Below are 115,343 nucleotides of genomic sequence, written 5' to 3' on the forward strand. Positions count from 1 at the left end.
TCGTTTTACATGACCATCCACTTTACGGTCCGCAAAATCATTAATCACGCACCCCGCAGAGCGCATAAAAACCACACCTAATACAAATACAATAAGTACGTGCCAATCAGGCAATCCATCGGCTGCTAAAAATAAAGCCCACAATGTTGGCCATAAAAGCAATAGAGAACCAATTGGACGATTCATTCGGGTCAATTGCCAAAACGCCTCTGCTTTTGACATGTTCATGATTCCACTTCCTTTGAATAAATGGGTGCTTCTGGTAAAAATAACTCTGCAACTAGCATAGGTTTATTATTCATCCATAATCGAGAACGACGAGCAAACAACTCTCCTCTTTCTGTCATTATTGTTCCTACTTGTAATTTATCTCTATGTGCACTTTGAGCACTAAATACAGTAATTCCTAAAGGAGTATGACCTTGACGAGTTAAATCATGCGGCTGATCTTGCAATGATGATAACGGAATTAATGTTCTACCATAAACCCACGATTGCTGATCACCTTTTAAGATGACTTTTCGACGCAAACACACTTCTCCGCTAAGAAGAGCTTCCTCTTCTACGGTTAATTTATCTGGATTCACATGGGTATTATCCAATACCGATACCGATAACACATTGCAATGCTGCTCTAAACGACGTGATAGTGAATCTAATCCTAGCAACCAATAACGCTGCAGGTCATTACTACACTCAAATGTATCGGCCTCTTGCCACTGCACTCTTTTTAGTACAGAAGCACACCAAGAATTGATATCTGACATATTCTCTATAACATCTTTCACATATATTGCTTTATATTGAAAGATTGTAGTTAATTTTTTCTCACAACTGCCGACTATTGTATCAAGTAATAAAATAAATTGACTGATGAATGGATTAGAAAATGACAAAGAAATCATTATTTGCAGGGTTACTGCTGATTATTAGCCAAATATTCTCCCCTGCAATCCACGCAGAAGAAGAAGTCGCACCTCAAATGGGCTACTTTACACTGGCTCCAGATTTAACAACGAATTTTGTGACAACAGGAAAAAAACTAGGTTACATCCAAATTCGAGTAGATATTCTTGTTGCAGATAATCGAGATTTACCGCAATTAGAGCGTCATAATCCACAGATCCGAAACGCATTAGTTGAAGTGTTAGGACAACAACCAGAACAAAGAATTAAATCCCTGGCGGGTCGTGAAGAAATAAGAAAAGAATGTTTAACTGCAATTAATGAGTTGTTGCTTGCAGAAACAGGAAAAACGTTAGCCGTTGATTTACTGTTTACCAAATACATTTATCAATAACTATTTTTACGTTAGATATTTTTATTTATCTACGTCAATATAAAATGAGCGAGGTAATCATTACCTCGCTCATTTTTTTTAACTCAATGAAGATTTTCTAAAGCGACTATCAATCCAGCAATTACACATCCGGTGATTAAGCCTGCTAAATGCGCTGTATTTGCAATTGCCATAAAAGGTTGTACATAACCTAAAATTAGCCAAACAAGCATAAAACCAACTATTGGTTTAGATACGGAAATACCTTTCTCTGGCGCTAACCAGCCAATAAACCAAGAGTAACCGAGTAATGCATACACCACACCAGATAGCCCACCAAAGTTAGCACCTTCAACCCAGAACTGACCTAAACCAGAAAACAGCGCAGAAAATAAAAACAGCTGTACTAACTTAGTTCGACCTAATCGTAATTCAATATCCCCGCCTAGCTGCCACCACCACAATAAATTAAAAATTATATGTGTCGCAGAAAAGTGCAGCAATGCATGTGAGAACCAGCGCCATACTTCAACACTCTGTCCTTGATAGGCAGGAAAGTGTAACGCTTGGAAAATCGAGTTATTCCACCCTAATTGTTGCAAAGCAAAAATCACAATACACACAAGCATTATCGACAACGTAAAGATCCCAGCTTTAGCTTTGATCATTTTCATGAGATTAGGCGAACCATATGCAAACTTTGCTGTTCGTGTATCCGCCATATCCCATGATGCTGATTGGTATTTAACATCATTAGGGTTACGTAAAAATGCCTGTAATTCTGATTCGACTTCCAGTAAATAAGCATCATCAGAAACAACCCATAAAGCAAACTGTCCATCCCTTCTGGCATCATTCTGATATCGATATGTCTTGATGCCATATAATCAATGAATGCTTGTCCTGCTCTAGGGTTTGATAATGCGATTAATCTTTGCATACGCTTTTATTTCTCCACAGGTAACCCTGCTTTATGCCAACCTTCAAATCCACCATCAACACTATAAACTTCTTCATAGCCTTGATTCACTAAATACTGAGCTGCACCTTGGCTACTATGTCCGTGATAGCACATAACCAAAACCGGTTGTTCAAAATCAATCTCATTCATTAACTCAACGATCGTGTCATTAGTTAAATGAAATGCATTTTCTACATGCCCTCTAATGAAGGATTGTGGATCCCTAATATCTACCAATACAACATTAAGATCTTGCTGTTGTAATTTTTCTTGAGCGTCTACTACTGATATATGTTGAAACTGATCCATTATGAGCCTTTCTCTCTGTTTTTTATTTATTGTACCCTCGATTAACCACAAGAAAAACACAGAGTACGTAAGGGTTAAACAAAGTTATCCACATAGTTATTATCCACACATTTTTTTAGACTATTTTTGACTGTTTAATTTTTACCCACCTGTGGAGAAAGCTGTGAATTACGTTGATAAAGTAGTTTATGAAAAAGCGATCCACTATATGTAGTAAAGATCCTTTTTAAAGTGTGGATATAAATTCTGTTGCTAAGCTATCGTGTTATCTAGGTTTTACTGGATTTAATTAAGATCTAAACAGATAACTCCCCACTTATACACAAGATATTTTTATTATAATCCATCGAATTAATCAAACTCTTGATCATATCAATACATTAATGATATCAATCCGATTAATCAGTCGTTCGATTACTTCAGGTATAAAAAAAGCTGAACTCTTTCAAGTTCAGCCTTTTTTAAAATTCTTATCTTAATTAAAGAACATCACCAACGGCGTCCTTCAATTTTTTCATCGCATTCTTCTCAAGTTGACGAATTCGCTCCGCCGATACTTGATAAGTATCTGCTAACTCTTGCAGTGTCGCTTTCTCATCCGCTAACCAACGAGATTGAACAATATGTTGGCTACGTTCATCTAGCGTCGCAATCGCATTTGCTAAACGATTATTTGTATAATCTTCCCAGTTGTCTTCTTCTAGAGAGTAAGCAACATCAGATTGCTTATCTTCTAAATAGTAAACTGGTGCCGTAAACGCCATATCACGATCATCATCTTCAGCTGGAGCTTCAAACGTTGAGTCTTGAGCTGCAAGTCTTGCTTCCATCTCTCGAACTTCAGAAGGTGCAACACCAAGATCTTTTGCAACGGCTTCAACTTCACCGTTGTTAAACCAACCTAAACGTTTTTTATTCTTTCTTAAATTAAAAAACAATTTACGTTGCGCTTTGGTTGTTGCTACTTTCACGATACGCCAGTTTCTTAATACGTATTCATGAATTTCAGCTTTGATCCAGTGCACAGCAAAAGAGACCAAACGTACACCCACTTCAGGGTTAAAACGTTTTACTGCTTTCATTAAGCCTACGTTACCTTCTTGAATAAGATCCGCTAAAGGTAGGCCGTAACCAGAATAACCACGGGCAACATGCACGACGAAACGAAGATGAGATAGGATCAGCTCTTTCGCTGCCTCTATTTCTTCTTTGTAGTGTAAACGCTCCGCTAGCTCACGTTCCTCTGCCACAGTTAACATTGGGTAACTATTAACAGATCGTAGATAGCTATCGATACTATCTTGTGAAACGACAGCCATTGAATACATTTCTTTCGACATTCAAATCCCCATTTATATCTTGGTATTACTTAACTTAACCTTGCAATAATGTACTTAAAGTAAACAGACTGCAAGTGAAAGGCGGAAAATTATCCACACTTTATTGACTAATTTCTGTTAAGTAAGTTCAGTTTTTAACAAAACAAAAACAAAAAAGCCGCTAATTCAATCAATTAGCGGCTTAAGATCTTATTTAAAACAAGGAGCGTTTTGTTTTATACCGGTTCAATTTCTTTTAAATGACGCAATACTGAAATTCGAGCCGCTAGCAAACCTAAGAAAGACGATAACATAAGCAATAGCAAACTCTCATCCCACGTTAAACCGACTAAACGGAAAATGCTATCGTAAAGTACCGCCACATTATCTACTGCGCCATTTAAGGTAACCGTAATAATTGCAGTTAATAACCAAGCAACAAAGCCACCTAATAGACCAAACCACATACCTGTATACAAGTAAGGACGTAAAATAAAAGTATTGGTTGCACCAACTAATTTCATTACCTGAATTTCATCTTTTTGCTCTAATACATTAAAACGTAATGTATTACCAACAATCAAAAAGACAGCAACAAACATTAAAATAGCCAATGTCGTTGCGACCACAACCGCTACGTGTTTAATTGCATCCAATCGAGCTAACCAATCATCATCCAAACGAACTTCGTTTACATAAGATTGCTGCTTTAAACGATTAACTAGCTGGTTTACTTGTTCTGTACCTTGCCACTCTGTTTTCGGTGAAACAATTAACACTGCGGGTAACGGATTGCTATCTAATAGTGTTAGTGCTTGCTCAAAACCTGAATGCTCACTCAGCTCTTTTAACCCCTCTTGTGGAGAGATGTACTGAACAGCCTCGATTTCCTTCCAGCGTTCTAGCTCACTTTTCAACGTTTGAACTTTTGTTTCTGCAACGTCTTGTTGCAAATACAAACTGACTTGCGAAGGCGCTTGCCATTTTGAAGCGACAATCGTTAAGTTTTTACCAATTAAGTACATACTTGAAGGTAAGGTTAATGACATAGCAATCACCGCTAATGTCAGCATATTACCTAAAGGACGACGTAACAGCTCTTGAAAAGAAAGCTTGGCTTGTTTCTTATGAGTCGCCCAGAATCCATCATTTGATGCGCCTTGAGTATTTTTAGGTTTACGCTTAGCCATGATCAGCTACCTCGCGTAAACACCCTTGGTGTAAATCAAAACGACGGTATTTATTACCACCAATTAATGATAAATCATGTGAAGCCATTAATACGCTTACTCCCACACGATTAAACTCAGCAAAAAGATTAAACACCTGACGAGATAACTGAGGATCTAAGTTACCTGTCGGTTCATCAGCCAATAGCAACATAGGTTTATTTACAACCGCACGAGCAATACCCACACGTTGTTGTTCACCACCTGACAATTGCATAGGGTAACTTTTTGCTTTATCTAATAACCCAGTTTTATCTAATGCCGCCGAGACTCGGCGCTTAATATCATTTTCTCGTACTGATTCAACACGCATTGGTAATGCAACATTATCGAAAACAGTACGATTCATCAGTAATTTATGATCTTGAAAAACGATACCGATATTACGACGTAAGAATGGAATATCTTGATTCGAAATTTTTGTAATATCATGACCATTAAATAAGATCTTGCCATCACTTGGACGTTCAATTGCACAGATCAGTTTCAACAACGTACTTTTACCAGCCCCTGAATGACCACTCAAAAAAGCCATTTCACCTCTATTTAAATGAAAATTTACTTTTTGTAATGCTGGACGACCACCTCGATAGGCTTTCGACACTTGCTGAAATCGAATCACGCGCTATTCCTCACGACTAAATAATGCTTCAATAAAATCTTGCGCCACAAATGGACGTAAATCATCAATGCCTTCACCGACACCGATAAAACGGATTGGAATTTGGAATTGATCCGCAATAGAGAAAATAACACCACCTTTTGCTGTACCGTCCAATTTCGTTAATGTAATTCCAGTTACTGGAGCAACATCACTGAACAATTTAGCTTGGCTAATAGCATTTTGACCCGTACCTGCATCTAAAGTTAACATGATCTCATGCGGCGCTGATGGGTCAATTTTCTTCATTACACGAACAATTTTACGCAATTCCTCCATTAAGTTACTCTTATTTTGGAGACGACCTGCAGTATCGGCAATAACAACGTCAACTTTACGTGCTCGTGCAGCTTCAATTGCATCGTAAATAACGGATGCACTGTCTGCACCAGTATGTTGAGCAATAACAGGAACATCATTACGCTGACCCCAAACCTGAAGTTGCTCAACAGCCGCTGCACGGAACGTATCGCCCGCCGCCAACATGACTGACTTACCTTCATTTTGGAATTGTTTTGCTAACTTACCGATCGTTGTTGTTTTACCAACACCATTTACGCCAACCATTAAAATCACGTGTGGCATATTTTTTTCGTTAATTTCTAATGGTTGTTCAACTTTAGCTAAGATTTCAGCCATTTCTTCTTTTAGTAAACCATATAATGCTTCACCATCTTTAAGATCTTGCTTACTTGCTTTTTCAGTTAGACTATCGATAATTCTAACTGTCGTGTCCATTCCCACATCGGCAATTAATAACTGTTCTTCAAGCTCTTCAAACAGCTCATCATCAATTTTTTTACCGCTAAATAAACCAAAGAATCCTGCACCAATATTCTCTTTTGTGCGTTGTAAACTACGCTTTAAACGAGCAAAGAAACTTTCTGTTGGTTTTTCTTGAACTTCTTCCACTTTAATTACAGGCTCAGCCTCTAATTCCGCTTCAGGTTCTTTCTCAGTAACAACGTCTTCCGCTTCTGTCGCTTCTTCAGCTTGTACCGTTACTTTCTCACTTTCTTTAGGCTGTTCAAGCTCTGCATCTTCCACTACACTCTCTACGGCACTATCATCTTTAGATGGAGCCTGAGAAAGCGTTTCTGCATTTTCTTCTACTGATTGTTGTTCTACTGCTGGTTGTTCGGCTTTTTCTTCATCACCAAAACCTAACCAAGACAATAATCCGCGTTTCTTTTTGCCTGTCATTGGGAAATCCTAGAATTAAATTGGTACAATTTTCTCGTATACTATCACTTTCTGAGCGGTCAAAAAATCTATGGTTAAACGTAAACAACACTCACCTCGCACTTCTGGCACAAATGGTCGCTCAGGAAGCATTCGTATTATCAGTGGACGCTGGCGCGGACGCAAACTTCCAGTACATGATGCAGAAGGATTACGACCAACCACGGACCGTGTAAAAGAGACTGTTTTTAACTGGTTAGCACCTGATATTCCTCGAGCTCGTTGTTTGGATCTTTTTTCTGGCAGCGGCGGTTTAGGTTTTGAAGCCGCTTCTCGTGGTGCTGAACACGTCGTAATGCTTGAATTAAATAAACAAGCTCATGCACAACTTAAACAAAATGCAGAGAGTTTAAAAGCAGATAATATCGAAATTCATCATACCGATGCATTAACGTTTTTAAATCAAGCTGCAACTCCATTTGATGTTGTTTTTATTGACCCTCCATTCAGAAAAGATTTATTAGAAGAAACCTTAACAAAATTAGAAAATAATGGATGGTTAGCAGCAAACGCTATGATATACATTGAAGCAGAAAAAGAATTAAACTCATTACCGGTTCCTGCACATTGGCATCTAAGCAAAGATAAAACAGCAGGACAAGTTACCTTCAAATTATATGAAAGAGAGGAATAGATGAAAGGATTGATCATTCTTGCTAAAGCTGCCATTGCCTTTGTGTGGTTTATTTTAATTTTAAATTTCTTTATGCCATTCCCAGGTAAAGCCGCCATTGCTCTTTACATCATGACTGCATTTTTATTTATGATGCATGGTTTGCAGATGCTTATCTTTATTGGTGCTTTTGGCGATAAAATATCAATGAGTCGTTGGGAAAAATGGTCAATACTCATCTTTGGTGTATTTGCTTTATTAGACATCAGAAAAAAACACATGATGTAAAATACCCACTATAAATAGATTATTTTAAAAGGAGCGCTCAGCTCCTTTTTTTATACTACGTCCCCACCTCTTCAACTCATTTTTAATGGGTATCTATGCTACCATTGCCGATATTCTTCTGAACTTTAATCTTGGTACACATTTATGGATACGCTTTCTGCCGCTGTCATGCTTTTTCTAATAATGGACCCTATGGGCAATTTACCTGTATTTACGGCCATTCTTAAACACGTAGAAAAAAAGCGTAGACGTATAATTTTAATCAGAGAGCTACTTATTGCGCTGGCAATCATGATGGCATTTCTGTTTATGGGGGAGCAAATCCTTAATTTCTTAAGCCTTAAAAAAGAAGCCGTATCGATTTCAGGTGCCATTATCTTATTCTTAATTGGCTTAAAAATGATTTTCCCACCAGAGGGGGATTAGGTGCAAGTTTAGGGGCAGGTGATGAACCGTTAATTGTACCACTTGCTATCCCTATGATTGCTGGTCCTTCTATTCTCGCTACATTATTACTTTTAGCTCACCAAGAGCCAGATCGCATGCTTGATTGGAGCCTTGCTTTATTAGGTGCGTGGTCAGCAACAACCGTTATTTTAATGTTTTCTGAAATATTCCAACGCGTGGTTGGTGAAAAAGGGTTAGCAGCAATAGAACGCTTAATGGGTATGCTACTACTGATGATATCAGTGCAGATGTTCTTAGATGGCATCATGAGCTACTTCAGCCATATTTAATCTAAACCATCACTTTCAAATAAAAAGGTCGCTATATGCGACCTTTTTATTTATACCAATATAATTAATGGTGACACATGCGCTCAGGGTTTGCTGTAAGCCCTTCTTCCGTTGCGACAATCTTCTTTTTAGATAGCAAAAAATCAAGCAACTCAGCTAGCGTTAAATCTTGTTGGCTACAAGTATGAAAACAAACCTCAGAACCAAATTCACTCTCTATTTTCTCTTCCAATTGAGCGCGTGGTAGCGGCTCTTTAGAATCAATAAGAATATTTAAAACAACATGACCATGAATATCTTGTTTCATTTCACTTTCTCATCATTTATTAAAGACCGTCTTAGCATACCAGATAAAAACAGTAAGCTTTACGCTTTCTATTTTTATCGACAAATAGCTCATAGAAAGCAATAGCAAACCAAAACAACTAAAAGCATAGTCCACATTAAAAAAGACTACTTTATCGACAAGATAAAAAACATAAAAACAAAGTAAAAAACAGATAAAATACAACAAGTTAAATAACTTATATATTAAATTTTCATATATATCAAAGTGAGTTATAACCAGTGTAATATGATTTTTTATTAGAAAAATACGTCCGTTATTATCTAATGATATAAAAATCACTTAAAAGCCGATCATATTGAAGCAATAAAAAAGGCAAAATTGAAAGTAGAGTAAGATATCGCATCTAAACTCTAAAATCACAACTAAAATAGGTGATTAATAAACAAACCATAAAAAACCCAATTAAATCAATTAAAATCAACAACTTAAAGCAAGTTAACATAAGTTAAACACAAAAAACCACAATAACAACAGACAAAAATACACCTTAACAGAGCCTCTAACGGGCATTATTGTCATGGAAAAGTTATTTTTTTAAGCTTTAGAGCAATCAGTGCTTGATCAATAACCAAAAACGGTGTTATTCTATTTGTCAAGCAATGATAGATGACATTAGAGGAGCATAGTAATGATTACTTCATCGCAAAAACAAGGACTTATGATGATCGCAGTAGTTGTTGGACTAATGACTCTGCCAATGATGTACTAATCTACATTCAAATAAGTTCATATAAAAAAACGGACGCAAATGCGTCCGTTTTTTTATGCTTAAAATATAGTTTTCAAAATAAATGCTTAATATTTTCCCAATGAATCATATAGATAGCTAAAGATATCAAGGTAGCAATCAATACGATCCCCCCCACCAATTTCCATAAAAATCGACTGGCTCTTGGGGTCAAAATATCATTCATTTCTTTACACGTAGCTTTGAAAGCGGATTTATCTTCTAACTTATACCCTTCTTCGTGCACGACTTTGTTTCGCATAGTTGCAATAAAGCGTAATTTCTTAATCACTTCATGAGGAAGACGCTCCTCACAACTACTAATAAGCTGATGAAGTCCTTTTCCTTCTGCGTGATAATGTGTCTTTAATAAAGATTCAATTTTACGACTTTGCTTCACAACAAGATCAATATCAGACATATCACTCTCCTAATCTTTGACTCTGAAATCTCTTTCTACTTTATACCATGCAAATGCGAGTTTCTCTTTCTGATCCTTCAGATTATTATCTTTAGTACACAGTAAAATAATAGGGGATAATTTTAAGATAATGTTCGAGCTAGATCTCAGTTCGTCTCTTGATTTCTACTTCTAAAGAAAAGATACATAAAATAACTAGAAAACCCGCACAAACTCGATAAATACTCCTTATCTATCTTTCTATAAAGAGTAGAATAATGATGAACTTATGTATTTACTTGCACGTTTAAGGAAAATCATGCCTGTTACTTATATTATTTTGTTACTTATCTTTATTTTTGCTGCAGCATTTTTATTTAAACGCTTCCAAAGCAAATATATCTTAGGAGAAAATGCCCCTGAGATGACGGCCGAAGTAACTATTTTAGATAAGCAAATAGTTGAAATCCCAGACACTCAACCCGGAGAAGAAGATCAGGAATTTTGGATTTATGTACAAAAAGGGCGATTTGGACCAAAACGAGAATTTGAAGTTGGCGTCCATTATTTTCATGCTCTAAATCCAGGAGATAAAGGTATAATGACTTATCAAGGGCGTAAATTTCATCACTTTGCCTTAAAGCGAGATTAAAGAAATACTAGGGAACCACTTATGACCAATACCATGCTTTCTGCCATTCCATTAACCTCTCTTGCTGGTGTGGGAGCAAAAGTCGCAGAAAAGCTCGAAAAAATAGGATTGGTCTCCATTCAAGATTTACTTTTCCACCTTCCATTACGCTATGAAGATCGAACACGTGTATATCCAATGGCACGTGTTCACTCTGGTTTGTTTGCCGCAGTGCAAGGCAAAGTCATGTCTTGCGATATGCAATTTGGCAAAAGAAAAATGTTACTGGTAAAAATCAGTGATGGAAACGGCACTATTACCCTACGCTTTTTTAATTTTAATGCGGGCATGAAAAACAGCTTTAGCGAAGGCAAACTCGTTCATGCTTATGGCGAAATTAAACGTGGAGGCAGTGGTTTAGAAATTGTTCATCCTGAATATCAATTTCATGTGCCATCCCAGCTACTTGAAATTGAAGCAAGCTTAACGCCTGTCTACCCAACAACGGACGGATTACGTCAAAATACATTACGAAGTTTAACTGACCAAGCCTTAGAGCTATTAGATAAAGCAGCAGTTACTGAGCTTTTACCACAAGGTTTATACAATAACCAAATCACCCTTAATCAAGCGCTTCATATTATTCATCGTCCAGATCCATCGATAAATCTTGATGCATTTGATGAAGGCAAACACCCTGCTCAACAACGCTTAATTATGGAAGAGCTATTGGCTCAAAATTTATCTATGTTGTCTGTTCGTAGTAAAGGACAACAAGAAGATGCATTACCCTTAGCAACACTGACTAATTTAAAGCAAAAACTATTAGCACAACTTCCTTTTACTCCAACGAACGCTCAACAACGTGTTGTCGCTGAAATCGAACAAGATTTAGCAAAACCTCACCCAATGATGCGCTTAGTACAAGGTGATGTAGGTTCAGGTAAAACCTTAGTTGCAGCATTAGCAGCGGTACAGGCTATCGAACACGGTTATCAAGTCGCTTTAATGGCTCCGACGGAATTACTAGCAGAACAACACGCCGCTAACTTTGCACATTGGTTTGAATCGATGGGAATTACTGTTGGTTGGCTTGCAGGAAAACTAATAGGTAAAGCGAAAGAAAAAGAATTAGAGCGCATAGCCAGTGGCGAAGCGAAAATGATAGTGGGTACTCACGCACTGTTTCAACAAAATGTAGAGTTCCATCATCTTGCTCTGGTTATTATTGATGAACAACATCGTTTTGGTGTTGATCAACGCTTAGAGCTGCGTGAAAAAGGCCAAAAAAATGGAGCCTATCCACATCAATTAATCATGACTGCTACACCTATACCAAGAACGTTAGCCATGACGGCTTATGCTGACTTAGAAACCTCTGTTATTGATGAGCTTCCTCCGGGTAGAACACCGATTCAAACGATAGCCGTTCCAGATACTCGTCGTGATGAGATAGTAAACAAAGTTCGTAGTGCGTGTATGAACGACGGTAGACAAGCCTACTGGGTTTGTACTCTTATTGATGATTCAGAAGTATTAGAAGCCCAAGCCGCTTCCGACACCGCAGAAGCGTTACGCCTACAACTACCCGAACTAAACATTGGTTTAGTGCACGGCAGAATGAAGCCAAAAGAAAAACAGCAAATCATGCAGGAGTTTAAAGAAGGAAATCTGCATTTGTTAGTGGCTACTACGGTTATCGAAGTGGGGGTAGATGTGCCTAACTCAAGTTTAATGATCATTGAGAACCCTGAGCGCTTAGGGTTAGCACAACTGCACCAATTACGTGGGCGTGTGGGTCGAGGTTCTGTTGCAAGTCACTGTGTACTCTTATATCACTCACCATTATCAAAGACCGCACAAAAACGCTTAAGTGTTTTACGAGAGAGTAATGATGGCTTTGTGATTGCCCAACGTGATTTAGAAATTCGAGGGCCAGGTGAATTACTTGGAACCAAGCAAACAGGTTTAGCTGACTTTAAAATTGCTGATTTAGTTCGAGACCAACACCTAATACCAGAAGTACAACGCATTGCTCGTCACCTACATGATAACTATCCAAAAAATGCGAAAGCCATTATTTTACGTTGGTTAGGGGAACGAGACATTTACTCGAATGCGTAAATAATTTCCTCCTCATAAATAGCAGACACAAAAAAGGTGAGTAGCTACTCACCTTTTCTTTATTGCGATTAAACTAGCAATTAGTAGTAAGAGTGCTCACCACGATCATGCTCAGTTAAATCTTTAACTGCTGTTAATTCGCCTTCGAATTGAACCAATAGTTCTTTTTCGATGCCTTCTTTTAGTGTCACATCAACCATTGAACAACCATTACAACCACCACCGAACTGAACGATAGCAACACCTTCATCGTTAATTTCCATCAGGCTAACATGGCCACCATGACCAGCTAATTGTGGGTTAACTTGAGTTTGAATTGCGTATTCAACACGTTCAAATAATGGTGCATCATCGGCTACTTTACGCATTTTCGCATTAGGTGCTTTTAGAGTAAGCTGAGAACCCATCTTGTCAGTAACATAATCAATGTCAGCATCTTCAAGGAATGGCAGGCTTAACTCATCAACGTATGCTGATAATTTTTCAAACTTCAGCTCAGTATCATTCGCTTCTACTGCTTCTGGTGGACAGTAAGATACGCCACACTCTGCGTTTTGAGTACCTGGATTAACCACGAATACACGGATGTTTGTCCCTTCTGGCTGCTGTGCTAGAAGTTTTGCAAAATGCTCTTGGGCACTTTCAGTAATATTGATTGAAGACACAAGTAATACCTGACTAATTTAGTATGATTAAGGATTGTACTCTGAAAAAAAATAATTTTCGAGTAGCGTAGTCAAATTATAGCAATCTTAATAATCAATTTATCAAGATTTGGTCTAATTATTTACATGTAAGAATGTTATTCCACGGTAAATTTTCGTCACCGAGAACAATAAAATTCGGGTTTTCTAATGACTCTCGTTCATTATAAGAAAGCGGTTCAAGCTCTGTAGATAAGATGCGACCTCCCGCTTCTTGAACAATACACTGCGTTGCAGCAGTATCCCATTCGCCAGTTGGTCCTAATCGTAAATAACAATCCACAGCACCTTCTGCGACCAAACAGGCTTTAAGTGCAGCTGACCCTAATGGAACCAAATCGTAATTCCAATCAGAACTCATACAACGTGTTATGTTATTGATATCTTGACGTCGACTGATCGCTATCGCAATTGGCTGTTTTTCATCTTCATGCTTTAACGTGCTAATACGAACACTTTCATCCATATCAGGAATTTTCCACGCACCTTTCCCTTCATAGGCGTAGTACGTCACACCAGAAACTGGGCCATATACAACCCCCATTACTGGACGGTTATTTTCAACTAAAGCAATAATCGTAGCAAAATCACCACTGCGAGCGATGAACTCTTGCGTACCATCAAGAGGGTCAACTAACCAATAACGCTCCCATTGAGCACGCTGCTCTAAAGATATTCCTGCATCTTCTTCAGAAAGAATAGGAATCTCTGGTGTTAGTTGAGAAAGTTTTTCGATAATTAATTTATGAGCGGCGAGATCAGCACTGGTCACCGGAGTTTCATCTGACTTAATGAACTCTTCGAAATCTCCTTTCTCGTATATATCGAGAATAAGTTGACCCGATGCACGTGCAATATTGATCACCTCAGGGATAAGGTGAGAAAGTGTAGAATCCATCAATATTACTCCTTAGCTAAAAATTGTTGAGCAAGTAATAGTGCGGTAATGCATCTTGCCTCTGAAAAATCGAGATGATGTAATAACTCTGATGCCTGAGCTAAAGGCCAACGAACCACATCTAAAGGTTCAGGCTCATCACCTTCTAATCGCTCTGGATATAAATCTTGAGCCAGAATTAATGTCATTTTGCTTGAGAAATAGGAAGGCGCTAATACGATTTCTTTTAATGGCGTCAGTGTTTTTGCACCAAAACCAATTTCTTCTTTTAGTTCTCGATTTGCCGCTTCTAACGGGGTCTCTCCTGGATCAATCAATCCTTTTGGAAAACCAAGCTCGTAACTTTCGGTTCCAACAGCATATTCACGAACCAAAAGTAAATCGCCCTGCTCTGTTACAGGAACCATCATGACAGCATGACGACCGCTTGGCTTCATTCGTTCGTAGGTACGTTCTACACCATTAGAAAAGCGCAAATCAACCGATTCAATGCAGAATAGGTTGGATTTGGCTTCAACGCGTGTATCCAAAATCGTTGGCAACTGTTTTTTAGCCATCGTTTTTCCTTTATAGACGTCCTGAGTATGTCACTCTATATTGCCCTTTTGAATCAGGCTTGCCTACCCATTTCAACTGACTTCTTAAACTTGAAGGGAAATTAGCTTCAGGTTTAAACCAACCACTTACTTGATAAGAGCGATTTGGATTAAGGGTAACATCAAATTGGCTCGCAACATCTTTTGATGATTGCTTACTAACAAGACTGATTTTATTGTCACTACAAGTCACATCAGCAATGACGGTTTCAGGGTCAATATTACCTAATGGTGAAACGACTTTACCACCAGACCAAACGACTTCACCAGTTGCTTGTTTACACCAAGGTTGACCCTGTTGATAAGATTTCACGCTGATCTCTGCTTGGCCTTGTAATGAGATAGGAACCGCCATAGGCAAATGTTTCATTGCATTTGCAATCGGAAAAGAAAGCACCAAGTTCTCAGCATAAGCCCCCATTGAAACACTATAACCAACCGTGCCTTTTCCACGTAAATCTAATTCACTACCACGGCCAAAACGCACCGCAAAAACAGCATGACCTTTAAAGATAGCTAATGGGTCTATTTCCCATTGAACTTGGCCATAGTTCATTCGTTGAAAGGATAATGAATCAACTTGTCCTTTCCATGGTGTCCCTGAAAGCCCAGTTAACTCTAATCCTCTTACTTTAGGCGCTTGATCCACAACCCACTGAATTGGGATGTGCAATAATGCACTAAAAGTAAAAAAAGTAGAAAATACAGTCGCGATTAATAACTTAAACTTCATGATGCCTCTCGAGTTAATTGAAGACGGTTCACTTCAACCACGCCTTCCACATCAGTTTTATTTAAATCTAAAAATTGTACATTTATTCCTTGAGAATCGCGTAAAAATGCCAACCAATTAACCAAAGAATTAAAAGGTAATGGTTTTACCCACACTTGCATTTGTTCGCCACGAGGCTGCATACGAATCAACTCAATTTTAAATTGACGAGTACTGCTTGGTATCACCTGATTCATTGGACGAATTGCAGATTGTGAGCTAGAAGATGCCCCACCTCTTAATGTAATGATCGTATCGGCTTTTTTCTGAACCCACGCTAATAAGTTACGTTCATTATTAATTCGATTTTGAGCAAGTTCTGCACGGTCATTTAATGGTTTTATTCCGCCCCAGTAAATAACCGCGATCAACAGTGCCACACCACCGCCAGCAACCAATATACGTTCACGTGGAGAGATACTTTGCCACCATGCCATAAATGCTTTCATTATTGTCTCCTAATGATAATGGCACCAAAGACTTGGCCGTCATTCTTATTCAATTGACCTTGCTCTACTTCAAATTTAGTTCCTAGCTCTGAAGTCAACTTCTCAAAATATGGGAAATCAGAAGCACTGGCTTGAAGTCGAATTTCATTACGCTTGCCATCAAATTTTAGGCTTTGTAATTTAACTTGAGGAACCTTTGATAAATAAGGTGATATCTCTGCCATCCAAGCTAACAAATCATGTCCGCCTGCACCACCTTGTAAACGAGCTTCTTCATTTTTCATTTGAGACTTTAAATAGCTCGCCGTTGGTATTTTTCGCTTATTAGGGAAAATATCTCGAAAGATACGCTCGCTTTCCGCATGCAAAGCCAAACTGTGTTGCTCTAATTTTTGTACTTCAGAAACATGCTGTGCAACAAAAGCAACCATAACGAGACCAAGAGACAGAATCACTTTTTGCCATACTCGCCAATGCTTTCTCCATGAAGATTGCGGACGATATTGGCCGCTTAATACATTCACTTTAGAAGACAACAAACCTTCAGCTAATAATTGCATCACAAGTTCAGGTGATTCAAGGTTAACCTTAGTCCCTGCGACTTCCATCTCACATTCAGAATAGCTATGAAGAATAAAAGGCATTGGTGATGATTCAGCGTCTTCATCACTTTCTGAATCTTCATATTTGGTCTCAGCACGCTCAACGATACCCGTCAATAACATGGATACCCACTCAGATTCAGCGACGGCACCTTGGTATTCATGATGACGAATAAGCCATTGTTGACCAAACTGAACCATACTCGCACCATCATCATGAAATGGTAAAGCCAATACGTCAGGCATGAATCGTTTGGTTTGGATCCCTGCATCGCTCAGTTGCTCTAACCACATGGCCATTTTATTATGTTCAACAATCGCTACTTGAGCGGACTTGCTGTCTTTTTTCAAAATGACCATATGAAGATCATCAACATCTTGTGCTAAATCATCTTCAATAATAAACGGTAGCATAGATGAAAACTGACGAGCAGCACCTTCAGGTATCACCACTTCGCGCAATAACACATCACTGCTTGGCAGCAACACTGATACCATGCGTTGTTCACTGTATGACGACAACGAAGGTAATGCTTCAGATGAATCTAATTCACCCGAAGCGATCACTTCTTTATTTTCTGGAGACCAGACTATCCATTGAATGGGATCTGATGGCTGACTATTCAACCGTATTATCAGATGTTCGCTCACTCATTCCTCCATATTGGCGACGGATAACGTTCACCACTTTCTTATCACTGCTATGTAATAAAGAACGCACACGTACGCGCGAATCTTCTACTAATACTTGAGCATCTAACTCAAAAAACTGACTATCTACGGATAAATAATCTTTTGCTTGTTTACGAACTTTTTCTTCAACTCGAATAATTGGTCCTTCAGCAAGAAAATCATCCACGGAATCCCATCCATCAAAAGGTCGGTCTTCTAATACACTTCTTGCGTCACCTTCACTTAAATTTGGAGAAAAAAGCGCAACTAATATCTTGGCATTTTCCGGCGCTAAGGTGTTTACATTTAAGTACCAATTGCCACTAGGTATCGCACAAATCAGGGGAGATACTTTTTCAACAACTTCTGCTGTAACACCATTAACAGCACGTAATTCACTGACATCACCCATCCAACCATTTGGCGCTAAATACGCGGGTTTAAAGGATTGATAAGTGTTGTCTTCAACACCTGTCATTGAGCGTACTACATCATCAGGGTCAAGATATTCCCACGTTGAGTCAGCAATTGTTTCAGCAAGATAATTATCCACCTCCACTGACTCTAATAAATTCTTCCATACTCCCACTAAAAAAGGGCGTTTAGATGGATCATTACTGGCTTCAATACTGCTTAGTGCATTTAAGTTAAAGCAAGCTTGTTTGTCTTTTACACCACCATAAGCTTCACCATAATCAAGTGGATAAGTGGTTTCCTCAGTCGCCCATGCTTGGCTTAAATTAATGTTTTTTCCATCTTTGTAAGCTTCTTCTATTCCGGTTTTTGCTAAGGCTTCAACACCAATAGAATACCAATACGCTTGCTGGTGATTTAACTGATTCTGAGCACGATGAAACTGAAGAAATAATCGTTCTGACATCTGGGCAGCAATGGTGGTCATAATGGCTAAAAGCAGCAGTACCACAATCAATGCAACGCCTTTATTCTTTTTAAAATGGGAAATCACGCCTACCTTTCTCATTAGCCACGATCCTCTTTTGAATCATCACTATTTTGATTAGCATTATTATCCAGTTTAAATCCCGGAGTCAGGTAAACACGCTCAACGTCACCATAATCTTTAAACGTGAGTATCATTTTAATGGCATTGGGTAATTGATTTTTCATTTCCCATTTTTTTAGCCATTTCTTACCATCATAAAATTCAAATTTTAGCTCTTCAATGCCATCAATAAGCGGAGTAATGACCGCTTCCTGACCAACCGGCGTATCTGGATATCGCCACCATAATCGCTCTAATTTATTTTCAATAACTCGATAGCCAACTTTAGTAATTTCACCACGAGGAAAGGCTTGTTGTGGGTTTTTCCAACCAAGACGTACAAACAAAATGGCTTGGAATTCAGAATCAAGGAAATACTCTCTCGATTTCAACAAGGCTTCCGAGGCTTTTTCACCACCCGTTCGAAATTGGCGAGCAACAATTTGTCGAAAATCATTATCGAGAAAAACCAAACTACGTTGCAGCTGTTTAATTCGCTCACTTTTTTCTAATGATTGTTCATTACTGCGTTGTACTTGGTTTACTACTTGATACGCAGCAAAGCTCAAAGTCGCAAATACAGCAATAGCAACCATCACCTCAATGAGTGTAAAACCTCTTGCTTTTGAAAAAGGTTGAGAAAAACTACGGCGCAACATACGTTCTTACCGTAATTAAAGGGGATTCTTGATCTTTAGTGGTCGACACAGATACATCCACAGATTTTAAAATATCAGACGTTGTTTTTACTGGAGCAATCGTCCAATACCATGTTTGTCCTGCCAGTTCTGTCTCTCCCTTCTTCTTCGTTGTCGGTGGTTTATCTAACATCATTAATGCCATTTGATTATCCACCACTATGCTTGCAAACGTCTTTTCTTCTAAATAACTTAATGTATTTATATGTTGAGTCACCGAGCGCAACACACTTAGGGCTGCCGTTGCGAAAATAGCAAGCGCCACTAAGACTTCAAGTAATGTCATGCCTTTAGAAGAGGTTCGCTGATATTTCTTACTCCTCATCACGTTCCTCCCCCGGAGCAAATAGCTTAATCACCCCTGACTCTTCAACGCGAATAAGCCATGACTTATCATCAAGGTTTCCACGAGCACCTTGCGGAGATAAGCGAAACGAAAAAGGAGTTACCTCACCACTTGAAAGCACCATGACTTGAGGAGGTGTTGGCTTTTTATCTTTTTCGACATCCGCAAACATCTCTTCATCAAATAAAGAGCCCGGCTCAAAGAGTCGCTCATCATCTGCCCAAGCTGAACCACCAAGCGTCATATCAAACTCTAGCGACTCTTCCAGTTTCACTTCTGTAAAAAAGCGGCTTTTCTCAATTGGCTGCCAACCATCTACCATTAATTGCATAAAGCGATATTCTTGTCGCTCTTGATTAAAGTAAATGCCGTAATCCATCCCATTGAGCAAAGCATCCTCATTAAGGAGTTGAACAAGTTGATAAAAACGTGAGGCTTCTTCTTCCAGCTGGTCATCCTGATTATCAGGAAGACTCATGATAACGGCCATCGCACTAAGCGATAGCAGCACCAACACCAACATTATTTCGATCAGGGTAAACCCAACCTCACGTTTTATTTTCATCACTGTTCTTATTTATGAAGACTTATTGAAAGTCTTGCATGTTCCAGTTACCAATATCCGCATTCGCACCTTCACCGCCTTCTTGACCATCAGCACCTAATGTGAAGATATCGATAGTACCGTTATCACCAGGGCTTAGGTATTGGTACTCATTACCCCATGGGTCATTTGGTAAACGACGAATGTAGCCGTCTGCACGGTAATTACGAGGCTCTGGAGTTGCTGTTGGTTTTGAAACTAGTGCTTCTAAACCTTGGTCTGTTGTTGGGTATACACTGTTATCTAGCTTGTACATATCCAATGAGTTTTCTAGAGCAACGATATCGGTGATCGCTTTTTGCTGATCGGCTTTCTCTTTATTACCAAGTAGGTTCGGAACCACTAAGCTCGCTAACACACCAAGAATTACAATCACGACCATTACTTCTAAAAGCGTAAAGCCGCCTTGTTTACGTTGAGCTGAATTGACTTGCATGGAATAACTCCTAACGTTAAAAATTCATATAAGATAAAAGAAAGGTAGATAGCAGCGAATGCTATCCAACCAAATTATTTAATTCGATTATTGGCATCAATGTCGCAACAACAATGAAGAGAACAATACCTGCCATAAAGACAATCAATAACGGTTCAAAAATCCCTAATGCCATATTGACTAAAGATTCAAAATCTCGGTCCTGATTATCCGCAGAACGCGTTAGCATTTGCTCTAATTCACCACTTTGTTCACCACTGGCAATCATGTGCAACATCATTGGAGGGAACAATTTCGTTTGCTCAAGAGAAACGCGTAAACTTGCACCCTCTCGTACGTTATCTGCTGCTTCTAATACTTGTTGCTTAAAGTAGGTATTACTCATTACATCTGCAGCGACTTTCATACCATCAAGCAAAGGAATCGCACTTGATGTACAAATAGATAATGTACGAGCAAAACGAGAGGTATTTAACCCTCGAACCACCTTACCAATAACAGGAAGCTGTAAGATTTTTTTATCCCATGCTAAGCGTAAATGCGGTTTTGTAAGTAACCACTTCACACCGGCAATAAAAACAATTACAACCACAACAACCAATAATCCCCAGTGAACAACAAAGTTACTGGCTGCCAATAAGACCTCAGTAACCGTAGGAAGTCCTTGTCCCATTTGCACAAACTGATCAACTATCTTTGGAACTACCGTTGCTAATAAAAATGAAATTACAGCAATAGCAATCAGAGTTAGCATGATCGGGTAAATCATCGCTTGTTGTAATTTACTGCGCATCTTCTGGCGATTTTCAGCGTAATCCGCTAAGCGATTTAATACCGTATCTAGATGACCAGATTTTTCACCCGCAGCTACCATTGAACAAAACAGATCATCAAATACATGAGGATAATCAGCAAAACTTTCAGCAAGAGGATAACCTTCAATAACTCGTGAACGTACTCCCATCATCATGCTACGGATATGCGCTTTTTCACCCTGCTCTGCCACCGCTTTTAAACTCTCTTCAAGTGGCATTCCAGCTTGAACCAAGGTGGCTAATTGACGCGTGATCAACGATAAATCATTAACACTGATCCCACGTTTAAAACTCAATCCTTGCGAGGCACTTTTTTGCTGCTTAGATTTAGTCTCAATGACTTCAACAGGAATGAGGCCTTGCTCTTTTAATCGCTGGCGAACTTGGCGGGCATTATCTCCCTCCATGACACCTTTTTTCTGTTTTCCTTTTTCTAACGCTTTATATTCAAACGCCGCCATCTAACCTTCCCGAGTGACTCGCATCACCTCTTCTAATGTGGTTATTCCTTTTTGTACTTTTAATAAGCCGTCTTGTTGAATACTGCGAGTCGACTTTCTTACTTCTTTTTCTATCGCTTGTTCACCCACTTCTTTGTGAATCAACTCTTGTACTTTTTCATTTACTACTAAAAGCTCATGAATACCAGTACGACCACGATAACCTTTACCATTACAGTGTTCACAACCCACTGGTTTATAAAGTGTGAGCTCATCACTTGCAGAAAGAGAGAACAATTTCTTCTGCTCTTCATCCGCTTGATACGCCTCTTTACATTCACCACATAGAGTTCGAACTAGACGCTGTGCAAGTACACCAAGTAATGAAGATGAAATTAAGAAAGGTTCAATACCCATATCACGAAGACGTGTAATCGCACCCACCGCGGTATTGGTGTGCAATGTTGACATAACTAAGTGACCGGTTAATGATGCTTGAACGGCAATTTCTGCGGTTTCTAAGTCACGGATCTCACCTATCATCACCACATCAGGGTCTTGACGAAGAATGGCACGTAAACACGAGCAAACGTCATGTCTACTTTTGGATTTACTTGTGTTTGACCAATGCCATCAATATCAAATTCGATAGGGTCTTCAACGGTTAAAATATTGGATTGGGAACTATCTAATTCACCTAAGCCCGCATACAAGGTCGTTGATTTACCAGAACCGGTTGGGCCAGTAACCAAGATAATACCGTGTGGGCGCTTGATAATATGCTGAAAGTTTTTATGGTTTTCAGGCGACATGCCTAAGCTGTTTAAATCCAGTCGCGTCGCATTCTTATCCAATAAACGCATTACCACGCGCTCACCATGTGATGACGGCATGGTTGATACACGCACATCAACAGCACGACCACCAATACGCAATGAAATACGACCATCTTGTGGAACTCGTTTTTCAGCGATGTCCAATTTCGACATCACTTTCACACGAGAGACCAATAATGGCGCTAACTTACGGCTTGGGCTTAATACATCACGCAACACGCCATCGACACGGAAACGAATCGACAATACTTTTTCAAATGTTTCAATATGAATGTCCGACGCACCTTCTTTAATCGCTTCACCTAACATGGCGTTGATTAATTTAATGATCGGCGCATCATCTTCTGATTCTAATAAATCATCATTATTTGGTAACTCTTCTGCCAATGAGAAGAAATCGTCACTATCAGCACCGATATCTTCCATTAACTGTTGAGCTTCTGATGAGTTACGTTGATATACCTGAGTTAACTTGGTATCAAACTCATCTTTAGTTAATTGAATTAATGAAAAACCAGATTGGCATACGCGGCGAATCTCACACAGCACCATAGAAGAAGGGGCTGATACATAGTACAGCACCCATCCATTAGTACTTGATTCAATAACTACCGAATGCCTTTTTGCAAATGAAAAAGGCAAACGAAGTACAGCATTAGATTCAGGAAATAATGTATCCGCCATTATTTTTCCTTTTTCTCGTCATCAAATTGCTCAGAAAACGCTTGGATCTCTGCTGGATGATTTAATTCTTTACCAAATTTAGGTAATACTGGAATGTTCGCATCATCCATCAGTTTTAAGCCTTTCTCTGCGTTATATAACTGCTCTGCTCGAATGTAGTTATATTTACGCTGAGTAATGCCATCCGCAGTCATACCGTTACGAATAATGGTTGGCTTAATGAATACCATTAGGTTTTTCTTTTCAACCTGAGTACTGGTTGATTTGAACAGGTAACCTAATACAGGGATATCACCTAAGAATGGAACTTTTGATTCACTCTCAAGCGCTCGTTCATCGATCAAACCACCTAATACCAGCATTTGGCCATCTTGTACCATTACCGATGTATTAAGTTGACGTTTTGCAAAACGCACATCCACAGCACCGTTTGCTCCTAATACATTAGAAACTTCTTGTTCGATATCTAAACGAACAGAATCACCTTCGTTAATTTGTGGTACCACTTTTAGTTTAATACCCACTTCTTTACGATCAACGGTTTGGAATGGGTTTTCATTATTTGAACCCGATGTTGAACCTGTTAATACAGGAACCTCTTCACCCACAATAAATGACGCTTCACCATTATCCATCACCGTAATGCTTGGAGATGAAAGAATGTTGGAATTAGAATCGGTAGAGACTGCTGTAACTAACGCAGCCCAATCCCCCATCATGATACTTACTGCTGCACCTTGAACGCCGCCAAGAGCACCTGCTAGTGCATCATAGCTACCTTCTTCAGTTGTGGTTTCATTTCGAACAAATTTACCATTTTCATCGTAAACAGCAGTTGTCGTCGTTTTGTCTTTCGCTTCTTCCAAACCAACCATGGTGGCACCAATTGACGCCCCTGTATTGCTGTATTGGATCATGGCACCTGTTTCTAAATTACCCCACTGCACACCTAAATTAACGCCATCGCCTTCGGCTAATTCTACAATTAAGGCTTCAATCAATACTTGAGCACGACGGATATCCAACTGAGCAATCACATCTTTCATTGCACGCATCACATCAGGCGGCGCAGTGATCACTAATGAGTTCGTATCAACGTGTGCAGAAATCATCACATCATTACGATTTTGTGAACTGCTCTTTTGCTTAGTACCTTTACTTGCCGCTAGGTTATCTGACACACCTTTTAGCACATCAACCAAATCTTCGGCTTTTGCATAGCGTAAATAGATGACCTGATTATTCCCTTTAGTCGCCATCTCGACATCAAGCTGCTTAATGAGTTTTTTCAGACGATTACGTACTTTTGGGTCACCCGAAATTAAAATCGAGTTAGTACGTTCATCTGCAACCAATTTAGGCTGTAAGAATGCAGGGGTATTCTTCGCATCTGTGGTTTTATTTAGAGCATCAACAATACGCACCATTTCAGCCGCTGATGCGTTATTTAACTCCACCACTTCCACTTCTTTATCGCCAGCACGGTCAACACGCTCGATAATCTCAGCTAAACGGTTAACCACTGCTGCACGACCTGTGATCATAATAATATTTGCAGGGTCGTAGTGAACGACATTGCCTGCACCGGCATTATCATTAAGTTGGCGAAGCAAAGGAGAAAGCTCACGAACAGACACGTTACGAACAGCGATAACACGAGTAATCACTGCATCGCCTTTTACTTGATCTTTTGCACCAAGAACAGGAACCGCCGATGTTTTCGCGTCTTTGTCTTTAATGACTTTTAAAATACCAGAGTCCATCTCAACCACAGCGTATCCATATACTTCAAGTACGCTAAGGAAGAATTGGTAATATTGCTCTTCATTTAATAAATCATAACTACGAACGTCGACTTTCCCACGCACAGACGGATCAACGATGATGGTCTTTTCTAAGTTACGACCAACAATATTGATAAACTCTTGAATGTCTGTCCCTTTAAAACTGGCACTAAAGTCATTTGCAATTGCTGATGTCCACATCATGCTGCTTGCAAGTAATAAGGCTCCCTTGCCCATCCACTTTTTCACAATACACCCTTATTCATTCTCATCTTCTCAAGCTACAAGCCAACAAAGATGTCATATAATTGCCCATTACGCAGGACAGTTAAGTTTAATTCCGTCATTTCTGACATATTTTTCCACAATGAGCTCATTGCAGCAGGATCGGTTAAATCAACCCCATTTAAACTGGTTGCGATATCACCCGGTTTTAAACCAACCGAATCAAATAGCTTACGGTCTTTACCTGGATTAACTCGATATCCTTTAATTTTTCCATTTTCGTTCACCTGAGAAAGGCGAATGTATTTCAAAACAGATTGTGGATTTTGCGCCATTTCTTTACGGATTTTATCCAACTCATCTTGATTCGAATTTTGACGATTATTTCCTAATACGGTTCCAGAACTGCCCGTTATATTTCTTTCAGTAGAAATCTTAGTATATTCAACACCCTCAAGCATTAGCGTTTCATCTCGACCATTGTTAGAGATAATGATGCGATCTGCGCTTATCGCTTTAACACTTGCACGAGTACCATCAATGGTTTCATTGATCCCATACGTATTTTGCTTACCACGATTAGCTATCACAGCAAGACTTAGTGATGGTTCAGAACTAGCAACCACACCTGATAACGTTAAATTTAAACGCGTTTTAGGTGCATCTTTCACTTCAACCGCTTTTGGTTGATCTATTTTTTGTTCAGCATTAAAGCGACCAAATACTTGACTATTTAACAGTTCAGAAAGTGAATCTTTCCCCTGTTTACCTTGAGATACCGCAACGGCTACCGTTTTAGGCGTCCATTTAGATACCGACGTTTGTGGAGCTAACATAGACCAAAAAAGAGAGCCACAAATCCACGCAAACCAAGCAACGAGAATTACCGTCAAACTCTTTGCTATTGTTGATTGATATATCGACCAATATTGAGAAATCTTCTCTATTTTCATATTAGTTATCATTTGGATCCTACGTTTCCTTTCCCATCGTCATAAAATGATTAAATGACTGATTTTATATTTATTATAAGAGAACAGCACAGCTTTGCTGCTATTGACGGTATTTTCTTAAATTACTCGCAGACATATCACGAAATTACATAAATAAAGCACCGTATTAGAGCATTATTTCTCATTAATGACTCTAATTAGATACGATTTTTGATTAATTCCCCTCAAAAGATTGAAAAAAATATTCCAGGCACCATTTAAGAAGCAGAGATATGACATTAGGTAGACATCATGAGTTCAAAATCAAACACTGCAGAGGGTGTAAGACTCGATAAATGGCTCTGGGCAGCTCGTTTTTATAAAACACGCTCAATTGCTCGCAACATGGTTGATGGCGGTAAAGTTCAATATAATGGACAACGCTCAAAACCAAGTAAGATTGTGGAAGTAGGCGCCGAAATAAAGCTGCGCCAAGGAAACAATGAAGAGATCACTGTGATCATCGAGATCGTTTCCGATCAACGCCGCGGAGCCCCTATTGCACAAACTCTTTACAAAGAAACACAAGACAGTATTAAGCACCGTGAAGAAAATGCGCAATTACGCAAACTCAATTCACTTGGTAGCCCACGACCAGATAAGCGTCCAGATAAAAAACAACGACGCGATATCATGAAGTTTAAGCACCAATAAATACGCTTTTCTGTCTCATACCTTATTTATACTGGTTGTCTCCGCTATACTATGAGTAACGACAACCCTTAATACAATTGCTGGAGTATTTCATGGCAAATAACACATTGCATCGTTACCTATTTGAAGATTTATCTGTTCGTGGTGAATTAGTTCAACTAGATGATGCTTACCAACAAATCATTTCTAGCAAGGAATACCCAAAACCAGTTCAAAATCTATTGGGTGAGCTATTAGTTGCAACAACACTATTAACTGCAACATTGAAATTTGAAGGTTCTATTACCCTTCAACTTCAAGGTGACGGCCCAGTTTCTCTTGCAGTAATTAACGGCGATAACAACCAAAAAGTACGTGGTGTTGCTCGTTTTGAAGGTGATATTGTTGAAGATGCAACGTTGCACCAACTAATGGGTCGCGGCTACCTAGTTATCACTATCACACCAAAAGATGGTGAGCGTTACCAAGGTGTTGTTGCTCTTGAAGGTGAAAATCTAGCACAATGTTTTGAAGGTTACTTCGAGCGTTCTGAGCAACTAAAAACTCGTCTATGGTTACGTCTAGGTGAATATGAAGGTAAACCTCACGCTGCAGGTATGTTACTGCAAGTAATGCCTGATGGTACTGGTTCTGAAAATGACTTTGAACATTTAGAACAACTAACAGACACCATTAAAAATGAAGAACTGTTTGGTTTACCAGCTGAAGACGTACTTTACCGTCTATATAACCAAGATAAAGTGCAACTGTTTGAACCTCAAGACGTTGAGTTCTTCTGTGGTTGTTCACGTGAACGCAGCGGTGGTGCAATCGTAACGATTGATCGTGCTGAAGTTGATGACATCATTAAAACAGAAGGGAAAATTTCTCTTCACTGTGACTACTGTGGCACAAGCTACGATTTCGACAGTATTGATGTTGCAAACCTATTTGAACAAGCTACAAGCGGCAACGATACAGTACATTAATTTACTGCATAGAATAAGTTGCAAAACTGTTACAAAAGCCAGCCATTAGGTTGGCTTTTTTTATAACTAAATTTGATATAAACCACACTTTTAATTCCACTTATCCACACTTAATTTTGATTAAATAATAATCAATTACATCTAGCGCAATCGATTTTATTAAGAGTAGAATAGAGCTATTGCTATTTTGTGATGGCGATAAAATAACCACTACCACTTTATGATTATTTTATGATTCATCTCCCTGTTTTCAATTTACCGCGTTGTTAGCATGATTAGCAGAATACAAATAATTAGAAATATTAAAATCCCTACAAAATCCTCTAAGGAGCACCTATGACTGTTATGGAACACAAGAAGGCTGCACTACTCGATCTAACTCAATATGGTCTTACTGGGGTTACAGACGTACTACGTAATCCAAGTTATGAGCAACTATTTGAAGAAGAGACACGTCCAGATCTTGAAGGTTATGAACGTGGTGTAATGACAGAGCTTGGCTCAGTTGCGGTAGATACTGGTATATTTACTGGTCGTTCACCAAAAGATAAATACATCGTAAAAGATGACACTACCAAAGATACGCTATGGTGGTCAGATCAAGGAAAGAACGACAACAAAGCCATCACGCCAGCAGTTTGGGATGATCTAAAGTCGCTAGTTACAACACAACTGTCGGGTAAACGCTTATTTGTTATTGATGGTTTCTGTGGTGCTAACCCAGATACTCGTTTAAACGTTCGCATCATTACAGAAGTAGCATGGCAAGCACACTTTGTGAAAAACATGTTCATTCGTCCAACAGAAGCAGAACTTGAAAACTTCGAGCCTGATTTCGTGGTAATGAATGGAGCAAAAGCAACTAACCCTAATTACGAAAAGCACGGATTAAACTCTGAAAACTTCGTGGCTTTCAACTTAACAGAACGCGTTCAAATCATCGGTGGTACTTGGTACGGCGGTGAAATGAAAAAAGGTATGTTCGCAATGATGAACTACCTACTTCCACTTAAAGGTATTGCTTCAATGCACTGTTCGGCTAACGTCGGCGAAAAAGGTGATGTTGCGGTATTCTTTGGTTTATCAGGAACAGGAAAAACCACACTTTCAACCGATCCTAAACGCCAACTAATTGGTGATGATGAACACGGTTGGGATGACGATGGCATCTTCAACTTTGAAGGTGGTTGCTACGCTAAAACCATCCGCCTTTCAAAAGAAGCTGAGCCTGATATCTATAATGCAATCCGCCGTGATGCATTATTAGAAAACGTCACAGTACGTAGCGACAGCTCTATTGATTTTAATGATGGCTCTAAAACAGAAAACACTCGTGTTTCTTACCCTATCTATCATATCGATAACATCGTTAAACCAGTTTCAAAAGCTGGCCACGCTAAAAAAGTCATCTTCTTAACAGCGGATGCGTTTGGTGTTCTACCGCCGGTAGCGAAACTCACACCAGAACAAACTAAGTATCACTTCCTATCAGGTTTTACCGCAAAACTTGCAGGTACTGAACGTGGTATTACAGAACCAACACCAACCTTCTCTGCTGCATTCGGGGCTGCATTCTTAACGCTTCACCCAACACAATATGCAGAAGTACTGGTTAAACGTATGGAAGCGGCAGGCGCTGAAGCTTACATCGTAAACACGGGTTGGAATGGCACAGGAAAACGTATCTCAATTCAAGATACACGTGGCATTATTGATGCGATTTTAGATGGTTCAATTGACCAAGCTAAAACCAAAAATATCCCTGTATTTAACTTAGAAGTACCGACATCACTACCTGGTGTTGATGCCTCTATTCTTGACCCTCGTGACACGTATACTGACCCACTACAATGGGACAGCAAAGCGGAAGATTTAGCGCAACGCTTCATCAAAAACTTCGCTCAATACACAGATAACGAGGAAGGAAAAGCGTTAGTTAAAGCGGGTCCTCAGCTATAACCTACGCAATTACTAATTAAAACCAAGCCCTTCTCTCCTTATGAGAAGGGCTTTTTTATACCCTTAGCTCAAGAACGCAATAAAGACAGGAGATCATAAGGATTATTGAACACGATCACTTGATTGAAAGGCGTTTTTACTCCACTCTTTCTATTCATCTTTCTTTTATTGGAGTTAACAATGTACACCACACTGAAAAGCCTAGGCTGGCTTATCACTTTCTGTTTGCTGCTTGTGGTCGCATTCTTAGCCTTATTACATACTCCTTATGCACAACCCGTGCTTAATCCTTTGGTTCAAAAACTCTCTCATCAGAAAATTTCTTTTGGAGAACTGAATTATTCAATTCAATCACCGCTGCATTTAACTCTGTCTGATGTGAGTATTGAATCAGAAAAAAATATTAATATTCAGCAAGTTGATTTTTGGTTATCTCAGCACCCGATTCAAAATAATAAATTGGCATTTGATAGTGTAAAAATCGACGGTATTAGCTTACAAACAGGATTACCTAACACTCAACAATTGGATTGGCTTTCAATTGCACAACTGAGTATTTCCAATTTAGATTTTGCTGACGATGGATTGGTTATCCGTGAAGCACAAGTTCAACTCAGTAACTGGTCAATTGATAAAACCAAAACGCTACCTTTTGAAGGTGAATTCCAGTTTTCAACACAACAGTTATATTGGCAGTCCGAAGCTCTAGATGATGTACTCATTGATGGTTACTACTCACAAGATTACACCGCACTAGATGGCATATCACTCACTTGGCGTGGGAGTACCATTACTGCACAAGCTGAACTAAAAGAAAATAAATTATGGGTTATCCCACAATTTACGCTACGTCGATTTAATTTAGAGTCAGATAATGCTGACATCATTGGGAAGCCGTTACAGTGGCTATCAGAACAACACTTTACGTATCAATTCAAGCGTATCGATTTATTAAATATCAATTTAGAATTGCCTCAGATAATAACAAACGATCTCAGTCTATCGGCTGAAAATATTTTACTTCCTTACGATCTCTGGGAACAAACTAACGCCAATATTTCCCTTAATGCTGACAGCATAGTGTGGAATGAAACCATGATTGAAAAACCGATCATGGATGTCACTTTAAATAAAAAAGAAGCCAATATTGAAAACCTGTCTTTTGATATTTTTAATGGCAACATTCAGCTTTCAGGTGACTTATCACCTCATAAAATCAACCTAAAATCGTTAACGATTAGTCAGATAAGATGGCTAATTGATAACAAAGATACAGACTCAATCGTTCAATATATCAAGCAACTTGAGCAAGTTAAGATCGATAACGTCGACATCAACAATGTGCAAGTAATACAGCCTGAGGGGAAATACCCATACCAAGTTTCAGGATTAAACGCCGAAGGTCATGATCTTGATTTATTAAAATATTATCAATGGGATTATGGGATGGAAAACTATCTTTAAGCGCTTCAAACGCCAGTTTTAATTATTTATTAACGCAACAGATGTTGATTGAGATGAATACTGAAAATGGACTTTGGACTGTTGAACGAGCGCTTTTCCCATTAGCTGAAGGGCTATTTGGCTTTAGCGGCAGCCTAAATTTAACCCAAGATAGTCAGCCTTGGCAGGTAGAAGCGTACGGTGACGGTTTACCAATTAGCTATCTAACCAGTTTATTCCCTCATACTGTTCCACTGGATGGTATGGCTGAATTTACTTTTAATGGCAGTGGCCTTGCTGCTAATCGTGACAGCTTTAACTACAGTTTTAATGGTGATTTAAATATCATTCCAAGAGAGATGGTAACCACTCAAACAGCGAAAGAATTATGGCAATATAAATTAGGTTTGGTTCCTGATACAGAGCAACCCGATAATGCAGTAAAAGAACCTAAAACAAAGCAGGCATCTTATCCGATTCATGTTGAGCCAATTCATATTTCAGCCAACCGTGGACGTATTACAATCAAACCGATCACCATTACCGGTGATGGCTTTAGTTATAACATTGAAGGGGATTACGACTTGGTTAATCCAGAGAAAGCAGAAACGATTACATCAATAACACAAGAGTGTCACCAACTGGTTCAGAAGCTCTTTTCAAATACTGTGCAAATGATTAATTACTGTCAGTAAATCAAAAAAACGCCCCATAAATCATTTATGGGGCATTTTTATTTAAACATAAGAATGAAAGACTATTTAGACAAAATACTCTGATACCACTTAACGGCTTCTTGGTAGGTAGATTCAACGGTTTTTGCAGAGAACCCAAGTTGTCGACTCAACTTATCAATATTTTCCCAATTGCCAGTATCGATGTTTTCATACAACTCCAGCATTGAACCTAATAATCCCTCACGGATCAAAATGGCTTTCTCAATGTCTTGACTCAAAGATAGCTGAACTAATACATCATCTAATTTCTTATCCAATAACGCATCAAGTAAAGAGAACAATCCAACAATAAACGCTTGTTGGCCTGGCGTTCCATTTTGACAACGATAAATCATCAATTCACAGAACCTGCCTTTCACCAATGATTGCTTATACAGCTCTTTGGGTTTATTGATCGCCGCATGCGCTGTAGCGATTAAGGTCACGAACATTTTTATCTGCTCTTCCCCTAAATACACTAACGCTTGCTTAAACGATGAAATTGGATTTTCTAATCGAACAGCTGCCGTATTTACAAACTTCAACAACTGGTACGAAAGAGACACATCTTGAGAAATCAATTGTTCAATTCGAGTGAAGTCGACCTCTTCACGACACACTTCTTGAAAAAGTTGTACCGTTAACAGCTCTTCAGGTTTTACGACTCGATTTTTTATTATTTCAGGCTTACTAAAGAAATACCCTTGGAAGAAATGAAAACCGACATCTAAAGCTTGCTGAAACTCTTCGTTCGTTTCTACTCGTTCAGCTAGATAATGACGCTTACAACCTTGACGTTTACGCTGCTTAACATAAGCACACGCTCTCTCAAGACCCAGCTGCATAATATCTAATTTAACGATATGAGAATAAGGAAGGAATCGATCCCACTCAGGGTCTAAACTAAAATCGTCAAGCGCAATCACATACCCCATTCTGTGCAAATGTTTAATCGCACTAAATAGCTCATCGTTTGGGGTACAAGTTTCAAGAACCTCAATGACAATCTTCTTTTTAGGAAATGCCGTTGGAACAAGAGAAATTAATGACTCTTGTGGAAAATTAATAAAACTACGAGGAGACTCTAAAGCAGGGTTATTTCCCGTCGCCATAAAGTTTTCAACCAACAATCGACACGTTGCTTGATTAGCTTCCATATCAGGAAACGCATTGCTTGCACCGTCGCGAAAAAGCAGTTCATATCCTATTGTCTGTTTTTTTCGATTAAGTATCGGTTGTCTGGCAACGTATGCATACATAACTTTAAAGCGGTATCCTGTAAAAATATATCGGGATGATAAATGATTATATCGGCAATTTCTTTATGAACTTGAGATGTATCAACACATTCCTTAATGATTTGAAGGACATCTTAGTCGAAACACACAATAAAAAAAATGCTCTTGCTTAAGAAGTATGCAAGAACTTACCAAAATATGATACGAAGTTAACTTATGTCATTATAATAACAGCATCGATTTCACTTATTCGTTATTCAGAGAGTCCAATGAAAGCAGCGACCTTTACTCAAGAAACGCATTACCTTGAAACCATGAAAAACCAAGTAGCCCCTTTTTGGGAGAAACGCCAACACGGTTTTTATCAAGGAGAGAAGGAAACACAACTTCATTGGGTAAGTTTTACCAGCCCAGCTCACACCAAAGCGATCATGGTTGTTAACGGACGAATTGAAAGTGTCTATAAATACCAAGAGCTGTTTTATGATTTATTCTGCCAAGGCTATGATATTTATTCTTTCGATCACCGTGGTCAAGGTCTGTCCGATCGCCTAACGGATAATAATGATATTGGTCATATTGAAGACTTTAATGATTACGTTCTCGATTTAAATAGCCTAACTCAATCATTAATCACACCAGAGCATTACCAAGACTGCTATCTACTCGGTCATTCAATGGGAGGGGCAATTGCAACTCAATACGTTGAAACTCACTCTCACCCCTACACCGCTTTAGCATTAAGTGCTCCAATGCATGGTATTCATATGCAACCTTGGTTAAAGCCCATTGCCAACCCAATTAGTCGCTACTTAAGTTTATGGTCAAAACAACCTTCTTACGCCTTAGGCCAAACGCCATATCATGCAAAACCATTTTTAGATAATGCGCTCACTACTTGTGAAATTCGCTATCAGTGGTTTAGAGAACTCTATGACACCAAACCAGAATTGCAGATCGGTGGTCCAAGCAATCATTGGGTTAATCAAGGACTAAAAGGGGCAAAGCTGTGTGTTGACCAAGCAGCACAATGCACGCTTCCAACCTTATTACTTCAAGGTGAAAAAGACCAAATCGTTGATAATAACGCGCATGTGAAGTTTCAGAAAAAAGCACCAGATTGCCAATTAATAACCATTTCTGATGCGAAACATGAATTGCTGTTTGAGACGGATGAATGCCGCAACCAAGCATTAGTTGCTATCATTGATTTTTTCCAGCAACACTCTCACGTGTGATGCTCTGCTAAAAAGTAAAAAGAGGAAAGATAAGAAGTGTAATCTTTACCCTCTTTTTTACTTATAAAGTGACGTAAACTTAGCCTCATTAAACTGAATTCTAATTTTATACTGATGCCGTTTATTGAATGTTCTATTTACTGGCATTGGTATTCTCATGAGGCTTTATGATTACCATTGTTGCATCGGATCTTGACGGTACCCTTCTTACTCCAGAGCACAAAGTTGCTGACTTCACGAAAAAACACTGAACAAATTACACCAGCAAAATTTAACCTTTATTTTTGCAACGGGTCGCCATCATATTGATGTTGGTAATATTCGCAGTGATGTGGGTATTCCGGCTTATATGATCACATCTAATGGTGCTCGAGTTCATGATGCTGATGATAATTTAATTTACAGCAAAAATGTTCCAGAAACGTTAGTGCCTCAGGTTATCGACCTACTAAAAAATGATGGCCAACTGACCATTCATATGTACTCAGATACGCAATGGTTCATTAATGCTGAAGATGAGAGCTTAAAAGAATTTCATGACAACGGCTTCACCTACACGGTATTCGATGTAAATAATCCACCAGTAGACGATATTGCTAAAATCTTTGTGACCATGCCTGAACACGAGTATTTAGTGCAATATGAAGAGCAATTAAAAGCACAGTTTGGCGATCAACTGATGGTGGCTTTCTCTACGCCTTGGTGTTTAGAAATCATGGCAGCTGAAGTATCAAAAGGAGCAGCACTAGAGGCGGTGGCTAAATTACTTGGTAAGACATTAGAAAACTGCATTGCATTTGGTGACGGCATGAATGACTACGAAATGTTAAGCATGGCTGGCAAAGGTATTGTGATGGGTACATCGCACGAGAAAGTAAAAAAAGCACTACCAAATAATGAAGTAATTGGTTCTTCAGCTGACGAAGCCGTTGCTCATTACCTAGAAAACTTATTGCTTAAATAAGCTTTTTCACTATTTAGCCTACCATAGGCCAAATAGTTGAAAGTATTGTAATTACATTTAAAATCAATAAATTAAAAAAGCCAGAGAATTCTCTGGCCTTTTTATTTGATCCGAATCGAACCTATTTTTTCTTCGCTCTAGGATGCGCTTGGTCATACGCTTGAGCCAGGTGTTGAAAATCTAAATGGGTATAGATTTGAGTAGTAGAAATATTTTCATGCCCAAGTAGTTCTTGTACTGCACGTAAATTACCACTGGACTCCAGCATATGTGTCGCAAAAGAGTGACGCAATTTATGCGGGCTAATATGACTATTTACCCCTTGCTTTAATCCCCATTCAGCCATGCGTTTTTGTACATTTCGATGAGAAATACGCACGCCTAGCTTAGAAACAAACAATCCTTTTTCTTCTGGTTTTGCTAATTGATTTCGCACTCGTAACCAGTGACCTAACCACTCCTTCGCTTGGCCTGAAAATGGCACTTTACGCTCTTTATCGCCTTTACCAATGACACGTAATTCGCCTTGACGTAATTGAATATCACGAACATCAATGCTGACCAATTCCGCCAAACGTAAACCGGCACCATACATTAATTCCATGATAGCGCGATCACGAATAGACAATGGGTCATCTTCATTTACTTCAAGTAATTGCCCCATCTCATCTACATCAATATTTTTAGGCAAAGGACGAGATTTACGAGGTGCAGACACCCCTTTAGCAGGGTTAGCCGTCAACACATTACGTAAGACTAAAAAATCAAAGAAACTACGTAAAGAAGATAAACGCGTAGATAAACTGCTCGCTTTTAATCCTTCACGCATTCCTTTACTGGTCACTTGTCTCACCCACCCAGCATCAACGTCTTGCCAAGATTCAACGCCTAGCTCAACAAGTTGTTCCGCTATGGTCGTCAATTGACGTTTATAATTACGTTGGGTATAGATACTGAGTCCTTTCTCATTGCGCAAGAACTCATAAAAGGCATCAAGATGCTTTGAAAATTGAACCGGTAAAACATCACTCATTATCTAACTTCGACCATTGAGTTAATAAATAATGAAACACACTCACTAATTGCTCTAAAAACAGTGTGCCCATATTCGGTTGGAAATGTCCGCCATCACGACTAGCAAATGCAATGATACCCATAGGCTTTGATGATGCCCCTAAAGGTAAAATAGCAAAAGAGCCTAAATCAGAACTTGATAAATCCAACCCTCCATACGCAAAAAGACTATCACGGTCTGTTTTACGTAATCGCCCTAAATAAGCGGAATGCCCATTCAAGAATTTCTTCACAAAATTATCTAGTGCACTTTGCTCGACATGATATTTAGGGTGAGAATGTTCAACAATTTTAACGTGTGCGGTTAAGTTAAGTTCAATGGCTTTTTTTTCAATAATAGCCACAGCTTGAAAGAAGTTTTCGCTCAATAACAATTGTTTTTGAATACTTGAAAACTCATGAAACAAACGATCATTTTGTGCCGCTAACGACATCAATTGCGTAATTTCTTCTTCTAACTCACCAATACGACCACGCAATTTATTAACCTGAACCTCAACTAACGAAACCACCCCACGCTCAGGTGTATCTACCTTAATTCGATTCAATAACTCAGGATGTTTTTGAAAGAAATCAGGGTGATCCGTTAAAAACTGAGCCACAATATCTTCTGTTAACTCAGTTGGCTCTATGTATTCTTGTTGCTTCTCAATCATATTGATAATTGACCATCGTATACGTGTGTTGCAGGGCCTGTCATAAATAATGGTTTTCCTGGTCCTTGCCATACGATGTGCAAATCACCACCAGGTAAAGACACTTTCACTTCTTCACCCAATAATTCTTGCATAATACCAACAGCAACCGCACCACAAGCACCACTGCCACAAGCTTGAGTTTCACCAGCACCACGTTCATAAACGCGTAATTTCACTTCATTTGGTGAGATGATTTGCATAAATCCAGCATTTACACGCTCAGGAAAGCGTTCATGGCTTTCCACTAACGGTCCATACTTATCAACATCATAAGCATCAACATCATCGACAACGGTCACACAGTGAGGATTTCCCATACTTACTGCGCCACTGAATAAGGTTTTATCATCAACACGCAATAAATACGTTTTTTCAGCTTGCGTTGCTTTAAATGGAATCTTATTTGGCTCAAATACAGGCTCACCCATGTTCACCGTAATTTGATCATCATCTTCCACTTTTAAAATCATTTTGCCTTTCTTAGTACTGACCGAAATGCTGGTTTTATTGGTTAACCCTTTCATTCGAACAAATCGAGCGAAACAACGTGCACCATTACCACACTGCTCTACTTCCGAGCCGTCAGCATTAAAAATTCGGTAATGAAAATCCGTTTCAGGATCATAAGGGGCTTCAACCACCAATAACTGATCAAATCCAATACCACGATGGCGATCAGCCAAACGACGGATCAGGTCTGGAGAAAAGAAAATATTCTGTGTCAGACAGTCAACAACCATAAAGTCGTTGCCTAGCCCGTGCATTTTAGAAAAATGAAAGTGCATAGTTGTTCTTCTTATGTATGTTTTCTTTCTTGGCTGAAAAAAGAGCAAGCATGCTTAGCATCTTGCTCTTAATAATATTTTTAGTTGGGTAAAATCGCTTCCAGTTCCCACAATGAGCTTAGCTCTTCACGCTTACGAACAAGGTGAACGTCCCCGCCATCCACCATAATCTCTGCCGCTCGGCAACGTGTATTATAGTTGGATGACATTACAAACCCATAAGCACCTGATGAGCGAACTGCCAGTAAATCATTCGCTTCTAATACCAATGCTCGATCTTTCCCTAGGAAATCACCGGTTTCGCAAATAGGACCAACAAGATCGTAATTTTGAGCGTCACCCTCACGAGGTACAACAGGAACAATATCTTGCCACGCTTGATAAAGAGCAGGACGCATTAGATCGTTCATTGCCGCATCAATAATCGCAAAGTTTTTATGCTCAGTGTGTTTTAAAAACTCAACTTTAGTAACTAGGATACCTGCATTTGCAGCAATAGCACGTCCCGGCTCAAAAATAAGTTCTAAATCTTGATGTTCCGCTAGTCTACCTAATAATGCGGTCGCATATTCAGAAGGTTGTGGCGGTAATTCATCTCGATAAACCACACCAAGGCCACCACCAACATCAAGGTGACGAATATTGACGCCTTGTGCTTTTAAATCATCAATCAACGCAAGCAGACGATCCGTTGCATCAATAAAGGGGTCAATATCGGTTAATTGAGAGCCGATATGACAGTCGATACCTTGAACATCTAAATTTGGCAGGCTTTGAGCAAATTTATACACTTCAGGTGCACGATCAAACGCAATACCAAATTTGTTATCACGCAACCCTGTAGATATATACGGATGTGTTTTTGCATCAACATCTGGATTAATACGTAAAGAAATAGGCGCAATAACCCCCATTTCAGCCGCAACAGCATTTAGGCGTTCAAGTTCTGGCTCTGATTCAACATTAAAGCATTTAATTTTTAGCTCTAATGCACGACGCATTTCATCAGCCGTTTTACCTACACCAGAAAAAACAACCTTAGTTGGATCGCCACCTGCGGCAACAACACGCTCTAATTCACCTTGAGAAACAATATCAAACCCTGAACCTAGACGAGCAAGTGCGTTTAACACGCCGATATTTGAGTTCGCTTTTACGGCATAACACACAAGATGAGGGTGATTACCTACAGAGTTATCAAATGCTTTCCAGTGGCGCTCTAGTGTCGCACGAGAATACACGTATAAAGGTGTGTCGAATTGCTCAGCTAACTGTGTAATAGGCAGTTCTTCAGCCCAAAGTTGTCCATCATCTTTATAATTGAAATAATCCAATGTCGTCTTCCTTGTCTAGTTTTCGTTGTTCTGTTTATCGATTTATCCGCGAGAGTTATTGACTACTCTGCCGCTTCTGTTTGTGGTGCTTCATCTGCAGGCATGTACAACGGACCAGTTTGGCCACAACCAGCTAAAGTAAGAAGGCTTAATAGCATTAATGCCATCACTCTTTTGTGCATAAGATTTTACCATTAGTGTTAATATCTACTGATGCTCTCTATAATCGCACCACAGCCAAGAAAAGCAATAGGATAAACAAGATGAATAACACTGAATTTCACGAACTAGTCGATGAAAAACTGCAATTAATCGAAGATATGATTGATGATTCGGGTGCTGATATTGAACCTGTTATCACAGGAAACGTATTAACGCTGGAATTTGAAAATCGCAGCCAAATCGTAATTAACAAACAAGAACCAATGCACGAAATTTGGTTAGCTTCAAAATCTGGTGGCTTCCACTTCTCTTATGTTGATGAAAAATGGACATGTTCTAAAACGGGAATGGAGTTTATCGAGATGGTAAAAGAAGAGTGTCAGAAGCACGCCGATGAAGAGATTGAGTGGGCTTAAAAGCAGAGTTCAGATCGGTCGCAAGCTCCCTTGAAGATTTCAGAGGAGCTTGAAATTCAGGATTCAGGATTCAGGATTCAGGATTCAGGATTCAGGATTCAGGAGGATTTTATTGCTCTTCCTGAACCCTGCAAGCGAAGCGACCTGAAACCTTAAGCTCCAATACCCGCGTGACGCAGCATTGCATCAACTTGCGGCTCACGACCACGGAAACGCTTGAACAACTCCATCGGTTCTTCACTGCCACCCATTTCCAAAATATTATTTAAGAAACTTTGGCCAGTCTCGGTATTAAAAATGCCTTCCTCTTCAAAACGAGAGAACGCATCAGCTGATAATACTTCTGCCCATAGGTAGCTGTAATAACCAGCACTGTACCCGCCTGCAAAAATATGACCAAAGCTGTGAGAGAAACGGTTCCACTCAACACTTGGTAATACCGCTACTTTCGCTTTCACTTCCGCTAGCGTTTCCAGCACTCGACCGCCTAGTTCAGGGTCAAAATTAGTGTGTAGTGTAAAATCAAACAAACCAAACTCTAACTGGCGCAAAATAAACATCGCTGATTGGAAGTTTTTCGCTGCTAGCATTTTATCTAGCATCTCTTTAGGAAGCGGTTCACCCGTTTCATAATGACCAGAGATAAACGCTAACGCCTCTTCTTCATAACACCAGTTTTCTAAGAACTGACTTGGCAGCTCAACTGCATCCCAAGGCACACCATTAATGCCCGATACCGAAGCCACATCAATTTGAGTCAGCATGTGATGAATACCGTGACCAAATTCGTGGAATAACGTCACCACTTCATCGTGAGTAAACAGTGCAGGTTTACCACCGACAGGTTTATTAAAGTTACAAGTTAGATAAGCAACAGGCGTCTGTAGTTCACCTTCTTGAGTCAAACGACGTACACGACACTCATCCATCCACGCGCCACCGCGCTTATGCTCACGAGCATACAAATCAAGGTAGAAGCTGCCACGTAGTGTGTTCGTTGAATCAAAGATATCAAAGAAACGCACTGATTCGTGCCATACATCCACACCTTCACGCTCAACTACTGTCATACCAAACAGACGGTTTAATACTTCAAATAGGCCAGATACGGCTTTTGATTCAGGGAAGTAAGGGCGAAGCTCTTCATCCGAGATTTGATACAGCTTTTGCTTTAATTTTTCAGAGTAGTAAGTGATGTCCCACAGATCTAACTCATCAATACCAAACTCTTCTTTTACAAACGCTTTTAGCTCTTCAACTTCACGCTCACCTTGAGGTTTTGCTTTTGTTGCTAGGTCATTTAAAAAGCCAAGTACTTGAGTTGGGCTTTCTGCCATTTTGGTTGCCAATGATTTATCACTGTATGAACCAAAACCAAGTAGACGAGCGATTTCATGACGAAGTTGTAATTCTTCTTCCATGATTGCGCTGTTATCCCACTTACCTGCATTTGGACCGCGATCCGATGCACGAGTAACGAACGCTTCATAAATTTCTTTACGTAATGGTTTGTTATCACAGTACGTCATTACAGGTAAGTAAGATGGCATTTCTAACGTAAGTAACCAGCCATCCAATTCTTTTGCTTCAGCCGCAGCTTTTGCTGCCGCCATTGCAGATTCAGGTAAACCTGATAACTCTTTTTCGTCCGTAATGTGTTTTGACCAACCCATAGTTGCATCAAGCACATTGTTGCTGAAGTTTGAGCTTAGCTCAGAGCTGCGTTTACTGATCTCGCCGTAACGCTTTTGTTGATCAGCCGGTAAACCAATACCTGATAAGTCAAAATCACGCAGTTCATCAATGATGGTTTTTTGTTGAGCTTGAGATAAAGACGCAAACGCCTCGCTCTCTTTAATGGATTTATACGCTTCGTACAATCCTTTGTGTTGGCCAACCCAAGTGCCATATTCAGATAACTCAGGTAGACACGCTTCATAAGCTTCGCGCCATGCTTCGCTGTTTTTTACTGAATTTAAATGGCTTACTGGTGACCAAATACGGCTAAGGCGATCATCCGTTTCCGCTAAAGGAACAATAATGCTTTCCCAGCTAGGAGTTACGTCAGAAGCTAATACTTCTTCAATTTTTGCACGGCAATCAGCAATCGCTTGTTCTACAGCTGGCTGAATATGCTCAGGCTTAATTTGAGAAAATGGAGGTAAATCGGTGAAGGTCAGTAGCGGGTTAGACATATTCATTCCTTTTTATTTCTTATTCGATTTGATGTCACTATGTAGATAAGATGGTGCTTAATTGACTAAATTTCAATGGCTGATGCAAGAGTACACACATTGAGCCACAAACTTGGGTATAATATTCCCATTCCAATAGTGAGAGTTCATCCATGTTAAGTTACCGTCACAGTTTTCATGCAGGCAACCATGCAGATGTGGTTAAACACATAGTACAAAGCCTTATCCTTAATTCATTAACTCAAAAAGATAAACCATTTGTTTATCATGACACCCACTCAGGTGTTGGCCGTTACGACTTAACGCATGAATGGTCTGAAAAAACAGGTGAATACAAACAAGGTATCGCACGTATCTGGGATCAAACGAATCTTCCAGAAGAAATCACCAGCTACCTTGATGCTATCAAAGCCTTAAATGACGGCGAAGAGCTGCGTTACTACCCGGGTTCTCCTCGTGTTGGCCGTGCACATTTGCGTCGCCAAGACCGTATGGTACTGACGGAACTTCACCCTTCAGATTACCCACTGCTTGAACAAGAGTTTCATCGTGATCGCCAAGTGTCTATCTATAAAGAAGACGGCTTTGCGCGACTAAAAGCAAGTCTTCCGCCAAAAGAGCGCAGAGGATTAGTCTTAATCGACCCACCTTATGAGCTTGCAAAAGAATATCGCGATGTTGTTACTGCTATTGGCCAAAGTCACAAGCGTTGGGCTACGGGTATTTATGCGATTTGGTATCCGGTAGTAAATCGTCACGATATCGACGATATGATCAACGGATTAAAAAAATTAGACATTCGTAACATTCTGCAAATTGAATTAGGTGTATCACCAGATACCAACGAGCGTGGCATGACAGCATCAGGCATGATCGTAATTAACCCACCTTGGAAGCTAGAAAGCCAAATGAATGATATTTTGCCTTTCTTAAAAGAAGCGATTGCACCAGCAACAGGTCACTTCAAAGTTGAGTGGATTGTTCCAGAGTAAGATTTCAGAATTCAGATCGGTCGCAAGCTCCCTTAAAGAGTTCAGAATAGGTTGCGGGAGGCGCTCACTCTCAACAAATACCTCTGAACTCTGCAAACGAAGCGTTCTGAATTCTCATAACTCTTGAAACCTCGCAGACCTTGAAAAAGAAAAATTTGGTCGCATTTCATACATAGTATGTAAAAAGAATTAAAAAAAATATTGGAGAGAAAGTAATGACTACGCATTTTGATTATATCTGTATCGGCGGTGGTTCAGGCGGTATCGCATCAGCAAACCGTGCATCAATGTACGGTGCAAAAGTAGCACTGATCGAAGCTCAAGATCTTGGCGGTACGTGTGTAAACGTAGGGTGTGTACCTAAAAAAGTCATGTGGCACGGTGCTCAAGTTGCTGAAGCCATTAATCTATACGCTGAAGATTACGGCTTTGATGTAGAACTAAAAGAATTCAAATGGAACAAGATGATTGAAAGTCGCCAAGCTTACATTGGCCGCATTCATGAATCTTACGATCGCGTACTTGGTAATAACAAAGTAAATGTGATCAAAGGCTTTGCAAAGTTTGTTGATGCAAAAACCGTTGAAGTAAACGGTGAGCACTACACAGCGGATCATATTCTTATTGCTGTTGGCGGTCGTCCAACAATTCCAAATATCCCTGGTGCAGAATACGGTATTGATTCAAACGGTTTCTTTGAACTGACTGAGCAACCAAAACGCGTTGCGGTTATTGGTGCAGGTTACATTGCTGTAGAAATCGCAGGCGTTCTTCACTCTCTAGGTACAGAAACTCACCTATTCTGCCGTAAAGAATCACCACTACGTAGCTTTGACCCAATGATCATCGATACGCTAGTTGAAGTAATGAATACCGAAGGCCCAACACTTCATACTCACTCGGTACCAAAGAAGTGGTTAAAGAAGCAGACGGCAGCCTAACGCTTCACCTAGAAAACGGTAATACACAAAACGTTGATACGCTAATTTGGGCTATCGGTCGTCACCCAGCAACGGATGCTATCAATCTTGATAAAACTGGTGTTGCGACGAACGATCGCGGTTACATCAAAGTGGATGAATACCAAGAAACAAACGTGAAAGGCATCTACTGTGTTGGTGATATCATGGAAGGCGGTATTGAGCTGACTCCTGTTGCGGTTAAAGCAGGTCGTCAACTTTCAGAGCGTCTATTCAATGGCAAAACCAATGCAAAAATGGACTACGATTTAGTTCCTACGGTTGTATTTAGCCACCCACCAATTGGTACGATTGGCTTAACAGAGCAAGAAGCTGACGAACAATACGGCAAAGAGAACGTGAAAGTGTACACATCAGGCTTTACTGCAATGTACACAGCAGTAACTAAGCACCGTCAACCTTGTAAGATGAAGCTAGTCTGTGCGGGCGAAGACGAGAAAGTTGTTGGCCTACACGGTATCGGTTTCACGGTTGATGAAATGATCCAAGGTTTTGCAGTTGCAATGAAGATGGGCGCAACTAAAGCAGATTTCGATGCAGTTGTAGCTATCCACCCAACAGGTTCTGAAGAATTTGTAACGATGCGATAGTCTAATTGTAGACTCGTTATCTATAAAAAACGCCGCCAATTAACCTTGGCGGCGTTTTTGTTTTATTGAATCATGTTTAACTCAATTAAGCAGTTAGTGACATTACTTACTCGATTTTTCTGCGATTTTAGCTTCAACCATAGGTGCTAATTTTTCATAAGGTAAATAGCCCGGAAGAAGTTGACCATCGATCAACATAGCTGGTGTTCCTCGCACGCCTAAATCCGTAAATAATTGATAGTTCTTCGCTACCATATCTTGAACTTCGTCATTCGTTGATACGTACTTTTCCGCATCATTCGCTTTTGCGACCTTCATGATAGAGCGCATATTGTGAATTCCCGGCTTACTTAATAAGGTTTCACTGATCTTATTAAATTTGTCTGGGCTTTCCTTCCACACTCTTAATGCAAAGGTTGCCGAGTTAGCCGGATTGGAACCTTCTTTAAGTGGTACATAAATGTTTATCACTTTAAGATCATCCGGATGCTCTTCGACCAGCTTCATTAATACTGGGTCTAATTTTTTACACCAAGGGCAACTTAAATCCGTTAATACAACAATGGTTAATTTAGGATTTTTCGCACCAAACCACGGTAGATTTGGGTTGTTGTACATATAATCATGATAATCTGCCAACGTTTTTTCATACTTACCCTGTTGAGCAATATACATAGCCAAACTCTCATGAAGGCTATCAATAATAGTAGGGTTGTCTTTAAGCATTTTATTAATATCTTCCACTTTCTCCAATTGAGTCATTGCAGAAGCAAGAGGAGAAAATAAGCATGCCATAACCAGTGTTGTGATTAATTTCGTTTTAAATTTCATTTTTTATTGTCCGTATATATTCGTTTAGATAAGCCATAAGCGAGCAAGTAATCCCATCGGAGTTGTTATCCCCGTGGTGATGTTTTTTATCTCGCCTTTATCAATAATGACGATGGTTGGGGTCACTTGAATGCCCATTCTCTTGAAATATCGCCACGCGTATCATTCATATTTTTAAAAGTGTAATCGTGAGATCTCATATAACTAGAGACTCTTCTGTCCTCTCCAGAACTCGTACTCACACCAACAACTTGATAAGAATCACTGAACCAATTAATGGTTGGCGTTACAAATCGACACGCTGCACACCACGTCGCCCAGAAATACACCACCACCGGCTTTTCTTGGCTCATAGCGATAACATCAATCTCTTCACCTGTTGTACTTATTCCAGCAAGAGCAGGGGCAGTATTCGCTGGCATATCTTTAGTTCTCCACGCATCAACAGTAAAACTAAAAATAATAATCACCAGAAGGTAAATCAGTGTCTCTTTACCCCAGCGCTTCATTTTTTGTCTTTTCCCCATTACGGTTTATTTCCTGCTTTTTTAATCGCATCCATAACGACTTTTTCATTCAAAATAACCGGAAGTTCGATGCCGTTTGGCGCACTTGGACCATAAACCACATTAAATGGCACTCCAAATCGTCCATGTTCTTGTAAGTAAGAGGTGATTTTTTCACTCGGAACCGTCCAGTCTCCCTGCATAGGTACAACATTGGCGCTGTTTAACTCGCTATAAACCGGCTCTTGAAGCAACACACCAATTTTGTTTGCCTTACAGGTCACACACCAATCAGCGGTAACATCAACAAAGACCACTTTTCCTTCATCTACATATTGCTGAATAGATTCACTCGATAACGGAACCCATTTAGGCTCTTCAGGCAGTAGGTCCGTTGACGTTATGCTGTCTATCACGGTGCCAAAACCAAATGCGATAGCAAACAAAATACTTAACCACCCTGCCGCTTTCTTACTATGAACTTGAACGGTTCGCAGCAAGATTACGCCACCCGCAATTGCTGCAATGATATAAATCCAAAACTCTGATAGATGGTTAGAGAGTAAGTTCAGCAACCAAATGCTAGTAATAAGCATCATTGCACCAAAGAGATACTTAACCTTACTCATCCATGGGCCGGGTTTAGGTAATGAAAGAGCAATGGATGGGAAGAGGGCAACCAATATCCATGGCAGAGCCATACCAAGTGCTAACGCAGTAAAAATGCCGTACATGGTTGGGATGTTTGTAGCTAAAGCAAAGGCGACCGCAGTACCTAAGAAAGGTGCGGAGCAAGGAGTAGAAAGTAAGGTGGCAAACATACCTTGAATAAAATGACCAAAGTACGAGTTGTTCCCTTTTGATGCGATCCAAGTGTTGGTGTTTGAGGATAATCGAATTTCAAACAAGCTCAGCATATTGGCACCAAACAATGCCGTAATAAGCGTCATGATTCCAATAAACCACGCACTCTGAAATTGAATGCCCCACCCAATTGCACTGCCTGATAACTTAAGTACTACTAAGAACGAAGCCAAAAGCCAAAACGAAAAAACAATCCCACTTGCAGAGGCTAAAAACTGCAATTTAATCTGTTTTTTCTCAAGACCTTGAGCTGAAATAACACTGCTTAACTTCATTCCCAACACAGGGAAAACACAAGGCATTACGTTTAAAATCAAACCACCAAATAAAGCAAATAAGATCATTTTCAAAATAGACTGCAATCCATTGCTGCTTGTGATTACCCCATCACTAATGCTTGCTGGTTGCTCTGCTATAAACTCACTGTCTTTTAAAGTAACACTGATATTTTCACCAGTTAAATCCGGCGTTCCCATCCAACTGCTTACATCAAATGTTGCGGTAATATTGTTACCATCTACATCGATCTTTGGGCGAGAAAAATTAGCGTCTTGCATTTCATCTGACGGACCATCCACCAAAACATCAGGCGTTATCCACCCCATTTTTTTGCTTGCTGTCACCTGAAGCTGCATTTTTGTGGCATCCCACACTGCTTTTACATCACTGATCAGTGCAGACTCTTTTGGAACCTGACTTAACCCTTGGGCGTAAACGTGCATCGCTTCTTTAGAAAGCGTTAAATCAGCAGGAGTGAATGTAAGTTCAAATGGGTAGTCAGTCAGTACACAAATAGTGGTGCAGGATGACAAAGTGAGATCAGCCTTAAAGGTAACCGGCTTATTAAGATCATCAATATGAAGTGTCATAGGGAAAATCACACTTCCCTTATACCCTAAGGTTTCAATACCAAGTAGATCGAAGCGTTTCGGATACGGCCAATACCAATCGATACTGCGAATATTTTGAGAGTCCTCCCAAGTCATGCTCGGGGCAATACCACCTTCTCCAGGGCTTCTCCAATACGTTTTCCAATCACCCGCTAAGCGAACCTCTAGAAACCCGGCAACGGTTTGATCGACTTTATTGATTTGCCCAGTAAGAACAAAACGAGTTTCAATCGGAGTGTGGTTTGAATTTTTAAGCCACCCAGTATGTGGGGTTTCGGCTTGAGCAACGGATATAAATACGCTGCACAACATCGCGAATAGCCCAAATAGGACCATACGTGTTGTCATTACTGATTTTTGCATCTGTGTTTCCTTTAAAAAATAAATATACGTCGAACGTCGTTAAAACATTCGATTATTTATTCTCTAAAAACACACAACTTGAGGTGAACCCGCCTTCCTTTATGAAGAATAGGCTCGGTAAATGAAGAGGTATAGCTGAATGATAAACACAACCCAATAACGAGAAGAACCGTGAATATCTGAACAATAAGCGCATGATCGCCAACTTGATGTTGTTCGAAATGGATTAAATGTTCCGATAATTCACACTTATCACCTAATCCATTTTTGTCTTGCTGTGTTTCCGATGCTTGTTGCACAGTATCAGATACTGAGCTATCCAACGGCAAAGAACACGAACTCAATAAACCAATATTATTTGCCGCACAGACAAAGATAACCCAACACACAAGAATGAGGGGCCATCTAAAAAAATCATGTCTGTAAAACGCAGATTTCATCAACTGGTTAACTACAAGAATAAGGAACGAGTGCAGTTAGGACACACGCTCCTTTAAATAGTTTCCTAGTTTACATATTTAAATTTAATGAGCGTGGTTATGATGATGGTGATGACCGCAGCCACATGTTGGTGCTGCAACCACGCTTTGTAATGGATGGAATTCCATTTTTTCTTGCAGCGCTTCAGGTGTTAATGAATTTAATAGGTGCATATTCTCGACATTTACCACATTAACATCACCTAATTCACGTTGTGTTTTTGCTACTTCAATAAACTGACGACTTAACGCTTCAGGTAACGTAAATTCACGAATTGCACACAATAAATTGGTTGCTGTATCTACCGCAATCATAGAAACAGATAAGGTGTTATCTTCAGAAAGTGAGAAATATTCATCTGGAATTGCTGATGAATTAAATTGCATTTCAAAAGCTAAATCACCAAAACTAACAACAAGTAGGCAACCACCTTTTTCTGATGATACTAAACCTAATTGAGCACCGCTTTGACCTAATAGTGTTTGTTCATCAGCGGTAATATTGCTAAGTCCAACATACAGTAAATTAGGTAAATCATTACGAAATAGTTCAAGCATCGCACCGTCACCCTCTTGAAACGGGTGGTTTTCAAACGTTTGTCCAACTTGAAATTGTGGAGTGTTGTGTTCAGCCATAATCATTACCTTCTTAATCTGTATCTCAATTTATACCGCTAAGTGTAATCCTTATTTGAAAAATGACTATCCTAGTAAAAAGCAAATCACTATTACTTATTTGTAATAATAACCGTGACAAATAATTTATTATTAAGAATATCAATAATCATCATCTACAGAGATCAAGAATTTTATTCAAATCTTCTTAAAAACGAGAAAATTCATTCACATTTTGAATATTAACTTATACAGTACGCACAAATTATTTTTATAAATTAACATCGTGCTGCTAGGTACTTCTTCAACACAAATCTTTTATCACTTGTTAGATCTGGATGATGAACAACAGCAAAAAGTGCTCGACACACTTAAAGAAAATCAACCAGAAATCCATCAAGAGATCACAGCGTTACTAGGTTCTTCCCCATCAGAGCATTTCTCCGATCTGCTCGGCTTTCACGCGCAACAAACTTGCCATTTTGATTGGGATTTAAGCAATCAAACGATTGATAAATACCAATTACGTGATGAGTTGGGTCGTGGAGGAATGGGGGTTGTTTATTCCGCACATCGAGCAAATGGTACTTTTGAACAAGAGTTGGCTATTAAGTTTATTCAGCCAAGTTTTAACAACCTACTCGATAAAAGAGCGCTATTTGAAGAAGCTCAACTTTTAGCTCGTTTAAATCACCCCTACATTGCAAAAGTATTCGATGGTGGTGAGCACCAAAATCTTGTTTATGTCGTAATGGAAAAAGTGATTGGTTCAACGCTTAACGATTTTTTAGTAACGCATGAACTATCCAAGACACAAAAATTACACCTATTTAGTCAAGTTTGTAAGGCTCTTGAACACGCACATCAGCACAATGTACTTCATGCCGATCTTAAGCCTGAAAACATATTGATTGATAAGCAACACTCTCCCAAATTAATCGACTTTAACCTTACTCAAAAGGTAAAAGAGAGCACGATTGAGCCTCAACAAGGTGTACTTGCCTTTAGTGAGCAGTTTGCAAGCCCTGAACAGAAATCAGGAGGATTTCTTACGCAACAGAGTGATATTTTTTCACTCGGAAAGATCTTACATTTGCTATTTCCAGTAACAAATGAAAATGATGATATTCACTGCATCCAAACGAAAGCGATGCAAGAATCATTAGATAAGCGCTATCGCTCGGTTTTAGAACTGCGATTAGATATCGAAGCGGTTATCGCTTCTCGTCCAATTAGCTTAAAGCAGCATCGTCCATGCTATACATTAACGTGCCTATTAAAACGTAAACCTATTCCTTCATTTTTATGTGCATTATTAATGATTACAGGCATCGCATTTTCAAGTTTATTAGCACTTAAAAACCATCAGTTAGAACAAGAAAAAATCGTTGCTGAAAACATGATGTATGAAGTGACGCAATTACTGTTTCACTCAAAAGGGTCAAGCGTCTCTCAAGCATCGATTAACTCGATGTTAGAGCTTACTCGTCGCCGAATTTTATCTAATCCAGATTTACCAGCACATATAAAACAGCGAATGTTATTGGCCATGATGACGCCGATCCCAACAAAACAGAAATTAACCACTCATCATTTCACTAATAATAATTAAATTCTCGTTTAGAAAAGGACATTCATAATATGAAAAACAAACCGTTTTCAGATCTTTTATTGATGCTATTTCTAGGCACTCCTTCTGTTGCTCATGCAGAAATAAAAACGGGATATTTCATCGACTCACCAGTTACTGGTCTTTATTACCAAACAAGCTCACAACTGTCTGGAACGACAAATAAAGGGGCTTTTGAGTATCGAACTGGTGATGTGGTGCGTTTTTTCTTAGGTACTGATGAAAATGGTTATCTTATTAGTACACTATCAGGCCAAGAAGTGGTTACCCCAACGTTAGCCACCACAACACCAAGTAAAAGTATTAATTTAACTCGGTTATTGCTCTCTCTTGATAGTTCACCAAGCAACCGAGATGAAATCACTCTAGCAAGTAAGATGCTTTCTAACGTGGATTTTCAACAACGACTTAAGCAAATCGATCTCAATGTATTAGACAGTTCTTCTAAAGAACTAAATATTGATCTCGTTTCAGTAAAAGAAGCCGTTGAACACTTAAATCTAAGCCAGCAATACATCGAAGATAATTTCACTTCCGATGACATTATTTATGAGCCAGTCAATAAACATCTAAAACACATCATCATTAAGAAAAAAGACTGGCAAGGTCGAATGTGTGCTTACGACATTAAATATCAGCATCACCCAAGATATCGCCCTTCTTTTGGCAATATGGAATATACGGTGACAAATACTCACCTTATCCAATACCCAAGCGCTGGTGATTACTTTAATGGCTGTGAATTAGATACCAGCCTCCCTGTGATCGCAAACAAAAGTCCTATCTCTGAATTTGAAGGCTTTGGCGGAATGATCGGATGTGCCCCAACAGGATGCACACGTAATGACCTTAATGGGTTTACGTTAGACGACTATAACGACGAAGGTGACTGGAAATACCGAACCATTGCAATGAATTTTGATCCTGAAACTGAATTAATGATGGAGAAAATTCAAGGGTTAGGGCCTAACGAACACGTGCGCCATCAAAATAGAGGTGAACAAATTGCTTTTATTTATCCGATAGATAAAGAAGAAAAAATCCCTTTTGAAGGCATATGGCAACAAACCCAATATCACGGTCAAAAAATCGAAAAACACTGTTTATTAGTCAAAAATCATCAAGTTCTTAAGCACCCAAAAACAGGTAAAACGTGCTCAAAAAATGAAGAACAGTACACCTTGAATGTGACTAAAGACTACGCCGATATGTGGTGGGTAAACAATAAAGATAATAACGCTCGACTAGAACAAATGAATCTATTGATTCGTTGGTATCTCAACGGAAATCAGGTTCAACACACAACATGGGAGTATTTACCCGCCGGTAGAGATTGGAAGCAAGGGGTTCTCTATCGCTATCGACAAACACTTCAACGCCAACCAAATGGTATTGAAACTATGGATACATTTTCTGTCTCTGAATTTAGCAAAATATAACGGAATTAGTCATGAAAACAACAACAGAACTGACACGCATTATTCAAGATTGGCAAGCAGGAAATAAACAAGCTGAAAACCAGTTATATCAATTCGCTTATTTACAGCTCAGACATATCGCTCAAGAAGAACGAAAACGTAACGCTGAAAAATTCGGCCAACATAATGATGTTCTGACTGACAGCGTAAATAGCACAACCGCTTTGATTCACGACGCTTACCTTAAGCTTTCAAACTCAGAACTAAGTGATGTAAAAACCAAACGCGATTTCTTTTTAATGGCCACCAAAGTGATGCGCCAAATCTTGATCGACAATGCCCGTTCACAACAGGCTCAAAAGCGTCAGGCGCTAACCTCAATTCAAGATGATAATGATAAATTTGAACAATTGATCATTATGGATAAAGCACTTGATAGCTTTAGTGTGCGCTATCCCCGCCAATCAAACGCTCTAAAGTTAAAATATCTTATGGGTATGAAAAACAATGAAATTTGCCAACTTTTAGAATGCAGCTCAAGCCTAATAGAGAAAGATTTAAAATTCTCTCGCAGCTGGCTTCAAACTCGTATGATGTAATTACTAATGAAAAAAAAAGCACTCATTCTATTATCAATAAGTACTATTGCTTTAAGTGGTTTTTGGTTGCGCTCTGCTATTTCGTCACCATCCGAACATACCGTGATAGCAGAACCAATTCCATTACCAACAATACAAAACACACCATCTCGTGAAGCATTTTTATCTAGCTTTCATAAAGAAAAAACACAGCTAAATACAGCGCCAAAAAAGGAACGAGATAATGATGAAACTACAGAGTATCCAGAGAAAATAAATACTCGAAAAACATCACCTCAAGAAGATAGAGAAGCTGATTTAGAATATAACGCAGATAAAGTACAAAGCCTCCCACAATTGAGCTCGACTCAAAAAACAGGAAGCGCTGGCAACCAAAAACCCAAAGTGGATAACGACATACAACAGCAATTACAGACCATGATGTATTCGTGGAATTTAACGCAATCCACACCGGTAAATTATTCATTTAATATCAACGGTCTTTTTTATGATGAAGAGCATGACTTTATTACCACGAGAGTTCGCTTCTCTTATCCAGGACTTTCTTTAATCAATAGAGGCGAACTAACCTTAGTTGGTTCTCCTATTGAAAGTGATAAACCAACTCAATTCATTATCTCAGCAAAAGATGACTATCATGGAAATAAAGAAAGTGCATGGACTCATGTAAGCTTTGATTTACCCTCAACAGAAGAATCAAACTCAAGTGTTGAACACCCATTAGTTGGACATACCCTTTATCGGTTAGAAACAACAAATCATTTTGCTGGCCATAACTATGATTATGAAGTTGTTTATTGTGAGGCATTTAAGTTCATTAATAACCTCGCTTATTATGCGGCTTCAACTAATAAAAGAACCTGCCCTACAGAAGAATCGTTATCCGAAGTCGGTACCTATGCCATTGACGACAAACACCTTGTTGTAACAAGCAACTATTCGGTTTTTTATGCAGAGCAACGTTGGAAAATACTGCATTCCTATGAATCTAGTTTTAATAAAGGTGAAAGCCTACTTACCACGATTCATAATGGAAAAGAGTTTGAAACCTACACAATATTAAAAAATAAACGAGCAATGGAATCTCGTTTAAATGTCGTTACTGGGCAAACCCCTTATCAAATGGAACAATTTGAATATTTCTTCCCTATAGATAAGCAAGGGAATTACATTAAAGGTACGGCGGGGATGTATATAATGGACTCTAGATTGGTTTACCCAAACTGGTTCCAATTCGATTCCGATCTTAATATTCATTCAGATACGCATAATATGACGTGTGATTTTGTTGTCGCTTTTTATCAAAGCTCAACCATGGGCGGACAAGGAGCAAGTGGTATAAGTATAACGTCAAGCTCTATAGCTCCTAACTATATTGACCCACTAGAATGCGAAGAAAGAATTAACCCAGATAACGGCAAACGCTATGCGTACCTTGATTTAGATTACTCACCTTATGATGAATTTGTTGATGGGGGGATCTATAGCTACATTTTAAAACCCAAACCAGAATACGCTCATTTAGTGGAAGAATTTAAAGTTAACCTAATCTATCTCGCCCCAAATTTAAGCTAAAAAATCATAGAGATAAACCAAAAAAAGAGCGAAATGTGTCGCTCTTTTTTGTTTGGCCTACGATAGGCTAAAAACTCCAAAGTGCCTGTAAACCAGTACTAAATGTATGAGTATCCGCCTCTGGCAGCGTTGCATAGCCATTTTTGGTTTCGCGCTCTGTACAAACACCATCAACCATGGTGACGCACGTTTCAACTAGCACCGCTTGCTTGTCTGTCTCAAAGCGTTTTTCATAACCTAGCATCGCATACCAACCAAGGTGTAACCCTTTCATGACTTCGTAGCTAATGGTTCCTTCAATTGAAGCTCTCATCCCAAAATCATTAAACGTATTATCTTCAAACTTAGTATTTTGAGTCACACTATAAATTGGAAGACCTAATACTGCACGTCCGCTCACTTTCCATTTCTTATCACTAAACAGTAAGCCATTATCGTAAGCCACACCCAAATCAACAAAAATATCGGTCGAGGTTTCTTCCCATGTGCCATAAAACGCTTTATTGGTGAACCCATTATGGTTTCTCATACCGTAGCGAGTATACGTTTGGTAAGTAAGTGCCGGACCACCGATAACTCGCCACTCATCAGTAAGTTTGTAGTGCAGTTGAATGTTGGTCGCCGTTTTTAAATATTCAAACTTATTGGTTTGCATTAATTGACCATAATACTTCCAATCTTCTTGTGCACTTTGAGGAGAAAATGAAGCCAAGGCATCAATAGAAAAATCAAACTTATCGTTAATGTAATACAAGCCACCACTGTTCAAAACAGGGTTTATGATCGTCACCTTAGATTGTGTTCCACCATAATATTCTTGATACGTTACGTTCTCTAAACCAAACGTAAAGTAAGAATACCCATAGTTTTTATCTCCCTCATGCGCCATTGCAAAACACGGCAATAAACCTAACCAATATATTTTTTTCATTTTTCGTCCCTAGATGTATTTTGGGTGCGAAATATGAGTGATTCATTCCAAAAAACCAATAGTGCTATTGATAAAAAAATAAAATAAATTTTACGGTTTTTTTCCTATTTTCCGTGTCTTGTTTTGTTTTTTGAACCGGCGTAAAAGTGTCGCACTTTTGAGTTTTACAAATAAATAAACATGTATTGAGGGAAAGGCTACCCTCATCAAAAAGGATTGAGACAGAATGAAAAAGGTAAGTTTATTAGCAGCGTCAGTGGCACTAGCGTTAGTAGGTTGTGGCGGTTCTGATGGTGGTTCAGACACCAATACAGGAACACCTTCAGCTGGTGGTATCATTATTACGGCAATTGATGGTTACCTACACAACGCAGAAATTTGGGTTGATAAAGATGGTAACCTTGCAAACGGCTGTGAGCTCAATACAGAGATCGTGACTAACAAAGACGGTAAAGCGACAATCAGCAAAACCGATTTTTCTGGTATGAACGTATGTATCAAAGCGATTGCAGGTAAAACCATCGATACCGATCGTGGTCTGGTAGCAAAAGGGTTTGACCTAGCTTCTCCAGCAAGCGAAAGCAACAACGTAATTGTTAACCCAATGACCAATATGGTTGTTGAGCAAATGGCGAACAATAATGAACTTACACCTGAAACAGCAAAAGATGAAGTAGTTAAAGCAATCACTGGCACTGGCCTAAAAGCTGATGCAGACATGATTTTCGGCGACTACCTAGCAAATCCATCAGATGAAGCGAAAGCACTGAAAGTCATCGGTGAAACACTGGTTGATAACAACGACAAGAGTGTGGAAACACAACTTACGATTTCAACTGAAGTTGCAAATGATACAAACGAGATCATCAACAACTCAGGTGAGTTAGACAATTACGCTCCTGTTGTTGAGGTTACTCCAGACGGTGGCGTAACGGTGAAACCGAACAGCCGCCCTGTTGTTGATCTAACACCTGAAGCTGTGACTATGCTACTTGGTGATGTTTGGGTAGCGATTGACGCTTCTGAATTATTTAGCGATGCGGATGGCGACACTCTAACTTACAGCATGCAAACTCTAGGAAGCGATAACAACGGCCTAGTTATTGATGAAACTACAGGTCTAATCACGGGTACACCAAAAGCTGCAGGTGAGTTTATCTACCAAGTCTTTGCTGAAGACACTAAAGGTTCTCTTTCTTACCCAGCAAACCTAAAAGTGACGATTGAGACACCGAATACAGCGCCAACTCATAGTCCTGAAGCTTTAGAGACTATCCAAGCTAAACTTAACGCGTTGACACTAACTCAAGGTGATAAAGTTAACGAAACGATCGCTGCTACAGGTCTATTTACTGACGTTGATGGTGATGCGTTAAAATACACTGTTGAAAACGTTCCTGCGGGTATGTCAGTTACTCTTGATAGCGATGAGCTAAGTTTGACTGGTACTCCATCAAACCACGGTGAATTTACTGTTGGTCTATTCGCGAATGATGGTGTAAACCAAGCGTCTGCAGAAGCAGAGGTAACATTAACGATTGAGGAAGCTGCAGTTACTCCAAGTCACCCACTTGAAGGTAAATTCCTGCATTTCGTAGAGATTGGTAACAATGGTACTGAGTTTGCTAAAGCATGGTGTGATTCTATTTACCTAGATGCAGACTCTAAAACTATGTATTGGAACTCTCGAGATAACGGTAACTTGTCAACGTGTGATACAAACATGTCAGAATTTACAGAAGGAGTTCCATACGCAATCGTTGGTGACAAAATTGTCTCACAAGAAGATGGTATGAAAATGACATTAGATGTCATCAAACAACACTCTTTTGATGACGACAAACATTTCCTAGTATCATTCACTGATGAGGAAGGTAATGATAAATCAACAGAGCTGTACTCTTACCACACAAATGCTCAATATGTAGAAGAAGCGCTTAATAACGACGTTAGCGAATCTCAAGCGAATCCGAACTGGGTAGACCGTGAAACATTCATTGCAATGCCATCTGCAGAAGGCACTAATGATACTGTTGTTACTGAACTAAAAGTTTCTGGCATCGTTCAGCAATTTGATTATCAAGGAAGCCCATACTCTTCCGCTTCAATCTATGGTCGTAATGCGGAAACTTGTGCAATTTTAAAAGATATCTACCTCGACTACGGTAGCATTCGAGTTCACGGTGACAACTACGGCGCTAACAACTACTTTAACAGCCAGCCACAATATAGAGATGTTGAAGGCTCTTGTTACATCGACTTAATGCCTTTCGATCCTTCAGTTGCGATTCCATCTGGTCTTTACACTATCGAAGCTAAACCAGAACGTACTGATGAAGCTGAACGTATCGTATTTAGTTTTAAAAAGTAGCTAATAGATTACTTTGATACAAAAAAACCCCGGTACTCGCCGGGGTTTATTTTATCTCTCCCCACCGCCACATCCATTTAAAACCTTACTCACATCACAAAAAACTCACCTCAAATTTCCATTTCCACTTTTATTTCCACATTAGGTAAATCTGTAACTTCATAATAAGTAAGGAAATAGCAAAGAAAGTATGATCTATATCTCCTCAAGTATTCCAATTTCCACTTCAAAGTGGAAAAACTCTCTCTGTTCACTTTTTCTTTCCACTTATATTCTTTCATCATCAAGTTACGTATTAAAAATATTATTTAGAGGAAATAAAAAACGTGAATAGTAATACTCTAGAAATAAATGAAGAGTTATTCACTGATGAAGTAGATTCAACGTTCAATAAAGTTATCGATATTTTACGAGCTGAGAATATATTTCCAGACAGTGTTCAAAAACAAATGCTTTATTCTCATTTAAAAGCAATGGTAATTCGTTCTCATACTAATGAACCATTACCAGAAGTTGAAATTGAAATGTTTGATGAAATATCTAAGTCATCACACAAATTAGCTGAAGATGTCGTGAAATGGTTTCCGGCATTAGCATACGAAGAAACATATTTATTATCTGTTCACTTTGAAGTGGCAAAAGAAAACGAATTAACTGAAGAATTAGGAGCTTAATATGGCTGATGTAAAAGTAGTTATCGGTGACCGTCTAGGTAAAGGACAAAAAGTAGGTATGGGTGTTGAAGCTGCAGGTGGTTCTGTAACAGTAATCCCAGGCATGGCAGCAGATATGAAGCTTGGTGACATCATGAAACAAGAAGAAGCTGACTTCGGTATCTCTTTTTGTGGCAGTGGCGGTGCTGGTGCTATCACGGCTCAAAATAAATACGGTTACAAAGCAAAATATGGTATGCGCTCTGTAGAAGAAGGCGTTACTGCAATTAATGAAGGTTACAACGTTCTTGGATTTGGTTTTATGGACCAAGAAGAACTAGGTAAAAAATTAGTTGAAGCCTTTGTTAAAAAATACAGAAGTTAATTATTTATGAAAGAATCTATTACAACAACCGTAACGGTCAGTGGTAATGGAAATACAAAACAATCAGCTTTCAGCTCTGCATTAAGTAATATTCAAAAAACCATTTTAAAAGATAACGAACAAGTTATTTTACGAATTGAACCTGTTGATGTGAAATTAATTAATGCAGAGAAAAAAGAAAGAATTGAAAAGTTTATGTTTTTCTTTTTACCAAGAAATAAAACAACCTACTCAGTCACGATTGATGTCACTGTTAATGTCACAGTAATTAATATTGACCAATTAGATTTTAAATCAATATAAACACCTATTTATTTAATTAGCACTTAATTAAATATACTAACGGAAGGTATATATAGATGTTCTTAATAATATTAATAAAGTCCCTCATTATTGGGGCTTTAGTTGGCGTCGGCGTTGGTGTCGGTGCTGCTCGAATGTTCCATGCTCCAACAGTTCAAGGTATGGGTGCATTCCGTACTCTTGGAGAGCTTAATTCTTGTGAAGGTGACCCTGCTTCTCACTTCTCTTTTGGTCTTGGTTTCTTCTTTAACGCATGGGCATCATCTGTTGCTGCTGGTGCCTTCACTCAAGACGTTGATCACCGCATCATTCCTAACTGGGGTGCCGCTGCTCTAATGGTTAAAAACCGTGATGTAGCAACAACCATGCACGACCCGAAAAAATGGGTATTGCTTGTGGCATCATCGGCATGATCGTTGTTGCTTTCTTAAATACAACAGCATCAGCCGTACCAGAAAGCCTACAAATCACAGCCGTTAAAGTACTTGTTCCTGCAGCTAACCTTCTTGTAAACATCGCGATGCCGGTTATTTTCTGGCTTGCAGCTATTGATGCGGGCCGTCGTTCAGGTTTTTGGGCAACTATCTTTGGTGGTCTTGCTCATATGATCATGGGTAACGCCGTTCCAGGTCTTGTTCTAGGTATCTTAATTGGTAAAGGTGTTGAAGATGGTGGCTGGAACCGTGTAACAAAAACGATGTTAACTGCGGTAATTGCACTGTTTGTTCTAAGTGCCTTCTTCCGTGGATTTGACCTTGAGCTTCTAGAATCTTTCCGACTCACTATCCCTACATGGTTAGAGAGTGTTCATACAAGCATTAGCGGCAAATAGTAAGTCTGGAGTTTTAAAATGGATGACAAATTAAAGAATAACTTTTGGTACGCAGATTGGTCTTTTCCATTCTTCGTAGGTCTGCTTTCTTCAGGCGTATTTGCTGGTACTCACATGTATTACCTATACGGCATCGGCGCATTTAACGAAGTTGCTTTCGTTTCAATGTTACGAGCTGGTATGGATACAGGTGTTTATGGTGCGGTTGCTGCCTTTGGTGCAAGTTTCTTATTCGCTCGAATCATTGAAGGTTCACTAGTTGGTATCTTGGACATCGGTGGTGCAATTCAAACCGGTATTGGACTGGGTGTTCCGGCTCTACTTCTTGGTGCTGGTATTGTTTACCCACTAGAAAACTTTGTTGCCTCATTAATTGTTGGTTTCTTCTTAGGCGTGGCAATTGGTTACATCATCATTATTGCTCGTAAATATACCGTTGGCCAAAGTAACTCTACCTACGGTGCTGACGTCATGATGGGTGCTGGTAATTCATCAGGTCGCTTCTTAGGTCCTTTGATTGTTCTATCTGCAATTGGTGCTTCAATTCCAATTGGTATCGGTTCATTAATTGGTGCTCTAGCATTTTATCAATGGCAAAAACCAATCACTGGTGGCGCAATTTTAGGAGCAATGATTTTCGGTTCACTATTCCCAGTAGCCATCGGCTAACCCATCTTGGTAATGCTCTTCAACCAAGAAGAGCATTACATAACACAGGTAAGAATTATGTATGACTTACTCATAAAAAATGGAAAATTAGCTAACGGTCACTTTGTCGACATTGCTATTCAAGCGGGAAAAATTGCCAAAATTAGTACCAATATTATCGAAAGCGCTGAAAAAGAAATCGATTTAAAAGGGCTTCATTACATTAGTGCTGGTTGGATAGATTCTCATACTCACTGTTACTCCGCTTCTCCTATATACAACGATGAGCCTGATTTAATTGGTGTTACTCATGGTGTAACCACCGTTGTAGATGCAGGTAGTGTCGGTGCTGATGATATTGATGATTTTTATCAACTAACTCAAAAAAGCTCAACTAACGTATACAGCATTCTTAATATTTCTCGAATTGGTTTATTACGACAAGATGAGCTTGCTGATATGAGTGATATTGATTTAGATATCGCCAAAGAAACCATCAGCAAACATTCCGATTTTGTGGTTGGCATTAAAGCGCGAATGAGCGGCAGTGTTGTAAAAGAAAACGGATTAAAACCTTTGGTTAAAGCCAAAGAGATGCAAGCTCAAAATAACCACCTACCTTTAATGGTACACGTTGGAAATAATCCACCTAATTTAGATGATATTGCTGAATTACTAACAAAAGGCGACATCATTACACACTGTTATAACGGCAAACCAAATCGCATTTTAACTCCAGAAGGTGAGCTAAAAGAATCGATGAAAAAAGCCATTAAACGCGGCGTTATTTTAGATGTTGGTCATGGCGGTGCAAGTTTCAGTTTTGATGTTGCTGAACAAGCGATTAAAAAGGGAATTTACCCTGACACGATAAGCTCTGATATCTACTGTAAAAACCGAATTGCAGGACCTGTACGTAGCCTAGCTCATATCATGTCCAAGTTTTTAACCATTGGTTTATCTCTTGAGCAAGTAATCAACTGTGTAACGATAAATGCTGCAAATGCACTACAAATGGACGCAAAAGGTCAATTAGAAGTGGGTAAAGACGCCGATCTAACCATTTTCAATATCCATCATGAACCATGTACTTTTGTCGATTCTGAACAAGGAAATCGTCAAGGTAACGAATCATTTTTACCTTTGGCAAGCATTGTTGCTGGCCAAGTTATCACGACACAACACGGAGAAAAAACTGATGTCTTCAATTCATGAGAAGTATGGTCTAACTGAAGTAATTAATGCATCTGGCCGCATGACTGCATTAGGGGTTTCAACGCCAAATGAAGACGTTGTAAATGCAGTAAAAGAAGGGCTTGGGCAATATTTTGATATGAAAGATCTCGTTATCAAAACGGGTGAATATATTGCTAACCTTCTTAATGTCGATGCTGCGGTTGTTGTGTCTTGTGCTTCTGCTGGTATCGCTCAGTCTGTGGCTGCGGTTATTGTTAGAGACAGTCAATACCGCTTAGAAAACCTGCACGCTCACTCTCACGATGTTCCATCAGAAATTGTACTGCCAAAAGGTCATAACGTTAATTTCGGTGCTCCTGTTGGCACCATGGTAACTCTCGGTGGCGGAACAATTAAAGAAGCTGGATACGCGAATGAATGTTCACCGGAACAACTTGAAGCTGCTATCACTAAAAATACTGCAGCGATTTTGTACATCAAATCTCACCACTGTGTTCAAAAAAGTATTTTAAACGTAGAGCAAGCGGCAACTGTAGCTCAAAAACATGGCCTACCATTAATTGTTGATGCCGCAGCAGAAGAAGATTTAAAAAGCTACTTTGCTATGGGCGCGGATCTCGTTATCTACAGTGGAGCGAAAGCCATTGAAGGGCCGACAAGTGGGTTAGTTGTCGGTAAAACTCAATATGTAGATTGGGTTCGCAAACAATCTCAAGGCATTGGCCGAGCAATGAAAGTCGGCAAAGAAGGTATCTTAGGTTTAACTCACGCAATCACTGATTACTTAACTGTTGAAAAAGAATCAGGCCAAGAAATGGTTGCGAAGATGGAAAAATTCATCGCTGATATGAACACCATTCATGGCGTAACGTCACGAGTAGTGTGGGACAGTGCAGGACGCGATATTGCAAGAGCTGAGATTGCTTTTGACCATGAAACTCTAGGTACAACAACTAATAATATCGTTAAGCAATTAAATAACGGTAATCCAGCAATTTACTGCCGTGGCTACAAAGCTAATGAAGGCATTATTGAGATTGATGTTCGCAGTGTTAACACCACTCAATTAAACACTATTTTCGAAAAAATTAACGCATTATTTTAAGAGAGATATTCCATGAGTTTAAAAGCTAACTTCTATAAAAACCGTGTATGCCTAAACGTATTAGCAGGCTCTGTTGATAATGCGGCTGATATTTATGACGCAGCAGAAGGCCATGTCCTTGTTGGCGTTTTATCTAAAAATTACCCAGATGTTGATACTGCAGTGGAAGATATGAAGAAATACAGCGAAGTAACAAACAATGCTGTATCTGTTGGTTTAGGTGCTGGAGATCCAAATCAATCAATGATGGTTTCGCTTATTTCACAACACGTACAACCACAGCACATTAACCAAGTATTTACTGGTGTAGCGACAAGCCGAGCTTTAGCTGGACAGGATAAAAGTATCGTAAATGGCCTTATTTCACCAACTGGCACTGTTGGAATGGTGAAAATATCAACAGGTCCGTTAAGCTCTCGCTCTGAAGACGCTATTGTTCCAGTAGAAACAGCAATTGCCATGCTAAAAGACATGGGAGGTAGCTCTGTAAAATACTTCCCGATGGGCGGTTTAGAAACACGTGAAGAATTCGCTTGTGTTGCAAAAGCGTGTGCTAATCAAGATTTCTGGTTAGAGCCGACAGGCGGGATTGACCTTGAAAACTATGAAGAAATTATGCAAATCGCATTAGATGCTGGTGTAAGCAAAATCATTCCTCATATCTACAGCTCTATCATAGATAAAGCGACAGGAAATACTCGCCCTGAAGATGTAAAAACACTGTTGGACATGACAAAAAAACTGCTTAACTAAGTTTGCTCCCAAAGGCCAATTATTCGCCCCCCGGATATTGGCCTTTTTTATTAAAAACAAGAGAGAAAATGTATATTTTTCAATAAAGTAAATTACATCTACATATACATCACATATTGAATAAATACCATTACCCTAACGTTTTCGTTGGTTGATATTATTATCAATATAAACACTTATTAACTGTTCTGGTTTTTCTATGATCCAACTGCCTTATCCTCGTCTTAATGTCATTTTTGAAGCGCTTAGATATGAAGCCCTTCCTCAGCAAGAGCTTGCTCAACGTTGTGATATTTCAACACGAACAATTCGAACAGACATCTCTGCCTTGAATGATATTTTGGCTTCTTACGGTGCCCAAATTCAGCACCAGAGAGGAAAGGGCTATCACTTTGATATCTATGATGAGACCCGTTTCTTGGATATTGAAAAACAAACGAAAAAAATGAAATCATCTCCTCGCAACGCCAAAGATCGTATGGTGTATTTGATGATGCGTCTATTATCTCAAGAGGAAGAATGTAAGTTGGATGATCTTGCCAATCAATGGTTTGTCAGTCGCACTTCATTACAAGCAGATATGGGTGAAATTAGAGAGCAGCTTGAGCAATATAATTTAGAGTTAATAAGTAAAGCGCATTGTGGATTACGCCTGTTTGGTGAAGAGCAAGCAATTCGAGCTTGTATCGCCCATATTTTATTCCAATTTAAACCAAGTGATCATACGTTTATTGATGTTTGTGAATATTTTGTTCCAGAGATTAATCAACCATCCTTAAAAACGGATTTACTTGAATTAATTAATAAAAATCACATCAAGCTTACTGATGAAGGTTTGCATCATTTAGTTGTGTATTGTGGTGTTGCCCTGCATCGACTAAAACAAAACGCATGCATTCATCACGTAGATCAACCAAATCTCAGTGAAGAAGCACAAAAAACAGCAGCAGAGTTAAGCCAAACCATAGAAAGTTTACTTGGTGCACCTTTACCTCAAGCAGAAATAGATTATCTAAGCATTCAAATTGCGGCACGTCGTGTAACAGGCGTTCCTGAAATCGACACTCAAAAACCAACAGAGCAATTAGAGCTAACTCAATATTTATTGGATTACGTTAATACACATTACAACTACGATCTGCGTAATGATGAGCAATTAAAACGAGACTTACTCTGCCATATCACCACCATGATCTTACGAGTTAAGTATCAAATTACCATTCCAAATCCACTATTTGATCATATTAAACGCTATTACCCATTGGCTTATGATATGACTGTTGCAGCTATTTCTCATTGGGGTAAACATTTAATTCCAGACGGAGAGATAGGTTACTTAGTCATGCATATTGGTGTTGGACTAGAGCGTAATTTCTCACTGGAAGAACAATTACCACCAAAAGCTTTACTTGTGTGTGACTCGGGAACATCAATTGTACGCTTACTTGAATCACAACTTATTCGCTCATTACCTCAACTTACAATAGAGAAAGTAGAGAGTCTTAGAGATTATGAAGAGTTATCAAAAGTAGATGCTGATTTCGTTATCTCAACAGAAAAAGTATCACAAAAAAACAAACCGACAATCACGGTATCCCCGATACCAACGAGCTTCCAATTAGAACAAGTAAATAAACTCATTCTAATGAATCGCTCACACCCATATATGTTGGATAAGTTTTTTGATCACCGTTATTTTTCTGTTCTGGATGAACCAATGACTCAAGGTGAAGTGCTCAAAAAATTCAGTACTCATTTTACAGAAGATAACATCACCCCTATTGAGTTTTACGACTCAGTTATTGAGCGAGAAAGCATTACATCGACGATTTTAGGGGAAGGCATTGCGATTCCACACTCTTTGGGATTACTCGCTAACGAAACAAAAGTATATACCATCATTTCTCCACACGGCGTAGATTGGGGAAACGGGAAAATAGCTCATGTGATTTTTCTTTTTGCTATCAATAAAGACGATTATGAAGAAGCGATGAGCCTTTACGATTTATTTGTGACCTTCATGAATGGTAAAGCCGTCGATACCATCTTGGGCTGCCACTCTTATGATGAGTTTCAATATGTTGCTAAAGAATGTTGGTTTAATCGAAAAAAAGATTGGTAAATAAAAAACCCCGGAACATACCGGGGTTTTACATATCAATAAAATTGAATGATAAAAATTATCCGCGAGGCTTAAACTCAAGCACTGGCGCTTTCTCTCCATCATTCACATCTTTTGGATTGTTAATAACTAAAAAATCCAAGGCGCGTCCTGTAGGACTAAGTAACGCAAGCTCTTCTCTATGTTCATCTTCCAAACAAATATTTAATGAGATATTTGAAAGCGCCTTAACACCAAATTCATCTTCTAATGTCTCTAGTGCTTCTTGTAGGTTTTCAGCAAGAGACTTACTGTCCCAGCGACCTTTAAATTGGATTTCCAACGACTTCATCCTCTACTTTCTTAGTACACATCACATTTAGCATGGAGGTGTTTTTTAATTTTCTGGCCGCACCGTCTTTAAAGAGTCCCAAATTATCAGCACCCCAATAAGGCAATAATACAGGCCATTTGTCTTTGGTCATTATCGTTGAATCAAGCAAGATTTGCCATTGCTCTTTAGTAACCAAATCCATATCTATTTGCTGACAAATTTCTTGAGCATGTAGAGATGTAGCTCGAAGCCATGGCAAACTATTTTCCATATAAAAGCCTTCACTACTGTCATCAGTAAATGGAACTACAAAATGAATATTATTTATCTTTGTTTGCTTACGAATAGTAATAGGATCAGGTTCTGGCTCGCTTACCGCCTCTGGAGCGCTTTCAATCGGTTCTTCAACTTGAGGCAACAAAGCTAAGTTCACTTCCCTTAATGCAGCATGCTTAAATAACCGATCACTTTGTAAACTTCTTAATTGCTTTTGCGCTGTAGTGAAGTCTTGATAAGGTCCAATCAAGCAACGCTTAGCTTCTCCCTCTAATTTAAAGTTAATCGAGGCATCCACTTTCTTTTGAATATGATTTACTTTTTCTTTCGTCAGATCCTGATTAAACACACCACATTGAATCCAAAACTCGCTCTTTCCTTTTTCTAATTTTGGTTGTTGATTTCCCCATAAACCATCACCAATTGGGCAAGCATCTAACAACACATTTTTCGCATCAGAATGCGCAGCTTTAGAAAAACAAATCGAGGTAAGTGCACTTTCCTTTTTAACCACATCATCATTTGAAGCATCATTGGCATAAGCATGCGCCATAACAAGGACACTACTTAGTACTCCCAATGAAATTTTTGTTATTTTTATTAATTGAGTCATCAAACTTCTCCAAGCAAGCACTTACAATATTATCAGCATAGCAAAAGTTATGTTTCAAATCCGAGAACCTCATTCTAATGCGCTTATATTACTCATTTTCATAGAATAAAATGGCTATCCATAAGCCGATAAACTAAAATTATTTTTCCCCTTCTCTATTTATGTCGAGTAACACATGGAAGTTGAACTGTTAGAAATACAGCATTTTTTATCTCAATACCCTCCGTTTAATTTACTTCCAGAGGAAGCGATAAAAGAAGCGGCTCAAAGTGTTGAAATATCTTATTACCGAGCAGAAACCATGGTGATTGGCTTTGGTGATGAGATCAAAGATCTCTACATGGTTCGCAGTGGTATTATCGAAGTGTACCGTCGAAATGGAGAGCTTTATAACCGTCTTGATGAAGGCAGTATCTTTGGTCAAATGGGGTTATTAATGAACAATAAAGTTCGTTTCCCAGCCAAAGCCCTAAAAGATTCTCTACTTTACTGTATTCCTGAAGCCGTTTTTGATGATTTCTGTGAACGCTATGATGAGTTCTCTGACTTTGTTGAAGTAGAAGACGCCACTCGTTTAAAACAAGCAGTTGAAAACACAGAAGACGATGCAAACGACTTAACAACATCTAAAGTGAAAACGCTGATCACCCGTGAAGCCGTAATGATTGAAAAAAATCAAACCATTCAATCTGCTGCAAAAACCATGGCTGAAGAAAACGTATCAGCGGTATTAATCACAGATCCCGACATCGATATCGAAGAAGAAGATAATAACTTTGTTGGTATTATCACCGACCGAGATTTATGCACCAAAGTATTGGCGTGTGGCTTAGATTTTGAAACACCTGTATCTGAAGTAATGTCGACAGAATTAATATCTCTTGATCACAATGCTTATGTTTTTGAAGCCATGCTGATGATGCTACGCTACAACGTCCACCACCTTCCTGTACTAAGAAATAAACAACCCATTGGCGTTATTGAAGTTTCTGATATTGTTCGCTACGAATCACAAAACAGTCTGTTGTTTGTAAGCAGTATTTTCCAACAGCAAACCATTGAAGATTTAGTGATACTTTCCACTCAGTTGAAAGATTGTTTCTTACGTATGGTCAACGAAGACGCCAACTCTCACATGGTTGGTAGCGCAATGTCTGAAATTGGACGTAGTTTTAAACAACGCTTATTAGAACTAGCAGAAGAAGAACTAGGCGAAGCACCTATACCTTATTGTTTCTTAGCTCTTGGTTCTATGGCTCGTGACGAACAATTAATTGTTACAGACCAGGATAATGCGATAATTTTAGACAACGAATATAACGAAAAAGAGCATGGTGAATACTTCAAAGCGCTATCTGAATTTGTCTGTGATGGCTTAGCGGCTTGTGGCTATAAATATTGCACAGGCGATATCATGGCAACCAACCCTAAATGGCGTAAAACACAATCAGAGTGGGAAGAATGTTTTGCTGATTGGATTGATAACCCAGATCCTCAAGCGCTATTAAATAGCTCTATTTTCTTTGATTTAAATGGCGTTTATGGTCGAACTAAATGGGCAGAACAACTTAATGGCTTCATTGTTCGACGAGCGAAAAAAAATAACCGCTTCTTAGCTTGTTTAGCACGAAACGGCTTACGTCGAACGCCACCTCTAGGTTTCTTTAAAGACTTTGTAATGGAAAAAGATGGGCGTCATAATAATTCCATCAACCTAAAACGCCGTGGTACAGCTCCACTAGCCGATTTAATTCGTGTTCACGCATTGGCCATTGGCTCTCATGCACAAAACTCATTTGAACGTTTAGATGACATTATCGAAGCCGGTATTTTACCTAAATCCAAAGGGCAAGATTTGCATCATGCAATGGAATTAATCTCACTGGTTCGATTGCGCCACCAAGCATTAGATGTCGAAGCTGGTATTGAACCCGATAACAATATCGAACCTGAAAACATGTCAGACTTTGAACGCCGTAATTTAAAGGATGCATTCCAAGTATTAAGTAACGCTCAAAATTTCTTAAAATATCGCTATAACGCGAATAAATTCTAGGAGCTAATGATGATCCCACATGCTCCTCAAGAAATTTTAAACTGGCCCTCCTTTTTCAAACATAAGCAGGAGAGCAGTAAAGATAAACGGCTAAAAAACTTCTACAAGACAGGAACGTACGAAGAAGAAACACCACTGAGTGACATTGAGTTTGTGGCGCTTGATTTTGAAACTACGGGATTAGATGCGAACCAAAATAGTATTATCAGTATTGGTTTAGTGCCTTTTACGTTAGAACGTATTTTTTGCCGTCAATCACAACACTGGTTTGTGAAGGCACAAGACAGCTTAGAAGAAAATTCAGTGGTCATTCATGGTATTACTCACTCAGACCTACAAGGTGCTCCAGATTTACGCCGGATTTTAGAACAGGTATTAGATGCACTCGCAGGAAAAGTCGTAGTTGTGCACTATCGCCGTATAGAACGAGACTTCTTTGATGCAAATCTTCGCAGTTTGATTGGTGAAGGGATCGTTTTCCCAGTCGTAGATACCATGCAAATTGAAGGAGATTATCAACAAGAACAAGCGAAAGGCTTTATCAATTGGCTTAAAGGTAAGCGTCCAGAATCAATTAGACTAGCCAACACTCGGTTGCGTTATGGATTGCCTTCATATCCTCCTCATCACGCATTAACAGATGCAATAGCGACGGCTGAATTATTTCAAGCACAAGTGAGATACCACTTCTCACCTCACGATCCAATTCGTAAGTTGTGGTTATAACGTTTTATTTATATTGCGATAAAATATAAAAAGCCGATGAAGATAAAACTTCGTCGGCTTTTATTTGCACGTAATAATCTAAAATAAATTAACTACGGTTATATTTTTCTGTTCTCATACCCATCAGCAAACTTACACACATCGCAAGTAAAATCAGGGTAAATGGTAACGCTGTTGAAATTGCACCAGCTTGTAATGCTTGGATAGCTTCAGTACCGCCAACCCACAGTAGAGCAACAGCAATCGCACCTTCCATAAACGCCCAGAACACACGCTGTGGCATTGGTGCATCCACTTTACCACCAGCGGTAATACTATCGATAACCAATGAACCTGAATCCGATGAGGTGATAAAGAACACAAGCACCAGAACAACAGCAATCATAGAAAGAATATTGCCCATAGGCAGAGCATCAAACATTTCAAACATAGCTAAAGAAACATCTGTCAGGCCTTTTGAGCCTAATGTACCAATGTTATTTACAACTTGATCAATCGCGACACCACCGAAGATAGACATCCATAAGACGGTAAATAATGTAGGTACAATCAATACAGCAGTAATAAACTCACGAACAGTACGACCGCGAGATACACGCGCAATAAACATACCTACAAATGGAGACCACGAAATCCACCAAGACCAGTAAAACACAGTCCAACCATGCATCCATGCTTCATCAACACGGCCATGAGGATTACTTAACGGAATGATATTTTCTACATATCCCATAATCGTTGTTGGAATCGTACCCATGGATATAGCGAAAGTAACAAGAGCAACAAAAACCAATAGTACAATGGCAATTAGCATATTGATGTTACTAATGACTTTTACACCACCATCAATACCACGCATTACCGATACAACAGCAAGTAAGGTAACAACAAAAATAATCGCAACCTGAAGACCTAGGCCGCCATCCATACCAAATACATGATGGAAACCACTCGCAGCTTGCTGAGCACCTAAACCTAATGAGGTCGCTAGACCAAATAACGTAGCAAGAACCGCTAAAATATCAACAACGTGACCAGGCCATCCCCACGTACGATCACCTAAAATTGGATAAAAGATAGAACGCATCGAAAGTGGCAATCCTTTGTTATAAGCAAAAAATGCTAATGACAAAGCAACAACGCCATAAATAGCCCAAGGGTGTAAGCCCCAGTGGAACATAGTTGCACCTAGTGCTAATTTCGCAGCTTCTGGTGTATTTGCCTCAACGCCAAGCGGAGTCTCAAACCAACCAGTAAAATATGCGACAGGCTCAGCCACGCCCCAGAACATCAACCCAATACCCATACCTGCAGCAAATAACATTGCTATCCAAGATACCATTGAGTAATCCGGTTTGGCTTTATCACCACCCAGACGAATTTTGCCAAACGGCGATACAATCAATGCTAAACAGAAAATAACAAAGATATTAGCTGACCACATGAATAAACCATCAAATGCATTAATGATCTTCCATTTAAAACCATCAAGAACGGTTTTGGCGCTTTCGGGATCAGTTACTGCTACAGCAACTAAGAAGAGTGCAATCAGACCTGCGCTGATGCCAAAGACGGGATTATGTACATCGAATCCCCATTTCTGAACGTTATCCTGTCCAACAGTATAATCCGTATTATCTATACTGTACTTATCCTTATTTCTACTCATTATTCCTCACTTCGAGCCTCAGCTCTCTGTTTTGGTTTAATTCAAATACTCGCTTTAAAATATTTAAACACACCTAATGATCTTAACAACTGAGCATATAATTGCCAGTAAAAGCAGCGAATTAGCCTAATAAAACAACAAATAAAGGAAAATTATCCATATTGTGAAACACAATATCTGTTCTACAAACAAAAAAGCGGTGAATAATTCACCGCTTTTTTATTAGCTAAAAAATAGGTTAGCCTTTATAAATTTTAGGATTAAACACATCTCTTAACCAGTCACCCAGTAAGTTAATCACTAAAACTAAGGTAACTAAAACAAGTCCTGGGAAAGCGGTTATCCACCACGAACCAGAGAAAATGTAGTTAAAACCAATACTGATTAAAGAGCCTAATGAAGGTTGGTCAACAGGTAAACCTAACCCTAAGAAAGACAGCGCTGCCTCTGACATAATCGCATTAGCAATTTGAACCGTTGAGATAACCAAAATAGGCGATAAACAGTTAGGGAGAATATGGCGGAACATGATGCGAGGAGAACGGAACCCCATGACTTTTGCAGCCTCTACATACTCTTTTTTCTTCTCAGCAAGCACTGATGCGCGAATAGTACGAGCATATTGTGGCCATTCAGCAACACCAATGATCACCACAAGCATAACAACAGCATACTGGCTAAAAAACTCAGTCCCAAAACTGGCTTTAAAAATAGCCGATACAATAATCGCAACCATCATCGTAGAAAAAGATAACTGAACATCGGCAAATCGCATTAAAAAACTATCAATACGTCCACCAAAATAACCTGCAGATAAACCAATGATAATCCCCAACGCCAATTGCACACCAACCGCAAGAAAACCAATAGTCAGTGACAAGCGAGATCCATACAGAATAGTAGAAAGCACATCTCGGCCTTGGTCATCAGTACCAAGAAGAAATCGCTCGTCCCCATCTTCCATCCAAGATGGAGGCAATTCTGAATCCATAATATCAATCGAACTTAAGTCGTATGGATTAGTTGGTGCAATAACAGGGGACAGCAGTGCTCCTAATACAAAAACCAAAAACACAGCAAAACTGAACATCGCGACTTTATCTCGTAAGAAATAATAGAGAAAATCGGAAGATTTAAATCGTTCCCAACGAGTTGGAACGTGAGTCGTTGTCGTATTCATGATTACGCTCCTTTGCCTGTGATATCAACGGTTGGGTTAATTAATCCATATAACAAATCAACAATGGTGTTTGTTACTACGAAGATAAGACCAACAAAAATAACGTAAGCGGTAATTAATGGCGTATCGACACGGTTAATCGCTTCTAAAAATAAAAATCCAGTGCCTGGCCATTGAAACACTGTTTCAGTAAGAATGGTGTAAGCCACCATGGTACCAATTTGAACACCTCCAACGGTGAGCACTGGCAACATGGTATTTTTTAGAGCGTGTTGATAATAAATTTTATTGGTGGCGATCCCTTTTGCCTTTGAGAATTTGATGTACTCCGAACTAAGCACTTCTAGCATTTCAGAACGAACTAAACGAATAAATAGAGGTAACATAATTGAAGCAAGGGAAATACACGGCAGAATCAGATGCGCTAAGCCATCAATAGTAAAGAACCCTGATTCCCAACCAAGCAAGTTATACGTCTCTCCTCGTCCATAAGACGGTAACCAATTAAGTTCAATCGAGAAAACATACATCAACATAATCGCAGTAAGGAAAACCGGTATTGAAATACCAATACTACTGAATGCCATAATGGCTTTAGTAAAAATACTTTTTGGATTAATAGCAGAATAAACCCCAAGAGGTATCGATAAACAGACAATAATAATCGCTGCGCCAAACACTAACTCTAGCGTCGCTACCAATTTATCAAGAATAACTTCTACTGCAGGTTTTTTGAAAAAATACGATGTACCGAGATCGCCCTGAAGCGCATTACTTACAAATCGAGAATATTTGGTAATAAATGGGTCATTTAGACCTAACTCATCGCGCAAAGCTTGACGTTCAGCTTCAGAAACTGACTGACCAACCAATTCACGTAACGGGTCACCCAAATTATCTTGGATGGAAAACGCAACCAGACTGATCACAAACATCACTATCAGTGCCTGAAACAGGCGCTTGACCAGAAACGTAAACATTCCTTGTCCCCTTTCTTTATCCTAAAAATGACATGAGAAAAGTATCTCTATGTCTAACAAATTGTCGGTATTACTTTTATTAAGAAATGAATGACATAAATAAGGTTGCTCTAACACCATAGAGCAACCTTTTCATTTATGTTTTTATTTAACCACTAGGTCACCAAAATATGGGTATTCCATTGCGTTTACGATTGGCTTGATATCAATGTTTGATTTTGCGCCCCAAGCAAGGTTCTGCCAGTGTAGAGGAACAAATGCCGCATCATCATATAAAGTCTTTTCTACCGTTTTTAGGATTTGGCTACGCTTAGCAGGGTCCGTTTCTACGTTAGCTGCTTCAACCATCTTATCTAACTCTGGGTTAGAGTAATGACCACAGTTGTACTGTCCTTTACCCGTTTCTTCATTACGAGTCATCGTTAAGAACTCAGAGAAGTTCGCTGAATCTTCTGTGTCTGAGTGCCAGCCGATCATCATCATGTCAGCTGCACATAAGTCAAATTCTGGCCAGTATTGCGCTTTTGGTAATGTCTTTAGATCCACTTTAATGCCGATTTTCGACAGCATCGCAGCGGCTGCTTGCGCTACTTTCGCATCGTTAACATAACGGTTATTTGGTGCCATCATGCTTAGCTTAAAACCATCTTTATAGCCGGCTTCAGCCATAAGTTGCTTAGCTTTTTTCAAATCGTAGCGAGGAACAAGTTCTGCATCATAACCAGAATAACCCGATGGACCTTGTTGACCAGCCGTAGTCGCAAAACCTTTCATGATTTTTTTAACGATGCCTTCGTTATTAATAGCATGAACAATCGCTTGACGAACACGCACGTCTTTCAGTGCTTCATTACTGTTTTGGTTCATTTGGAACGTAATGATTCGAGTACCTGGAAGAGTAACTAAATCAATTCCTTTGGTACTTTTAACACGCTTGTGATCATTAGGGGCTACCGGTGCAATAATATCTACATCGCCAGAAAGAAGAGCTGCAACACGAGTCGCATTTTCTTTGATTGGAACTAACGTCAGCTCATCTACATTACCTGGAGAATTTTTGTCCCAATAACCATCGAAACGATCAAAAACAACTTTCACGCCTTGCTCACGAGACTTAACAACAAATGGACCAGTACCAGAGATGTGTGTCGATGCAAAAGAATTACCGTGTTTTACGATTTCAGACTTATCTTTACCGTCTTCAGTCTTACCCGTATAGAACTTGCTATCCATTGGGAAAATATAAGTAGCGGTTTGAAGCACAAGTGGATAAGCACCTTTAGAAACTAATTCAACCGTATAATCATCGATTTTAACCAACTTCTCATACGGTTCAAAAATCGCTTTAAAATCCGGAGAATCCTTTAGACGGTTGAATGTCCATACAACATCATCAGCCGTCATTTCATTACCTGAATGAAATTTCACGCCCTTACGCAAATTAAAACGGAAAGTCGTATCATCAATACGCTCCCACTTTTCAGCTAGACGAGGTTCGAAATCGAACGATTGCGTGTAACGCACTAGAGGATCAAATACCATATGAGAAAGTTGTAACGTACCGCCAGATAGCTGCTCATGTGGATCGAGTGATACTGGGTCTGCATCATAGGCAACAGTAATATCTGCAGCTGCTGCACTAAAACTTAAACCTGCAGCCATCAATGCGATAGCTAATTTAGTCTTCATGGTTTTCATTGCATAACTCCTTATGCGGGACTGGATCCCTAGTTTATTGTTTTGTTGTGTTTGTACTTATTATTGGGTGGTTTATACCTATGCGGTTTGCTCTCTTAACCCCTTAAATTCAGGCATAAGAGAAATTAACTGTTTGCTGTAGTCATGCTGCGGATTGGTATAAAGATTCTCTGTTGGTGCCACTTCTAGTAACGTTCCCATCTGCATTACACCAACACGGTCACACATCTGACGAATCACAGGTAAATCATGGCTGATGAACAACATGGTTAAGTTCAATTCATCCTGTAAATCTTTCAATAAATTGAGAATTTGAGCTTGAACCGATACATCTAAAGCCGAAGTTGGCTCATCACAAATCAATAAACGTGGACGTGTCGCTAATGCACGAGCGATAGAAATACGTTGACGTTGACCTCCAGAAAACTCATGCGGATACTTCAAGGCAGCCATTCGACCCAAGCCTACGTGATCCAAAAGATCATTAACGATCTGTTGCGTTTCTGATTCAGAGCGAGTGAGTTTATGAAAACGAATCGGCTCTGCGATAATATCGAAGATTTTCATGCGTGGATTCATTGAAGTGTATGGGTTTTGAAATACCATCTGCATTTGGCGGCGCATTGGACGGCGCTCTTTTTCTGACTTGAGAGCGGTAAGATCAATACCTTCAAATGTCACTGAGCCAGAGTTTGGTGGGTATAATCCTGCGATAACACGAGCAATGGTTGATTTACCTGAACCTGATTCACCAACCAAACCAAAAGTTTCCCCTTCATGAATTTCGAAACTCACATTATTAGAAGCTTGGACGTACTCACGACGGCTTTCAAAAAAAGAATCTTTTGTTATGAAACGAAGATTTACGTTTTCAACTTTCAATAAAGGACCTGCGTATTCACGCTGATCTTGGCTTTGACCTAACCAGTGATTTTTAACATCAATAGGTTCATGCTCAACCGCTTCCTCGATATAACTCACTAATGGAAAACGATCTAATTTAATATCTGAACGAGGAACCGCAGAAATTAAGCTACGGGTATAAGAATGGTCAGGATCACCCAATACTTTTTCTGTTTTTCCAAATTCAACAAGATCTCCACGGTACATTACTGCGACTTTATCTGTCACATTAGATACCACCCCCATATCGTGAGTAACCAACATACAGCCAACGTTATTTTTAACGCATAACTCACGAATAAGGTTTAGAATTTGATCTTGAATCGACACATCCAGTGCCGTTGTTGGTTCATCAGCAATGATCAGATCAGGTTCACCAGCTAATGCGATAGCAATAACTACACGTTGGCGCATACCACCTGAAAATTGATGTGGAAATTGTTTTAATCTATTTTCAGGCTGAGGGATACCTACTTGTTCCATTAAAGATAATGCTCGAGCATAAGCCTCTTCAGGAGATACCGACAAGTTAGCATGAATGGTTTCCGTTAATTGCTGCTCAACGGTAAATAAAGGATTTAATGAGGTCATTGGGTCTTGGAAGATAAAACCAATTTTAGAACCTCGAACCTTACGCATTTCTTCAGCGGTTAATCCTGATATTTTTTCTCCATCAAGAAACACTTCACCATCAGCAATAACACCAGGAGGGCTTAATAAATCAATAACAGCATTACCTACTGTTGATTTACCTGCACCTGATTCACCAACAACACCAACAATTTCACCACGCTCAATTGAAAATGACAGTGATTTAACAGCGGCATGAACACCATGACGTGACGGATATTCAATACGTAAATTTTTAACTTCTAAAAGTGACATTCTCAGACTCCGACTACTCGGCAGCATCCTGCCCTGTCTGCACATTGATTCCATTCGTAACAATTTATGTAACTGTTACTTGTTTAGGACACCAATGTAGTCAATTATTCACATAAAAGCAACAATTAAAGAGCAATGAGCTGTTTAATGCTTTTTAAGTGCATAAAAAATCATAAAATGGCAAATAAATATAAAGTCTCACTTTTTAAAATAAACTTTAAAACAATGAAAAACATAAACTTATAATTAATAAGAGATTAAAAACATGATCATCATCACCATTGGTAACAATGTAAATAAAATATAAATAATCTTAACATTTATGCCAGCTTAAAATATCGATAGGAAAAAGATTAACAGATCTATTGTTTGCCTAACTAAGTAATAAGCCACGATAAAATCAGACAGCCAGATAAAAAATAGGATTAAACACTGAGGTAAATTAGAAAAATAAAAAGAAAGGTAAAACCAGATAAAATGATGATAATGTGATGAGGATAAGAAGATTCTATTATTCAGAAATGAAAAAAGCCTCGTCATTTCTGACGAGGCTTTAAATGTGGTCGGTGAAGAGGGATTCGAACCCCGACCCTCTGGTCCCAAACCAGATGCGCTACCAAGCTGCGCTATTCACCGATGTTTTATTTTAACTCTTGGGAAAAGTGAGTTAAAAATGGAAACCTAAACAATGAGGTTACCCGCAAATTAATGGGGTGGCTAACGAGATTCGAACTCGCGACCACCGGAATCACAATCCAGGGCTCTACCAACTGAGCTATAGCCACCACAAATTTGGTATTTACTGCCTTAGCAATAAATGAAATAGTGGTCGGTGAAGAGGGATTCGAACCCCCGACCCTCTGGTCCCAAACCAGATGCGCTACCAAGCTGCGCTATTCACCGACTTGTTTTCGTTTCGACTCTTGGGATGTTACTTGAATCAAAACTGGAAACTTATACAAGTTACCAAAATAATGGGGTGGCTAACGAGATTCGAACTCGCGACCACCGGAATCACAATCCAGGGCTCTACCAACTGAGCTATAGCCACCACTACTTTTTTGTGCCTTTAATTTATATTCCGGATGGCACGCCCGAAAGGATTCGAACCTTCGACCTTTGGCTCCGGAGGCCAACGCTCTATCCAACTGAGCTACGGGCGCATACCCTATCGGCGGAGAGGAATAATACGGATCTGTGTGACCCACGTCTAGTGTTTTTTTACTTTTTTTGTTGTTTGGTCTCTTTTTCAACAATTCCTTAGTGTTTATCCTCATTTTCTTTAGGTCTAGTGGTTTATTGCAACAATTTAAGCAGATATAATCACTCAATATTTACACGATGTTAACGTTCTGATTTTTTTTCGGTTCGTTAAAAACTCGGTAAATACAATAAAATCGGCTGAAGCCAATAATAATAACTGGGAGTGTAAAGTGAACTTTATGGAAAAATCTGTTCGTAACATCATCATTGCAATGGTTGCTGTATTAACTTTTTCAACCACCTCTTTTGCAGCAAATAACTCTGATGATGCTATTGCTGAGCGAATTAAGCCAGTTGGCCAAGTTTATCTTGCGAGCGATGTTCCTGTGGTTGAAGAACCAACTGGCCCTCGTTCTGGTGAGCAAGTTTACAATACCTTCTGTATTGCCTGTCACGCGACAGGGGCTGCTGGTGCACCAAAAACACAAAATGCAGAAGATTGGGCCCCTCGAATAGCAAAAGGTATGGACACACTAAAAGATCATGCTCTTAATGGCTTTAATGCAATGCCAGCAAAAGGATCTTGTATGAATTGTTCCGATGATGAAGTTATTGCAGCAGTAGAGCATTTAATTAAAGGGTTATAAGAATAATCTACTTATAAATAAAAATGCCCATAGAATTCTCTACGGGCATTAACGTTATCTATAAACTCTACTTTTTGAGCATGGCTCTGAGGTTAGCAATATTTGCTTTTCCTCTCTCCATTCGCTCTTCTTGCGTTGGTTTGGGTTTCTTCATTTCCCAATCCAAATCATCATGAGGCAACTCTTCAAGAAAACGGCTTGGTTCAGGTCGAATAAGTTCACCATACTGACGACGCTCTTTACATAATGTAAAGGTCAACTCTTTTTGAGCTCGTGTGATTCCTACATATGCCAGTCGGCGCTCTTCTTCCACATTATCTTCATCAATGCTAGTTTGATGAGGAAGGATCCCTTCTTCTGCTCCAATTAAGTAAACATATGGAAACTCAAGACCTTTAGATGCGTGTAAGGTCATTAACTGAACTTGATCAGCCCCATCTTCATCTTCTCCACGCTCCATCATGTCACGTAACGTCAATTTCTGAACCACTTCCTTTAGTGTCTTCTCTTCATTGTCATAGTTATCACCTTCTAAATCGGCAACAATCCATGAATAGAGATCTGACACATTTTTCATTCGCATTTCAGCAGCTTTAGCACTGGTTGAAGTTTCATACAACCAATCTTCATAATGTATGTCTTTTACTAAAGAACGGACCGCTTCAACAGTATTACCTCGCTCAGCATTCTCAGAAATAGATACAATCCAATGACAGAAGCGACGAAGAGATTCTAACCCTCGTCCTGAAAGCGTTTGCTCTAAGCCTATTTCAAAACTGGATTCAAACAAGCTCTTTCCACGCATATTGGCATAGCTACCAAGCTTCTCAAGTGTCACAGGACCGATCTCACGACGAGGTGTATTAACTACACGTAAAAAAGCGTTATCGTCATCAGGGTTAGTTAATAAACGTAAATAAGCCATGATGTCTTTAATTTCCGCACGAGCAAAGAAAGAAGTGCCCCCAGAAATTTTATAAGGCACTCGGTTTTGCATTAATGATTTTTCAATCAAACGAGATTGATGGTTACCACGATATAAAACCGCATAATCTTTATAATCCGTTCGATTTAAGAAACGATGCGCAATCAATTCACCTACCACTCGTTCAGCTTCATGCTCATCATCTTTAGCGGTTAAAATTTTTATCTGCTCACCATCAGGAATTTCAGAAAACAGACGTTTTTCAAACGCGTGAGGGTTATTCGCAATAAGAATATTCGCTGCACGCAGAATTCGACTGGTTGAACGATAGTTTTGCTCAAGCTTTATGACACGTAAGTTTGGGTAATCTTCATTCAATAACACCAAGTTTTGTGGTTTTGCTCCACGCCATGAGTAAATTGATTGGTCATCATCACCCACCACGGTTAATCGACCTCTTTCACCCACCAATAGCTTAACGAGTTCATATTGACTCGTATTGGTATCTTGATATTCATCGACCAGTAGATAACGAATTTTCATCTGCCAACGTTCACGCACTTCTTGATTGGTACGCAACAGCAGTACAGGCAGTGATATCAAATCATCAAAATCCAGTGCGTTATACGCCTTCATTTGGTTTAAATACATTTCATAGCAAAAAGCAAAAAGCTGATCTTGCTCTGAGCGAGCAAACCCTTTGACTTGTGTCGGCGTTAACATGTCATTCTTCCAATTAGAAATACTACTTAGAAGTTGACGCAATAAATCTTTATCACCATCAATCTGCTTTTCTGTTAACTCTTTTAACAGTGCTAATTGGTCTTGATCATCAAATAATGAAAATCCAGCCTTTAAGCCAAGAACCTTATATTCACGGCGAATAATGTCTAAACCTAATGAGTGAAAGGTTGATACCATTAATCCTCGAGATTCTTGTTTACCTAATGTTTGTCCAACACGCTCTTTCATTTCACGAGCCGCTTTGTTGGTAAAGGTTACTGCTGCAATGTTTCTCGCCTTATAACCACATTGCTGAACTAAATAAGCTATTTTATTAGTGATTACACGCGTTTTACCCGACCCTGCACCAGCCAATACTAAACACGGCCCAGAGACAAATTTAACGGCCTCATCTTGCTGTGGATTAAGTTTCATGAATCACCTATAAAATCGATAATGAATTATTTGCGTCTATAATAAAGCTGTCAGGTAATGAATGCCATGCAAACGATAAAGTAAAAAATGTGATCTTTACGTTTCTTGACACAAAAACAGATTACATTTCAAACAGAGTCCCCTAAAATAATGAATGAACGTTCATTCATTTCATAAGGACGTATTTATGAAGGAAAAACGTCAGCTTATTTTAGAATCGGCCGAAAAACTGTTAGCAACTGATGGCTTTCATGGCCTATCAATGCAAAAAGTTGCCAATCAAGCAGGCGTCGCAGCAGGTACTATCTATCGCTACTTTGATGACAAAGAAGCATTGATTGAAGAAATCAAGCTGAACATTATGCAACGTGTAGCAACTGCCATTCAAAAAGACATAGATGATAACGACCCTATAAAGGTTCGTTTTAGATCTATGTGGCTAAATATTTGGCACTTTGCTATTTCAGAAAAAAATACTTTTTTAAATCGAAATCAATATGAAGCACTCCCGTCTTCGAATTTAATTAAGTTAAAGGAACTAGAGAAAAAAATATTTGCCCAAGTGAATCAACTCTTTATTGATGGACTTGAACAAGGCGTATTTAAACCTCTCAGTGTAGAAATCCTTGTTGGATTAAGCTTAGAAGCAAGTGTTTGCTTAGCAAGAAAACATTCTCAAGGCTTTTTTACATTAACAGATGATGATCTCAACTCGGCGATTGAAGCCAGTTGGGACGCAATTATTAAACACTAATTTGGAGTTCTAATCAGAATGAAAAAGTGGACTTTCTTTATGTTGCTTCTTGCACTACTTCTTTTTGGTAGCGTAATTGGTTTCAACATGTTCAAACAACAAAAAATAGCTGAATACATGGCTAACCGCCCTGAAGCTGAATTTCCAGTCACTGTAGAAACCGTTGAACCTACACTTTGGACTCCAACCATTGAAGCGATCGGTTTTATTGAACCTAATCAAGGTGTAACGCTAACTACTGAAGTTAACGGCATTATTGACAAAATTTCATTTGATTCGGGTAGCCAAGTTAAAAAAGGCCAAGTATTAGTTTCTCTTGATTCAAAAGTAGAAAAAGCAAACTTGAAGAGTACTCAAGCTCGCTTACCTGCAGCAGAAGCAAAATATAAACGTTATAAAGGCCTATACAAAAAAGGCTCTATTTCAAAAGAGGCTTACGATGAAGCTGAAGCTAATTATTTCTCTTTAGCGGCTGATATCGAAAGTATGAAAGCATCGATTGATCGCCGTGAAATCAAAGCTCCATTCTCAGGTGTTATTGGTATTCGTAATGTTTACCTAGGTCAATACTTACAACCAAGTACTGATATTGTTCGCTTAGAAGATACAAGCGTTATGCGTTTACGCTTTACTGTTCCTCAAACGGATATTTCAAAAATCAATATTGGTCAAGAGATTGATATCTCAGTTGATTCATACCCAGAAGATACTTTCCGAGGCTCTATCAGTGCGATTGAACCTGCTGTAAATATTCAAAGTGGTTTAATTGAGGTTCAAGCAGATATCCCTAATAACGGCGGTAAATTGCGTAGTGGTATGTTTGCACAAGCAAAAATCATTCTTCCGACTTTAGAAAACCAAGTTGTTATCCCTCAAACAGCAATTACCTTCACTCTATATGGTGACAATGTTTATATCGTGTCTGAAAAAGATGGCGTAAAACGAGTTCAACAACATGTAGTGAAAGTTGGTGAACGTACTAAAGATATTGCACATATCCTAGAGGGCGTTAAAGCTGGAGATATGGTTGTAACAACTGGTCAAGTTCGTCTAAGTAACGACGCGAAAGTTCGTATTGTGGAAAGTAATGCCACAACACCACCTGCTGAAACACCAATGCTGTAATCGGAGGCATTATGCGCTTTACTGATGTTTTTATTAAACGTCCAGTTTTAGCGGTATCGATCAGCTTTTTGATTGCTTTGCTTGGTATCCAAGCGATTTTCAAAATGCAGGTTCGTGAATACCCTGAAATGACAAATACCGTTGTAACGGTAACAACAAGCTACTATGGTGCGAGTGCTGACTTGATTCAAGGCTTCATCACTCAACCCTTAGAGCAAGCGGTCGCACAAGCCGATAATATTGATTTCATGACCTCTCAATCAGTAATGGGTCAATCGACTATTACTGTAACTATGAAATTAAATACGGATCCTAACGCCGCACTTTCTGACATATTGGCAAAAACCAACTCTGTTCGCTCTCAGCTACCTAAAGAAGCTGAAGATCCAACAGTAACCATGTCGACAGGCTCTACTACGGCGGTTCTTTATATTGGTTTTACTAGTGATGAGCTAGTATCAAGCCAGATCACCGATTATCTTGAACGAGTGGTTAACCCACAATTGTTCACCGTTAATGGTGTATCAAAAGTTGACCTTTATGGTGGTATGAAATACGCACTACGTATCTGGTTAGATCCTGCACGTATGGCGGCTATCAATATGACTGCAACTGATGTTATGGGCGTACTTAATGCCAATAACTTCCAATCAGCAGCAGGTCAAGCTACAGGTGAATTTGTTCTTTATAACGGTAGTGCTAATACACAGGTTTCTGATGTTGAAGAACTAGAAAACCTTGTTGTTAGAACTAATGATGGCGAAGTGGTTCGTTTAAGTGATATCGCAAAGGTAACATTAGATAAGAGTCATGACGTATATCGTGCAAGTGCTAACGGACAAGAAGCGGTTGTTGCTGCAATTAATGCTGCACCAAGTGCGAACCCAATTAACATCGCTGCCGATGTACTTGAGTTGCTTCCTCAATTAGAGAAAAACTTACCAAGTAACATCAAAATGAACGTGATGTACGATTCAACGATTGCTATCAATGAATCGATTCATGAAGTTATAAAGACAATTCTTGAAGCAGCTTTAATCGTACTGGTTGTTATCACTCTGTTCTTAGGTTCATTCCGAGCGGTTATTATTCCTATTGTAACCATTCCACTATCACTTATTGGTGTGGCAATGGTAATGCAAGCGATGGGATTCTCTTGGAACTTAATGACCCTACTTGCGATGGTACTCGCCATCGGTCTGGTTGTTGATGATGCTATCGTTGTTTTAGAAAACGTTGACCGTCATATCAAGTTGGGAGAAACGCCTTTCCGAGCAGCTATTATTGGTACTCGTGAAATCGCAGTTCCAGTTATTGCAATGACATTAACGCTAGGTGCGGTATATGCTCCAATTGCGATGATGGGCGGTATTACAGGCTCTCTATTTAAAGAGTTTGCATTAACACTAGCAGGTTCGGTATTCGTATCTGGTATCGTCGCACTAACACTCTCTCCAATGATGTGTTCAAAAATGCTAGTTGCAAATGAAGAACCTAATCGTTTCGAGAAAAAAGTTCATCATATTTTAGATAATATGAGTGGACGCTATGAGCGAATGCTGAATGTGATAATGACGCGTCGTCCTGTCATTATTGCTTTTGCTGTTATTGTTTTTGCAAGTCTACCGCTGTTATTCAAGTTCATCCAAGTGAGCTTGCTCCATCGGAAGATAAAGGGTTATTATGTTGATGGGTACAGCACCATCAAACGCTAACCTTGATTACATGCAAAATACAATGAATGATGTTAATACCATTCTTTCAAATCAACCTGAAGTGTCATTTGCACAGGTATTTACCGGTGTACCAAATGCAAACCAAGCTTTTGGTATTGCCTCAATGGTTCCTTGGAGCCAGCGTGAAGCAAGCCAAGCAGAGGTGACAAAAAGAGTTGGTACTTTAGTACAAGACGTTCCAGGTATGGCGGTTACAGCCTTCCAAATGCCAGAACTTCCTGGTGCTGGTTCTGGTCTACCAATTCAATTTGTTATTACAACACCTAACAGCTTTGAAAGCTTATTCCAAATAGCTACCGAAGTATTAACTGGTGTTAAAGGTAGTCCACTATTTGTTTATTCAGATCTAGATTTAAACTTCGATTCTGCAACAATGAAGATCAACATTGATAAGAATAAAGCAGGTGCTTACGGTGTTACGATGCAGGATATCGGTATCACACTAAGTACAATGATGGCTGATGGCTATGTAAACCGAATTGACTTAAATGGTCGCTCATACGAAGTAATCCCTCAAGTTGAACGTAAATACCGTTTAAATCCTGAGTCAATGAACAATTACTATGTACGCTCGGCAAGTGGTGAAGCGGTTCCTCTTGGTAGCTTAATTTCGATTGATGTAATTGCAGAGCCACGTTCATTGCCGCACTTTAACCAATTAAACTCAGCAACTGTTGGCGCAGTTCCAACGCCTGGTGTTGCAATGGGTGACGCAATTAATTGGTTTGAAGATGTTGCAAATAATAAGCTTCCAAGTGGTTACAATCACGACTACATGGGTGAGGCTCGTCAATATGTAACGGAAGGCAGTGCATTATATGCCACTTTCGGTTTGGCTCTAGCTATCATCTTCTTGGTTCTTGCGATTCAATTTGAATCAATCCGAGACCCATTAGTAATCATGGTATCTGTTCCATTGGCTATTTGTGGCGCGTTAATTGCCCTTGCTTGGGGAGCTGCATCAATGAACATCTACTCACAAGTAGGTCTTATTACCTTAGTTGGTTTGATTACTAAACACGGTATCCTTATCTGTGAAGTAGCAAAAGAAGAACAACTGCACCATCAAAAAAGTAAGATGGCTGCGGTAACAGAAGCCGCTAAAGTTCGTCTACGTCCAATCTTAATGACAACAGCAGCAATGATCGCTGGTCTAATCCCGCTATTATATGCAACTGGTGCAGGTGCTGCTCAGCGCTTCAGTATTGGTATTGTAATTGTTGCAGGTCTAGCGATTGGTACATTGTTTACGCTATTTGTACTTCCTGTTATATACAGTTACTTGGCAAGTGAACATAAACCGTTACCTGTCTTCGAAGAAGGCAAAGAGATTAAAGAATCTTAATGGTGAAATAAAATTAAAGGCTACTTCGGTAGCCTTTTTTTTATTTGGATAGCGACAATTGGAAAGGCTTTACTTAGAATAAAGAAAAAGTATTCAATTAAGGGTAAATAATGTTTGATCCAAAAAAGTTAGAGCAAGTAGCAAAACAAATTCATGAATCAATGCCGCAGCCAGTAAAAGAACTTGGTAGTGATGTTGAACAAAAAGTTCGTCAAGTTATTCAAGGACAGTTAAATAAACTTGATGTTGTTAGCAGAGAAGAGTTTGATGTCCAAACACAAGTTCTTTTACGTACTCGCCAAAAGCTAACAGCGATGGAACAAAAACTTGCTGAACTAGAAGAGAAACTTTCGGAAAAATAAAACAATAACCAACAATACAATCTGAAGTATCCAGTTTTGAGCTGATTATTGTATGTTATTAATTTATCCAGATTACAATAAAAAAGGCTTGGTCATAAACCAAGCCTTTTTATTTAATTTGTAATTAAATTAGCCACCAACAGCAATTCGCTTCATATCGCTCATGTAGCTACGTAGTTCTTCACCAATATATTCAACTGGATGATTACGAATCGCATCATTAACAGCGATTAGCGTTGCATTATCCACTTGATTTGATGCCTCACCTAATCCTCGGCCAATAACATCTGTTTCAACAGAAGGCATGAATTTCTCACGAAGAAGTGGCGTTGCTACATTTGCAAATAGGTAGTTACCATATTCAGCAGTATCAGAAATAACTACGTTCATTTCATACAAACGCTTACGTGCTACAGTGTTAGCAATCAGTGGTAATTCGTGCAGCGACTCATAGTAAGCTGATTCATCGATAATGCCTGATGCAGTCATAGCTTCAAATGCTAATTCAACGCCGGCACGAACCATTGCAACGAGTAAAATACCGTTATCAAAGTATTCTTGTTCAGAGATCTCTACATCAGACTCAGGGTAGTTTTCAAACGCAGTTTGACCTGTTTCTTCACGCCAGCCAAATAGATTAACATCATCATTAGCCCAATCAGCCATCATTGTACGAGAAAACTCACCAGAAATAATATCGTCCATATGCTTATTATAAAGTGGACGCATTAGCTCTTTAAGTTCTTCTGAAAGCTCAAAAGCTTTTACTTTAGCTGGGTTTGAAAGGCGATCCATCATATGCGTAACACCGCCAAACTTTAGGGCTTCAGTAATTGTTTCCCAACCGTACTGTAGAAGTTTACCTGCATAACTAGGCTCAATACCGTCAGCAATCATCTTTTCGTAAGATACAATAGAACCAGCTTGTAGCATGCCACAAAGAATCGTTTGCTCACCCATAAGGTCAGATTTAACTTCAGCGACAAAAGAAGACTCTAGACAACCCGCACGGTGACCACCTGTGCCAGCAGCCCAAGCCTTAGCAATATCCCAACCTTCACCTTTAGGATCATTTTCTGGGTGAACAGCAATTAGAGTTGGAACCCCAAAACCACGTTTATATTCTTCACGAACTTCTGTTCCTGGACACTTAGGAGCAACCATAACAACCGTCAAATCTTTACGGATTTGCATCCCTTCTTCAACAACATTAAAACCATGTGAATAGCCTAAAGCTGCCCCCTCTTTCATTAGAGGCATAACAGTTTCAACTACATTAGTATGTTGTTTATCAGGAGTAAGATTAATAACTAGGTCAGCTTGAGGAATCAGAGTTTCATAGCTAGCTACTTCAAAACCATTTTCTTTTGCATTTTTATAAGATTGTCGTTGTTCATCAATAGCGGCTTGACGTAGTGCATAAGCAACATCTAAGCCTGAATCACGCATATTAAGGCCTTGGTTTAAGCCTTGAGCACCACAACCAACAATAACCACTTTTTTACCTTTAAGGTAATCAGCTTCTGTTGCAAATTCTTCACGATCCATAAAGCGACAACGACCTAGTTGATCTAATTGTTCACGTAAATTTAGCGTATTAAAGTAGTTAGACATGATAAAACTCCGTAAATATCGTTTAATCCATTGGGATGATTCTGTGTATGAATTTGATAATAACGAAAGATTAACATTGTAAAAAGTGATATATTGGCAACACATGATTGCAATAAACACAACATTATGAATATAAAATTACTACAAACGTTTTTGCATTTATGCGAAAGCCATAGTTTCACACATACGTCTAAGGCTATGCACTTAAGTCCATCAGCTTTAAGCCGACAAATACAAAAATTAGAAGACGACATCGGTCATCCACTGTTTATTAGAGATAACCGAAGCGTCGAATTAACCAGTGCAGCAAAGCAACTAATACCTATTGCACTGAATATATGCTCCGAATGGAGTGGGTATAAAGCCAGTTCGAACGTTGTAAATAATGCCTTAAAAGGGCAATTAAAATTATTTTGTTCCGTCACTGCAAGCTACAGCCACCTTCCTCAATTATTAAATGACTTTAAAGTTAATTACCCACATATAGATATTAAATTATCTACGGGCGATCCTGCTCAAGCGATAGAAAAGATCGAATCTTCTGAAGTAGATATCGCTATTTCAGCAGTACCAGAAAAACCTTCAAATAAACTGGCTTTTGAAATTATTAGTGAGATTCCACTTTCAATTATTGCTCCCTTAGGTAACAACCAATTTATTAGTGAAATAAACAAAGAGAATAGTAATTGGGAGTTACTCCCTTTTATACTGCCCGAATCAGGTACTGCTAGAAATCGAGCTAATCAATGGTTTAAAGAACAAGGAATAAAACCAACTATCTATGCTCAAGTTTCAGGTCATGAAGCAATTGTGAGCATGGTTGCATTAGGATGTGGGATAGGAATAGCACCAGATGTTGTGATAAACAACAGCCCAGTGAAAGATAAAGTACAACGGTTAAATACATTACCAATTGCGCCATTTAAACTAGGTTTATGCTGTAAAAAATCAAAGTTAAATGATTCTGTTATTCAGGCGCTTTGGCAAGTTGCTGAAAATACTTTTATTTAGTTCTGAAACGAAAAAAGGCTTCCCATAGGGAAGCCTTTTAAATTTGAGCCTAGCGATGTCCTACTCTCACATGGGGAAACCCCACACTACCATCGGCGCTATTACGTTTCACTTCTGAGTTCGGCATGGGATCAGGTGGGTCCGTAACGCTATGGTCGCTAAGCAAAATCTGTCAGTAAATGGTGCTGATACCCAGACTTGAACTGGGGACCTCACCCTTACCAAGGGTGCGCTCTACCGGGCTGAGCTATATCAGCAATATTTTTACTTAATTTAATCAAAAAAAGCCATCCTATAGGATGGCTTCTTTTTAAATTCAAGCCTGGCGATGTCCTACTCTCACATGGGGAAACCCCACACTACCATCGGCGCTATTACGTTTCACTTCTGAGTTCGGCATGGGATCAGGTGGGTCCATAACGCTATGGTCGCCAAGCAAATTCTTTAATTCGGAAAGCTTATTGTCTTCTTAATGCACATTCAATTCGTTTCTTGCAACTTTAAATCCGTTCAAAACCCCTTGGGTGTTGTATGGTTAAGCCTCACGGGCAATTAGTATCAGTTAGCTCAATGCCTCGCAGCACTTACACACCTGACCTATCTACGTCGTAGTCTCCAACAACCCTTTAGGATACTTAAAGTATCAGGGATGACTCATCTCAGGGCTCGCTTCACGCTTAGATGCTTTCAGCGTTTATCGATTCCGAACTTAGCTACCGGGCAATGCCACTGGCGTGACAACCCGAACACCAGAGGTTCGTCCACTCCGGTCCTCTCGTACTAGGAGCAGCCCCCTTCAATCATCCAACGCCCACGGCAGATAGGGACCGAACTGTCTCACGACGTTCTAAACCCAGCTCGCGTACCACTTTAAATGGCGAACAGCCATACCCTTGGGACCGACTTCAGCCCCAGGATGTGATGAGCCGACATCGAGGTGCCAAACACCGCCGTCGATATGAACTCTTGGGCGGTATCAGCCTGTTATCCCGGAGTACCTTTTATCCGTTGAGCGATGGCCCTTCCATTCAGAACCACCGGATCACTATGACCTGCTTTCGCACCTGCTCGAATTGTCATTCTCGCAGTCAAGCGGGCTTATGCCATTGCACTAACCTCACGATGTCCAACCGTGATTAGCCCACCTTCGTGCTCCTCCGTTACTCTTTGGGAGGAGACCGCCCCAGTCAAACTACCCACCAGGCACTGTCCGCAACCCCGATAAGGGGCCAACGTTAGAACATCAAGCATACAAGGGTGGTATTTCAAGATTGCCTCCACACATACTGGCGTACGTGCTTCAAAGGCTCCCACCTATCCTACACATGTAGGGTCAATGTTCAGTGCCAAGCTGTAGTAAAGGTTCACGGGGTCTTTCCGTCTAGCCGCGGGTACACTGCATCTTCACAGCGATTTCAATTTCACTGAGTCTCGGGTGGAGACAGCGTGGCCATCATTACGCCATTCGTGCAGGTCGGAACTTACCCGACAAGGAATTTCGCTACCTTAGGACCGTTATAGTTACGGCCGCCGTTTACTTGGGCTTCGATCAAGAGCTTCGACCGAAGTCTAACCCCATCAATTAACCTTCAAGCACCGGGCAGGCGTCACACCGTATACGTCATCTTACGATTTAGCACAGTGCTATGTTTTAATAAACAGTTGCAGCCACCTGGTATCTGCGACTCCCGGCAGCTTAGAGAGCAAGTCTCATCACCGCTAGGAGCGTACCTTCTCCCGAAGTTACGGTACCATTTTGCCTAGTTCCTTCACCCGAGTTCTCTCAAGCGCCTTAGTATTCTCTACTCGACCACCTGTGTCGGTTTGGGGTACGATTCCTTACAATCTGAAGCTTAGAGGCTTTTCCTGGAAGCATGGCATCAATGGCTTCACTACCGTAGTAGCTCGACATCGTATCTCAGCCTAGTGTGATCCCGGATTTGCCTAAGATCACAGCCTACATACTTGAACTTGGACGACCGTCGCCAAGCCCACCTAGCCTTCTCCGTCCCCCCATCGCAATTGTAAGAAGTACGGGAATATTAACCCGTTTCCCATCGACTACGCCTTTCGGCCTCGCCTTAGGGGTCGACTTACCCTGCCCCGATTAACGTTGGACAGGAACCCTTGGTCTTCCGGCGAGCGGGTTTTTCACCCGCTTTATCGTTACTCATGTCAGCATTCGCACTTCTGATACGTCCAGCACGCTTTACAACGCACCTTCAACCGCTTACAGAACGCTCCCCTACCCAATACAGTAAACTGTATTGCCGCAGCTTCGGTGTATAGTTTAGCCCCGTTACATCTTCCGCGCAGGCCGACTCGACCAGTGAGCTATTACGCTTTCTTTAAATGATGGCTGCTTCTAAGCCAACATCCTGGCTGTCTGAGCCTTCCCACATCGTTTCCCACTTAACTATAACTTTGGGACCTTAGCTGGCGGTCTGGGTTGTTTCCCTCTCCACGACGGACGTTAGCACCCGCCGTGTGTCTCCCGGATAGTACTTACTGGTATTCGGAGTTTGCAAAGGGTTGGTAAGTCGGGATGACCCCCTAGCCTTAACAGTGCTCTACCCCCAGTAGTATTCGTCCGAGGCTCTACCTAAATAGATTTCGGGGAGAACCAGCTATCTCCAGGTTTGATTGGCCTTTCACCCCTAGCCACAAGTCATCCGCTAATTTTTCAACATTAGTCGGTTCGGTCCTCCAATTGATGTTACTCAATCTTCAACCTGCCCATGGCTAGATCACCTGGTTTCGGGTCTATATCCAGAGACTGAACGCCCAGTTAAGACTCGGTTTCCCTACGGCTCCCCTAAACGGTTAACCTTGCCACTGAATATAAGTCGCTGACCCATTATACAAAAGGTACGCAGTCACACCACGAAGGTGCTCCTACTGCTTGTACGTACACGGTTTCAGGTTCTATTTCACTCCCCTCACAGGGGTTCTTTTCGCCTTTCCCTCACGGTACTGGTTCACTATCGGTCAGTCAGTAGTATTTAGCCTTGGAGGATGGTCCCCCATATTCAGACAGGATATCACGTGTCCCGCCTTACTCGTTTTCACTGATGATGAGATGTCGGTTACGGGGCTATCACCCTGTATCGCGGCACTTTCCAGAGCCTTCACCTGTCTCATTAAAAGCTTAAGGGCTAACCCAATTTCGCTCGCCGCTACTTTCGGGATCTCGGTTGATTTCTCTTCCTCGGGGTACTTAGATGTTTCAGTTCTCCCGGTTCGCCTCGCTACGCTATGTATTCACGTAGCGATACGTGCTTATGCACGTGGGTTTCCCCATTCAGAAATCCCAGACTCAAATGGTTTTTACTACCTAATCTGGGCTTATCGCAAGTTAATACGTCTTTCATCGCCTCTGACTGCCAAGGCATCCACCGTGTACGCTTAGTCACTTAACCATACAACCCCAAGAGGTTTCGTATGGCATAAACAACCAAGGTTGAACTCGTCATTGCGAGTTCTGGTTTTTCGCCGGATTCAAAATACAAGAACACTTGAATGTGTTGTTCTTCGTTTTACAAAGTAAAACAAAGGATATTAAGAACTTTTAAATTTTGATTTGAATAACTCGTAAGTTATTTAAATCAGTCAGCTTTCCAAATTGTTAAAGAGCAATGTTTCTTTCGAAACCATTTTTAAAGACTCTCAAGGAGAATACTTAAAGATGGTGGGCGATACCGGGCTCGAACCAGTGACCCCCTCCTTGTAAGGGAGGTGCTCTCCCAACTGAGCTAATCGCCCACGAAAGTTTTAATTCCTTCGTGAGAAAGAATGGTGGAGCTATGCGGGATCGAACCGCAGACCTCCTGCGTGCAAGGCAGGCGCTCTCCCAGCTGAGCTATAGCCCCAAATTTTATTTCCTTGGGAGGAAAAATGGTGGGTCGTGCAGGATTCGAACCTGCGACCAATTGATTAAAAGTCAACTGCTCTACCAACTGAGCTAACGACCCAATGGTATCCCGTAGGGGAGTCGAACCCCTGTTACCGCCGTGAAAGGGCGGTGTCCTAGGCCTCTAGACGAACGGGACACTGGATATTTGAAGATGTTGGGCATCTTCATTGCTTCTTTACGTTTTTAACCTAATCAATCTGTGTGAACACTCATAAACCGTAATCTATCGTTTAAGGAGGTGATCCAGCCCCAGGTTCCCCTAGGGCTACCTTGTTACGACTTCACCCCAGTCATGAACCACAAAGTGGTGAGCGTCCTCCCGAAGGTTAAACTACCCACTTCTTTTGCAGCCCACTCCCATGGTGTGACGGGCGGTGTGTACAAGGCCCGGGAACGTATTCACCGTAGCATTCTGATCTACGATTACTAGCGATTCCGACTTCATGGAGTCGAGTTGCAGACTCCAATCCGGACTACGACGCACTTTTTGGGATTCGCTCACTATCGCTAGCTTGCAGCCCTCTGTATGCGCCATTGTAGCACGTGTGTAGCCCTACTCGTAAGGGCCATGATGACTTGACGTCGTCCCCACCTTCCTCCGGTTTATCACCGGCAGTCTCCCTGGAGTTCCCACCATTACGTGCTGGCAAACAAGGATAAGGGTTGCGCTCGTTGCGGGACTTAACCCAACATTTCACAACACGAGCTGACGACAGCCATGCAGCACCTGTCTCAGAGCTCCCGAAGGCACTAAGCTATCTCTAGCGAATTCTCTGGATGTCAAGAGTAGGTAAGGTTCTTCGCGTTGCATCGAATTAAACCACATGCTCCACCGCTTGTGCGGGCCCCCGTCAATTCATTTGAGTTTTAATCTTGCGACCGTACTCCCCAGGCGGTCTACTTAACGCGTTAGCTCCGAAAGCCACTCCTCAAGGGAACAACCTCCAAGTAGACATCGTTTACGGCGTGGACTACCAGGGTATCTAATCCTGTTTGCTCCCCACGCTTTCGCATCTGAGTGTCAGTGTCTGTCCAGGGGGCCGCCTTCGCCACTGGTATTCCTTCAGATCTCTACGCATTTCACCGCTACACCTGAAATTCTACCCCCCTCTACAGCACTCTAGTTCACCAGTTTCAAATGCGGTTCCGAGGTTGAGCCCCGGGCTTTCACATCTGACTTAATGAACCACCTGCATGCGCTTTACGCCCAGTAATTCCGATTAACGCTCGCACCCTCCGTATTACCGCGGCTGCTGGCACGGAGTTAGCCGGTGCTTCTTCTGTAGGTAACGTCAAATCCATACGCTATTAACGCATGAACCTTCCTCCCTACTGAAAGTACTTTACAACCCGAAGGCCTTCTTCATACACGCGGCATGGCTGCATCAGGCTTTCGCCCATTGTGCAATATTCCCCACTGCTGCCTCCCGTAGGAGTCTGGACCGTGTCTCAGTTCCAGTGTGGCTGATCATCCTCTCAGACCAGCTAGAGATCGTCGCCTTGGTGAGCTCTTACCTCACCAACTAGCTAATCTCACCTGGGCTAATCTTAGCGCGAGAGGCCCGAAGGTCCCCCTCTTTGGTCCGAAGACATTATGCGGTATTAGCTATCGTTTCCAATAGTTATCCCCCACACTAAGGCATATTCCCAGGCATTACTCACCCGTCCGCCGCTCGACGCCCTTAACGTTCCCGAAGGTTCAGTTAAGTCGTTTCCGCTCGACTTGCATGTGTTAGGCCTGCCGCCAGCGTTCAATCTGAGCCATGATCAAACTCTTCAATTAAAGTTTTTTTGGTTTGTTTCAGCAGAAACAAAACCGACTCAATGATTAATACTGATTGTTACATAAAAGTAATTTTGTGTAGTCACTCAGTTCATTGATAATGTGTTGATTATCAATTCATAAGTGCCCACACAGATTGATTTGGTTAAATTGTTAAAGAGCTTGTCTTTCAACCACTTAGCGTTTCCGCTTCGTCGTTTCAGGCTGCGTATAATACGCTGTCTGATTTGAAAGTCAAGATAATATTTTCAACTTTTTCAATTATTTTTGAATCGTTAAAAACGTTATGTTGACTTGGCTCACAGTGACAGTCTGGGAGCGAAATAAAAGCCCGTTCAACTGAACGGGCTCTCATTCAAATTCAAGCCTGGCGATGTCCTACTCTCACATGGGGAAACCCCACACTACCATCGGCGCTATTACGTTTCACTTCTGAGTTCGGCATGGGATCAGGTGGGTCCATAACGCTATGGTCGCCAAGCAAATTCTTTAATTCGGAAAGCTTAATTCTTAATGCACATTCAAATTCGTTTCTTGCAACTTCAAATCCGTTCAAAACCCCTTGGGTGTTGTATGGTTAAGCCTCACGGGCAATTAGTATCAGTTAGCTCAATGCCTCGCAGCACTTACACACCTGACCTATCTACGTCGTAGTCTCCAACAACCCTTTAGGATACTTAAAGTATCAGGGATGACTCATCTCAGGGCTCGCTTCACGCTTAGATGCTTTCAGCGTTTATCGATTCCGAACTTAGCTACCGGGCAATGCCACTGGCGTGACAACCCGAACACCAGAGGTTCGTCCACTCCGGTCCTCTCGTACTAGGAGCAGCCCCCTTCAATCATCCAACGCCCACGGCAGATAGGGACCGAACTGTCTCACGACGTTCTAAACCCAGCTCGCGTACCACTTTAAATGGCGAACAGCCATACCCTTGGGACCGACTTCAGCCCCAGGATGTGATGAGCCGACATCGAGGTGCCAAACACCGCCGTCGATATGAACTCTTGGGCGGTATCAGCCTGTTATCCCCGGAGTACCTTTTATCCGTTGAGCGATGGCCCTTCCATTCAGAACCACCGGATCACTATGACCTGCTTTCGCACCTGCTCGAATTGTCATTCTCGCAGTCAAGCGGGCTTATGCCATTGCACTAACCTCACGATGTCCAACCGTGATTAGCCCACCTTCGTGCTCCTCCGTTACTCTTTGGGAGGAGACCGCCCCAGTCAAACTACCCACCAGGCACTGTCCGCAATCCCGATAAGGGGCCAACGTTAGAACATCAAGCATACAAGGGTGGTATTTCAAGATTGCCTCCACACATACTGGCGTACGTGCTTCAAAGGCTCCCACCTATCCTACACATGTAGGGTCAATGTTCAGTGCCAAGCTGTAGTAAAGGTTCACGGGGTCTTTCCGTCTAGCCGCGGGTACACTGCATCTTCACAGCGATTTCAATTTCACTGAGTCTCGGGTGGAGACAGCGTGGCCATCATTACGCCATTCGTGCAGGTCGGAACTTACCCGACAAGGAATTTCGCTACCTTAGGACCGTTATAGTTACGGCCGCCGTTTACTTGGGCTTCGATCAAGAGCTTCGACCGAAGTCTAACCCCATCAATTAACCTTCAAGCACCGGGCAGGCGTCACACCGTATACGTCATCTTACGATTTAGCACAGTGCTATGTTTTTAATAAACAGTTGCAGCCACCTGGTATCTGCGACTCCCGGCAGCTTAGAGAGCAAGTCTCATCACCGCTAGGAGCGTACCTTCTCCCGAAGTTACGGTACCATTTTGCCTAGTTCCTTCACCCGAGTTCTCTCAAGCGCCTTAGTATTCTCTACTCGACCACCTGTGTCGGTTTGGGGTACGATTCCTTACAATCTGAAGCTTAGAGGCTTTTCCTGGAAGCATGGCATCAATGGCTTCACTACCGTAGTAGCTCGACATCGTATCTCAGCCTAGTGTGATCCCGGATTTGCCTAAGATCACAGCCTACATACTTGAACTTGGACGACCGTCGCCAAGCCCACCTAGCCTTCTCCGTCCCCCCATCGCAATTGTAAGAAGTACGGGAATATTAACCCGTTTCCCATCGACTACGCCTTTCGGCCTCGCCTTAGGGGTCGACTTACCCTGCCCCGATTAACGTTGGACAGGAACCCTTGGTCTTCCGGCGAGCGGGTTTTTCACCCGCTTTATCGTTACTCATGTCAGCATTCGCACTTCTGATACGTCCAGCACGCTTTACAACGCACCTTCAACCGCTTACAGAACGCTCCCCTACCCAATACAGTAAACTGTATTGCCGCAGCTTCGGTGTATAGTTTAGCCCCGTTACATCTTCCGCGCAGGCCGACTCGACCAGTGAGCTATTACGCTTTCTTTAAATGATGGCTGCTTCTAAGCCAACATCCTGGCTGTCTGAGCCTTCCCACATCGTTTCCCACTTAACTATAACTTTGGGACCTTAGCTGGCGGTCTGGGTTGTTTCCCTCTCCACGACGGACGTTAGCACCCGCCGTGTGTCTCCCGGATAGTACTTACTGGTATTCGGAGTTTGCAAAGGGTTGGTAAGTCGGGATGACCCCCTAGCCTTAACAGTGCTCTACCCCCAGTAGTATTCGTCCGAGGCTCTACCTAAATAGATTTCGGGGAGAACCAGCTATCTCCAGGTTTGATTGGCCTTTCACCCCTAGCCACAAGTCATCCGCTAATTTTTCAACATTAGTCGGTTCGGTCCTCCAATTGATGTTACTCAATCTTCAACCTGCCCATGGCTAGATCACCTGGTTTCGGGTCTATATCCAGAGACTGAACGCCCAGTTAAGACTCGGTTTCCCTACGGCTCCCCTAAACGGTTAACCTTGCCACTGAATATAAGTCGCTGACCCATTATACAAAAGGTACGCAGTCACACCACGAAGGTGCTCCTACTGCTTGTACGTACACGGTTTCAGGTTCTATTTCACTCCCCTCACAGGGGTTCTTTTCGCCTTTCCCTCACGGTACTGGTTCACTATCGGTCAGTCAGTAGTATTTAGCCTTGGAGGATGGTCCCCCATATTCAGACAGGATATCACGTGTCCCGCCTTACTCGTTTTCACTGATGATGAGATGTCGGTTACGGGGCTATCACCCTGTATCGCGGCACTTTCCAGAGCCTTCACCTGTCTCATTAAAAGCTTAAGGGCTAACCCAATTTCGCTCGCCGCTACTTTCGGGATCTCGGTTGATTTCTCTTCCTCGGGGTACTTAGATGTTTCAGTTCTCCCGGTTCGCCTCGCTACGCTATGTATTCACGTAGCGATACGTGCTTATGCACGTGGGTTTCCCCATTCAGAAATCCCAGACTCAAATGGTTTTTACTACCTAATCTGGGCTTATCGCAAGTTAATACGTCTTTCATCGCCTCTGACTGCCAAGGCATCCACCGTGTACGCTTAGTCACTTAACCATACAACCCCAAGAGGTTTCGTATGGCATAAACAACCAAGGTTGAACTCGTCATTGCGAGTTCTGGTTTTTCGCCGGATTCAAAATACAAGAACACTTGAATGTGTTGTTCTTCGTTTTACAAAGTAAAACAAAGGATATTAAGAACTTTTAAATTTTGATTTGAATAACTCGTAAGTTATTTAAATCAGTCAGCTTTCCAAATTGTTAAAGAGCAATGTTTCTTTCGAAACCATTTTTAAAGACTCTCAAGGAGAATACTTAAAGATGGTGGGCGATACCGGGCTCGAACCAGTGACCCCCTCCTTGTAAGGGAGGTGCTCTCCCAACTGAGCTAATCGCCCACGAAAGTTTTAATTCCTTCGTGAGAAAGAATGGTGGGTCGTGCAGGATTCGAACCTGCGACCAATTGATTAAGTCAACTGCTCTACCAACTGAGCTAACGACCCAATGGTATCCCGTAGGGGAGTCGAACCCCTGTTACCGCCGTGAAAGGGCGGTGTCCTAGGCTCTAGACGAACGGGACACTGGATATTTGAAGATGTCATCTTCATTGCTTCTTTACGTTTTTAACCTAATCAATCTGTGTGAACACTCATAAACCGTAATCTATCGTTTAAGGAGGTGATCCAGCCCCAGGTTCCCCTAGGGCTACCTTGTTACGACTTCACCCCAGTCATGAACCACAAAGTGGTGAGCGTCCTCCCGAAGGTTAAACTACCCACTTCTTTTGCAGCCCACTCCCATGGTGTGACGGGCGGTGTGTACAAGGCCCGGGAACGTATTCACCGTAGCATTCTGATCTACGATTACTAGCGATTCCGACTTCATGGAGTCGAGTTGCAGACTCCAATCCGGACTACGACGCACTTTTTGGGATTCGCTCACTATCGCTAGCTTGCAGCCCTCTGTATGCGCCATTGTAGCACGTGTGTAGCCCTACTCGTAAGGGCCATGATGACTTGACGTCGTCCCCACCTTCCTCCGGTTTATCACCGGCAGTCTCCCTGGAGTTCCCACCATTACGTGCTGGCAAACAAGGATAAGGGTTGCGCTCGTTGCGGGACTTAACCCAACATTTCACAACACGAGCTGACGACAGCCATGCAGCACCTGTCTCAGAGCTCCCGAAGGCACTAAGCTATCTCTAGCGAATTCTCTGGATGTCAAGAGTAGGTAAGGTTCTTCGCGTTGCATCGAATTAAACCACATGCTCCACCGCTTGTGCGGGCCCCCGTCAATTCATTTGAGTTTTAATCTTGCGACCGTACTCCCCAGGCGGTCTACTTAACGCGTTAGCTCCGAAAGCCACTCCTCAAGGGAACAACCTCCAAGTAGACATCGTTTACGGCGTGGACTACCAGGGTATCTAATCCTGTTTGCTCCCCACGCTTTCGCATCTGAGTGTCAGTGTCTGTCCAGGGGGCCGCCTTCGCCACTGGTATTCCTTCAGATCTCTACGCATTTCACCGCTACACCTGAAATTCTACCCCCTCTACAGCACTCTAGTTCACCAGTTTCAAATGCGGTTCCGAGGTTGAGCCCCGGGCTTTCACATCTGACTTAATGAACCACCTGCATGCGCTTTACGCCCAGTAATTCCGATTAACGCTCGCACCCTCCGTATTACCGCGGCTGCTGGCACGGAGTTAGCCGGTGCTTCTTCTGTAGGTAACGTCAAATCCATACGCTATTAACGTATGAACCTTCCTCCCTACTGAAAGTACTTTACAACCCGAAGGCCTTCTTCATACACGCGGCATGGCTGCATCAGGCTTTCGCCCATTGTGCAATATTCCCCACTGCTGCCTCCCGTAGGAGTCTGGACCGTGTCTCAGTTCCAGTGTGGCTGATCATCCTCTCAGACCAGCTAGAGATCGTCGCCTTGGTGAGCTCTTACCTCACCAACTAGCTAATCTCACCTGGGCTAATCTTAGCGCGAGAGGCCCGAAGGTCCCCCTCTTTGGTCCGAAGACATTATGCGGTATTAGCTATCGTTTCCAATAGTTATCCCCCACACTAAGGCATATTCCCAGGCATTACTCACCCGTCCGCCGCTCGACGCCCTTAACGTTCCCCGAAGGTTCAGTTAAGTCGTTTCCGCTCGACTTGCATGTGTTAGGCCTGCCGCCAGCGTTCAATCTGAGCCATGATCAAACTCTTCAATTAAAGTTTTTTTGGTTTGTTTCAGCAGAAACAAAACCGACTCAATGATTAATACTGATTGTTACATAAAAGTAATTTTGTGTAGTCACTCAGTTCATTGATAATGTGTTGATTATCAATTCATAAGTGCCCACACAGATTGATTTGGTTAAATTGTTAAAGAGCTTGTCTTTCAACCACTTAGCGTTTCCGCTTCGTCGTTTCAGGCTGCGTATAATACGCTGTCTGATTTGAAAGTCAAGATAATATTTTCAACTTTTTCAATTATTTTTGAATCGTTAAAAACGTTATGTTGACTTGGCTCACAGTGACAGTCTGGGAGCGAAATAAAAGCCCGTTCAACTGAACGGGCTCTTATTCAAATTCAAGCCTGGCGATGTCCTACTCTCACATGGGGAAACCCCACACTACCATCGGCGCTATTACGTTTCACTTCTGAGTTCGGCATGGGATCAGGTGGGTCCATAACGCTATGGTCGCCAAGCAAATTCTTTAATTCGGAAAGCTTATTGTCTTCTTAATGCACATTCAATTCGTTTCTTGCAACTTTAAATCCGTTCAAAACCCCTTGGGTGTTGTATGGTTAAGCCTCACGGGCAATTAGTATCAGTTAGCTCAATGCCTCGCAGCACTTACACACCTGACCTATCTACGTCGTAGTCTCCAACAACCCTTTAGGATACTTAAAGTATCAGGGATGACTCATCTCAGGGCTCGCTTCACGCTTAGATGCTTTCAGCGTTTATCGATTCCGAACTTAGCTACCGGGCAATGCCACTGGCGTGACAACCCGAACACCAGAGGTTCGTCCACTCCGGTCCTCTCGTACTAGGAGCAGCCCCCTTCAATCATCCAACGCCCACGGCAGATAGGGACCGAACTGTCTCACGACGTTCTAAACCCAGCTCGCGTACCACTTTAAATGGCGAACAGCCATACCCTTGGGACCGACTTCAGCCCCAGGATGTGATGAGCCGACATCGAGGTGCCAAACACCGCCGTCGATATGAACTCTTGGGCGGTATCAGCCTGTTATCCCCGGAGTACCTTTTATCCGTTGAGCGATGGCCCTTCCATTCAGAACCACCGGATCACTATGACCTGCTTTCGCACCTGCTCGAATTGTCATTCTCGCAGTCAAGCGGGCTTATGCCATTGCACTAACCTCACGATGTCCAACCGTGATTAGCCCACCTTCGTGCTCCTCCGTTACTCTTTGGGAGGAGACCGCCCCAGTCAAACTACCCACCAGGCACTGTCCGCAATCCCGATAAGGGACCAACGTTAGAACATCAAGCATACAAGGGTGGTATTTCAAGATTGCCTCCACACATACTGGCGTACGTGCTTCAAAGGCTCCCACCTATCCTACACATGTAGGGTCAATGTTCAGTGCCAAGCTGTAGTAAAGGTTCACGGGGTCTTTCCGTCTAGCCGCGGGTACACTGCATCTTCACAGCGATTTCAATTTCACTGAGTCTCGGGTGGAGACAGCGTGGCCATCATTACGCCATTCGTGCAGGTCGGAACTTACCCGACAAGGAATTTCGCTACCTTAGGACCGTTATAGTTACGGCCGCCGTTTACTTGGGCTTCGATCAAGAGCTTCGACCGAAGTCTAACCCCATCAATTAACCTTCAAGCACCGGGCAGGCGTCACACCGTATACGTCATCTTACGATTTAGCACAGTGCTATGTTTTTAATAAACAGTTGCAGCCACCTGGTATCTGCGACTCCCGGCAGCTTAGAGAGCAAGTCTCATCACCGCTAGGAGCGTACCTTCTCCCGAAGTTACGGTACCATTTTGCCTAGTTCCTTCACCCGAGTTCTCTCAAGCGCCTTAGTATTCTCTACTCGACCACCTGTGTCGGTTTGGGGTACGATTCCTTACAATCTGAAGCTTAGAGGCTTTTCCTGGAAGCATGGCATCAATGGCTTCACTACCGTAGTAGCTCGACATCGTATCTCAGCCTAGTGTATCCCGGATTTGCCTAAGATCACAGCCTACATACTTGAACTTGGACGACCGTCGCCAAGCCCACCTAGCCTTCTCCGTCCCCCCATCGCAATTGTAAGAAGTACGGGAATATTAACCCGTTTCCCATCGACTACGCCTTTCGGCCTCGCCTTAGGGGTCGACTTACCCTGCCCCGATTAACGTTGGACAGGAACCCTTGGTCTTCCGGCGAGCGGGTTTTTCACCCGCTTTATCGTTACTCATGTCAGCATTCGCACTTCTGATACGTCCAGCACGCTTTACAACGCACCTTCAACCGCTTACAGAACGCTCCCCTACCCAATACAGTAAACTGTATTGCCGCAGCTTCGGTGTATAGTTTAGCCCCGTTACATCTTCCGCGCAGGCCGACTCGACCAGTGAGCTATTACGCTTTCTTTAAATGATGGCTGCTTCTAAGCCAACATCCTGGCTGTCTGAGCCTTCCCACATCGTTTCCCACTTAACTATAACTTTGGGACCTTAGCTGGCGGTCTGGGTTGTTTCCCTCTCCACGACGGACGTTAGCACCCGCCGTGTGTCTCCCGGATAGTACTTACTGGTATTCGGAGTTTGCAAAGGGTTGGTAAGTCGGGATGACCCCCTAGCCTTAACAGTGCTCTACCCCCAGTAGTATTCGTCCGAGGCTCTACCTAAATAGATTTCGGGGAGAACCAGCTATCTCCAGGTTTGATTGGCCTTTCACCCCTAGCCACAAGTCATCCGCTAATTTTTCAACATTAGTCGGTTCGGTCCTCCAATTGATGTTACTCAATCTTCAACCTGCCCATGGCTAGATCACCTGGTTTCGGGTCTATATCCAGAGACTGAACGCCCAGTTAAGACTCGGTTTCCCTACGGCTCCCCTAAACGGTTAACCTTGCCACTGAATATAAGTCGCTGACCCATTATACAAAAGGTACGCAGTCACACCACGAAGGTGCTCCTACTGCTTGTACGTACACGGTTTCAGGTTCTATTTCACTCCCCTCACAGGGGTTCTTTTCGCCTTTCCCTCACGGTACTGGTTCACTATCGGTCAGTCAGTAGTATTTAGCCTTGGAGGATGGTCCCCCCATATTCAGACAGGATATCACGTGTCCCGCCTTACTCGTTTTCACTGATGATGAGATGTCGGTTACGGGGCTATCACCCTGTATCGCGGCACTTTCCAGAGCCTTCACCTGTCTCATTAAAAGCTTAAGGGCTAACCCAATTTCGCTCGCCGCTACTTTCGGGATCTCGGTTGATTTCTCTTCCTCGGGGTACTTAGATGTTTCAGTTCTCCCGGTTCGCCTCGCTACGCTATGTATTCACGTAGCGATACGTGCTTATGCACGTGGGTTTCCCCATTCAGAAATCCCAGACTCAAATGGTTTTTACTACCTAATCTGGGCTTATCGCAAGTTAATACGTCTTTCATCGCCTCTGACTGCCAAGGCATCCACCGTGTACGCTTAGTCACTTAACCATACAACCCCAAGAGGTTTCGTATGGCATAAACAACCAAGGTTGAACTCGTCATTGCGAGTTCTGGTTTTTCGCCGGATTCAAAATACAAGAACACTTGAATGTGTTGTTCTTCGTTTTACAAAGTAAAACAAAGGATATTAAGAACTTTTAAATTTTGATTTGAATAACTCGTAAGTTATTTAAATCAGTCAGCTTTCCAAATTGTTAAAGAGCTTAAAGCAAAAGCTTTAATCAATAATAAAGATTATTAATTAAAACTCTTTATCTTTAATTTAAAACCTAATTAATCTGTGTGAACACTCATAAACCGTAATCTATCGTTTAAGGAGGTGATCCAGCCCCAGGTTCCCCTAGGGCTACCTTGTTACGACTTCACCCCAGTCATGAACCACAAAGTGGTGAGCGTCCTCCCGAAGGTTAAACTACCCACTTCTTTTGCAGCCCACTCCCATGGTGTGACGGGCGGTGTGTACAAGGCCCGGGAACGTATTCACCGTAGCATTCTGATCTACGATTACTAGCGATTCCGACTTCATGGAGTCGAGTTGCAGACTCCAATCCGGACTACGACGCACTTTTTGGGATTCGCTCACTATCGCTAGCTTGCAGCCCTCTGTATGCGCCATTGTAGCACGTGTGTAGCCCTACTCGTAAGGGCCATGATGACTTGACGTCGTCCCCACCTTCCTCCGGTTTATCACCGGCAGTCTCCCTGGAGTTCCCACCATTACGTGCTGGCAAACAAGGATAAGGGTTGCGCTCGTTGCGGGACTTAACCCAACATTTCACAACACGAGCTGACGACAGCCATGCAGCACCTGTCTCAGAGCTCCCGAAGGCACTAAGCTATCTCTAGCGAATTCTCTGGATGTCAAGAGTAGGTAAGGTTCTTCGCGTTGCATCGAATTAAACCACATGCTCCACCGCTTGTGCGGGCCCCGTCAATTCATTTGAGTTTTAATCTTGCGACCGTACTCCCCAGGCGGTCTACTTAACGCGTTAGCTCCGAAAGCCACGGCTCAAGGCCACAACCTCCAAGTAGACATCGTTTACGGCGTGGACTACCAGGGTATCTAATCCTGTTTGCTCCCCACGCTTTCGCATCTGAGTGTCAGTGTCTGTCCAGGGGCCGCCTTCGCCACTGGTATTCCTTCAGATCTCTACGCATTTCACCGCTACACCTGAAATTCTACCCCCCTCTACAGCACTCTAGTTCACCAGTTTCAAATGCGGTTCCGAGGTTGAGCCCCGGGCTTTCACATCTGACTTAATGAACCACCTGCATGCGCTTTACGCCCAGTAATTCCGATTAACGCTCGCACCCTCCGTATTACCGCGGCTGCTGGCACGGAGTTAGCCGGTGCTTCTTCTGTAGGTAACGTCAAATCCATACGCTATTAACGTATGAACCTTCCTCCCTACTGAAAGTACTTTACAACCCGAAGGCCTTCTTCATACACGCGGCATGGCTGCATCAGGCTTTCGCCCATTGTGCAATATTCCCCACTGCTGCCTCCCGTAGGAGTCTGGACCGTGTCTCAGTTCCAGTGTGGCTGATCATCCTCTCAGACCAGCTAGAGATCGTCGCCTTGGTGAGCTCTTACCTCACCAACTAGCTAATCTCACCTGGGCTAATCTTAGCGCGAGAGGCCCGAAGGTCCCCCTCTTTGGTCCGAAGACATTATGCGGTATTAGCTATCGTTTCCAATAGTTATCCCCCACACTAAGGCATATTCCCAGGCATTACTCACCCGTCCGCCGCTCGACGCCCTTAACGTTCCCCGAAGGTTCAGTTAAGTCGTTTCCGCTCGACTTGCATGTGTTAGGCCTGCCGCCAGCGTTCAATCTGAGCCATGATCAAACTCTTCAATTAAAGTTTTTTGGTTTGTTTCAGCAGAAACAAAACCGACTCAATGATTAATACTGATTGTTACATAAAAGTAATTTTGTGTAGTCACTCAGTTCATTGATTAGTTATTTGCTTTCGCAAATAATGATTATCAACTCACAAGTGCCCACACAGATTAATAGGTTTCTAATTTTTAAAGAGCTTTTCTTCTACTTTCAAAGCGTTTCCGCTTTTCTGTGAAGAGGACGGTCATTTTATCGATTTAAGTTTCAGTGTCAAGCACTTATTTGAAACTAAATTTTTAATTGCCGTTCTGACCTTGGTTGCTAACCCCTTATGGGATGGGCTCTCCGTGTCAGTGAGGTCGCATTATAGAGAGTTAGATCACATTAGCAAGCCCTTTTTTCAAAAAAAATCGTTTTTTTGTTTTTATGGTTAAAGTCCATACAAATCGGTGCTAAATTATCTTTTATAATGCATATTATTAACACTAAATTATCATTTTTGAGGTTTATTCTATGATTTCTTCATTACGACGCTATAAATCAAACTTTCCTTCAATCGGCTCTAATACTTATATAGATACCTCTTCTGTATTAATTGGAGAAATTACTATTGGCCAAGACTCTAGTGTTTGGCCTTTGGTTGTTGCTCGAGGTGATGTAAATAGTATTTCTATTGGCGATAGAACAAATATTCAAGATGGTTCAGTTTTGCATGTTACCATAAAAACCTGAGAACCCAAAAGGTGCACCTTTAGTTATTGGCAATGATGTCACGATTGGTCACAAAGTTATGCTGCATGGTTGCGTAATTGAAGACCGAGTTCTTGTTGGAATGGGAAGCATTATTCTAGACAACGCTTATATTGAAGCTGATGTAATGATTGGTGCTGGTTCTCTTGTTCCACCAAACAAGCGTCTTGAAAGTGGCTACCTTTATATAGGTAGCCCTGTAAAACAAGTTCGCCCTCTATCTATAGAGGAAATTGCATTACTTAAAAAATCTGCATTAAATTACGTTAATTTTAAGAATGACTATATAGAAGAAGAAATTAATTAATTTCAATCTCTCCTGAAGCATTGAATTCTTCATCTTCAATCAATGCTTCAGCTTTCTCTTCTATATCAAAGCGTAACTGGTTAAAAACCTCATTCGCTTTATCATGATGGCAAATAGATTCACCACTTTCTTTCTTCAAGCCATGAGAATGAAACTGAACAATTAATTAAGCTTCCCATTTGTTGTGCTGAAAAACGCACACACTTCTTTTCTAGCTCTACGGTTAAATCGTCTGAAAAGAGAATCGACTGATTCATTACATACCTTCTAAGTTCTTTCGTAATTCACGCAAAATTTGTTTACTACCTGGACGTAACCCTCTCCATACAGTAAAGCTTTCTGCAGCCTGACCGACTAGCATTCCTAATCCATCATAAGCTTGGTAAGCATCATTTTCTAATGCCCATTGATTAAAGATGGTTTTACCAGAGCCATACATCATGTCATAGCTAATCGCACCACCTGAGAATATGACAGGATCTATTTGAGGAAGCTCCCCAGATAAACTTGCTGATGTTGAATTGATAATGACATCAAACCCTTTATTAATATCACTCATCTTTTTTGCTTCTATCCTTCCATAAGGAGAAAACAGTTTCCGCAAGTTGTTTTGCTTTTTCATAAGTTCGATTAACAAGAGTAATAGAAGCGGGATTTTGTTTTAACAAAGGAAGAATAACGCCACGAGCTGCGCCACCAGCACAATTAATAAAATATGTTTATCTTCTAAAGGTACTTGGTACTGCAATAAGTCTTGAACTAACCCTTCGCCATCGGTGTTATCACCTAAAATAATGCCATCATCCAATTTTTTAAGTGTATTTACCGCCCCTGCGAGTTTTGCTCTTTCTGTTAATTGATAGCAAACTGAAACGCTTCCTCTTTAAAAGGGACCGTTACATTACAGCCTTTTCCTTGTTGAGAAAAAACGTTGTTACTGACTCAACAAAACCGTTTATTGGTGCTTCAATTGCTGAATATTCTAAATCCTGCATTGTTTGACGAGCAAATAAGGTATGAATAAAAGGTGATTTGCTGTGTTTAATCGGATTACCAAAAACGGCATACTTGTCCATGTAAAAATATTCCCTGCAATGAAAGAACTAAAATGATGTGAGTAACCTTACCTTAAACCAATCATTGATGCATTATCCCTGACGCAGCGTATTACCTGTTTTCGCATCACGAATTTCTGTAGGCTGAGTCCGATTACCTACTTCACCTTGAAAAATAACTACCCCGTATCCCCTAGTTGAGCTTCAACTTCAGTGACACTTCGACAAGGTTCCAATCCTGAAAGGTTAGCACTCGTTGAAGTAATTGGTTTACCGAATGCGTTACAAATAGCTTTCACTTGAGGATGAGCTGTTACTCTGACAGCAATACTATCAAATGCCCAGTAACTAAAGGTAATGTGCTTGTTTTCACTGGAACAATCCAAGTCACAGGACCAGGCCATGATGCTTTAATGGTATTTACTTGCTCTTCTGTTAATTGTTCTAAATCGATATAAGGTAATAATTGCTCTATAGATGCAGCAATCAAAATTAGTCCTTTTCTTTTGGTCTCTTTTTTACATCCAATAAATTTAGTAACGCTTGTTCGTTATCAGGATCGCAACCAACACCAAAAACGCCTTCTGTTGGATAAGCGATAACATTCCCTTGCTTCAAGGCATCTACGACTTGATTTAGATTCTTCACATTAATACCACTCTCTTCTATATATAGTATCTATTCTATTGATCTACTCAAATCACACAACCGCTTTCCTTTTTTGAATTGTCATCATTCATTAATAAGTTTAGCTTTTCCTTACGCAAACGTTTCCTTAATAAAAAAAAACCGTATAATGCGGATAACTTTTCTATATTGCCAATATTTTATTTAAGGAGTTCACAATGAAAGTCGGTATTATCATGGGTTCAAAATCAGACTGGCCAACAATGAAACTAGCCGCTGAGATGCTTGACGCTTTAATGTGCCTTATGAGACAAAAGTGGTTTCTGCTCATAGAACACCTCAGTTACTTGCTGATTATGCAACTCAAGCAAAAGATCGTGGCATCAAATTTCCGTCTAGCCGCGGGTACACTGCATCTTCACAGCGATTTCAATTTCACTGAGTCTCGGGTGGAGACAGCGTGGCCATCATTACGCCATTCGTGCAGGTCGGAACTTACCCGACAAGGAATTTCGCTACCTTAGGACCGTTATAGTTACGGCCGCCGTTTACTTGGGCTTCGATCAAGAGCTTCGACGAAGTCTAACCCCATCAATTAACCTTCAAGCACCGGGCAGGCGTCACACCGTATACGTCATCTTACGATTTAGCACAGTGCTATGTTTTTAATAAACAGTTGCAGCCACCTGGTATCTGCGACTCCGGCAGCTTAGAGAGCAAGTCTCATCACCGCTAGGAGCGTACCTTCTCCCGAAGTTACGGTACCATTTTGCCTAGTTCCTTCACCCGAGTTCTCTCAAGCGCCTTAGTATTCTCTACTCGACCACCTGTGTCGGTTTGGGGTACGATTCCTTACAATCTGAAGCTTAGAGGCTTTTCCTGGAAGCATGGCATCAATGGCTTCACTACCGTAGTAGCTCGACATCGTATCTCAGCCTAGTGTGATCCCGGATTTGCCTAAGATCACAGCCTACATACTTGAACTTGGACGACCGTCGCCAAGCCCACCTAGCCTTCTCCGTCCCCCCATCGCAATTGTAAGAAGTACGGGAATATTAACCCGTTTCCCATCGACTACGCCTTTCGGCCTCGCCTTAGGGGTCGACTTACCCTGCCCCGATTAACGTTGGACAGGAACCCTTGGTCTTCCGGCGAGCGGGTTTTTCACCGCTTTATCGTTACTCATGTCAGCATTCGCACTTCTGATACGTCCAGCACGCTTTACAACGCACCTTCAACCGCTTACAGAACGCTCCCCTACCCAATACAGTAAACTGTATTGCCGCAGCTTCGGTGTATAGTTTAGCCCCGTTACATCTTCCGCGCAGGCCGACTCGACCAGTGAGCTATTACGCTTTCTTTAAATGATGGCTGCTTCTAAGCCAACATCCTGGCTGTCTGAGCCTTCCCACATCGTTTCCCACTTAACTATAACTTTGGGACCTTAGCTGGCGGTCTGGGTTGTTTCCCTCTCCACGACGGACGTTAGCACCCGCCGTGTGTCTCCCGGATAGTACTTACTGGTATTCGGAGTTTGCAAAGGGTTGGTAAGTCGGGATGACCCCCTAGCCTTAACAGTGCTCTACCCCCAGTAGTATTCGTCCGAGGCTCTACCTAAATAGATTTCGGGGAGAACCAGCTATCTCCAGGTTTGATTGGCCTTTCACCCCTAGCCACAAGTCATCCGCTAATTTTTCAACATTAGTCGGTTCGGTCCTCCAATTGATGTTACTCAATCTTCAACCTGCCCATGGCTAGATCACCTGGTTTCGGGTCTATATCCAGAGACTGAACGCCCAGTTAAGACTCGGTTTCCCTACGGCTCCCCTAAACGGTTAACCTTGCCACTGAATATAAGTCGCTGACCCATTATACAAAAGGTACGCAGTCACACCACGAAGGTGCTCCTACTGCTTGTACGTACACGGTTTCAGGTTCTATTTCACTCCCCTCACAGGGGTTCTTTTCGCCTTTCCCTCACGGTACTGGTTCACTATCGGTCAGTCAGTAGTATTTAGCCTTGGAGGATGGTCCCCCATATTCAGACAGGATATCACGTGTCCCGCCTTACTCGTTTTCACTGATGATGAGATGTCGGTTACGGGCTATCACCCTGTATCGCGGCACTTTCCAGAGCCTTCACCTGTCTCATTAAAAGCTTAAGGGCTAACCCAATTTCGCTCGCCGCTACTTTCGGGATCTCGGTTGATTTCTCTTCCTCGGGGTACTTAGATGTTTCAGTTCTCCCGGTTCGCCTCGCTACGCTATGTATTCACGTAGCGATACGTGCTTATGCACGTGGGTTTCCCCATTCAGAAATCCCAGACTCAAATGGTTTTTACTACCTAATCTGGGCTTATCGCAAGTTAATACGTCTTTCATCGCCTCTGACTGCCAAGGCATCCACCGTGTACGCTTAGTCACTTAACCATACAACCCCAAGAGGTTTCGTATGGCATAAACAACCAAGGTTGAACTCGTCATTGCGAGTTCTGGTTTTTCGCCGGATTCAAAATACAAGAACACTTGAATGTGTTGTTCTTCGTTTTACAAAGTAAAACAAAGGATATTAAGAACTTTTAAATTTTGATTTGAATAACTCGTAAGTTATTTAAATCAGTCAGCTTTCCAAATTGTTAAAGAGCAATGTTTCTTTCGAAACCATTTTTAAAGACTCTCAAGGAGAATACTTAAAGATGGTGGGCGATACCGGGCTCGAACCAGTGACCCCCTCCTTGTAAGGGAGGTGCTCTCCCAACTGAGCTAATCGCCCACGAAAGTTTTAATTCCTTCGTGAGAAAGAATGGTGGGTCGTGCAGGATTCGAACCTGCGACCAATTGATTAAAAGTCAACTGCTCTACCAACTGAGCTAACGACCCAATGGTATCCCGTAGGGGAGTCGAACCCCTGTTACCGCCGTGAAAGGGCGGTGTCCTAGGCCTCTAGACGAACGGGACACTGGATATTTGAAGATGTTGGGCATCTTCATTGCTTCTTTACGTTTTTAACCTAATCAATCTGTGTGAACACTCATAAACCGTAATCTATCGTTTAAGGAGGTGATCCAGCCCCAGGTTCCCCTAGGGCTACCTTGTTACGACTTCACCCCAGTCATGAACCACAAAGTGGTGAGCGTCCTCCCGAAGGTTAAACTACCCACTTCTTTTGCAGCCCACTCCCATGGTGTGACGGGCGGTGTGTACAAGGCCCGGGAACGTATTCACCGTAGCATTCTGATCTACGATTACTAGCGATTCCGACTTCATGGAGTCGAGTTGCAGACTCCAATCCGGACTACGACGCACTTTTTGGGATTCGCTCACTATCGCTAGCTTGCAGCCCTCTGTATGCGCCATTGTAGCACGTGTGTAGCCCTACTCGTAAGGGCCATGATGACTTGACGTCGTCCCCACCTTCCTCCGGTTTATCACCGGCAGTCTCCCTGGAGTTCCCACCATTACGTGCTGGCAAACAAGGATAAGGGTTGCGCTCGTTGCGGGACTTAACCCAACATTTCACAACACGAGCTGACGACAGCCATGCAGCACCTGTCTCAGAGCTCCCGAAGGCACTAAGCTATCTCTAGCGAATTCTCTGGATGTCAAGAGTAGGTAAGGTTCTTCGCGTTGCATCGAATTAAACCACATGCTCCACCGCTTGTGCGGGCCCCCGTCAATTCATTTGAGTTTTAATCTTGCGACCGTACTCCCCAGGCGGTCTACTTAACGCGTTAGCTCCGAAAGCCACTCCTCAAGGGAACAACCTCCAAGTAGACATCGTTTACGGCGTGGACTACCAGGGTATCTAATCCTGTTTGCTCCCCACGCTTTCGCATCTGAGTGTCAGTGTCTGTCCAGGGGGCCGCCTTCGCCACTGGTATTCCTTCAGATCTCTACGCATTTCACCGCTACACCTGAAATTCTACCCCCCTCTACAGCACTCTAGTTCACCAGTTTCAAATGCGGTTCCGAGGTTGAGCCCCGGGCTTTCACATCTGACTTAATGAACCACCTGCATGCGCTTTACGCCCAGTAATTCCGATTAACGCTCGCACCCTCCGTATTACCGCGGCTGCTGGCACGGAGTTAGCCGGTGCTTCTTCTGTAGGTAACGTCAAATCCATACGCTATTAACGTATGAACCTTCCTCCCTACTGAAAGTACTTTACAACCCGAAGGCCTTCTTCATACACGCGGCATGGCTGCATCAGGCTTTCGCCCATTGTGCAATATTCCCCACTGCTGCCTCCCGTAGGAGTCTGGACCGTGTCTCAGTTCCAGTGTGGCTGATCATCCTCTCAGACCAGCTAGAGATCGTCGCCTTGGTGAGCTCTTACCTCACCAACTAGCTAATCTCACCTGGGCTAATCTTAGCGCGAGAGGCCCGAAGGTCCCCCTCTTTGGTCCGAAGACATTATGCGGTATTAGCTATCGTTTCCAATAGTTATCCCCCACACTAAGGCATATTCCCAGGCATTACTCACCGTCCGCCGCTCGACGCCCTTAACGTTCCCCGAAGGTTCAGTTAAGTCGTTTCCGCTCGACTTGCATGTGTTAGGCCTGCCGCCAGCGTTCAATCTGAGCCATGATCAAACTCTTCAATTAAAGTTTTTTTGGTTTGTTTCAGCAGAAACAAAACCGACTCAATGATTAATACTGATTGTTACATAAAAGTAATTTTGTGTAGTCACTCAGTTCATTGATAATGTGTTGATTATCAATTCATAAGTGCCCACACAGATTGATTTGGTTAAATTGTTAAAGAGCTTGTCTTTCAACCACTTAGCGTTTCCGCTTCGTCGTTTCAGGCTGCGTATAATACGCTGTCTGATTTGAAAGTCAAGATAATATTTTCAACTTTTTCAATTATTTTTGAATCGTTAAAAACGTTATGTTGACTTGGCTCACAGTGACAGTCTGGGAGCGAAATAAAAGCCCGTTCAACTGAACGGGCTCTTATTCAAATTCAAGCCTGGCGATGTCCTACTCTCACATGGGGAAACCCCACACTACCATCGGCGCTATTACGTTTCACTTCTGAGTTCGGCATGGGATCAGGTGGGTCCATAACGCTATGGTCGCCAAGCAAATTCTTTAATTCGGAAAGCTTATTGTCTTCTTAATGCACATTCAATTCGTTTCTTGCAACTTTAAATCCGTTCAAAACCCCTTGGGTGTTGTATGGTTAAGCCTCACGGGCAATTAGTATCAGTTAGCTCAATGCCTCGCAGCACTTACACACCTGACCTATCTACGTCGTAGTCTCCAACAACCCTTTAGGATACTTAAAGTATCAGGGATGACTCATCTCAGGGCTCGCTTCACGCTTAGATGCTTTCAGCGTTTATCGATTCCGAACTTAGCTACCGGGCAATGCCACTGGCGTGACAACCCGAACACCAGAGGTTCGTCCACTCCGGTCCTCTCGTACTAGGAGCAGCCCCCTTCAATCATCCAACGCCCACGGCAGATAGGGACCGAACTGTCTCACGACGTTCTAAACCCAGCTCGCGTACCACTTTAAATGGCGAACAGCCATACCCTTGGGACCGACTTCAGCCCCAGGATGTGATGAGCCGACATCGAGGTGCCAAACACCGCCGTCGATATGAACTCTTGGGCGGTATCAGCCTGTTATCCCCGGAGTACCTTTTATCCGTTGAGCGATGGCCCTTCCATCCAGAACCACCGGATCACTATGACCTGCTTTCGCACCTGCTCGAATTGTCATTCTCGCAGTCAAGCGGGCTTATGCCATTGCACTAACCTCACGATGTCCAACCGTGATTAGCCCACCTTCGTGCTCCTCCGTTACTCTTTGGGAGGAGACCGCCCCAGTCAAACTACCCACCAGGCACTGTCCGCAATCCCGATAAGGGACCAACGTTAGAACATCAAGCATACAAGGGTGGTATTTCAAGATTGCCTCCACACATACTGGCGTACGTGCTTCAAAGGCTCCCACCTATCCTACACATGTAGGGTCAATGTTCAGTGCCAAGCTGTAGTAAAGGTTCACGGGGTCTTTCCGTCTAGCCGCGGGTACACTGCATCTTCACAGCGATTTCAATTTCACTGAGTCTCGGGTGGAGACAGCGTGGCCATCATTACGCCATTCGTGCAGGTCGGAACTTACCCGACAAGGAATTTCGCTACCTTAGGACCGTTATAGTTACGGCCGCCGTTTACTTGGGCTTCGATCAAGAGCTTCGACCGAAGTCTAACCCCATCAATTAACCTTCAAGCACCGGGCAGGCGTCACACCGTATACGTCATCTTACGATTTAGCACAGTGCTATGTTTTTAATAAACAGTTGCAGCCACCTGGTATCTGCGACTCCCGGCAGCTTAGAGAGCAAGTCTCATCACCGCTAGGAGCGTACCTTCTCCCGAAGTTACGGTACCATTTTGCCTAGTTCCTTCACCCGAGTTCTCTCAAGCGCCTTAGTATTCTCTACTCGACCACCTGTGTCGGTTTGGGGTACGATTCCTTACAATCTGAAGCTTAGAGGCTTTTCCTGGAAGCATGGCATCAATGGCTTCACTACCGTAGTAGCTCGACATCGTATCTCAGCCTAGTGTATTCCCGGATTTGCCTAAGAATACAGCCTACATACTTGAACTTGGACGACCGTCGCCAAGCCCACCTAGCCTTCTCCGTCCCCCATCGCAATTGTAAGAAGTACGGGAATATTAACCCGTTTCCCATCGACTACGCCTTTCGGCCTCGCCTTAGGGGTCGACTTACCCTGCCCCGATTAACGTTGGACAGGAACCCTTGGTCTTCCGGCGAGCGGGTTTTTCACCCGCTTTATCGTTACTCATGTCAGCATTCGCACTTCTGATACGTCCAGCACGCTTTACAACGCACCTTC

77 protein-coding genes, 15 tRNA genes, 14 rRNA genes and 12 pseudogenes (2 of these 118 cut by a window edge) are annotated in these 115,343 nt (G+C 41.2%); 39 read left to right on the forward strand and 79 right to left on the reverse strand.

Going from position 1 to position 115,343, the window contains the following annotated elements; translation table 11 throughout:
• A protein-coding gene (gene ubiA, locus AAFX60_013240; protein XDF77559.1) for a 4-hydroxybenzoate octaprenyltransferase crosses the window boundary here: on the reverse strand, nucleotides 1–228 show its 5' end (the start). Its footprint begins 630 nt before the window's first position; only the first 228 of its 858 coding nucleotides appear in the window; the start codon lies at nucleotides 226–228; its stop codon lies off the left edge, out of view.
• Nucleotides 225–767: a chorismate lyase gene (locus AAFX60_013245; protein ID XDF77560.1), complete on the reverse strand. Its 543-nt coding sequence runs from the start codon at nucleotides 765–767 to the stop codon at nucleotides 225–227. Before AAFX60_013245 ends, ubiA begins: the two co-directional genes overlap by 4 nt.
• 122 nt (nucleotides 768–889) lie before the next feature.
• Between AAFX60_013245 and AAFX60_013250 the strand changes: the two genes are divergently transcribed.
• Nucleotides 890–1,300, forward strand: coding sequence for a flagellar basal body-associated protein FliL (locus AAFX60_013250; protein ID XDF77561.1), 411 nt, complete (start codon nucleotides 890–892; stop codon nucleotides 1,298–1,300).
• A 78-nt stretch (nucleotides 1,301–1,378) separates the two neighbouring features.
• Here the strand turns inward: AAFX60_013250 and glpG are convergent.
• The 6 genes and pseudogenes from glpG to ftsY form a co-directional block, all read right to left on the reverse strand.
• Nucleotides 1,379–2,219, reverse strand: a pseudogene (gene glpG / locus AAFX60_013255) (rhomboid family intramembrane serine protease GlpG).
• A gap of 6 nt (nucleotides 2,220–2,225) precedes the next feature.
• Nucleotides 2,226–2,549: a thiosulfate sulfurtransferase GlpE gene (gene glpE, locus AAFX60_013260; GenBank protein ID XDF77562.1), complete on the reverse strand. Its 324-nt coding sequence runs from the start codon at nucleotides 2,547–2,549 to the stop codon at nucleotides 2,226–2,228.
• A 479-nt stretch (nucleotides 2,550–3,028) separates the two neighbouring features.
• The gene (gene rpoH, locus AAFX60_013265) at nucleotides 3,029–3,889 is read right to left on the reverse strand and encodes an RNA polymerase sigma factor RpoH (GenBank protein XDF77563.1); all 861 of its coding nucleotides are present in this window, start codon (nucleotides 3,887–3,889) and stop codon (nucleotides 3,029–3,031) included.
• A 215-nt stretch (nucleotides 3,890–4,104) separates the two neighbouring features.
• Complete coding sequence (gene ftsX, locus AAFX60_013270) at nucleotides 4,105–5,058, reverse strand: permease-like cell division protein FtsX (protein XDF77564.1); 954 nt, start codon at nucleotides 5,056–5,058, stop codon at nucleotides 4,105–4,107.
• A complete protein-coding gene (gene ftsE / locus AAFX60_013275) occupies nucleotides 5,051–5,719 on the reverse strand; it encodes a cell division ATP-binding protein FtsE (GenBank protein XDF77565.1) in 669 nt (222 codons plus the stop codon). The genes ftsX and ftsE overlap by 8 nt, the downstream gene beginning before the upstream one ends.
• Nucleotides 5,720–5,722: 3 nt before the next feature.
• Nucleotides 5,723–6,961, reverse strand: coding sequence for a signal recognition particle-docking protein FtsY (ftsY, locus tag AAFX60_013280; GenBank protein ID XDF77566.1), 1,239 nt, complete (start codon nucleotides 6,959–6,961; stop codon nucleotides 5,723–5,725).
• Between the two features lie 70 nt (nucleotides 6,962–7,031).
• Here ftsY and rsmD point away from each other — a divergent pair, with 70 nt between their 5' ends.
• The 3 genes and pseudogenes from rsmD to AAFX60_013295 all read left to right on the forward strand — a co-directional run bounded on the left by rsmD (nucleotide 7,032) and on the right by AAFX60_013295 (nucleotide 8,638).
• The gene (gene rsmD / locus AAFX60_013285) at nucleotides 7,032–7,634 is read left to right on the forward strand and encodes a 16S rRNA (guanine(966)-N(2))-methyltransferase RsmD (GenBank protein XDF77567.1); all 603 of its coding nucleotides are present in this window, start codon (nucleotides 7,032–7,034) and stop codon (nucleotides 7,632–7,634) included.
• Entirely contained in the window at nucleotides 7,635–7,901 is a 267-nt protein-coding gene (locus AAFX60_013290; GenBank protein ID XDF77568.1) for a DUF1145 domain-containing protein, read from the forward strand.
• Between the two features lie 144 nt (nucleotides 7,902–8,045).
• Nucleotides 8,046–8,638 (forward strand): annotated as a pseudogene (locus tag AAFX60_013295) (YhgN family NAAT transporter).
• A 64-nt stretch (nucleotides 8,639–8,702) separates the two neighbouring features.
• Here AAFX60_013295 and AAFX60_013300 read toward each other — a convergent pair.
• Nucleotides 8,703–8,945 carry a YecH family metal-binding protein gene (locus AAFX60_013300; GenBank protein ID XDF77569.1) on the reverse strand — a complete coding sequence of 81 codons (243 nt, stop codon included), beginning with the start codon at nucleotides 8,943–8,945 and terminating at the stop codon, nucleotides 8,703–8,705.
• 824 nt (nucleotides 8,946–9,769) lie between these two features.
• Entirely contained in the window at nucleotides 9,770–10,135 is a 366-nt protein-coding gene (locus AAFX60_013305; GenBank protein ID XDF77570.1) for a DUF4145 domain-containing protein, read from the reverse strand.
• A 298-nt stretch (nucleotides 10,136–10,433) separates the two neighbouring features.
• Here AAFX60_013305 and AAFX60_013310 point away from each other — a divergent pair, with 298 nt between their 5' ends.
• Entirely contained in the window at nucleotides 10,434–10,766 is a 333-nt protein-coding gene (locus tag AAFX60_013310) for a DUF2500 domain-containing protein (protein ID XDF78952.1), read from the forward strand.
• Between the two features lie 21 nt (nucleotides 10,767–10,787).
• Nucleotides 10,788–12,869 carry an ATP-dependent DNA helicase RecG gene (gene recG, locus AAFX60_013315; protein ID XDF77571.1) on the forward strand — a complete coding sequence of 694 codons (2,082 nt, stop codon included), beginning with the start codon at nucleotides 10,788–10,790 and terminating at the stop codon, nucleotides 12,867–12,869.
• Between the two features lie 80 nt (nucleotides 12,870–12,949).
• Here recG and nfuA read toward each other — a convergent pair whose 3' ends face one another.
• The 15 genes and pseudogenes from nfuA to gspC all read right to left on the reverse strand — a co-directional run bounded on the left by nfuA (nucleotide 12,950) and on the right by gspC (nucleotide 26,398).
• Nucleotides 12,950–13,534 (reverse strand): Fe-S biogenesis protein NfuA, encoded by a 585-nt coding sequence (nfuA, locus tag AAFX60_013320; GenBank protein XDF77572.1) that lies wholly within the window; start codon nucleotides 13,532–13,534, stop codon nucleotides 12,950–12,952.
• A 118-nt stretch (nucleotides 13,535–13,652) separates the two neighbouring features.
• A complete protein-coding gene (gene cysQ, locus AAFX60_013325; protein ID XDF77573.1) occupies nucleotides 13,653–14,471 on the reverse strand; it encodes a 3'(2'),5'-bisphosphate nucleotidase CysQ in 819 nt (272 codons plus the stop codon).
• 5 nt (nucleotides 14,472–14,476) lie between these two features.
• The gene (gene nudE, locus AAFX60_013330) at nucleotides 14,477–15,028 is read right to left on the reverse strand and encodes an ADP compounds hydrolase NudE (protein ID XDF77574.1); all 552 of its coding nucleotides are present in this window, start codon (nucleotides 15,026–15,028) and stop codon (nucleotides 14,477–14,479) included.
• A gap of 10 nt (nucleotides 15,029–15,038) precedes the next feature.
• Nucleotides 15,039–15,800, reverse strand: coding sequence for a type II secretion system protein N (locus tag AAFX60_013335; GenBank protein ID XDF77575.1), 762 nt, complete (start codon nucleotides 15,798–15,800; stop codon nucleotides 15,039–15,041).
• Nucleotides 15,797–16,288 (reverse strand): type II secretion system protein M, encoded by a 492-nt coding sequence (locus AAFX60_013340; protein ID XDF77576.1) that lies wholly within the window; start codon nucleotides 16,286–16,288, stop codon nucleotides 15,797–15,799. The genes AAFX60_013335 and AAFX60_013340 overlap by 4 nt, the downstream gene beginning before the upstream one ends.
• On the reverse strand, nucleotides 16,288–17,541 hold the full coding sequence (gspL, locus tag AAFX60_013345) for a type II secretion system protein GspL (protein XDF77577.1): 1,254 nt from the start codon (nucleotides 17,539–17,541) through the stop codon (nucleotides 16,288–16,290). The genes AAFX60_013340 and gspL overlap by 1 nt, the downstream gene beginning before the upstream one ends.
• Nucleotides 17,510–18,544: a type II secretion system minor pseudopilin GspK gene (gene gspK / locus AAFX60_013350; protein ID XDF77578.1), complete on the reverse strand. Its 1,035-nt coding sequence runs from the start codon at nucleotides 18,542–18,544 to the stop codon at nucleotides 17,510–17,512. Before gspK ends, gspL begins: the two co-directional genes overlap by 32 nt.
• Complete coding sequence (gspJ, locus tag AAFX60_013355; protein XDF77579.1) at nucleotides 18,544–19,224, reverse strand: type II secretion system minor pseudopilin GspJ; 681 nt, start codon at nucleotides 19,222–19,224, stop codon at nucleotides 18,544–18,546. Before gspJ ends, gspK begins: the two co-directional genes overlap by 1 nt.
• Nucleotides 19,211–19,588 (reverse strand): type II secretion system minor pseudopilin GspI, encoded by a 378-nt coding sequence (gspI, locus tag AAFX60_013360; GenBank protein ID XDF77580.1) that lies wholly within the window; start codon nucleotides 19,586–19,588, stop codon nucleotides 19,211–19,213. Before gspI ends, gspJ begins: the two co-directional genes overlap by 14 nt.
• Nucleotides 19,578–20,174: a type II secretion system minor pseudopilin GspH gene (gspH, locus tag AAFX60_013365; GenBank protein XDF77581.1), complete on the reverse strand. Its 597-nt coding sequence runs from the start codon at nucleotides 20,172–20,174 to the stop codon at nucleotides 19,578–19,580. Before gspH ends, gspI begins: the two co-directional genes overlap by 11 nt.
• A gap of 22 nt (nucleotides 20,175–20,196) precedes the next feature.
• Nucleotides 20,197–20,649 carry a type II secretion system major pseudopilin GspG gene (gspG, locus tag AAFX60_013370; GenBank protein ID XDF77582.1) on the reverse strand — a complete coding sequence of 151 codons (453 nt, stop codon included), beginning with the start codon at nucleotides 20,647–20,649 and terminating at the stop codon, nucleotides 20,197–20,199.
• 61 nt (nucleotides 20,650–20,710) lie between these two features.
• Nucleotides 20,711–21,925 (reverse strand): type II secretion system inner membrane protein GspF, encoded by a 1,215-nt coding sequence (gene gspF, locus AAFX60_013375; protein XDF77583.1) that lies wholly within the window; start codon nucleotides 21,923–21,925, stop codon nucleotides 20,711–20,713.
• A pseudogene (gene gspE, locus AAFX60_013380) lies at nucleotides 21,926–23,424 on the reverse strand (type II secretion system ATPase GspE).
• Entirely contained in the window at nucleotides 23,424–25,457 is a 2,034-nt protein-coding gene (gene gspD, locus AAFX60_013385) for a type II secretion system secretin GspD (protein XDF77584.1), read from the reverse strand. The pseudogene gspE and the gene gspD overlap by 1 nt, the downstream one beginning before the upstream one ends.
• A 32-nt stretch (nucleotides 25,458–25,489) precedes the next feature.
• Complete coding sequence (gene gspC, locus AAFX60_013390; GenBank protein ID XDF77585.1) at nucleotides 25,490–26,398, reverse strand: type II secretion system protein GspC; 909 nt, start codon at nucleotides 26,396–26,398, stop codon at nucleotides 25,490–25,492.
• Between the two features lie 279 nt (nucleotides 26,399–26,677).
• Here gspC and hslR point away from each other — a divergent pair, with 279 nt between their 5' ends.
• The 5 genes from hslR to AAFX60_013415 all read left to right on the forward strand — a co-directional run bounded on the left by hslR (nucleotide 26,678) and on the right by AAFX60_013415 (nucleotide 32,144).
• Nucleotides 26,678–27,079: a ribosome-associated heat shock protein Hsp15 gene (gene hslR, locus AAFX60_013395; protein XDF77586.1), complete on the forward strand. Its 402-nt coding sequence runs from the start codon at nucleotides 26,678–26,680 to the stop codon at nucleotides 27,077–27,079.
• Nucleotides 27,080–27,171: 92 nt separating this feature from the next.
• Nucleotides 27,172–28,047: an Hsp33 family molecular chaperone HslO gene (hslO, locus tag AAFX60_013400; GenBank protein XDF77587.1), complete on the forward strand. Its 876-nt coding sequence runs from the start codon at nucleotides 27,172–27,174 to the stop codon at nucleotides 28,045–28,047.
• Between the two features lie 336 nt (nucleotides 28,048–28,383).
• On the forward strand, nucleotides 28,384–30,006 hold the full coding sequence (gene pckA, locus AAFX60_013405) for a phosphoenolpyruvate carboxykinase (ATP) (protein XDF77588.1): 1,623 nt from the start codon (nucleotides 28,384–28,386) through the stop codon (nucleotides 30,004–30,006).
• Nucleotides 30,007–30,186: 180 nt separating this feature from the next.
• Nucleotides 30,187–31,470 carry an AsmA family protein gene (locus AAFX60_013410; protein ID XDF77589.1) on the forward strand — a complete coding sequence of 428 codons (1,284 nt, stop codon included), beginning with the start codon at nucleotides 30,187–30,189 and terminating at the stop codon, nucleotides 31,468–31,470.
• Entirely contained in the window at nucleotides 31,440–32,144 is a 705-nt protein-coding gene (locus AAFX60_013415; GenBank protein ID XDF77590.1) for an AsmA family protein, read from the forward strand. The genes AAFX60_013410 and AAFX60_013415 overlap by 31 nt, the downstream gene beginning before the upstream one ends.
• A gap of 62 nt (nucleotides 32,145–32,206) precedes the next feature.
• Here AAFX60_013415 and AAFX60_013420 read toward each other — a convergent pair whose 3' ends face one another.
• Nucleotides 32,207–33,424, reverse strand: coding sequence for an HDOD domain-containing protein (locus AAFX60_013420; GenBank protein XDF77591.1), 1,218 nt, complete (start codon nucleotides 33,422–33,424; stop codon nucleotides 32,207–32,209).
• A 248-nt stretch (nucleotides 33,425–33,672) separates the two neighbouring features.
• Between AAFX60_013420 and AAFX60_013425 the strand changes: the two genes are divergently transcribed.
• A complete protein-coding gene (locus AAFX60_013425; GenBank protein ID XDF77592.1) occupies nucleotides 33,673–34,641 on the forward strand; it encodes an alpha/beta fold hydrolase in 969 nt (322 codons plus the stop codon).
• Between the two features lie 167 nt (nucleotides 34,642–34,808).
• Nucleotides 34,809–35,605, forward strand: a pseudogene (locus tag AAFX60_013430) (Cof-type HAD-IIB family hydrolase).
• Nucleotides 35,606–35,726: 121 nt separating this feature from the next.
• On the opposite strand, the gene xerC reads toward AAFX60_013430, so the two are convergent.
• The 5 genes from xerC to AAFX60_013455 all read right to left on the reverse strand — a co-directional run bounded on the left by xerC (nucleotide 35,727) and on the right by AAFX60_013455 (nucleotide 39,678).
• The gene (xerC, locus tag AAFX60_013435) at nucleotides 35,727–36,638 is read right to left on the reverse strand and encodes a tyrosine recombinase XerC (GenBank protein ID XDF77593.1); all 912 of its coding nucleotides are present in this window, start codon (nucleotides 36,636–36,638) and stop codon (nucleotides 35,727–35,729) included.
• Nucleotides 36,631–37,335, reverse strand: coding sequence for a DUF484 family protein (locus AAFX60_013440; GenBank protein ID XDF77594.1), 705 nt, complete (start codon nucleotides 37,333–37,335; stop codon nucleotides 36,631–36,633). Before AAFX60_013440 ends, xerC begins: the two co-directional genes overlap by 8 nt.
• A complete protein-coding gene (gene dapF, locus AAFX60_013445; protein ID XDF77595.1) occupies nucleotides 37,332–38,162 on the reverse strand; it encodes a diaminopimelate epimerase in 831 nt (276 codons plus the stop codon). The genes AAFX60_013440 and dapF overlap by 4 nt, the downstream gene beginning before the upstream one ends.
• Nucleotides 38,163–38,242: 80 nt before the next feature.
• Nucleotides 38,243–39,496 carry a diaminopimelate decarboxylase gene (gene lysA, locus AAFX60_013450; protein ID XDF77596.1) on the reverse strand — a complete coding sequence of 418 codons (1,254 nt, stop codon included), beginning with the start codon at nucleotides 39,494–39,496 and terminating at the stop codon, nucleotides 38,243–38,245.
• A 62-nt stretch (nucleotides 39,497–39,558) separates the two neighbouring features.
• Entirely contained in the window at nucleotides 39,559–39,678 is a 120-nt protein-coding gene (locus tag AAFX60_013455) for a lipoprotein (protein XDF77597.1), read from the reverse strand.
• Nucleotides 39,679–39,759: 81 nt separating this feature from the next.
• On the opposite strand from AAFX60_013455, the gene cyaY reads away from it, so the two are divergent.
• Nucleotides 39,760–40,074, forward strand: a complete 315-nt coding sequence (gene cyaY / locus AAFX60_013460) for an iron donor protein CyaY (GenBank protein XDF77598.1) — start codon at nucleotides 39,760–39,762, stop codon at nucleotides 40,072–40,074.
• A gap of 152 nt (nucleotides 40,075–40,226) precedes the next feature.
• Here cyaY and prlC read toward each other — a convergent pair whose 3' ends face one another.
• Nucleotides 40,227–42,269, reverse strand: coding sequence for an oligopeptidase A (gene prlC, locus AAFX60_013465; protein XDF77599.1), 2,043 nt, complete (start codon nucleotides 42,267–42,269; stop codon nucleotides 40,227–40,229).
• 152 nt (nucleotides 42,270–42,421) lie between these two features.
• Between prlC and AAFX60_013470 the strand changes: the two genes are divergently transcribed.
• A complete protein-coding gene (locus tag AAFX60_013470; protein ID XDF77600.1) occupies nucleotides 42,422–43,261 on the forward strand; it encodes a 23S rRNA (adenine(2030)-N(6))-methyltransferase RlmJ in 840 nt (279 codons plus the stop codon).
• Between the two features lie 215 nt (nucleotides 43,262–43,476).
• Nucleotides 43,477–44,831: pseudogene (gene gorA / locus AAFX60_013475) on the forward strand (glutathione-disulfide reductase).
• Nucleotides 44,832–44,933: 102 nt separating this feature from the next.
• Here gorA and AAFX60_013480 read toward each other — a convergent pair.
• The 5 genes and pseudogenes from AAFX60_013480 to AAFX60_013500 all read right to left on the reverse strand — a co-directional run bounded on the left by AAFX60_013480 (nucleotide 44,934) and on the right by AAFX60_013500 (nucleotide 49,400).
• The gene (locus AAFX60_013480) at nucleotides 44,934–45,662 is read right to left on the reverse strand and encodes a DsbA family protein (GenBank protein ID XDF77601.1); all 729 of its coding nucleotides are present in this window, start codon (nucleotides 45,660–45,662) and stop codon (nucleotides 44,934–44,936) included.
• A 24-nt stretch (nucleotides 45,663–45,686) separates the two neighbouring features.
• A pseudogene (locus AAFX60_013485) lies at nucleotides 45,687–46,189 on the reverse strand (protein disulfide oxidoreductase).
• On the reverse strand, nucleotides 46,189–48,285 hold the full coding sequence (locus AAFX60_013490) for a protein-disulfide reductase DsbD domain-containing protein (protein XDF77602.1): 2,097 nt from the start codon (nucleotides 48,283–48,285) through the stop codon (nucleotides 46,189–46,191). The pseudogene AAFX60_013485 and the gene AAFX60_013490 overlap by 1 nt, the downstream one beginning before the upstream one ends.
• 56 nt (nucleotides 48,286–48,341) lie before the next feature.
• Nucleotides 48,342–48,674, reverse strand: a complete 333-nt coding sequence (locus AAFX60_013495) for a copper resistance protein (protein XDF77603.1) — start codon at nucleotides 48,672–48,674, stop codon at nucleotides 48,342–48,344.
• Nucleotides 48,675–48,809: 135 nt separating this feature from the next.
• Nucleotides 48,810–49,400, reverse strand: coding sequence for a hypothetical protein (locus AAFX60_013500; protein XDF77604.1), 591 nt, complete (start codon nucleotides 49,398–49,400; stop codon nucleotides 48,810–48,812).
• Nucleotides 49,401–49,665: 265 nt separating this feature from the next.
• Between AAFX60_013500 and AAFX60_013505 the strand changes: the two genes are divergently transcribed.
• The 4 genes from AAFX60_013505 to AAFX60_013520 are packed head-to-tail and all read left to right on the forward strand — an operon-like array spanning nucleotide 49,666 to nucleotide 54,601.
• A complete protein-coding gene (locus AAFX60_013505; protein XDF77605.1) occupies nucleotides 49,666–50,991 on the forward strand; it encodes a serine/threonine-protein kinase in 1,326 nt (441 codons plus the stop codon).
• A gap of 29 nt (nucleotides 50,992–51,020) precedes the next feature.
• Nucleotides 51,021–52,448 carry a chromosome partitioning protein ParA gene (locus AAFX60_013510; GenBank protein ID XDF77606.1) on the forward strand — a complete coding sequence of 476 codons (1,428 nt, stop codon included), beginning with the start codon at nucleotides 51,021–51,023 and terminating at the stop codon, nucleotides 52,446–52,448.
• An 11-nt stretch (nucleotides 52,449–52,459) separates the two neighbouring features.
• Nucleotides 52,460–53,026, forward strand: coding sequence for an ECF-type sigma factor (locus tag AAFX60_013515; GenBank protein ID XDF77607.1), 567 nt, complete (start codon nucleotides 52,460–52,462; stop codon nucleotides 53,024–53,026).
• Nucleotides 53,027–53,032: 6 nt separating this feature from the next.
• Complete coding sequence (locus AAFX60_013520) at nucleotides 53,033–54,601, forward strand: hypothetical protein (protein XDF77608.1); 1,569 nt, start codon at nucleotides 53,033–53,035, stop codon at nucleotides 54,599–54,601.
• Nucleotides 54,602–54,668: 67 nt separating this feature from the next.
• Here the strand turns inward: AAFX60_013520 and AAFX60_013525 are convergent, their stop codons facing one another.
• Nucleotides 54,669–55,532: a hypothetical protein gene (locus AAFX60_013525; GenBank protein XDF77609.1), complete on the reverse strand. Its 864-nt coding sequence runs from the start codon at nucleotides 55,530–55,532 to the stop codon at nucleotides 54,669–54,671.
• 226 nt (nucleotides 55,533–55,758) lie between these two features.
• Here AAFX60_013525 and AAFX60_013530 point away from each other — a divergent pair, with 226 nt between their 5' ends.
• The 10 genes and pseudogenes from AAFX60_013530 (at nucleotide 55,759) to AAFX60_013575 (ending at nucleotide 65,901) form a co-directional block, all read left to right on the forward strand.
• Nucleotides 55,759–57,903: a putative Ig domain-containing protein gene (locus tag AAFX60_013530; protein XDF77610.1), complete on the forward strand. Its 2,145-nt coding sequence runs from the start codon at nucleotides 55,759–55,761 to the stop codon at nucleotides 57,901–57,903.
• Nucleotides 57,904–58,229: 326 nt separating this feature from the next.
• Nucleotides 58,230–58,577: a transcriptional regulator gene (locus AAFX60_013535; protein XDF77611.1), complete on the forward strand. Its 348-nt coding sequence runs from the start codon at nucleotides 58,230–58,232 to the stop codon at nucleotides 58,575–58,577.
• A 1-nt stretch (nucleotide 58,578) separates the two neighbouring features.
• The gene (locus tag AAFX60_013540) at nucleotides 58,579–58,941 is read left to right on the forward strand and encodes a glycine-rich SFCGS family protein (GenBank protein XDF77612.1); all 363 of its coding nucleotides are present in this window, start codon (nucleotides 58,579–58,581) and stop codon (nucleotides 58,939–58,941) included.
• 6 nt (nucleotides 58,942–58,947) lie between these two features.
• The gene (locus AAFX60_013545) at nucleotides 58,948–59,244 is read left to right on the forward strand and encodes a DUF4312 family protein (GenBank protein ID XDF77613.1); all 297 of its coding nucleotides are present in this window, start codon (nucleotides 58,948–58,950) and stop codon (nucleotides 59,242–59,244) included.
• A gap of 56 nt (nucleotides 59,245–59,300) precedes the next feature.
• Nucleotides 59,301–60,076, forward strand: a pseudogene (locus AAFX60_013550) (DUF4311 domain-containing protein).
• Nucleotides 60,077–60,094: 18 nt separating this feature from the next.
• Nucleotides 60,095–60,745 carry a DUF4310 family protein gene (locus AAFX60_013555; GenBank protein XDF77614.1) on the forward strand — a complete coding sequence of 217 codons (651 nt, stop codon included), beginning with the start codon at nucleotides 60,095–60,097 and terminating at the stop codon, nucleotides 60,743–60,745.
• 57 nt (nucleotides 60,746–60,802) lie between these two features.
• Complete coding sequence (locus AAFX60_013560; GenBank protein XDF77615.1) at nucleotides 60,803–61,939, forward strand: amidohydrolase/deacetylase family metallohydrolase; 1,137 nt, start codon at nucleotides 60,803–60,805, stop codon at nucleotides 61,937–61,939.
• Nucleotides 61,923–63,026, forward strand: a complete 1,104-nt coding sequence (locus AAFX60_013565; GenBank protein ID XDF77616.1) for a DgaE family pyridoxal phosphate-dependent ammonia lyase — start codon at nucleotides 61,923–61,925, stop codon at nucleotides 63,024–63,026. The genes AAFX60_013560 and AAFX60_013565 overlap by 17 nt, the downstream gene beginning before the upstream one ends.
• Nucleotides 63,027–63,038: 12 nt before the next feature.
• Nucleotides 63,039–63,779, forward strand: coding sequence for a KDGP aldolase family protein (locus tag AAFX60_013570; GenBank protein ID XDF77617.1), 741 nt, complete (start codon nucleotides 63,039–63,041; stop codon nucleotides 63,777–63,779).
• Nucleotides 63,780–63,978: 199 nt separating this feature from the next.
• Entirely contained in the window at nucleotides 63,979–65,901 is a 1,923-nt protein-coding gene (locus AAFX60_013575; GenBank protein XDF77618.1) for a PRD domain-containing protein, read from the forward strand.
• Nucleotides 65,902–65,959: 58 nt separating this feature from the next.
• Here AAFX60_013575 and AAFX60_013580 read toward each other — a convergent pair whose 3' ends face one another.
• Together AAFX60_013580 and AAFX60_013585 are read right to left on the reverse strand one after the other, a co-directional pair.
• Nucleotides 65,960–66,232, reverse strand: a complete 273-nt coding sequence (locus tag AAFX60_013580) for a hypothetical protein (protein XDF77619.1) — start codon at nucleotides 66,230–66,232, stop codon at nucleotides 65,960–65,962.
• Nucleotides 66,207–67,103 (reverse strand): SPOR domain-containing protein, encoded by an 897-nt coding sequence (locus AAFX60_013585; protein XDF77620.1) that lies wholly within the window; start codon nucleotides 67,101–67,103, stop codon nucleotides 66,207–66,209. The genes AAFX60_013580 and AAFX60_013585 overlap by 26 nt, the downstream gene beginning before the upstream one ends.
• Before the next feature lie 175 nt (nucleotides 67,104–67,278).
• Here AAFX60_013585 and AAFX60_013590 point away from each other — a divergent pair, with 175 nt between their 5' ends.
• Nucleotides 67,279–69,159: a DUF294 nucleotidyltransferase-like domain-containing protein gene (locus AAFX60_013590; GenBank protein ID XDF77621.1), complete on the forward strand. Its 1,881-nt coding sequence runs from the start codon at nucleotides 67,279–67,281 to the stop codon at nucleotides 69,157–69,159.
• Nucleotides 69,160–69,168: 9 nt separating this feature from the next.
• On the forward strand, nucleotides 69,169–69,885 hold the full coding sequence (locus tag AAFX60_013595; GenBank protein ID XDF78953.1) for a 3'-5' exonuclease: 717 nt from the start codon (nucleotides 69,169–69,171) through the stop codon (nucleotides 69,883–69,885).
• Between the two features lie 88 nt (nucleotides 69,886–69,973).
• Here AAFX60_013595 and AAFX60_013600 read toward each other — a convergent pair whose 3' ends face one another.
• The 10 genes from AAFX60_013600 to AAFX60_013645 all read right to left on the reverse strand — a co-directional run bounded on the left by AAFX60_013600 (nucleotide 69,974) and on the right by AAFX60_013645 (nucleotide 78,363).
• Nucleotides 69,974–71,554: a BCCT family transporter gene (locus tag AAFX60_013600; GenBank protein ID XDF77622.1), complete on the reverse strand. Its 1,581-nt coding sequence runs from the start codon at nucleotides 71,552–71,554 to the stop codon at nucleotides 69,974–69,976.
• 238 nt (nucleotides 71,555–71,792) lie between these two features.
• Nucleotides 71,793–72,734 carry an ABC transporter permease gene (locus AAFX60_013605; protein XDF77623.1) on the reverse strand — a complete coding sequence of 314 codons (942 nt, stop codon included), beginning with the start codon at nucleotides 72,732–72,734 and terminating at the stop codon, nucleotides 71,793–71,795.
• Nucleotides 72,735–72,736: 2 nt separating this feature from the next.
• Nucleotides 72,737–73,714: an ABC transporter permease gene (locus AAFX60_013610; GenBank protein XDF77624.1), complete on the reverse strand. Its 978-nt coding sequence runs from the start codon at nucleotides 73,712–73,714 to the stop codon at nucleotides 72,737–72,739.
• A 144-nt stretch (nucleotides 73,715–73,858) separates the two neighbouring features.
• Nucleotides 73,859–75,412 (reverse strand): ABC transporter substrate-binding protein, encoded by a 1,554-nt coding sequence (locus AAFX60_013615; GenBank protein ID XDF77625.1) that lies wholly within the window; start codon nucleotides 75,410–75,412, stop codon nucleotides 73,859–73,861.
• Nucleotides 75,413–75,490: 78 nt separating this feature from the next.
• On the reverse strand, nucleotides 75,491–77,200 hold the full coding sequence (locus AAFX60_013620; protein XDF77626.1) for an ABC transporter ATP-binding protein: 1,710 nt from the start codon (nucleotides 77,198–77,200) through the stop codon (nucleotides 75,491–75,493).
• 560 nt (nucleotides 77,201–77,760) lie between these two features.
• A tRNA-Pro gene (locus AAFX60_013625) sits at nucleotides 77,761–77,836 on the reverse strand.
• Nucleotides 77,837–77,909: 73 nt separating this feature from the next.
• Nucleotides 77,910–77,985: transfer RNA gene (locus AAFX60_013630), tRNA-His, on the reverse strand.
• 41 nt (nucleotides 77,986–78,026) lie between these two features.
• A tRNA-Pro gene (locus AAFX60_013635) sits at nucleotides 78,027–78,103 on the reverse strand.
• Between the two features lie 72 nt (nucleotides 78,104–78,175).
• Nucleotides 78,176–78,251 (reverse strand) — tRNA-His (locus AAFX60_013640).
• A gap of 35 nt (nucleotides 78,252–78,286) precedes the next feature.
• A tRNA-Arg gene (locus tag AAFX60_013645) sits at nucleotides 78,287–78,363 on the reverse strand.
• A gap of 279 nt (nucleotides 78,364–78,642) precedes the next feature.
• Here AAFX60_013645 and AAFX60_013650 point away from each other — a divergent pair.
• Nucleotides 78,643–79,050 (forward strand): cytochrome c5 family protein, encoded by a 408-nt coding sequence (locus AAFX60_013650; protein ID XDF77627.1) that lies wholly within the window; start codon nucleotides 78,643–78,645, stop codon nucleotides 79,048–79,050.
• Between the two features lie 67 nt (nucleotides 79,051–79,117).
• Here the strand turns inward: AAFX60_013650 and rep are convergent, their stop codons facing one another.
• Complete coding sequence (gene rep / locus AAFX60_013655) at nucleotides 79,118–81,133, reverse strand: DNA helicase Rep (protein ID XDF77628.1); 2,016 nt, start codon at nucleotides 81,131–81,133, stop codon at nucleotides 79,118–79,120.
• Nucleotides 81,134–81,320: 187 nt separating this feature from the next.
• On the opposite strand from rep, the gene AAFX60_013660 reads away from it, so the two are divergent.
• The 4 genes and pseudogenes from AAFX60_013660 to AAFX60_013675 all read left to right on the forward strand — a co-directional run bounded on the left by AAFX60_013660 (nucleotide 81,321) and on the right by AAFX60_013675 (nucleotide 86,455).
• A complete protein-coding gene (locus tag AAFX60_013660) occupies nucleotides 81,321–81,887 on the forward strand; it encodes a TetR/AcrR family transcriptional regulator (GenBank protein XDF77629.1) in 567 nt (188 codons plus the stop codon).
• An 18-nt stretch (nucleotides 81,888–81,905) separates the two neighbouring features.
• Entirely contained in the window at nucleotides 81,906–83,012 is a 1,107-nt protein-coding gene (locus AAFX60_013665; protein ID XDF77630.1) for an efflux RND transporter periplasmic adaptor subunit, read from the forward strand.
• 11 nt (nucleotides 83,013–83,023) lie between these two features.
• A pseudogene (locus AAFX60_013670) lies at nucleotides 83,024–86,093 on the forward strand (multidrug efflux RND transporter permease subunit).
• Between the two features lie 110 nt (nucleotides 86,094–86,203).
• On the forward strand, nucleotides 86,204–86,455 hold the full coding sequence (locus tag AAFX60_013675; protein ID XDF77631.1) for an accessory factor UbiK family protein: 252 nt from the start codon (nucleotides 86,204–86,206) through the stop codon (nucleotides 86,453–86,455).
• Nucleotides 86,456–86,584: 129 nt separating this feature from the next.
• On the opposite strand, the gene ilvC is transcribed toward AAFX60_013675, so the two are convergent.
• Nucleotides 86,585–88,069: a ketol-acid reductoisomerase gene (ilvC, locus tag AAFX60_013680; protein XDF77632.1), complete on the reverse strand. Its 1,485-nt coding sequence runs from the start codon at nucleotides 88,067–88,069 to the stop codon at nucleotides 86,585–86,587.
• A 126-nt stretch (nucleotides 88,070–88,195) separates the two neighbouring features.
• Here ilvC and ilvY point away from each other — a divergent pair, with 126 nt between their 5' ends.
• Complete coding sequence (ilvY, locus tag AAFX60_013685; protein XDF77633.1) at nucleotides 88,196–89,080, forward strand: HTH-type transcriptional activator IlvY; 885 nt, start codon at nucleotides 88,196–88,198, stop codon at nucleotides 89,078–89,080.
• Nucleotides 89,081–89,127: 47 nt separating this feature from the next.
• Here the strand turns inward: ilvY and rrf (AAFX60_013690) are convergent.
• The 17 genes from rrf (AAFX60_013690) to AAFX60_013770 form a co-directional block, all read right to left on the reverse strand.
• A 5S ribosomal RNA gene (rrf, locus tag AAFX60_013690) occupies nucleotides 89,128–89,243 on the reverse strand.
• A gap of 17 nt (nucleotides 89,244–89,260) precedes the next feature.
• A tRNA-Thr gene (locus AAFX60_013695) sits at nucleotides 89,261–89,337 on the reverse strand.
• A 63-nt stretch (nucleotides 89,338–89,400) separates the two neighbouring features.
• Nucleotides 89,401–89,516, reverse strand: a 5S ribosomal RNA gene (gene rrf / locus AAFX60_013700).
• A 95-nt stretch (nucleotides 89,517–89,611) separates the two neighbouring features.
• A 23S ribosomal RNA gene (locus AAFX60_013705) occupies nucleotides 89,612–92,499 on the reverse strand.
• 267 nt (nucleotides 92,500–92,766) lie between these two features.
• Nucleotides 92,767–92,842, reverse strand: a tRNA-Val gene (locus tag AAFX60_013710).
• A gap of 31 nt (nucleotides 92,843–92,873) precedes the next feature.
• Nucleotides 92,874–92,949, reverse strand: a tRNA-Ala gene (locus AAFX60_013715).
• A gap of 26 nt (nucleotides 92,950–92,975) precedes the next feature.
• Nucleotides 92,976–93,051 (reverse strand) — tRNA-Lys (locus tag AAFX60_013720).
• A 2-nt stretch (nucleotides 93,052–93,053) separates the two neighbouring features.
• Nucleotides 93,054–93,129: transfer RNA gene (locus AAFX60_013725), tRNA-Glu, on the reverse strand.
• 95 nt (nucleotides 93,130–93,224) lie between these two features.
• A 16S ribosomal RNA gene (locus AAFX60_013730) occupies nucleotides 93,225–94,776 on the reverse strand.
• Nucleotides 94,777–95,141: 365 nt separating this feature from the next.
• Nucleotides 95,142–95,257, reverse strand: a 5S ribosomal RNA gene (gene rrf / locus AAFX60_013735).
• 92 nt (nucleotides 95,258–95,349) lie between these two features.
• A 23S ribosomal RNA gene (locus tag AAFX60_013740) occupies nucleotides 95,350–98,239 on the reverse strand.
• Nucleotides 98,240–98,506: 267 nt separating this feature from the next.
• A tRNA-Val gene (locus tag AAFX60_013745) sits at nucleotides 98,507–98,582 on the reverse strand.
• Nucleotides 98,583–98,689: 107 nt separating this feature from the next.
• Nucleotides 98,690–98,764 (reverse strand) — tRNA-Glu (locus AAFX60_013750).
• A gap of 91 nt (nucleotides 98,765–98,855) precedes the next feature.
• Nucleotides 98,856–100,407: ribosomal RNA gene (locus AAFX60_013755) — 16S ribosomal RNA — on the reverse strand.
• Nucleotides 100,408–100,772: 365 nt separating this feature from the next.
• Nucleotides 100,773–100,888 (reverse strand): 5S ribosomal RNA (gene rrf, locus AAFX60_013760).
• Nucleotides 100,889–100,983: 95 nt separating this feature from the next.
• Nucleotides 100,984–103,873, reverse strand: a 23S ribosomal RNA gene (locus AAFX60_013765).
• A gap of 324 nt (nucleotides 103,874–104,197) precedes the next feature.
• Nucleotides 104,198–105,748: ribosomal RNA gene (locus tag AAFX60_013770) — 16S ribosomal RNA — on the reverse strand.
• Together the 16S, 23S and 5S rRNA genes with 7 tRNA genes alongside form the textbook arrangement of a ribosomal RNA operon.
• A 497-nt stretch (nucleotides 105,749–106,245) precedes the next feature.
• On the opposite strand from AAFX60_013770, the pseudogene AAFX60_013775 reads away from it, so the two are divergent.
• A pseudogene (locus AAFX60_013775) lies at nucleotides 106,246–106,786 on the forward strand (gamma carbonic anhydrase family protein).
• On the opposite strand, the pseudogene AAFX60_013780 reads toward AAFX60_013775, so the two are convergent.
• From AAFX60_013780 to AAFX60_013825, 10 genes and pseudogenes are all read right to left on the reverse strand, one after another.
• A pseudogene (locus tag AAFX60_013780) lies at nucleotides 106,779–107,043 on the reverse strand (DUF1488 domain-containing protein). The pseudogenes AAFX60_013775 and AAFX60_013780 sit on opposite strands and share 8 nt — an antisense overlap.
• Nucleotides 107,043–107,862: pseudogene (gene aroE / locus AAFX60_013785) on the reverse strand (shikimate dehydrogenase). The pseudogenes AAFX60_013780 and aroE overlap by 1 nt, the downstream one beginning before the upstream one ends.
• Before the next feature lie 72 nt (nucleotides 107,863–107,934).
• Nucleotides 107,935–108,489, reverse strand: a pseudogene (locus AAFX60_013790) (Sua5/YciO/YrdC/YwlC family protein).
• Between the two features lie 329 nt (nucleotides 108,490–108,818).
• A 23S ribosomal RNA gene (locus AAFX60_013795) occupies nucleotides 108,819–110,898 on the reverse strand.
• Between the two features lie 267 nt (nucleotides 110,899–111,165).
• A tRNA-Val gene (locus tag AAFX60_013800) sits at nucleotides 111,166–111,241 on the reverse strand.
• Between the two features lie 31 nt (nucleotides 111,242–111,272).
• Nucleotides 111,273–111,348 (reverse strand) — tRNA-Lys (locus tag AAFX60_013805).
• Between the two features lie 2 nt (nucleotides 111,349–111,350).
• A tRNA-Glu gene (locus AAFX60_013810) sits at nucleotides 111,351–111,426 on the reverse strand.
• A gap of 95 nt (nucleotides 111,427–111,521) precedes the next feature.
• A 16S ribosomal RNA gene (locus AAFX60_013815) occupies nucleotides 111,522–113,073 on the reverse strand.
• A gap of 365 nt (nucleotides 113,074–113,438) precedes the next feature.
• A 5S ribosomal RNA gene (gene rrf, locus AAFX60_013820) occupies nucleotides 113,439–113,554 on the reverse strand.
• A gap of 95 nt (nucleotides 113,555–113,649) precedes the next feature.
• Nucleotides 113,650–115,343 (reverse strand): 23S ribosomal RNA (locus AAFX60_013825) (it continues 1,196 nt past the right edge of the window).

Origin of the sequence: Aliivibrio fischeri (assembly GCA_038993745.2) — a bacterium.
In the GTDB taxonomy this organism is placed as follows: domain Bacteria; phylum Pseudomonadota; class Gammaproteobacteria; order Enterobacterales; family Vibrionaceae; genus Aliivibrio; species Aliivibrio fischeri_B.

Bases quoted from the DNA above. Each gene is read 5' to 3' on its own strand.
- AAFX60_013305 (XDF77570.1), bottom strand. From the start codon at position 10,135: ATGTCTGATATTGATCTTGTTGTGAAGCAAAGTCGTAAAATTGAATCT.
- pckA (XDF77588.1), top strand. From the start codon at position 28,384: ATGACTGTTATGGAACACAAGAAGGCTGCACTACTCGATCTAACTCAA.
- AAFX60_013575 (XDF77618.1), top strand. From the start codon at position 63,979: ATGATCCAACTGCCTTATCCTCGTCTTAATGTCATTTTTGAAGCGCTT.
- AAFX60_013530 (XDF77610.1), top strand. From the start codon at position 55,759: ATGAAAAAGGTAAGTTTATTAGCAGCGTCAGTGGCACTAGCGTTAGTA.
- AAFX60_013525 (XDF77609.1), bottom strand. From the start codon at position 55,532: ATGAAAAAAATATATTGGTTAGGTTTATTGCCGTGTTTTGCAATGGCG.
- AAFX60_013515 (XDF77607.1), top strand. From the start codon at position 52,460: ATGAAAACAACAACAGAACTGACACGCATTATTCAAGATTGGCAAGCA.
- cysQ (XDF77573.1), bottom strand. From the start codon at position 14,471: ATGGATTCTACACTTTCTCACCTTATCCCTGAGGTGATCAATATTGCA.
- AAFX60_013245 (XDF77560.1), bottom strand. From the start codon at position 767: ATGTCAGATATCAATTCTTGGTGTGCTTCTGTACTAAAAAGAGTGCAG.
- rsmD (XDF77567.1), top strand. From the start codon at position 7,032: ATGGTTAAACGTAAACAACACTCACCTCGCACTTCTGGCACAAATGGT.
- ftsY (XDF77566.1), bottom strand. From the start codon at position 6,961: ATGACAGGCAAAAAGAAACGCGGATTATTGTCTTGGTTAGGTTTTGGT.
- gspJ (XDF77579.1), bottom strand. From the start codon at position 19,224: ATGTTGCGCCGTAGTTTTTCTCAACCTTTTTCAAAAGCAAGAGGTTTT.
- AAFX60_013250 (XDF77561.1), top strand. From the start codon at position 890: ATGACAAAGAAATCATTATTTGCAGGGTTACTGCTGATTATTAGCCAA.
- AAFX60_013480 (XDF77601.1), bottom strand. From the start codon at position 45,662: ATGAAATTTAAAACGAAATTAATCACAACACTGGTTATGGCATGCTTA.
- AAFX60_013570 (XDF77617.1), top strand. From the start codon at position 63,039: ATGAGTTTAAAAGCTAACTTCTATAAAAACCGTGTATGCCTAAACGTA.
- ilvC (XDF77632.1), bottom strand. From the start codon at position 88,069: ATGTCTAACTACTTTAATACGCTAAATTTACGTGAACAATTAGATCAA.
- recG (XDF77571.1), top strand. From the start codon at position 10,788: ATGACCAATACCATGCTTTCTGCCATTCCATTAACCTCTCTTGCTGGT.
- ftsX (XDF77564.1), bottom strand. From the start codon at position 5,058: ATGGCTAAGCGTAAACCTAAAAATACTCAAGGCGCATCAAATGATGGA.
- AAFX60_013650 (XDF77627.1), top strand. From the start codon at position 78,643: ATGGAAAAATCTGTTCGTAACATCATCATTGCAATGGTTGCTGTATTA.
- rep (XDF77628.1), bottom strand. From the start codon at position 81,133: ATGAAACTTAATCCACAGCAAGATGAGGCCGTTAAATTTGTCTCTGGG.
- AAFX60_013500 (XDF77604.1), bottom strand. From the start codon at position 49,400: ATGGCTGAACACAACACTCCACAATTTCAAGTTGGACAAACGTTTGAA.
- nudE (XDF77574.1), bottom strand. From the start codon at position 15,028: ATGGCTAAAAAACAGTTGCCAACGATTTTGGATACACGCGTTGAAGCC.
- AAFX60_013520 (XDF77608.1), top strand. From the start codon at position 53,033: ATGAAAAAAAAAGCACTCATTCTATTATCAATAAGTACTATTGCTTTA.
- gspI (XDF77580.1), bottom strand. From the start codon at position 19,588: ATGAGGAGTAAGAAATATCAGCGAACCTCTTCTAAAGGCATGACATTA.
- gspG (XDF77582.1), bottom strand. From the start codon at position 20,649: ATGCAAGTCAATTCAGCTCAACGTAAACAAGGCGGCTTTACGCTTTTA.
- AAFX60_013540 (XDF77612.1), top strand. From the start codon at position 58,579: ATGGCTGATGTAAAAGTAGTTATCGGTGACCGTCTAGGTAAAGGACAA.
- AAFX60_013660 (XDF77629.1), top strand. From the start codon at position 81,321: ATGAAGGAAAAACGTCAGCTTATTTTAGAATCGGCCGAAAAACTGTTA.
- rpoH (XDF77563.1), bottom strand. From the start codon at position 3,889: ATGTCGAAAGAAATGTATTCAATGGCTGTCGTTTCACAAGATAGTATC.
- prlC (XDF77599.1), bottom strand. From the start codon at position 42,269: ATGTCTAACCCGCTACTGACCTTCACCGATTTACCTCCATTTTCTCAA.
- gspK (XDF77578.1), bottom strand. From the start codon at position 18,544: ATGAGAAAGGTAGGCGTGATTTCCCATTTTAAAAAGAATAAAGGCGTT.
- AAFX60_013420 (XDF77591.1), bottom strand. From the start codon at position 33,424: ATGTATGCATACGTTGCCAGACAACCGATACTTAATCGAAAAAAACAG.
- xerC (XDF77593.1), bottom strand. From the start codon at position 36,638: ATGAGTGATGTTTTACCGGTTCAATTTTCAAAGCATCTTGATGCCTTT.
- AAFX60_013585 (XDF77620.1), bottom strand. From the start codon at position 67,103: ATGACTCAATTAATAAAAATAACAAAAATTTCATTGGGAGTACTAAGT.
- AAFX60_013610 (XDF77624.1), bottom strand. From the start codon at position 73,714: ATGTTTACGTTTCTGGTCAAGCGCCTGTTTCAGGCACTGATAGTGATG.
- AAFX60_013455 (XDF77597.1), bottom strand. From the start codon at position 39,678: ATGCACAAAAGAGTGATGGCATTAATGCTATTAAGCCTTCTTACTTTA.
- cyaY (XDF77598.1), top strand. From the start codon at position 39,760: ATGAATAACACTGAATTTCACGAACTAGTCGATGAAAAACTGCAATTA.
- AAFX60_013490 (XDF77602.1), bottom strand. From the start codon at position 48,285: ATGCAAAAATCAGTAATGACAACACGTATGGTCCTATTTGGGCTATTC.
- AAFX60_013665 (XDF77630.1), top strand. From the start codon at position 81,906: ATGAAAAAGTGGACTTTCTTTATGTTGCTTCTTGCACTACTTCTTTTT.
- AAFX60_013300 (XDF77569.1), bottom strand. From the start codon at position 8,945: ATGAAACAAGATATTCATGGTCATGTTGTTTTAAATATTCTTATTGAT.
- AAFX60_013440 (XDF77594.1), bottom strand. From the start codon at position 37,335: ATGATTGAGAAGCAACAAGAATACATAGAGCCAACTGAGTTAACAGAA.
- glpE (XDF77562.1), bottom strand. From the start codon at position 2,549: ATGGATCAGTTTCAACATATATCAGTAGTAGACGCTCAAGAAAAATTA.
- AAFX60_013340 (XDF77576.1), bottom strand. From the start codon at position 16,288: ATGAAAGCATTTATGGCATGGTGGCAAAGTATCTCTCCACGTGAACGT.
- AAFX60_013595 (XDF78953.1), top strand. From the start codon at position 69,169: ATGATCCCACATGCTCCTCAAGAAATTTTAAACTGGCCCTCCTTTTTC.
- AAFX60_013675 (XDF77631.1), top strand. From the start codon at position 86,204: ATGTTTGATCCAAAAAAGTTAGAGCAAGTAGCAAAACAAATTCATGAA.
- gspF (XDF77583.1), bottom strand. From the start codon at position 21,925: ATGGCGGCGTTTGAATATAAAGCGTTAGAAAAAGGAAAACAGAAAAAA.
- ilvY (XDF77633.1), top strand. From the start codon at position 88,196: ATGAATATAAAATTACTACAAACGTTTTTGCATTTATGCGAAAGCCAT.
- AAFX60_013615 (XDF77625.1), bottom strand. From the start codon at position 75,412: ATGAAAACCATGAAGACTAAATTAGCTATCGCATTGATGGCTGCAGGT.
- gspC (XDF77585.1), bottom strand. From the start codon at position 26,398: ATGATAACTAATATGAAAATAGAGAAGATTTCTCAATATTGGTCGATA.
- AAFX60_013605 (XDF77623.1), bottom strand. From the start codon at position 72,734: ATGAATACGACAACGACTCACGTTCCAACTCGTTGGGAACGATTTAAA.
- AAFX60_013620 (XDF77626.1), bottom strand. From the start codon at position 77,200: ATGTCACTTTTAGAAGTTAAAAATTTACGTATTGAATATCCGTCACGT.
- dapF (XDF77595.1), bottom strand. From the start codon at position 38,162: ATGCACTTTCATTTTTCTAAAATGCACGGGCTAGGCAACGACTTTATG.
- AAFX60_013470 (XDF77600.1), top strand. From the start codon at position 42,422: ATGTTAAGTTACCGTCACAGTTTTCATGCAGGCAACCATGCAGATGTG.
- gspH (XDF77581.1), bottom strand. From the start codon at position 20,174: ATGAAAATAAAACGTGAGGTTGGGTTTACCCTGATCGAAATAATGTTG.
- hslO (XDF77587.1), top strand. From the start codon at position 27,172: ATGGCAAATAACACATTGCATCGTTACCTATTTGAAGATTTATCTGTT.
- AAFX60_013555 (XDF77614.1), top strand. From the start codon at position 60,095: ATGGATGACAAATTAAAGAATAACTTTTGGTACGCAGATTGGTCTTTT.
- AAFX60_013415 (XDF77590.1), top strand. From the start codon at position 31,440: ATGGGATTATGGGATGGAAAACTATCTTTAAGCGCTTCAAACGCCAGT.
- AAFX60_013565 (XDF77616.1), top strand. From the start codon at position 61,923: ATGTCTTCAATTCATGAGAAGTATGGTCTAACTGAAGTAATTAATGCA.
- AAFX60_013545 (XDF77613.1), top strand. From the start codon at position 58,948: ATGAAAGAATCTATTACAACAACCGTAACGGTCAGTGGTAATGGAAAT.
- AAFX60_013510 (XDF77606.1), top strand. From the start codon at position 51,021: ATGAAAAACAAACCGTTTTCAGATCTTTTATTGATGCTATTTCTAGGC.
- AAFX60_013590 (XDF77621.1), top strand. From the start codon at position 67,279: ATGGAAGTTGAACTGTTAGAAATACAGCATTTTTTATCTCAATACCCT.
- AAFX60_013580 (XDF77619.1), bottom strand. From the start codon at position 66,232: ATGAAGTCGTTGGAAATCCAATTTAAAGGTCGCTGGGACAGTAAGTCT.
- AAFX60_013425 (XDF77592.1), top strand. From the start codon at position 33,673: ATGAAAGCAGCGACCTTTACTCAAGAAACGCATTACCTTGAAACCATG.
- AAFX60_013600 (XDF77622.1), bottom strand. From the start codon at position 71,554: ATGAGTAGAAATAAGGATAAGTACAGTATAGATAATACGGATTATACT.
- AAFX60_013310 (XDF78952.1), top strand. From the start codon at position 10,434: ATGCCTGTTACTTATATTATTTTGTTACTTATCTTTATTTTTGCTGCA.
- AAFX60_013560 (XDF77615.1), top strand. From the start codon at position 60,803: ATGTATGACTTACTCATAAAAAATGGAAAATTAGCTAACGGTCACTTT.
- AAFX60_013410 (XDF77589.1), top strand. From the start codon at position 30,187: ATGTACACCACACTGAAAAGCCTAGGCTGGCTTATCACTTTCTGTTTG.
- AAFX60_013290 (XDF77568.1), top strand. From the start codon at position 7,635: ATGAAAGGATTGATCATTCTTGCTAAAGCTGCCATTGCCTTTGTGTGG.
- AAFX60_013335 (XDF77575.1), bottom strand. From the start codon at position 15,800: ATGAAGTTTAAGTTATTAATCGCGACTGTATTTTCTACTTTTTTTACT.
- hslR (XDF77586.1), top strand. From the start codon at position 26,678: ATGAGTTCAAAATCAAACACTGCAGAGGGTGTAAGACTCGATAAATGG.